The organism is Mesorhizobium sp. LSJC285A00 (assembly GCF_000503155.1).
Taxonomy (GTDB): domain Bacteria; phylum Pseudomonadota; class Alphaproteobacteria; order Rhizobiales; family Rhizobiaceae; genus Mesorhizobium.
The window spans coordinates 57672-170607 of sequence record NZ_AYVK01000003.1 but is presented as its reverse complement, the minus strand read 5'-3'; the positions used below and the strand labels follow the sequence as shown (position 1 = coordinate 170607).

The 112936-nt window shown below is 60.5% G+C and carries 113 protein-coding genes and 4 pseudogenes (2 of these 117 only partly in view); 62 read left to right on the top strand and 55 right to left on the bottom strand.

The window, feature by feature from the left end:
- A protein-coding gene (locus X726_RS163400) for a glucose 1-dehydrogenase (RefSeq protein WP_023668110.1) crosses the window boundary here: on the top strand, positions 1–486 show its 3' portion. Its footprint begins 300 nt before the window's first position; 486 of the gene's 786 nt are visible here — the last part of the coding sequence; its start codon lies off the left edge, out of view; the stop codon is at positions 484–486.
- A 49-nt stretch (positions 487–535) separates the two neighbouring features.
- Here X726_RS163400 and X726_RS163405 read toward each other — a convergent pair whose 3' ends face one another.
- Together X726_RS163405 and X726_RS163410 are read right to left on the bottom strand one after the other, a co-directional pair.
- Positions 536–1372: an amidohydrolase gene (locus X726_RS163405; protein ID WP_023668109.1), complete on the bottom strand. Its 837-nt coding sequence runs from the start codon at positions 1370–1372 to the stop codon at positions 536–538.
- 67 nt (positions 1373–1439) lie between these two features.
- Positions 1440–2969 (bottom strand): MDR family MFS transporter, encoded by a 1530-nt coding sequence (locus X726_RS163410; RefSeq protein WP_023668108.1) that lies wholly within the window; start codon positions 2967–2969, stop codon positions 1440–1442.
- 117 nt (positions 2970–3086) lie between these two features.
- Between X726_RS163410 and X726_RS163415 the strand changes: the two genes are divergently transcribed.
- Positions 3087–3725 (top strand): MarR family winged helix-turn-helix transcriptional regulator, encoded by a 639-nt coding sequence (locus X726_RS163415; protein ID WP_023668107.1) that lies wholly within the window; start codon positions 3087–3089, stop codon positions 3723–3725.
- A 74-nt stretch (positions 3726–3799) separates the two neighbouring features.
- On the opposite strand, the gene X726_RS163420 is transcribed toward X726_RS163415, so the two are convergent.
- Genes X726_RS163420 through X726_RS163440 form a run of 5 tightly spaced genes read right to left on the bottom strand, consistent with a single transcriptional unit; the run spans position 3800 to position 8729 of the window.
- Positions 3800–5002: a mandelate racemase/muconate lactonizing enzyme family protein gene (locus tag X726_RS163420; RefSeq protein WP_023668106.1), complete on the bottom strand. Its 1203-nt coding sequence runs from the start codon at positions 5000–5002 to the stop codon at positions 3800–3802.
- Positions 5003–5010: 8 nt separating this feature from the next.
- A complete protein-coding gene (locus X726_RS163425; protein ID WP_023668105.1) occupies positions 5011–5337 on the bottom strand; it encodes an NIPSNAP family protein in 327 nt (108 codons plus the stop codon).
- A 45-nt stretch (positions 5338–5382) separates the two neighbouring features.
- The gene (locus X726_RS163430; protein ID WP_023668104.1) at positions 5383–6741 is read right to left on the bottom strand and encodes a mandelate racemase/muconate lactonizing enzyme family protein; all 1359 of its coding nucleotides are present in this window, start codon (positions 6739–6741) and stop codon (positions 5383–5385) included.
- Between the two features lie 56 nt (positions 6742–6797).
- Complete coding sequence (locus X726_RS163435) at positions 6798–7964, bottom strand: mandelate racemase/muconate lactonizing enzyme family protein (protein WP_023668103.1); 1167 nt, start codon at positions 7962–7964, stop codon at positions 6798–6800.
- A 54-nt stretch (positions 7965–8018) separates the two neighbouring features.
- Positions 8019–8729 carry a GntR family transcriptional regulator gene (locus X726_RS163440; protein WP_027048643.1) on the bottom strand — a complete coding sequence of 237 codons (711 nt, stop codon included), beginning with the start codon at positions 8727–8729 and terminating at the stop codon, positions 8019–8021.
- 205 nt (positions 8730–8934) lie between these two features.
- Between X726_RS163440 and X726_RS163445 the strand changes: the two genes are divergently transcribed.
- The 6 genes from X726_RS163445 to X726_RS163470 all read left to right on the top strand — a co-directional run bounded on the left by X726_RS163445 (position 8935) and on the right by X726_RS163470 (position 15525).
- The gene (locus X726_RS163445; RefSeq protein ID WP_023668101.1) at positions 8935–10413 is read left to right on the top strand and encodes a sugar ABC transporter substrate-binding protein; all 1479 of its coding nucleotides are present in this window, start codon (positions 8935–8937) and stop codon (positions 10411–10413) included.
- Between the two features lie 81 nt (positions 10414–10494).
- A complete protein-coding gene (locus X726_RS163450; RefSeq protein ID WP_023668100.1) occupies positions 10495–11454 on the top strand; it encodes a sugar ABC transporter permease in 960 nt (319 codons plus the stop codon).
- On the top strand, positions 11451–12341 hold the full coding sequence (locus X726_RS163455; RefSeq protein WP_023714612.1) for a carbohydrate ABC transporter permease: 891 nt from the start codon (positions 11451–11453) through the stop codon (positions 12339–12341). The genes X726_RS163450 and X726_RS163455 overlap by 4 nt, the downstream gene beginning before the upstream one ends.
- A 124-nt stretch (positions 12342–12465) precedes the next feature.
- On the top strand, positions 12466–13563 hold the full coding sequence (locus X726_RS163460) for an ABC transporter ATP-binding protein (protein WP_023668097.1): 1098 nt from the start codon (positions 12466–12468) through the stop codon (positions 13561–13563).
- 31 nt (positions 13564–13594) lie between these two features.
- A complete protein-coding gene (locus X726_RS163465; RefSeq protein ID WP_023668096.1) occupies positions 13595–14758 on the top strand; it encodes a mandelate racemase/muconate lactonizing enzyme family protein in 1164 nt (387 codons plus the stop codon).
- Between the two features lie 23 nt (positions 14759–14781).
- On the top strand, positions 14782–15525 hold the full coding sequence (locus tag X726_RS163470) for a ribonuclease activity regulator RraA (RefSeq protein ID WP_023668095.1): 744 nt from the start codon (positions 14782–14784) through the stop codon (positions 15523–15525).
- A gap of 84 nt (positions 15526–15609) precedes the next feature.
- On the opposite strand, the gene X726_RS163475 is transcribed toward X726_RS163470, so the two are convergent.
- On the bottom strand, positions 15610–16746 hold the full coding sequence (locus X726_RS163475; protein ID WP_023668094.1) for a DUF930 domain-containing protein: 1137 nt from the start codon (positions 16744–16746) through the stop codon (positions 15610–15612).
- 141 nt (positions 16747–16887) lie between these two features.
- A complete protein-coding gene (locus X726_RS163480; protein ID WP_023712171.1) occupies positions 16888–17043 on the bottom strand; it encodes a DUF1127 domain-containing protein in 156 nt (51 codons plus the stop codon).
- A gap of 234 nt (positions 17044–17277) precedes the next feature.
- Here X726_RS163480 and X726_RS163485 point away from each other — a divergent pair, with 234 nt between their 5' ends.
- The 4 genes from X726_RS163485 to X726_RS163500 all read left to right on the top strand — a co-directional run bounded on the left by X726_RS163485 (position 17278) and on the right by X726_RS163500 (position 21698).
- A complete protein-coding gene (locus X726_RS163485; RefSeq protein WP_023668092.1) occupies positions 17278–18147 on the top strand; it encodes a LysR family transcriptional regulator in 870 nt (289 codons plus the stop codon).
- A 318-nt stretch (positions 18148–18465) separates the two neighbouring features.
- Positions 18466–19446: a cell division protein FtsZ gene (gene ftsZ, locus X726_RS163490; RefSeq protein WP_023668091.1), complete on the top strand. Its 981-nt coding sequence runs from the start codon at positions 18466–18468 to the stop codon at positions 19444–19446.
- Between the two features lie 455 nt (positions 19447–19901).
- Positions 19902–20543: a hypothetical protein gene (locus tag X726_RS163495; RefSeq protein WP_023668090.1), complete on the top strand. Its 642-nt coding sequence runs from the start codon at positions 19902–19904 to the stop codon at positions 20541–20543.
- A 183-nt stretch (positions 20544–20726) separates the two neighbouring features.
- Complete coding sequence (locus tag X726_RS163500) at positions 20727–21698, top strand: SDR family oxidoreductase (protein ID WP_023668089.1); 972 nt, start codon at positions 20727–20729, stop codon at positions 21696–21698.
- Here the strand turns inward: X726_RS163500 and X726_RS163505 are convergent.
- Positions 21692–21901 (bottom strand): hypothetical protein, encoded by a 210-nt coding sequence (locus tag X726_RS163505; RefSeq protein WP_156933213.1) that lies wholly within the window; start codon positions 21899–21901, stop codon positions 21692–21694. The genes X726_RS163500 and X726_RS163505 overlap by 7 nt on opposite strands.
- Positions 21902–21956: 55 nt before the next feature.
- On the opposite strand from X726_RS163505, the gene X726_RS163510 reads away from it, so the two are divergent.
- Both X726_RS163510 and X726_RS26625 read left to right on the top strand, forming a co-directional pair.
- A complete protein-coding gene (locus X726_RS163510) occupies positions 21957–22274 on the top strand; it encodes a hypothetical protein (protein ID WP_023668087.1) in 318 nt (105 codons plus the stop codon).
- A 26-nt stretch (positions 22275–22300) separates the two neighbouring features.
- Positions 22301–22477 (top strand): hypothetical protein, encoded by a 177-nt coding sequence (locus tag X726_RS26625; RefSeq protein ID WP_023668086.1) that lies wholly within the window; start codon positions 22301–22303, stop codon positions 22475–22477.
- Positions 22478–22982: 505 nt separating this feature from the next.
- Here the strand turns inward: X726_RS26625 and X726_RS163515 are convergent.
- The 8 genes from X726_RS163515 to X726_RS163545 form a co-directional block, all read right to left on the bottom strand.
- Positions 22983–25058, bottom strand: a complete 2076-nt coding sequence (locus X726_RS163515; protein ID WP_023704642.1) for a response regulator — start codon at positions 25056–25058, stop codon at positions 22983–22985.
- Positions 25059–25068: 10 nt separating this feature from the next.
- Complete coding sequence (locus tag X726_RS163520; RefSeq protein ID WP_031195793.1) at positions 25069–30780, bottom strand: HAMP domain-containing protein; 5712 nt, start codon at positions 30778–30780, stop codon at positions 25069–25071.
- A gap of 182 nt (positions 30781–30962) precedes the next feature.
- Entirely contained in the window at positions 30963–31364 is a 402-nt protein-coding gene (locus X726_RS1000000167920) for a response regulator (protein WP_023668083.1), read from the bottom strand.
- Positions 31365–31640 carry a hypothetical protein gene (locus X726_RS163525; protein WP_023668082.1) on the bottom strand — a complete coding sequence of 92 codons (276 nt, stop codon included), beginning with the start codon at positions 31638–31640 and terminating at the stop codon, positions 31365–31367.
- Positions 31641–31936: 296 nt separating this feature from the next.
- Positions 31937–32557: an isochorismatase family cysteine hydrolase gene (locus X726_RS163530; RefSeq protein ID WP_023687850.1), complete on the bottom strand. Its 621-nt coding sequence runs from the start codon at positions 32555–32557 to the stop codon at positions 31937–31939.
- A 23-nt stretch (positions 32558–32580) separates the two neighbouring features.
- Positions 32581–33066: a hypothetical protein gene (locus X726_RS163535; RefSeq protein ID WP_156940609.1), complete on the bottom strand. Its 486-nt coding sequence runs from the start codon at positions 33064–33066 to the stop codon at positions 32581–32583.
- A gap of 101 nt (positions 33067–33167) precedes the next feature.
- Entirely contained in the window at positions 33168–33776 is a 609-nt protein-coding gene (locus X726_RS163540) for a LysE family translocator (protein ID WP_245272054.1), read from the bottom strand.
- Between the two features lie 84 nt (positions 33777–33860).
- Positions 33861–34322: a DUF768 domain-containing protein gene (locus tag X726_RS163545; protein ID WP_023668078.1), complete on the bottom strand. Its 462-nt coding sequence runs from the start codon at positions 34320–34322 to the stop codon at positions 33861–33863.
- Positions 34323–34402: 80 nt separating this feature from the next.
- Between X726_RS163545 and X726_RS163550 the strand changes: the two genes are divergently transcribed.
- Positions 34403–35230, top strand: a complete 828-nt coding sequence (locus X726_RS163550; protein WP_023668077.1) for a Ku protein — start codon at positions 34403–34405, stop codon at positions 35228–35230.
- Positions 35231–35875: 645 nt separating this feature from the next.
- On the opposite strand, the gene X726_RS163555 is transcribed toward X726_RS163550, so the two are convergent.
- From X726_RS163555 to X726_RS0134510, 5 genes are all read right to left on the bottom strand, one after another.
- A complete protein-coding gene (locus tag X726_RS163555) occupies positions 35876–36922 on the bottom strand; it encodes an ATP-dependent DNA ligase (RefSeq protein WP_023668076.1) in 1047 nt (348 codons plus the stop codon).
- 128 nt (positions 36923–37050) lie between these two features.
- Positions 37051–37557, bottom strand: coding sequence for a ferritin-like domain-containing protein (locus tag X726_RS163560; RefSeq protein WP_023668075.1), 507 nt, complete (start codon positions 37555–37557; stop codon positions 37051–37053).
- A gap of 332 nt (positions 37558–37889) precedes the next feature.
- A complete protein-coding gene (locus X726_RS163565) occupies positions 37890–38309 on the bottom strand; it encodes an HD domain-containing protein (protein WP_023668074.1) in 420 nt (139 codons plus the stop codon).
- Between the two features lie 40 nt (positions 38310–38349).
- Entirely contained in the window at positions 38350–38760 is a 411-nt protein-coding gene (locus X726_RS163570; RefSeq protein ID WP_031214606.1) for a DUF427 domain-containing protein, read from the bottom strand.
- 634 nt (positions 38761–39394) lie between these two features.
- The gene (locus X726_RS0134510) at positions 39395–39709 is read right to left on the bottom strand and encodes a hypothetical protein (protein WP_031201473.1); all 315 of its coding nucleotides are present in this window, start codon (positions 39707–39709) and stop codon (positions 39395–39397) included.
- 202 nt (positions 39710–39911) lie between these two features.
- Here X726_RS0134510 and X726_RS1000000172345 point away from each other — a divergent pair.
- Positions 39912–40361 (top strand): annotated as a pseudogene (locus X726_RS1000000172345) (GNAT family N-acetyltransferase); the annotation flags it as partial.
- Here the strand turns inward: X726_RS1000000172345 and X726_RS1000000172340 are convergent.
- The 5 genes from X726_RS1000000172340 to X726_RS0134505 all read right to left on the bottom strand — a co-directional run bounded on the left by X726_RS1000000172340 (position 40305) and on the right by X726_RS0134505 (position 42940).
- Complete coding sequence (locus X726_RS1000000172340; protein WP_023668069.1) at positions 40305–40454, bottom strand: hypothetical protein; 150 nt, start codon at positions 40452–40454, stop codon at positions 40305–40307. The pseudogene X726_RS1000000172345 and the gene X726_RS1000000172340 overlap by 57 nt on opposite strands.
- A 113-nt stretch (positions 40455–40567) precedes the next feature.
- Positions 40568–40900, bottom strand: a complete 333-nt coding sequence (locus X726_RS163580; RefSeq protein WP_023681169.1) for a hypothetical protein — start codon at positions 40898–40900, stop codon at positions 40568–40570.
- Between the two features lie 2 nt (positions 40901–40902).
- Complete coding sequence (locus tag X726_RS163585) at positions 40903–41265, bottom strand: hypothetical protein (RefSeq protein ID WP_245260251.1); 363 nt, start codon at positions 41263–41265, stop codon at positions 40903–40905.
- Entirely contained in the window at positions 41262–42482 is a 1221-nt protein-coding gene (locus tag X726_RS163590) for a divalent metal cation transporter (RefSeq protein WP_023668066.1), read from the bottom strand. The genes X726_RS163585 and X726_RS163590 overlap by 4 nt, the downstream gene beginning before the upstream one ends.
- Complete coding sequence (locus X726_RS0134505; RefSeq protein ID WP_245260111.1) at positions 42479–42940, bottom strand: hypothetical protein; 462 nt, start codon at positions 42938–42940, stop codon at positions 42479–42481. The genes X726_RS163590 and X726_RS0134505 overlap by 4 nt, the downstream gene beginning before the upstream one ends.
- 531 nt (positions 42941–43471) lie before the next feature.
- Here X726_RS0134505 and X726_RS163595 point away from each other — a divergent pair.
- From X726_RS163595 to X726_RS163600, 4 genes and pseudogenes are all read left to right on the top strand, one after another.
- A complete protein-coding gene (locus X726_RS163595; RefSeq protein ID WP_031214605.1) occupies positions 43472–44257 on the top strand; it encodes an SDR family NAD(P)-dependent oxidoreductase in 786 nt (261 codons plus the stop codon).
- Positions 44258–44356: 99 nt separating this feature from the next.
- Positions 44357–44605: pseudogene (locus X726_RS1000000171480) on the top strand (glutathione-dependent formaldehyde dehydrogenase); the annotation flags it as partial.
- 256 nt (positions 44606–44861) lie between these two features.
- A pseudogene (locus X726_RS1000000170375) lies at positions 44862–45264 on the top strand (SDR family NAD(P)-dependent oxidoreductase); the annotation flags it as partial.
- A 90-nt stretch (positions 45265–45354) separates the two neighbouring features.
- Positions 45355–45600: a hypothetical protein gene (locus X726_RS163600; RefSeq protein WP_023668062.1), complete on the top strand. Its 246-nt coding sequence runs from the start codon at positions 45355–45357 to the stop codon at positions 45598–45600.
- Positions 45601–45780: 180 nt separating this feature from the next.
- Here the strand turns inward: X726_RS163600 and X726_RS0134495 are convergent, their stop codons facing one another.
- On the bottom strand, positions 45781–46197 hold the full coding sequence (locus X726_RS0134495; protein ID WP_023668061.1) for a response regulator: 417 nt from the start codon (positions 46195–46197) through the stop codon (positions 45781–45783).
- Entirely contained in the window at positions 46194–49307 is a 3114-nt protein-coding gene (locus tag X726_RS163605; RefSeq protein WP_031214604.1) for a CheR family methyltransferase, read from the bottom strand. The genes X726_RS0134495 and X726_RS163605 overlap by 4 nt, the downstream gene beginning before the upstream one ends.
- Before the next feature lie 146 nt (positions 49308–49453).
- Here X726_RS163605 and X726_RS163610 point away from each other — a divergent pair, with 146 nt between their 5' ends.
- Together X726_RS163610 and X726_RS1000000170370 are read left to right on the top strand one after the other, a co-directional pair.
- Positions 49454–50020 carry a response regulator gene (locus X726_RS163610; RefSeq protein ID WP_023668059.1) on the top strand — a complete coding sequence of 189 codons (567 nt, stop codon included), beginning with the start codon at positions 49454–49456 and terminating at the stop codon, positions 50018–50020.
- Positions 50021–50136: 116 nt separating this feature from the next.
- Complete coding sequence (locus tag X726_RS1000000170370) at positions 50137–50313, top strand: hypothetical protein (RefSeq protein WP_023681160.1); 177 nt, start codon at positions 50137–50139, stop codon at positions 50311–50313.
- Positions 50314–50534: 221 nt separating this feature from the next.
- On the opposite strand, the gene X726_RS163615 is transcribed toward X726_RS1000000170370, so the two are convergent.
- The 3 genes from X726_RS163615 to X726_RS163620 all read right to left on the bottom strand — a co-directional run bounded on the left by X726_RS163615 (position 50535) and on the right by X726_RS163620 (position 53036).
- Positions 50535–50798, bottom strand: a complete 264-nt coding sequence (locus tag X726_RS163615; protein WP_023668057.1) for a hypothetical protein — start codon at positions 50796–50798, stop codon at positions 50535–50537.
- A gap of 340 nt (positions 50799–51138) precedes the next feature.
- A complete protein-coding gene (locus X726_RS1000000171020) occupies positions 51139–51303 on the bottom strand; it encodes a hypothetical protein (protein WP_023668056.1) in 165 nt (54 codons plus the stop codon).
- A gap of 245 nt (positions 51304–51548) precedes the next feature.
- Positions 51549–53036 (bottom strand): trehalose-6-phosphate synthase, encoded by a 1488-nt coding sequence (locus tag X726_RS163620; protein WP_023668055.1) that lies wholly within the window; start codon positions 53034–53036, stop codon positions 51549–51551.
- A gap of 703 nt (positions 53037–53739) precedes the next feature.
- Between X726_RS163620 and X726_RS0134485 the strand changes: the two genes are divergently transcribed.
- Together X726_RS0134485 and X726_RS01000000166610 are read left to right on the top strand one after the other, a co-directional pair.
- Positions 53740–54210 (top strand): GFA family protein, encoded by a 471-nt coding sequence (locus X726_RS0134485; RefSeq protein ID WP_023729497.1) that lies wholly within the window; start codon positions 53740–53742, stop codon positions 54208–54210.
- A gap of 173 nt (positions 54211–54383) precedes the next feature.
- Positions 54384–55266, top strand: a pseudogene (locus tag X726_RS01000000166610) (alpha/beta hydrolase).
- On the opposite strand, the gene ligD reads toward X726_RS01000000166610, so the two are convergent.
- The 3 genes from ligD to X726_RS1000000170365 form a co-directional block, all read right to left on the bottom strand.
- Positions 55246–57888, bottom strand: a complete 2643-nt coding sequence (gene ligD / locus X726_RS163630; RefSeq protein ID WP_023668048.1) for a DNA ligase D — start codon at positions 57886–57888, stop codon at positions 55246–55248. The pseudogene X726_RS01000000166610 and the gene ligD sit on opposite strands and share 21 nt — an antisense overlap.
- A gap of 162 nt (positions 57889–58050) precedes the next feature.
- Positions 58051–58344: a hypothetical protein gene (locus X726_RS163635; protein WP_023687836.1), complete on the bottom strand. Its 294-nt coding sequence runs from the start codon at positions 58342–58344 to the stop codon at positions 58051–58053.
- Positions 58341–58565 carry a hypothetical protein gene (locus X726_RS1000000170365; protein ID WP_155921617.1) on the bottom strand — a complete coding sequence of 75 codons (225 nt, stop codon included), beginning with the start codon at positions 58563–58565 and terminating at the stop codon, positions 58341–58343. Before X726_RS1000000170365 ends, X726_RS163635 begins: the two co-directional genes overlap by 4 nt.
- Before the next feature lie 193 nt (positions 58566–58758).
- Between X726_RS1000000170365 and X726_RS163640 the strand changes: the two genes are divergently transcribed.
- Together X726_RS163640 and X726_RS26760 are read left to right on the top strand one after the other, a co-directional pair.
- Positions 58759–59751, top strand: a complete 993-nt coding sequence (locus X726_RS163640; RefSeq protein WP_023700031.1) for a YihY/virulence factor BrkB family protein — start codon at positions 58759–58761, stop codon at positions 59749–59751.
- Positions 59752–59824: 73 nt separating this feature from the next.
- On the top strand, positions 59825–60121 hold the full coding sequence (locus X726_RS26760; protein WP_023668045.1) for a hypothetical protein: 297 nt from the start codon (positions 59825–59827) through the stop codon (positions 60119–60121).
- A 91-nt stretch (positions 60122–60212) separates the two neighbouring features.
- On the opposite strand, the gene X726_RS163645 is transcribed toward X726_RS26760, so the two are convergent.
- Positions 60213–61613 (bottom strand): phospholipase D family protein, encoded by a 1401-nt coding sequence (locus tag X726_RS163645; protein ID WP_023668044.1) that lies wholly within the window; start codon positions 61611–61613, stop codon positions 60213–60215.
- Between the two features lie 423 nt (positions 61614–62036).
- On the opposite strand from X726_RS163645, the gene X726_RS163650 reads away from it, so the two are divergent.
- The 5 genes from X726_RS163650 (at position 62037) to X726_RS163660 (ending at position 64789) form a co-directional block, all read left to right on the top strand.
- The gene (locus X726_RS163650; protein WP_023668043.1) at positions 62037–62564 is read left to right on the top strand and encodes a ferritin-like domain-containing protein; all 528 of its coding nucleotides are present in this window, start codon (positions 62037–62039) and stop codon (positions 62562–62564) included.
- 216 nt (positions 62565–62780) lie between these two features.
- A complete protein-coding gene (locus X726_RS1000000168475) occupies positions 62781–62993 on the top strand; it encodes a hypothetical protein (RefSeq protein WP_245259911.1) in 213 nt (70 codons plus the stop codon).
- Between the two features lie 68 nt (positions 62994–63061).
- A complete protein-coding gene (gene xth, locus X726_RS163655) occupies positions 63062–63838 on the top strand; it encodes an exodeoxyribonuclease III (RefSeq protein ID WP_023668041.1) in 777 nt (258 codons plus the stop codon).
- Between the two features lie 116 nt (positions 63839–63954).
- Positions 63955–64416, top strand: a complete 462-nt coding sequence (locus X726_RS26780) for a hypothetical protein (RefSeq protein ID WP_245272052.1) — start codon at positions 63955–63957, stop codon at positions 64414–64416.
- Between the two features lie 76 nt (positions 64417–64492).
- A complete protein-coding gene (locus X726_RS163660) occupies positions 64493–64789 on the top strand; it encodes a SemiSWEET transporter (RefSeq protein WP_023668039.1) in 297 nt (98 codons plus the stop codon).
- Position 64790: 1 nt separating this feature from the next.
- Here the strand turns inward: X726_RS163660 and X726_RS163665 are convergent, their stop codons facing one another.
- Entirely contained in the window at positions 64791–65390 is a 600-nt protein-coding gene (locus tag X726_RS163665; RefSeq protein WP_023668038.1) for a cupin, read from the bottom strand.
- 40 nt (positions 65391–65430) lie between these two features.
- Entirely contained in the window at positions 65431–65940 is a 510-nt protein-coding gene (locus X726_RS163670; RefSeq protein WP_023668037.1) for a pyridoxamine 5'-phosphate oxidase family protein, read from the bottom strand.
- A gap of 140 nt (positions 65941–66080) precedes the next feature.
- Between X726_RS163670 and X726_RS163675 the strand changes: the two genes are divergently transcribed.
- Positions 66081–66260 (top strand): hypothetical protein, encoded by a 180-nt coding sequence (locus X726_RS163675; protein ID WP_156940608.1) that lies wholly within the window; start codon positions 66081–66083, stop codon positions 66258–66260.
- A gap of 184 nt (positions 66261–66444) precedes the next feature.
- Here X726_RS163675 and X726_RS163680 read toward each other — a convergent pair whose 3' ends face one another.
- A complete protein-coding gene (locus tag X726_RS163680) occupies positions 66445–67362 on the bottom strand; it encodes a hypothetical protein (RefSeq protein ID WP_023668035.1) in 918 nt (305 codons plus the stop codon).
- A gap of 353 nt (positions 67363–67715) precedes the next feature.
- Here X726_RS163680 and X726_RS163685 point away from each other — a divergent pair, with 353 nt between their 5' ends.
- The 3 genes from X726_RS163685 to X726_RS163695 all read left to right on the top strand — a co-directional run bounded on the left by X726_RS163685 (position 67716) and on the right by X726_RS163695 (position 70598).
- On the top strand, positions 67716–68888 hold the full coding sequence (locus X726_RS163685; RefSeq protein ID WP_023704621.1) for a glycosyltransferase: 1173 nt from the start codon (positions 67716–67718) through the stop codon (positions 68886–68888).
- 2 nt (positions 68889–68890) lie between these two features.
- On the top strand, positions 68891–70033 hold the full coding sequence (gene glf / locus X726_RS163690) for a UDP-galactopyranose mutase (RefSeq protein ID WP_023668033.1): 1143 nt from the start codon (positions 68891–68893) through the stop codon (positions 70031–70033).
- 109 nt (positions 70034–70142) lie between these two features.
- Positions 70143–70598, top strand: coding sequence for a ferritin-like domain-containing protein (locus X726_RS163695; protein WP_023668032.1), 456 nt, complete (start codon positions 70143–70145; stop codon positions 70596–70598).
- A gap of 69 nt (positions 70599–70667) precedes the next feature.
- On the opposite strand, the gene X726_RS163700 is transcribed toward X726_RS163695, so the two are convergent.
- A complete protein-coding gene (locus X726_RS163700; protein ID WP_023668031.1) occupies positions 70668–71825 on the bottom strand; it encodes a hypothetical protein in 1158 nt (385 codons plus the stop codon).
- 299 nt (positions 71826–72124) lie between these two features.
- Between X726_RS163700 and X726_RS163705 the strand changes: the two genes are divergently transcribed.
- The 5 genes from X726_RS163705 (at position 72125) to cyoD (ending at position 77271) form a co-directional block, all read left to right on the top strand.
- Entirely contained in the window at positions 72125–73015 is an 891-nt protein-coding gene (locus tag X726_RS163705) for an MBL fold metallo-hydrolase (RefSeq protein WP_023668030.1), read from the top strand.
- Between the two features lie 209 nt (positions 73016–73224).
- A complete protein-coding gene (gene cyoA / locus X726_RS26835) occupies positions 73225–74178 on the top strand; it encodes a ubiquinol oxidase subunit II (RefSeq protein WP_245272049.1) in 954 nt (317 codons plus the stop codon).
- A gap of 2 nt (positions 74179–74180) precedes the next feature.
- The gene (gene cyoB, locus X726_RS163710; protein WP_032910044.1) at positions 74181–76181 is read left to right on the top strand and encodes a cytochrome o ubiquinol oxidase subunit I; all 2001 of its coding nucleotides are present in this window, start codon (positions 74181–74183) and stop codon (positions 76179–76181) included.
- Positions 76178–76864 (top strand): cytochrome (ubi)quinol oxidase subunit III, encoded by a 687-nt coding sequence (locus X726_RS163715; RefSeq protein WP_023668027.1) that lies wholly within the window; start codon positions 76178–76180, stop codon positions 76862–76864. The genes cyoB and X726_RS163715 overlap by 4 nt, the downstream gene beginning before the upstream one ends.
- Positions 76861–77271, top strand: coding sequence for a cytochrome o ubiquinol oxidase subunit IV (cyoD, locus tag X726_RS163720; RefSeq protein ID WP_023668026.1), 411 nt, complete (start codon positions 76861–76863; stop codon positions 77269–77271). Before X726_RS163715 ends, cyoD begins: the two co-directional genes overlap by 4 nt.
- Before the next feature lie 70 nt (positions 77272–77341).
- Here cyoD and X726_RS163725 read toward each other — a convergent pair whose 3' ends face one another.
- Entirely contained in the window at positions 77342–80671 is a 3330-nt protein-coding gene (locus X726_RS163725) for a DEAD/DEAH box helicase (protein WP_023668025.1), read from the bottom strand.
- A gap of 306 nt (positions 80672–80977) precedes the next feature.
- Between X726_RS163725 and X726_RS163730 the strand changes: the two genes are divergently transcribed.
- The 3 genes from X726_RS163730 to X726_RS1000000170360 all read left to right on the top strand — a co-directional run bounded on the left by X726_RS163730 (position 80978) and on the right by X726_RS1000000170360 (position 82452).
- On the top strand, positions 80978–81817 hold the full coding sequence (locus X726_RS163730) for a Crp/Fnr family transcriptional regulator (protein ID WP_245260468.1): 840 nt from the start codon (positions 80978–80980) through the stop codon (positions 81815–81817).
- Between the two features lie 19 nt (positions 81818–81836).
- Entirely contained in the window at positions 81837–82073 is a 237-nt protein-coding gene (locus tag X726_RS163735; RefSeq protein WP_023668023.1) for a hypothetical protein, read from the top strand.
- A gap of 202 nt (positions 82074–82275) precedes the next feature.
- Complete coding sequence (locus X726_RS1000000170360) at positions 82276–82452, top strand: hypothetical protein (protein WP_023687819.1); 177 nt, start codon at positions 82276–82278, stop codon at positions 82450–82452.
- A 186-nt stretch (positions 82453–82638) separates the two neighbouring features.
- Here the strand turns inward: X726_RS1000000170360 and X726_RS163740 are convergent, their stop codons facing one another.
- From X726_RS163740 to X726_RS163755, 4 genes are all read right to left on the bottom strand, one after another.
- Positions 82639–83031: a response regulator gene (locus X726_RS163740; RefSeq protein ID WP_023668021.1), complete on the bottom strand. Its 393-nt coding sequence runs from the start codon at positions 83029–83031 to the stop codon at positions 82639–82641.
- 242 nt (positions 83032–83273) lie between these two features.
- Positions 83274–83804 carry a DUF1003 domain-containing protein gene (locus X726_RS163745; RefSeq protein WP_023668020.1) on the bottom strand — a complete coding sequence of 177 codons (531 nt, stop codon included), beginning with the start codon at positions 83802–83804 and terminating at the stop codon, positions 83274–83276.
- A gap of 20 nt (positions 83805–83824) precedes the next feature.
- On the bottom strand, positions 83825–84883 hold the full coding sequence (locus tag X726_RS163750) for an alpha/beta hydrolase (RefSeq protein WP_023668019.1): 1059 nt from the start codon (positions 84881–84883) through the stop codon (positions 83825–83827).
- A 128-nt stretch (positions 84884–85011) separates the two neighbouring features.
- The gene (locus X726_RS163755; protein ID WP_023668018.1) at positions 85012–85266 is read right to left on the bottom strand and encodes a hypothetical protein; all 255 of its coding nucleotides are present in this window, start codon (positions 85264–85266) and stop codon (positions 85012–85014) included.
- A 219-nt stretch (positions 85267–85485) separates the two neighbouring features.
- Here X726_RS163755 and X726_RS163760 point away from each other — a divergent pair, with 219 nt between their 5' ends.
- The 13 genes from X726_RS163760 (at position 85486) to X726_RS163820 (ending at position 100673) form a co-directional block, all read left to right on the top strand.
- The gene (locus X726_RS163760) at positions 85486–88638 is read left to right on the top strand and encodes a GAF domain-containing protein (RefSeq protein ID WP_023668017.1); all 3153 of its coding nucleotides are present in this window, start codon (positions 85486–85488) and stop codon (positions 88636–88638) included.
- 366 nt (positions 88639–89004) lie between these two features.
- Positions 89005–89973, top strand: a complete 969-nt coding sequence (locus tag X726_RS163765) for a manganese catalase family protein (RefSeq protein WP_023681124.1) — start codon at positions 89005–89007, stop codon at positions 89971–89973.
- A 141-nt stretch (positions 89974–90114) separates the two neighbouring features.
- On the top strand, positions 90115–91164 hold the full coding sequence (locus X726_RS163770; protein WP_023668015.1) for a chemotaxis protein CheB: 1050 nt from the start codon (positions 90115–90117) through the stop codon (positions 91162–91164).
- Positions 91165–91438: 274 nt separating this feature from the next.
- Complete coding sequence (locus X726_RS163775) at positions 91439–92221, top strand: heme-binding protein (RefSeq protein ID WP_023668014.1); 783 nt, start codon at positions 91439–91441, stop codon at positions 92219–92221.
- Complete coding sequence (locus X726_RS163780) at positions 92218–94095, top strand: methanol/ethanol family PQQ-dependent dehydrogenase (protein ID WP_023821880.1); 1878 nt, start codon at positions 92218–92220, stop codon at positions 94093–94095. Before X726_RS163775 ends, X726_RS163780 begins: the two co-directional genes overlap by 4 nt.
- A 58-nt stretch (positions 94096–94153) precedes the next feature.
- Complete coding sequence (locus tag X726_RS163785; RefSeq protein ID WP_023668012.1) at positions 94154–94945, top strand: substrate-binding domain-containing protein; 792 nt, start codon at positions 94154–94156, stop codon at positions 94943–94945.
- Complete coding sequence (locus X726_RS163790) at positions 94942–95475, top strand: c-type cytochrome (protein ID WP_023668011.1); 534 nt, start codon at positions 94942–94944, stop codon at positions 95473–95475. Before X726_RS163785 ends, X726_RS163790 begins: the two co-directional genes overlap by 4 nt.
- Positions 95472–96485 (top strand): cytochrome c oxidase subunit II, encoded by a 1014-nt coding sequence (coxB, locus tag X726_RS163795; protein ID WP_023668010.1) that lies wholly within the window; start codon positions 95472–95474, stop codon positions 96483–96485. Before X726_RS163790 ends, coxB begins: the two co-directional genes overlap by 4 nt.
- Complete coding sequence (gene ctaD, locus X726_RS163800; RefSeq protein WP_023668009.1) at positions 96482–98458, top strand: cytochrome c oxidase subunit I; 1977 nt, start codon at positions 96482–96484, stop codon at positions 98456–98458. Before coxB ends, ctaD begins: the two co-directional genes overlap by 4 nt.
- Entirely contained in the window at positions 98455–99060 is a 606-nt protein-coding gene (locus tag X726_RS163805) for a cytochrome c oxidase subunit III (protein ID WP_023681116.1), read from the top strand. The genes ctaD and X726_RS163805 overlap by 4 nt, the downstream gene beginning before the upstream one ends.
- Positions 99060–99401, top strand: a complete 342-nt coding sequence (locus X726_RS163810) for a hypothetical protein (protein WP_023681115.1) — start codon at positions 99060–99062, stop codon at positions 99399–99401. Before X726_RS163805 ends, X726_RS163810 begins: the two co-directional genes overlap by 1 nt.
- A complete protein-coding gene (locus X726_RS163815; protein ID WP_023668006.1) occupies positions 99398–100276 on the top strand; it encodes a cytochrome c oxidase assembly protein in 879 nt (292 codons plus the stop codon). The genes X726_RS163810 and X726_RS163815 overlap by 4 nt, the downstream gene beginning before the upstream one ends.
- Complete coding sequence (locus X726_RS163820; RefSeq protein WP_023668005.1) at positions 100257–100673, top strand: c-type cytochrome; 417 nt, start codon at positions 100257–100259, stop codon at positions 100671–100673. The genes X726_RS163815 and X726_RS163820 overlap by 20 nt, the downstream gene beginning before the upstream one ends.
- A gap of 1 nt (position 100674) precedes the next feature.
- Here the strand turns inward: X726_RS163820 and X726_RS163825 are convergent, their stop codons facing one another.
- From X726_RS163825 to X726_RS163860, 8 genes are all read right to left on the bottom strand, one after another.
- A complete protein-coding gene (locus X726_RS163825) occupies positions 100675–101481 on the bottom strand; it encodes an ABC transporter permease (protein ID WP_023668004.1) in 807 nt (268 codons plus the stop codon).
- On the bottom strand, positions 101478–102203 hold the full coding sequence (locus tag X726_RS163830; protein WP_023668003.1) for an ABC transporter ATP-binding protein: 726 nt from the start codon (positions 102201–102203) through the stop codon (positions 101478–101480). The genes X726_RS163825 and X726_RS163830 overlap by 4 nt, the downstream gene beginning before the upstream one ends.
- Entirely contained in the window at positions 102200–103162 is a 963-nt protein-coding gene (locus X726_RS163835; protein ID WP_031203155.1) for a PQQ-dependent catabolism-associated beta-propeller protein, read from the bottom strand. Before X726_RS163835 ends, X726_RS163830 begins: the two co-directional genes overlap by 4 nt.
- On the bottom strand, positions 103150–104325 hold the full coding sequence (locus tag X726_RS163840) for an ABC transporter substrate-binding protein (protein WP_023668001.1): 1176 nt from the start codon (positions 104323–104325) through the stop codon (positions 103150–103152). The genes X726_RS163835 and X726_RS163840 overlap by 13 nt, the downstream gene beginning before the upstream one ends.
- Positions 104322–104993 carry an ATP-binding cassette domain-containing protein gene (locus X726_RS163845; protein ID WP_023668000.1) on the bottom strand — a complete coding sequence of 224 codons (672 nt, stop codon included), beginning with the start codon at positions 104991–104993 and terminating at the stop codon, positions 104322–104324. The genes X726_RS163840 and X726_RS163845 overlap by 4 nt, the downstream gene beginning before the upstream one ends.
- Positions 104993–105760 (bottom strand): ABC transporter permease subunit, encoded by a 768-nt coding sequence (locus tag X726_RS163850; protein ID WP_023667999.1) that lies wholly within the window; start codon positions 105758–105760, stop codon positions 104993–104995. The genes X726_RS163845 and X726_RS163850 overlap by 1 nt, the downstream gene beginning before the upstream one ends.
- A 10-nt stretch (positions 105761–105770) precedes the next feature.
- Positions 105771–106805, bottom strand: coding sequence for an ABC transporter substrate-binding protein (locus X726_RS163855; RefSeq protein WP_031214592.1), 1035 nt, complete (start codon positions 106803–106805; stop codon positions 105771–105773).
- Between the two features lie 157 nt (positions 106806–106962).
- On the bottom strand, positions 106963–107304 hold the full coding sequence (locus X726_RS163860) for a DUF768 domain-containing protein (RefSeq protein WP_023667997.1): 342 nt from the start codon (positions 107302–107304) through the stop codon (positions 106963–106965).
- Positions 107305–107492: 188 nt separating this feature from the next.
- On the opposite strand from X726_RS163860, the gene X726_RS163865 reads away from it, so the two are divergent.
- The 4 genes from X726_RS163865 (at position 107493) to X726_RS0134455 (ending at position 110820) form a co-directional block, all read left to right on the top strand.
- Positions 107493–108449: an NAD(P)/FAD-dependent oxidoreductase gene (locus tag X726_RS163865; RefSeq protein ID WP_031214590.1), complete on the top strand. Its 957-nt coding sequence runs from the start codon at positions 107493–107495 to the stop codon at positions 108447–108449.
- 165 nt (positions 108450–108614) lie between these two features.
- Positions 108615–109901: an SDR family oxidoreductase gene (locus X726_RS0134460; RefSeq protein WP_023744473.1), complete on the top strand. Its 1287-nt coding sequence runs from the start codon at positions 108615–108617 to the stop codon at positions 109899–109901.
- Positions 109901–110383 (top strand): DUF2269 domain-containing protein, encoded by a 483-nt coding sequence (locus X726_RS163870; protein WP_023667993.1) that lies wholly within the window; start codon positions 109901–109903, stop codon positions 110381–110383. Before X726_RS0134460 ends, X726_RS163870 begins: the two co-directional genes overlap by 1 nt.
- A 110-nt stretch (positions 110384–110493) precedes the next feature.
- A complete protein-coding gene (locus X726_RS0134455) occupies positions 110494–110820 on the top strand; it encodes a low affinity iron permease family protein (protein ID WP_023744472.1) in 327 nt (108 codons plus the stop codon).
- A gap of 215 nt (positions 110821–111035) precedes the next feature.
- Here X726_RS0134455 and X726_RS163875 read toward each other — a convergent pair whose 3' ends face one another.
- Positions 111036–111311, bottom strand: coding sequence for a hypothetical protein (locus tag X726_RS163875; RefSeq protein ID WP_023667991.1), 276 nt, complete (start codon positions 111309–111311; stop codon positions 111036–111038).
- A gap of 217 nt (positions 111312–111528) precedes the next feature.
- On the opposite strand from X726_RS163875, the gene X726_RS163880 reads away from it, so the two are divergent.
- Positions 111529–112635 carry an SDR family NAD(P)-dependent oxidoreductase gene (locus tag X726_RS163880; protein WP_031214589.1) on the top strand — a complete coding sequence of 369 codons (1107 nt, stop codon included), beginning with the start codon at positions 111529–111531 and terminating at the stop codon, positions 112633–112635.
- Positions 112632–112936: the 5' portion of a GDP-mannose 4,6-dehydratase gene (locus X726_RS163885; RefSeq protein ID WP_023667989.1), read on the top strand. 769 nt of this gene lie beyond the right edge of the window; the window shows 305 of its 1074 coding nt (coding positions 1–305); the start codon lies at positions 112632–112634; its stop codon lies off the right edge, out of view. Before X726_RS163880 ends, X726_RS163885 begins: the two co-directional genes overlap by 4 nt.

Here is a 112936-nt window from a genome sequence, read left to right as displayed (position 1 = left end):
ACCGACTGGGAAACCTGGAACCGAACGATGACGGTCAATGTCGGCTCGATCTACCTGACCGCGCATTTCGGCATTCCGGAAATGATCAAGCGCGGAGGCGGCGCCATCGTCAACGTCGCCTCGGTGCAGGGCTTTGCCTGCCAGCAGAACGTCGCCGCCTATGCCACGACCAAGGGCGCCATCCACACGCTGACGCGCTCGCTGGCGCTCGACTACGCGGCATCAGGCATCCGCGTCAATTCGGTCAGCCCGGGCTCGATCCGCACGCCGATCCTGGAGAAGGCTGCGCGCGGTGACGGCGGCAGCGATGCCGATGTCGAAGAGGCCTACAAGCGGTTCGGCGCGGCGCATCCGCTCGGCCGTATCGGCGAACCGGAGGAAGTGGCGGAACTCATCGCCTTCCTGTGCTCGTCGAAGGCCGGTTTCTGCACCGGCGCGGACTACAGGATCGATGGCGGCCTGACGGCAGGTATTGGCGTGAAGTAGCGCTATGATGGCGTTCTGCGCGCTTGCAGGCAATCGGTGTCCGACCGCGCTACAGCTTCCACATCCGCTTGGCATTGCCCGACAGCAATTTCGTCCTCTCCTCAGGGCTGGCGCCCGCGATCAGCGCGTGTGTCGCCGCCACCCAGGTGGCAAGGCCACCGCCAAGCGTGCACACCGGCCAGTCGCTGCCCCACACGACGCGGTCCCAGCCGAAAATGCCGATCGTGTGCTCGACATAGGGGCGCAAGGTCTCGACGGTCCATGAGCCGGCATCGGCATAGGCGACGACGCCGGAGATCTTGCCGATGACATTGGGACGCCGCGCGATCTCGGTCAAATGCTCGCGCCACGGATGTTCCGCACTGGCCTTGATGTCGGGCACGCCGCAATGGTCGAGCACGAACTGCACATCCGGCGCCAGATCAGCGAGCGCAACCGCCCTTGGAATTTGATGCGGCAGGACGACGAGGTCGAAGGTCAGGCCTGTGCCGGCAAGCCGCTTGATGTTTTCGCGAAACAGCGCGCTGTCCGAAAGCTCGTCCGGCATGACGTGCAGCACGCGGCGGAACCCCTTGACGAAGGGATCGGCCTGCTGGCGCTCGAGATAGGCGGCGAAACCGGCCTCCTCCGGGCGGCAGGAGGCGATCGCCCCGCGCAACAGACTGCCCTTCTCCAGCGACTGCGCCTTCACATGGCTGGTCTCGGCCTGGATGTCGGCTTGATCGACATCGACCTCCATGTGCAACGCGGCCTCGATGCCGGCGCGGCGGGCCTGGATCGCATATTCCGCATGCGGGAAATCGCGGTTGAGCGCCGGCACGCCGCCAAGCCAGGGATAGCGCAGCGCCGACAGGTCGATCAGGTGTAGATGGGTGTCGATGATCATGGCTGTCCTCCTCGGTGATTTCAGATCATCGCCAAATGCCTAAGCCCAGCGCATGACATACTTTGGCTCAGGCCCGCTTCGGGATCTCTTTGTCCTCGAGCAGCAGCGTCAGCCCCATGGCGACGAAATAGAGCGCCGCCACCCAGATGAACATCACGTTGAAGCCACTGGAGTAGTGGTCGAGCACCACCTCACGGATCGCGTCCGGCAGGCTCGATGCGAGGTGCGGGGTCAATCCATTCAGGCCCTGTGGCAACAATACGGCGGCCTCAGTGGGAAGCTCGGCTGTCTGCCGGTTCAGCGCCCAGATCATCACCGCGCCGTTCAGCGCCAGTCCGAGCGATGCTCCGAGCGTCCGCGCCTGGGTGATCAGCGACGTCACCGCGCCGATATCCTGCAGGGGTGCCGCCGCCTGGATCGCCACAATCAGCACCTGGAACTGAAGACCCATGCTGATCCCGAACACAGCCATCATCGTCGCCAGCACCCAGATCGGCGTGTGCTGGCTGGTGAGGACGAAGCCCAGCATCAGGAGCCCGCCAATGCCCATCGCCACAACCGGCATCCATTTGTAGCGTCCGGTGGCGGCAATCACCCGCCCGGCGACGATCGAGATGACCATCGATGTCAGTGACGCCGGCAGGAACAGGAAGCCGACTTCGGCCGGGCTGAGGCCCGTCAGCGTCTGCATGTAGAGGGCGAAATAGAAGAACATACCCAGCGTCACCGTTCCGGCGACCAGCGACACGCCCGAGACGATGCTGACCGTCGAATTGCCGAACAGCCGCAACGGCACGATCGGCTCTTCGGCCCGGCGCTCCACCATGATGAACAAGGTGATGGCGACTAGTGCCAGCAGCGGCAGCGCGAAGGTGATGAGGTCCGGTCCGCTGGGGTCGAGCACGTGGTAGCCCCAATAAACGATCGCCGTCGTGCCGGCGGCGAGCAGCACGCCGCCGAGATAGTCGATGCGGTGCCGCTTTTCGTTGAACCGGCTGCGCATGGCGAAGGCCAGCACCGCCAGCACGATGATCCCTATCGGCAAATTGACCAGGAACACCCAGCGCCAGCCGAACAGGCTGGTGATGTAGCCGCCGGCCAGTGGGCCGAGCACTGATGACAGCGCGAACACCGCCGAACTGTAGCCCTGATATTTCGCGCGGTCGCGCGGCGAAAACAGTTCGCCGATCATGGCGAAGGCCGAGACCATCAGGCCGCCGCCGCCGATGCCTTGCAGCACGCGCGCGGCGATGAGGCTCTCCATCGACCATGCCATGCCGCAGACCAGCGAGCCCAGCAGGAACAGGCCGATCGCCGTCAGCACGACATTCTTGCGGCCATACATGTCGCCGAGCTTGCCGTAGAATGGCGAGACCGCGGCGGTCGAGAGCAGGTAGGCGGCACCGACCCAGCCGAACAAATGCAGATTGCCGAGTTCGCCGGCAATGGTGGGCAAGGCGGTGACGACGATCTGCATGTCGATGGTTGCCATGAACATGGCGATCAGCGCGCCGAAATAGACGATCAAGGTCGTAAGGTCGGGCCTGACTTGGGCCTCCACGGGCGCTGTGTCCGGCAGCGTCTGCTCGACAGTCATCGGTGTCTCCGTAGCTTGGGGCGCGATTTATGTCCCCACAACCAAGAGGTGTCAATCAGATATGTGCGCGTAGCATATAATTGACATCAGCATATATTCTTGCTAACGCGCTATGGGATGAGCAGCAACGCATCCGGCAGTCCGGACCGATTTCCAGCCCTGTTCCAGACGCGCGGCGACCGGGATCTCGCCGATCTGGCGCGCGGCAGCGGCCTGTCCGAACCGGCGGCCGAGGCCGTGGCCGCCATCGATGCGGTAATGAGCAAGGTGCGCCGCTCGATCCAGCGCCGCGACTTCGGCCGCATGATCCTGGCGCGCGTAGACCCTTCGCTGGAAGTGAGCCATCTCGATGCGATCGGCGCCATCGCGAACAATCCGGTTTTCAGCGATAACCAGCAGGACGAGGTGACGGTTGGCCTCATCGCCGAGCGCCTCGAGATCGACCCGTCGCGCGCCAGCCGCATCTCGGCCGACCTCGTCGAGCGCGGCTATGCATGCCGTGTCGCATCGCAACGCGATGCCCGGCGCATCCGCCTCAAACTCACCCCCAAGGGCGAGCGCTTGGTGGCGGCGGTGCGCCAGACCAAATGGCGGATTTTCGCCGGATCGCTGGCACAATGGGATGAGCAGGACCTGGTAACGTTCGCCACCTTGCTGGAACGTTTCGCGGGATGGGTCATGGACGAAGCCGGGATGAAAAGATCCGCCGACGCCGTCAAGCAGTTGATGGACGAGATGCTGCCCGAAACGAAATAGGCGGCACGGCGTGGACGCTCACCCATGTATGCGAGCCCTTCGATAGCCCTTGACGCTCAGGTCGCGTCGGATCGTTATCGGTCGAAGAAACCGTCGTCCTCTTCCGACAGGTATTTCTTCGCCGCCTTGGCGTCGATGTCGAGGCCGAGTCCCGGAGCTTCGAGCAAGTCCACCATACTATCCCTGACGATCTGCCCCTTGGGCAGGCCGATGACGATGTCCTCCCACCACGGGTCGGAGGCGCTGGGATATTCGAAGGCGATGTAGTTGGCCGGCAGCGTGGCGCAGACATTGATCAGCGCGCCGAGGCCGAGCAGACCGTTCGCCGTGCCGTGCGGCGCCATCATGATCGAGTGCATGTATGCGTGCTCGGCCACCCATTTGAGCTCGGCGATGCCGCCGATGTCGGCGGGATCCGGACCGATGACGCGAACCGCCTGCGTCTCGATCAGTTCCTTGAAGTTATGGCGCAGGTAGATCTGCTCGCCCGTGTGGATCGGAGTGGACGTCGATGTCGTGAGTTCGCGGTAGGCCTGCGGATTGATCCACGGCACGTAGTCGCCGGTCAGCATATCCTCCAGCCACATCAGATTGTATTTTTCCACCGCCTGCGCGAAGCGGATCGCGTCGGGCAGGAACCAGCCGGGGCCGCAATCCAGCGCCAGCGAAACTTTGTCGCCGAGCACCTCCTTCATGGCGATGACGCAGTCGATCATATGCGCCATGCCGCGCTCGCTGATCTGCCCCTGGTCCATCGCGCCGTGATAGGTCGGCGGCTGGCGCACGCCATAATGGAAGTCGGGAACGCTGGTCTTCATGTTGGAGTGAAAGCTGATGCCTTGCTTGACCATGAAGAAACCTTCCGGCCGCTCCATCATCCATTTGACGTCGGCCGCGTAATCCTCCGGCCTGTCGCCGGTGCGCTTCTTGCGGATGGAGCCGTTGTAGACCCGCACCTTGTCGCGCACCTTGCCGCCGAGCAGCTTGTAGACCGGAACGCCTGCGGCCTTGCCGGCGATGTCCCACAGCGCATGCTCTATGGCGCTGACGGCGGCGCCGTAGGGCTTGAACGAGCCGCGCTGCCGGATCTTCAGCATCACGCGTTCGACATCCGTCGGGTCCTCGCCGATCAGCGCGTCGCGGAAATGCAGCACCCAGGGTTTCAGATAAGGCTTGGTGTGCTCGACCTCGCCGAGGCCATGGAGGCCTTCGTCGGTGACGATGCGCACGATGGGATGCTTGCCGATGACGGCACACCTGAGATCGGTGATCTTCATGATGTCCTCTATTTCACCGACGAGAAGGCGGTTGGCGCGAGAAACTGGCTGGAAATATTGGCCAGGATCGGGCCATCGCGCTCGGACTCGTCGCGGGCCTCGAGCCATGCCGGATCGGTGGTGAAGGCCTTCCATTTCACCTCGCGCTCGGCAAGGGATTCCCAGGCGACGAAATAGGTCAGTCGATTGCTGTTTTCGCCGACCACCGTGGTGAAGAACCCGGCCTGGCGGATGCCGTGCTTGTCCCACAGCGCCAAGGTATGGTCGTTGAAACGCTTGAGCAGCGCCGGCAGCCGGCCCGGCACGCAGTCGTAGATGCGAAGTTCGTAGATCATGGTTGATCCTTCTGTTTACTTCTCCCTTCGGGGAGAGGTGTAGCGTCAGCTCCAGGTGCGGTCCCAGGAGTATTCGTCGTCCCAGTGACCGGTCGGTTGCCAGATGCCGGTGACGCCGGGCTGCAGGTGCTGGCTGATCACTTCGTCGACGATGTCGTCGATGCCCAGACCAGGCTTGTCGGGCACGGTGATGAAGCCGTCCTTGACCAGCGGCTTGGGCAGGCCGGTGACGATATCGTCCCACCAGTCGACTTCGACGCTGTGATATTCGAGCGCCATGAAGTTTTCCGTCGCCACCGCGACATGCGCGGCGGCCATTGCCGCGATCGGGCTTTCCGCCATGTGAATGGCCATGGCAACGCCATGTTCCTGCGCCGCGTCGCCGATCTTCTTGGTCTCGAGAATGCCGCCGGTGGTCAGCAGATCCGGATGGATGACCGAGATGCCGGCGTTGAGCAGCGGCTCGAAGCCTTCCTTGAGGTAGATGTCCTCACCCGTGCAGATCGGCACCGAGGTCGCCTGCTGCAACTGCCGATACTGCTCGGTGTATTGCCAGGGGATCACGTCTTCGAGCCAGGCCGGTGCGTATTTCTCGATCCGCCGGGCGAGACGGATGCCGTCCTGCAGCGAGATATGACCGACATGGTCGATGGCGAGCGGGACCTCGTAGCCGATCACCTCGCGGACCTCGTGGATATACTGATCCAGCAGGTCGAGGCCCTTTTCGGTGAAATGGAGGCTGGTGAAGGGATGCGGCACGTTCTGCGCGTCATAGGCGGCGTTGCGCGCCCGGCGCTCGTCCAGCGTGAGTGCCGGGCCGCGAGCGGCATGGCTGCGGAAACCGTCGAGCACGCCGGCCGGCGCCACCACTGCGCCCGATATGTGCGAAATCTGCGCCAGACCGAGATCCATCTTGAGGAAGGTGAAACCGAGATCCATCCGCGCCTTGAGCCGCTTTCCGGTCTCGGTGCCGCTGGGCTTGTCCGCGTCGGTGTCGCAATAGACACGCACCTTGTCGCGAAACCGTCCTCCCAGCATCTGGTAGATCGGCACGCCATACGCCTTGCCGGCGAGGTCCCAAAGCGCGATCTCGATTGCCGAGACACCGCCACCTTGCCGCCCATGGCCGCCAAATTGTTTGATGCGGCGGAACAGCCGGTCGACGTCGCAAGGGTTCTCGCCCAGCAACCGGCTCTTCAGCATCAGCGCATAGGTCGCGCTGGCGCCGTCGCGCACTTCGCCCAGGCCGACAATGCCTTGATTGGTATAGATCTTGATCAGCGCCGAGGTGAACGGCGCGCCGACGATCTCGGCAACGCGCAGGTCGGTGATGCGCAGGTCGCTCGGCCTGGAGTTCGTATTTACCCGATTGAGCGCCTCGCCGGCGCTACCCGTCTTTGCCATGGCTTATCCTCGTTCTGATTGGTGGCGCCCCGCACCCCCGGCCTGCATAAGCGTTGCTAGCCAAGCACTATCTCGTGGGCCTGCAGGTAGTCTCGGTTCATCTCGACACCGAGACCCGGCTTCGACGCCAGCTTGAGGCTGCCGTTCGAGACATCGAGTGGCTCGTCGATGAGGTGATTATATTTGTCCAGGTTCCACTCCGACGTTTCGAGCTTGTAGAAGTTGGGAACCGTCATCATCACCTGCGCTCCCGCAACCACATTGATCGGTCCCGCGGCGTCATGGGGCGAGACCGGGATGTAGTAGGCTTCGCACAGGGCGGAAATCTTCTTCAGTTCGGTAATGCCGCCGGTCCAGGTAACGTCCGGCATGATGTAGTCCGCAAGCCTGTTCTCGAGCACCGGCACGAAATCCCATTTGGTGTGGCCGCGCTCGCCCCACGAGATGGCGGCACTGACCTTCTCACGCACTTGCTTGAGAGCATTGAGGCTTTCTGGCGGGCATGGCTCCTCGAACCAGTCGATCTGGCCGGCTTCCTCGAGGCTTCGGCAGAGGCGAATGGCGGTGGGGACGTCGAAGCGGCCATGCGCGTCGATGAGAATGTCGACATCGGGCCCCGCCGTTTCACGGATCAAAGCCGTTAGTTCGGCAGCCTCGCGCTCGTCCTTGCGGGTCATGCTGCCATCGAGGTAGCCGTCCCGCTGTTCGCGCGCCAAGCCGTCGGTGATGCGGCCCTGGTGGGGGAAAGGATCGAACTTCAGCCCGGTGTGTCCGGATTCGACGATGTCTCGAATTTCGCGGACCACAGCCTCCTTGCTGGTAAACTTGGCCTGGTTGGGATGGGTATAGAGCGCGATTTCATCGCGCACCGGTCCGCCCAGCAGCTCGTAGATCGGCTTGCCTAGAACTTTGCCGCGAATGTCCCAGAGCGCTATGTCGATAGCGCTCACGCATTCGACTGCGGCGCCGCGGCTGCCCATATAGGTGAAGCTGCGGAAAATCTTGTGCCAGAGATGCTCGATGCGCGCCGGATCCTCACCTGTCACGGCAACACCGATCTGCCGCAGGATCGTGCACAGCGCGCGGTTGGCGAGCCTTGTGGTGGTGGTGATTTCCCCCCAGCCACTGACCCCTTCGTCGGTCGTCACCTCGACGAACAGGAACTCTCCCCAATAGGAAGCATCGGACTTGATCAGCCACGGCCGAACGCTCGTGATTTTCATCTCTCAACTACCTCTGTCTGATGGCCGGACCAATGATTTTCTGGGCTGGAAGTTCTATCCGGCCCGAGCGGCGTTGCGCGCACGCATCTGTTCGAGAACGTGCCGGCCGGAACCCTCGACATGGCGGGCAATGAGTTCGGCCGCCTCGTCGGCATTTCCCGCTTTGATATGCGCGATGAGCTCGCGGTGTTCACGCATGATGGCGGCCCGCCGCGCGAGCGTGAAATTGAAACGCCGGCTCACGGCCCGCAGCACTTCGCGATGCTTCCACCAAAGCTCGGCGGCATGGCGGTTGTAGTGACGCTGGTACATTACGGTGTGGAAGGCGGTATCCAGTTCACTGTGCCGCAATGTGTCGGTGAAGTTGTTCTCTTCGATCAGAGCCTGGATGCGTTCGAGTTCGGCGATGTCCTCGCTGGTCGCCATGTTCACGAACCATCGCGTCAGGGCCGGCTCGATCAGGACTCCGATCTCGTAGATATCCCGGACGAAATCCTGATCTATGGGCCGGACGCGGGCGCCACGGTTGGCGACAAAGGTGACGAAGCCCTCCCCTCGCAACAGCTGCAGCGCCTCGCGTACGGGGTTGGTCGAGGTGCCGTGACGCCGGGCGAGATCGGTAACCACAAGTCGTTCGTTGGCGGCGAGCCGTCCCTCGATGATGTCTTCCCGGATCAGTTCATAAAGCGAGGCGCCCTCGCTGGACGCCCCGATGGGATCAATCCCCACGGGTGGCTCTGCTTTGAAATCGCTTGTTTCGGCCAAAGCCGGCTCCCCCGATTAGTACATCGCATGCTCGATATCATACACGCGTTTTGCAAACAATGTACGATCGGGTGCGTTGACAGGCAATCCACGATCTGAAAACGTACCAGATGATCGAAGGGATACATTGAGCAGAAGGACGCATCCCGCACGGTCGGACGAGCCCCTTGGCGCACAGCGGCATGGGAGAATCTGGGAGGATACTATGACGAGGATTACACTCGGCGGTGCCGTCCTGCGCGGCACTGTCGCCACTGCTTTGATGGCGTCGCTCATGTCGGGATCGGCGCTGGGTTCGCCGCCAGTCGATTTGAGCAAGTGGTCGCCGGAATATGTGCGCTCCATCGCCGGCACACAGGATTTCGACACGGCCGCCGATTGCGGCAAGGTCACTCCGCTCGACTACAAGGGGCGACTGACGTTCTGGTATCAGGGCGTGTTCGAGGGCGACCCCGACCTGCTGCGTCAGTACTACAAGGATTTCTTCGAGACCTTCCGCAAGACCTATCCGAACATCCAGCTCGAGGATCAGGCCCTCACCTACAACGACCTTCTCGACAAGTTCCGCACGGCGCTGCTGGGCAATGCCGCGCCGATGGCGGTCCGCCTGCAAATCCTGGGCGGAACCGAGTTCGCCTCGAAGGGTTATCTGCAGCCGCTCAAGCCGGAAGATGTGGGCTATCCCACAGAGGATTTCTGGCCCGGCGCCATGAAGGCGGTAACATGGGATGGCGTGACCTACGGCATTCCCACCAACAATGAGACGATGGCGTTCATCTGGAACGCCGACATTTTCAAGCGTGCGGGCCTCGATCCGGACAAGGCTCCAGCTACCTGGGACGACGTCGTCAAATATTCCAAGCAGATCCATGACAAGCTCGGCATAGCCGGCTACGGCCTCGTGGCGCGCAAGAACGCCGGCAACACGCCGTACCGCTTCATGCCGCAACTATGGGCCTATGGCGGCGGTGTCTTCGACGAAGCCTCCGCGAACCCGACCTATAAGGAGGTCGAGCTCAATAGCCCGCAGAGCAAGGCGGCGTTGCAAGCCTCCTACGACATGTATGTTCGCGACAAGTCGGTTCCGGTCTCGGCCCTCACCAACCAGCAGGCCGATAACCAGCCCCTGTTCGTCGCCGGCCAACTCGGCATGATGGTCTCGCACCCGTCCGACTATAACGTCATGCTCGACCTGCAGAAGAAGGCAACGGGCGCCGACAAGGACAAGGCGCAGACCGTCATCGACAACATGCGCTATGGCCTGATTCCGACCGGCCCCGACGGCAAGCGCGCCGTCGTGTTTGGCGGCTCGAACATTCACATCCTGAAGCCCGAATATGTCGAGGGCGGCAAGGTGGACGAACCGGCTGCAAAGGCCATCATCTGCATGTGGACGAGCCCTGAATGGTCGCTGAAGATGGCGTATGCCGGCTCGAACCCGGGCAACCTCAACGGCTTCAAGACCAAATGGATGAAGGAACGTCTGGACAACATCAAGTTCCTCGATGTCACCACCTCGATGTTGCCATACGGCATTCCGTTCCCGGCGCTGCCGCAGTCGCCCGAGATCATGAATATCATCGTCCCGGACATGCTGCAGAACGCCCTGACCGGAGCGATGACCGTCGACCAGGCTGCCGACGATGCGGCCGAGAAGGTGAAAAACCTGATGGACGGACTCTAGTCCGGGCCTGACCTGCGATCCGACCGGCTGTGCCGACAGTGCGTGCAGCCGGTTTGCTCCTAACAACAAGGGCACGCCATCGTGACGATCGTGACCGGCAAGGCCGAGGCTCGCCGAAGATTGCAACCCGGTAGCTCCGGCGTGCTGCGGAATATCTGGGAGCATCGCGCCGACTACGCTTACGTGCTTCCAGCGATCGCCGTGATGCTCATCGTCATCGCCTATCCGATCTACTACACGGTCGAGCTGTCGTTCTTTAAGACGCCGCCTGGCCTGCAGCTCCGCGACAAGACCTTTATCGGATTGGACAACTACACGGCCATCGTCACCAGTCAGGTGTTCTGGAAAGTCACCTTGAACACCCTGATCTGGACGATCGCATCTACCTTCGTTGCCTTTGCCTTGGGATTTGCCGCCGCGCTGGCCCTCCACCGCGAGTTTATCGGCCGGGGTGTCCTGCGCGCTATCCTGATCATTCCCTGGGTCATCAGCGCGGTTGCCGCCTCCTATATCTGGAAGTGGATCTACCATTCGGACTTCGGCATCATCGGCGCGGTGGTGGTCGGCCTCGGATTGGCAGACCGGCCGCCGAACTTCATCGACAACGTCAGCACGGTGCTGCCCTCCTTGATCGTCGTCAACATCTGGCGCGAGTTTCCGTTTGCCATGATCATGATGATGGCCGGCTTGCAGACGGTCCCCGACCAGTTGCTGCGCGCCGCGGAAGTCGACGGGGCCAATGCATGGCAGCGTTTCTGGCACGTCACCTTCCCGCATCTGCGCAACGTCTCGACGGTGACGATCCTGCTGCTCGCAGTGGCCAATTTCAATTCCTTCATCATCCCGTGGATCATGACCGGTGGCGGGCCGTCGAACGCTTCACACATCTGGATCACCCACATTTATGAGCTCGCCTTCGGCCGGCAGCGATGGGGCGTCGCATCGGCCTATTCGGTACTCCTGTTCCTCATGCTGATGGTGCTGGGCTACTTCTACGTCCGTGCGCTGGCCGGCAACGAGCGCAACGAGGGGAGCGCATGAGCACGATCGTCGAGACAGTCCCTCGACGTCCGGCCCGGCGCCGCATGCGCATCGACGGATGGCGTTGGGCCGGGCGCATCTTCCTCGTGTTCATGCTGCTTTACACCGCGTTGCCGATGATCTGGATGCTGATCACCTCGATCAAGTCCGGCTTCGCGGCGATGCAGTTCCCGCCGCAGTGGTGGCCGGAAGAGCCTACCCTCGCCAGCTACCAGAAGCTGCTCGATCCGCAAAACAGCGTCGGCCAGGACTTCCTGCGTTTTTTCTGGAACAGCCTCTACGTGTCGACCGTCACCACAATCCTTTCGGTGATCGTGGCCGTTCCTGCGGCCTACGCCTTTTCGCGCTTTCGTTTCCCCGGTCGAAACTTCCTGTTCTTCACCGTGCTTTTGCGCAACATGTTCCCCGCGGTGATCTTTCTCGTGCCGCTCTTCATCCTGATGCGCGCGATCGGGCTGGTGAACACGCATGGCTCGCTCATTCTCACCTATCTCACCTTCGGCCTGCCGCTGGCGATCTGGCTGCTCAAGGGCTTTTACGACAACATTCCGGTGCAGCTCGAGCAGGCGGCGCGGATCGATGGGGCGACCCGGTTCCAGGCCTTCATCCTGATCGTGATGCCTCTCTCGACGCCCGGAATCATCGCCACAGCGATCTATTCCTTCATTGGCGCCTGGAACGAGTACATCTATGCCTACACCTTCCTTTCCAAGAACGAGCAGTTGACCCTGCCGGTCGGCATACAGCGTTTCTTCTCGGAGAATACGACGGACTTTCCGGGCCTGATGGCGGCCAGCTTCATGATGAGCGTGCCCGTCGTGGTGCTGTTCCTCCTCCTGCAACGATACTTCGTACGCGCCCTTACAGAAGGCGCGGTCAAACACTAGAGCCGGATGATGTCAGGTCTGTTCGACCTGAAATCTGAATCCGCCTCTAAATCAAAGAGATAGAGCATGATGTCGTCCGAAAACCGCTTCACACTTTTCGGCATCATGCCGTAGGGAGTTGCCGATGGCCCACGTGGTCCTGAGAGATCTCGTCAAGACCTATGGCGGCTTCAAAGCTGTCAACGACGTTTCGCTGACGGTCAATGACGGCGAGTTCGTTGCGCTCGTCGGCCCTTCGGGCTGCGGCAAGACAACCACGCTCAATCTTGTCGCGGGATTGATCCCGGTCACATCGGGCGACATCGTCATCGGCGACCGCGTGGTCAACGACCTCGACCCCAAGGACCGGGACATCGCGATGGTGTTCCAGAACTACGCGCTCTACCCGCAGAAATCGGTCTACAAGAACCTGGCGTTCCCGCTGCAGATGCGCAAGCTGCCCAGGGACGAGATCGACAGGAAGGTCAAGGAAGCGGCGCGCGTGCTCGACATGACGCACCTGCTCGAGCGCAAGCCGCGCGAACTTTCAGGCGGGCAGCAGCAACGTGTCGCCTTGGGGCGCGCCCTCGTCCGCGACCCTGCCGTTTTCCTCATGGACGAGCCGCTCTCCAACCTCGACGCCAAACTGCGCGTCCAGATGCGCTCGGAGATCAAGCGCTTCCACCAGGACCTCAAGGCGACCATCATCTATGTCACGCACGACCAGCTCGAAGCCGTGACCATGGCCGACAAGATGGCGGTGATGAACGGCGGCTACCTGTTGCAATACGATTCTCCGGCGCAGGTCTTTGCCCATCCGGTGAACATGTTCGTCGCCAGCTTCATCGGCAGCCCGGCGATGAGCCTTGTTCCACTGGAGGCATCGACAGCAAACGGCAACACTGCGTTGACCGGCGCGGAGGGCTGGAGCCTTGAGCTCTCGCCCCTCAACGCCCGGAAGGTTGCGGGAGCAACGTCGAGGAAAGTCGTGCTCGGCGCACGTCACTCGACCATCAGGCTCCACAAGAGCGCGGCGCCAGGCAGCGTCCCGGCCAAGGCCTATACAGTGGAGCCGACCGGAGACGTCACCTTCGTGCAGGCGTTGCTGTCAGGCGCCATCGTCAACATCAGCGTGTCCCCCAACATCGCCGTCGCACCTGACGAGCAGATCTGGCTCGAGTTCGACCAGGAGCGGCTGCATCTGTTCGATGGCGAAACTGAACTGGCCCTCAAGGCCGGCTGAGACAAGACGGGGTTCATTGGGAACGTTGGGGATGACTGAAAAGCTTAAGATCACCGCGATCAAGCCCTATCCTGTGTGGGTTGGAACGCGCAATCAGATGCTCGTCAAGATCGAGACCGACCTAGGCGTCTTCGGCTGGGGCGAGAGCGGCTTGAGCGGGCGCGAAAAGGCCGTTGCCGGCGCGGTCGAGCATTTTCGCGAGTTTCTCATCGGCCGTGACCCGATGCAGATCGGGCGGATCTGGCAGGAGGCATATCGCAGCCAGTACTTCGAGGGCGGGCGCGTTCTGCAGGCGGCGATTTCCGCCATCGACATCGCCCTGCACGACATCAAAGGCAAGGCGCTGGGGGTGCCTGTCTACGAACTGCTGGGCGGCAAGCAGCGCGACTGCATCCCCACCTTCGCCTCGACCGGAGACGAGGCCGAGGGCGACGTCGCCATCGAACGAGCCCGGGAGCTGCGCGCACGGGGGTGGCAGGCGATCCGCTTCTTCCCCGCAGGGCAAAGCAGCAGGGACATCTTCGAACCCCGCGAGTCGATCGGCGCTACCGCGAGCATGCTGAACAAGGCGCGCGAGGCGCTTGGCGACGACGTCGTTCTCGGCATCGACTATCATCATCGGCTGTCGGTGGCAGAGGCGGCGAGCTTCTGCAACAAGCTCGGCCGCGGCGTGCTTGATTTTCTCGAGGAGCCGATCCGCGACGAGACACCTGAAGCCTACGAATCCCTGCGCAGGATGACCGACATTCCCTTTGCCATCGGCGAGGAATTTGCCAGCAAGTGGCAGTTCCTGCCCTACATCGAGCGCGGCATCCATCAGTTCAACCGTCTCGATGTCTGCAATGTCGGCGGGCTCACCGAGGCGATGAAAGTCGCCGGCTGGAGCGAGGCGCACTATGTCGACCTGATGCCGCACAATCCGCTTGGTCCGGTGTGCACGGCCGCGACCCTGCATCTCGCCGCCGCGGTACCCAACTTCGCGTGGCTCGAGACCAGGGAACCCGAGACGAAGCTGGGCTTCGACAATTCCGACTTCTTCCCCGTGCAGCCACGGCTCGACGGTCCCGACTATCCGGTAAGCGACCTGCCGGGGCTCGGCGTCGAGGTCAACGAAGCGGCGGTCCGGGCGGAGGCTTTTCGTTTCTGGGAAGCGCCTCACCTCAGGCGCCGGGACGGGTCTGTTACGAACTGGTAGTTCCATCTCAACCGGAGTCCACAATGACGCATATCCCTGACATCACGCGACCGCCCAAAGACCTCATTGACGCCCTGAGGGAAATCGGCGCCGCGACGGTTGCCGGCACGCTAGGCCACATGGGTTTCCGCAATCCGCACATGGTCGGTCCGGTGGCGCAGAACCATGGGAAGTCGATCGTCGGGCCGGCGCTGACGCTGCAGTTCCTGCCGCAGCGGCCGGACCTCTTCAGCGAGGGAGAATACGCCGACCCGGAAACGCAACTGCACCGGCACGTGCTCTATCACGCGCAGGAAGGCGATGTGGTCGTCGTCGACGCGCGCGGTGACATGAGCTCGGGCGTCTTCGGCGATATGATGTCGACCTACTTCAAGGGCAGAGGCGGCGCGGGTATCGTCATCGATGGATGCATGCGCGACCGGCCGAATGTCGAAAAGCTCGATCTGCCGCTATGGCTGCGCGGCTGGACGCCCAACTACCATGTGCAAACCAGCATCTATCCGAACGCCGTCAACGTTCCGATCGCCTGCGGCGGTGTCACGGTGATCCCGGGCGACATTATCATCGCAGACGACGATGGGGTGGTAGTGCTTCCCGTCGCAATGGCCGCAAAGGTGATCGAAGAATCCCGGAAGCATCACGATTGGGAAGAGTTCTCGCGAGAGAAGCTGATGCAGGGCGCACCGCTGCAGCGCTACTATCCGCTGCATGACGATGCCCGCGGCGAATATGAGGAGTGGCGCAAGGCCAACCGCCCGGCGGATTGAGATGCAACCACGCGGCACCCAAATCACAGCGCCTTGGTGCTACATAAACCAGTCGCCCAGCGCGTGGGCATGATAACGCGCAGGCTATCCCCCCGAGTGCTGCCGGCGAAGTTCCTGTTCAAGCTGAGCGCTTTCGGCTGGCGAGGCGGCAGACCCGACACGAGAGTCGAAGGACAACACTCGCGTCGCGTCGGTGTCGACCTCACACCGGAAGCTCACATGGTACCATCCGATCGTTGCGCGAAAGGCCGCATCCGGATCTATAACAATATTGCCCGACTTCAGCGGTCTCATTGGTAGCCACTCGGGAGAAAACTCGGCGCCCTTCAGCTCCTCGGCCAACACGTTGGCGCAAAGTGTGGCAACGCGCTCACCGCGAGACATGCCGTCGGTCGCGGTGGTGCCGAATGCATTGCCGGTAGCGCCGTGCGAGAAGAGCTCGCGGACGCCCGGAAGGCCCGAGTAAGCCCCGGCTGAGGCCACCTCCGTGGAGCTAGGCTTCCTGGCGCCTCCGCCTCCAGGCTTCGAGACCTTTGCAGGGCTGCGCTTCGGCGCGTTTTCGGGCCTGGCCTTCGGCGCCTGGGCCGATGCAGGAAGCTCGAGTTCACCATCATCGCCGGGGGTGGCCAACGGCGTCGCGGCTGCTTGCTTGTCAGCATCTTGCGGCTCTTGTTTGTCTGCTCCCTGCTTGCTCGCGTCCTCGGTTGCCTGCTTCTCCTGGGTCGGCTCGGAGGCTGCGGTTGCCGGCTTCTCCTCGGTCTTGGTCGTACCCGCCGGCTCCCCGGAGTCTGGCGACGCGGCTGGTTTGCTCTCGACGTCCTTCGGCTCACCTGGCGGCTTCGTATCCTTGTCCTTGACCGGTGTCGGCGAATTATCCTGCGCGCTGGCTCCATCCAGGGATTTCCTGGGGCCGGTATCCTTGTCGCCGAACTGGAATACAGGTTTCAGCACCTCGAGCGCCGGCGGCTTTTCCGCTACAGGCTTTTCTACTTTCGGTTCCGGTTGCTTTTGCGCTTCAGGCTTTGGAGGCGGCGGGGGCTCAGGCTTCGGCGGTTCGGGTGGCGGGACGAGTGCGACATTGACCGGTTCCTCCTCCTGCGGCTGCTGGGCAGGCACGGGCAGGCCATAGACCAGGAACGCGGTGATGAGCGCATGCAGGACCAGCGATGCGGGCAAGGCCCACAGCAAGGTCCGACGCCGCTCGGATTTCTCGGTCTTCATCCCTCACGATGTGGAGCGAAACTGCGGCGGCATCAAGCGTGGCAACCGTATTGGCGCATTCAGCCGCAGCTCAGCAGTGAGGAGACGACGCCTGATTGCTTCTCGCCGCCGGCTCCATTCTCTGCATGCCCGCCTCCAATCTCAGCGACGCAGGCTGGCGTCGCGGGCACGCTCGCGGATCTCTTCGCGAGAAAGGCCCGCATCCGCCAATATGCTGTCTGGAAGCCGCCTCAAGCTCGCAAGCGTCTGGCGATAGGCAAGCCAGCGGGCGAAACGGTGTCGAAGTTCATGCAACATGATCGTCTCCTTGAGAGCGAAATACCTCACGCTCTTGAGTTGGTCGAAAACGCAAAGCAATCGCGCAAAGCGTATGCACGATCAAAGGATTGGACTGACTTCCTGGCCAACCGAGGTGCCTGTCATTGTCCCACCAGGGCAGGAATTTCCAGCGCCTCCAACGGCTGCATACTTGCGCATGATGTCCGCTTCGCGCTACAGCCACGGTCGCAAGGAGTTTTTCATTTCTGCAAAATGGATATTGGCTGGGACGATCTGAGGTTGTTTCTCGACGTTGCGCGGCTGGGTGGCCTGAGCGCGGCGACGGCAACCACGCGCCTCAGCGCAGCCACACTCGGACGACGCGTCACCGCGCTCGAAAAGCAGATCGGCGAAGCGCTGTTCGTACGTCAGCAGACCGGCTACCGACTAACCCCGGTCGGTGAAGAACTGCTGCGGCGCGCCGAAGACGTCGAAGCAGCAATGCAGTCGCTAACCCGCTGGCGCGAGGGAAACCTGCCCGACCGCATTGTCCGCGTCTCGGCCGGGCCATGGACCTCGGCCTTCGTTTCCACCCATATCGGCGAAATCTGGACCGTCGATGACGGCATCAGGGTGGAACTCGTCACCACCACCGACCGGGTCGACATCGGTCGCCGCGCCGCCGATATCGGCATCCGCAGCGAGCGCCCGACCGAACAGTGGCTGGCCGGCCGTCAGAGCGGCAAGGTCGCGTATGCCATCTATTCCGGACGCCACCTGATCAACGGCATCGCCGCCGGGTTGTTCGTCGGCGTCACCGGCGAAGGGGCAAACATTGCCTCGGCGCGCTGGCTGCAAGCCCATCACGGCGATCGCATCGCCGTGCGCGGCAACAACACCCATTCAGTGCGCGAATTGGTGGCCGCAGGCGCCGGCCTTTCGATCTTTCCGTGCTTCGTCGGTGACAGCGATCCGCGGCTGGTTCGCGTCGCTCATCCTATCCCAGAACTCGAAACCGACCAGTGGATCGTCACCCACCATGAGGAACGCCACTCCCCGCCGGTACGAAAGATTGCCGACCGGATTGCCGCTCTGATGCGGGCCCATCAGCCGTTGTTTCGCGGCAAGATGCCGATCCGCTAAGCGTCAGGCGTCGATCGGCCGCCAGATTCTCAAGGTTCTGGCGCGTGAGGCGGGCGCGTGAAGCTTGAAGGGGTTGGATCCCGGATTGTGGATTTTCGCTGGCCAGAAGCCGGGCCAATTCCGGAAATTGGCTGGAGACTCGTCCAAAAGGTCGGCTCGTTCAGGCGTATATGGTACAAGTCCCACATCTTGTCTTGCCGCAAAGTTCACCCTCTGATTCCCTGTGCCAAGGCGATAGAACCTGATTCTTGCACCTGGCGTGTTCAAGCGGCGCGTTCCGGGAACTTTTTTGTCGATCAATTCCAAGGAGACAAGACGATGAGCACCGCGGCAAGGCCCGTCATCTCGGAAATGCGGCCGAAGATAACCGTCATTGGTGTGGGCGGTGGCGGCGGCAACGCGGTCAACAACATGATTGCCGAAAATCTGCAGGGTGCGGAGTTCATCGTCGCCAACACCGATGCCCAGGCACTGACCATGTCGAAAGCATCGCGGCTGATCCAGCTGGGTGCCCATGTCACGGAAGGCCTGGGCGCCGGGTCGCTGCCCGCGGTCGGCCGCGCGGCAGCCGAGGAATCGATCGACGAGATCAGGGACCACCTTGCGGGAACCCATATGTGCTTCGTGACCGCCGGCATGGGAGGCGGAACTGGAACCGGTGCCGCGCCCGTCATAGCGAACGCTGCACGGGCAGCCGGCATCCTGACCGTGGCCGTCGTCACCAAGCCGTTCACCTTCGAAGGGAAGCGCCGCATGCAAGCCGCCGAAGAGGGCATCGAGCAGCTTCGCGAATGCGCCGATACCGTGATCGTTATTCCGAACCAGAACCTCTTCAGGATCGCCGACGCAAAGACGACTTTCGCGGACGCCTTCGCCATGGCTGATCGCGTCCTTTATTCCGGCGTCGGCTGCATAACCGATCTCATCGTCAAGGAGGGGCTGATCAATCTCGACTTCGCCGACGTGAAGTCGGTGATGCGCGACATGGGTCGCGCAATGATGGGTACCGGGGAAGCCACGGGCGAGGACCGCGCCAGGAAGGCCGCCGAAGCGGCGATAGCAAACCCGCTTCTCGACGAAGCCTCGATGATCGGCGCCAAGGGCGTCCTGGTCTCGATCTCGGGCGGCATGGACATGACGCTGTTCGAAGTCGATGAGGCCGCCACCCGCATCCGCGAGGAGGTCGACGCCGACGCCGACATCATCGTCGGCGCCATATTCGACCGGGCACTCGCCGGAAAATTCAGGGTCTCAGTCGTCGCGACAGGATTGCGGCAGGGCCTGGAGCTACCGCAGTAGGCAGGATCCGGGCTGCTGATTTATGAGTCTGGTGGACCGTGGTCATGGGCTTCGCCACCGAAAAGTCGGCCCGCAAGCCCGCACCATTGAACTTGCCGGTGAATTCGCGTTGCCGGCCTAGAGACCGAATTTGTTTCGAGGCCGCTGCCACGAATGCGCGAACTCGCATCAGCGCCGCCGCGGAACCGCTCCCAACTGCAACCGCGCCGCGAATGCGCTTCGACCCGGATCCCCAACAGGAGGCCATACAGATTGACCGCGGCAGACATTTCGCCTGCGATATGGCCAGCGTCTGCTGACCACATGATCGGCCCTTTCTGATCGGTGATGCGGGCTCGCTGGATATGGCACAATAAAACCGGCATGGGTCAGACGTCGGGAGCATCCAGTGGCGGCCAGCCTCGCAAGCGCTATATCGAAGAAAAACTCAGGTCGACCCGACAGGAGCATACTCCATGGCTGACACGCCGACACCCGATGCTTCGTTTCTCGCGGCCCTGACGACAGAGCATTTCGTGCAGCAGACAGCGATCAGCACGTCCATAAGTGAAATGGCGTCGCGGACGACCATCTACATTATGGCTCTGTCGAGCGCTCTGGTGGCAACGGGCTTTGTTACGCAGTCCTCCGAGTTCTTCCTGCCGTTTGTCGCGGTTGTGCTGCCATCGGTCTTTTTACTGGGTGCCTTTACCGTCTTGAGGTTGGTCGACATCGCCGCTGAGAACATGCAGGCCCATATCGGCATTGCCCGGATCAGAGCCTACTATCGAACTTTGGGCGACGAGGCTGCCTTCCAGTTTTCCAAGGAATTCGGTCGCTGGCCCGAAAATGACGCCGAACCTTCTCTTCGTACTGGGCCTCTCCTGGCGTACCTGACCACTGCAGCTACTATGATCGCATTCATAAATGCCATCGTCGCTGCGGCGGGCGTTACTCTGCTTGCGTTTGGTGTCGGTGCAGAACTATTGCTCGCGCTGTGTCTTGGTGCTGGAGCAGCAAGCGGCTTGATGACGATTTTCTATTTATACCAGCGCCTTCGGACGAAAGGCATGGTCCGCATTGCCAAACCCTATGGCTCTGAAAAGAGCGTGCTTTGAGCGGGTAATGAATGTGGTGTTTGTGTGAACGGCACCGGCATGGCAATTCCGATCTTATTGACGACCAATGCTCCACGCCCCTCGCAGGCTGTTCGCAATGGCGAGCCCTTTCGGGATCGAGATATTTGCGCAAACTTTTTTGCCCGGCATGCGTTGTTCGTTCTCCGAGCACAGGAGAAAGCCATGCAGACTAAGTCGCAGACTTCAGCCGAAGCCGCCAAGCAACGCCATATCCAGCGTGGTATCGACGCCAAAGACGAGACGAAGAGCATTGGCAAAATGCAACAAGCGATGCAAGCCGGCGCCCGCAAATATCCCGAGCCACCTTTTCCCGAGCAGCATCAACCCAAACCGGGGCATGAATGGGCGATCGAGCCCGCTCCGCTCTACGATGCGCCTTACTACCTCGGATCGAAAAAACTCGATGACAAGGTAGCGCTTATCACGGGTGGTGATTCCGGCATCGGCCGTTCGGTGGCAGTCTTGTTCGCCCGCGAGGGCGCCGACATTGCGATCGTATACTTGAGTGAAGACAGGGACGCCGAAGCGACCAAAAACGCCGTCGAAAAGGAAGGCCGGCGTTGCATACTGATAAAAGCCGATGTCAGTGAACGCGAGCATTGCCGCAACGCCGTGGCGCTGACGGTCGAAAAATTCGGCAGGATCGACGTGCTGGTCAACAACGCCGCTTTCCAAATCCATTCCAGTGACTTCAACGACCTGACCGAGGAACATTTCGACACGACGCTGAAGACCAATCTTTACGGCTATTTTCATATGGCGCAGGAGAGCGTGCCGCACATGGAGCCGGGCTCCGCGATCATCAATACCGGTTCGGTGACCGGCATCGACGGTTCCAAGCAACTGGTTGACTATTCGATGACCAAGGGCGGCATTCATGCCTTCACGCGAGCGCTTTCGGGCAATCTGGTCGGCAAGGGCATCCGGGTAAACGCGGTCGCGCCAGGTCCGGTGTGGACGCCGCTCAACCCTTCGGACAAGGAAGCCGACGACGTCTCGAAATTCGGCGCGGATACGCCGATGAAACGGCCAGCGCAACCGGAAGAACTTGCCCCGGCTTACGTGTTCCTCGCCTCGTCGCATTGCTCGAGTTACATCACGGGAGAGATCCTGCCGGTGGTCGGTGGCTACTGAGGTCGCGGAACGTATTTCATTGCGTTGGCTACCGAGTAGACGGCGCGCTGGCACGCGACGACGTCGTCTCCAGGGAGACGCTTGCCGCGCTCGATCGCTTCAAGAAAAGCGTGATCGGTGCCGTGCGCCGCCGCTTCACGGCACCCGCCACGGCCCGTGTTGGTCGAAATCCTCGCCCGCGTTTCAGTTTTCTGAATTTCCACTTGGAACTCTCCCGCCGGCATCCCGTTCAAACATCATTGAGCCGGGAGAACGACCATGCCACGAGGCGACAAATCGAAATACAGCGACAAACAGGAACGCAAAGCCGACCACATTGCCGAAGGCTATGAAAAGCGCGGTGTTTCCGAGAAGGAATCCGAGCGCCGGGCATGGGCGACCGTCAACAAGGACGATGGCGGCGGCAAGAAAGAAGGCGGCTCGGGTCGTGGTAAACACACCGGACACCCCGCGGCCCACAAGGGTGGGAAAAGCGGCGGCAAGGCATCGGCTTCACGGTCAGCCGCAAGCCGATCGGAATCGGCAAAGAAGGCAGCGGCAACCCGCAAGCGGAATGCCGAGCACCATGCCCATTAACTGCTCCGCAACAGATTCGGAACGCCATGAAACCCAAGCTCGCTAATCAGGTCAGCGGGCAAAGAATTTTCGTCGTGGTGCTCGACCTCGGCGAAGAAGCCTTCGCCGCGCTGACAGCCTTCGCAACCGACCAAAACCTCGGCAGTGCCTCTTTGACTGCGATCGGAGCGTTCGGCGCCGCCTTGATCGATCTTGATGCGTGAGGTTGGCAAGCGCCTGCCCGGTTCCTTGGCCATCCATGGCGGATGTCTCTGTGGCAGGATCCGATTCAGCGTCGGGATCGAACCGAGGATTCACTACTGCCACTGCGATATGTGCAGACGAGCGACCGGCAGCGCGTTTGCAGTTCTTGCCTGGATGCCCTGCCAAAGCCTGACCTGGAATTCCGGAAAGCCAACATATCGAAGGTCTTCGCCGATTGCGCAAAGAGGCTTCTGCCCAGAATGCGGGTCGCCGCTCAGCCTTTGCTACGACGCATCGCCAACCGAGATCGCGCTGCACGTCGGTACTTTCGATGATCCGGCTCACCGGGAGCCTCGGTACAACTACGGTTCAGCGCAGCGCCTTGGTTGGGTGTGCTGCGGAATAGACCTACCGGACCGCGACACCGAGGAACGCTGGTAGCGCCGCCTGTTGCGAATGACCAAGATTGCCGATCAGGAATGCGGCCCTTTGCGACGTGGCCAGACCGTTGACAACCCCTAAGCGCTAGCCGGTTTTGATCCTTTGGGGGGCCGCATTCTCTATCGCGAGGAAAATCGCTTCGAACAGATCCTCGTCCCGGAAGGGCTTGCCGAGCAAGGGCACGTCGGCTGGCCGATCGGCAATCTCCCGGGCATCGGCATAGCCCGTGATCATGACCGCTGGCCAGTCCGAGCGCAAATTGCGCGCGAAGCGGATCACGTCGACGCCGGATACGAGTGGCATGGCGAAATCGGTGATAATGACGTCGAACTCGTCGGGAGTGCGCTCCATCATGGCCAGCGCCTCCGCCCCTCCTCCCGCGCAGGTCACCTCGAAACCACGCTGGCGAAGGGACTCGGCGGTCAATTGCCGCAAAACATGGCTGTCGTCGATCAGGAGGATTGATGGGTGCTCCATCCCGGCATCGGCGAACGCTCGTTCAATGTCGGGTTCCACCACAGGATCGACCGGCTGTTCGGTCGATCGTGGCAGCCAGAGTTGCATGGTAGTTCCGCGGTTGACGACGCTTTCTATGCGAAGTGTCCCACCTGACTGCTTCATGAAGCCGTAGACCGTGCTGAGGCCGAGGCCCGTTCCCTTACCGACCGGCTTGGTGGTGAAGAACGGTTCGACGACCTTGGCGACAAGATCGGGGGGTATGCCGGATCCGGTGTCCTTGACGGCGATCATGACATAGTCGCCCGGCGGAATATCCTCTGTTGGCGTCCCGATCGATCGATTCTGCGCATGCACGGTTATTGTCCCGCCAGAGGGCATGGCGTCACGCGCGTTGAAAACCAGATTCATCAAGGCCAATTCAAGTTGGCCTGCATCGACATGCACCGGCCAGATCGTGTCATCGATCTGCCAGTCGAAACGGATCAACCCCCCCAGCACGGGCGCCACCAATCCGTTCATCGTGTCGCCCAGCGCAGCAAGGCGCACCGCTTCCGGCTTCAGGGTCTGGCGCCGCGAGAATGCCAGCATTCGCGCGACAAGGTCAGCGCCTTGTTTTGCAGAACGCCGCGTCAGGTCGAGTACCTGTTGCGCCTGATCATCCAACGTAGCCCGGCGTTCAAGCAGCCCTAACCCACTGAGAATTGCGGCGAGCAGGTTGTTGAAATCATGCGCCAGGCCGCCGGTTAGCTTGCCGATAGCGTCGATGCGCTGGGATTGAAGCAGCTGATCCTCAAGACCGCGCCGCTCCGTGATGTCAAGCAATGTGCCGATAATTTCCGGTTCACGGCCATCTGACCCGTCCGACATCACGCCCTGGTCGAGAAAAATGCGATACTCGCCATTGGCGCAATGCCAGCGGAACTCGCACGTATAGGAGCCGGTGGTTTTGGCCGCCAGCAGCGCTTGCTTCAATCGCGGCAGGTCGTCGGGATGAACGCGGTTGAGACCGAACTCCGGATCCGATGTCAGGTATTCAGGCGCAAAGCCGGTCAAGCGCTCGACGCCCTCCGTAACAAAGCGCGCCGCGAAGGGTGGCTCGGCTGCCCGAGCATGAAAGCAGACCGGCAACGAATTCAGGATGGCATCCTGCCGTTGCTCGGCGCTGCGCAGCGCGCGTTCGGCCTGAAGCTTGTCCTTGTGCGCCTGCAACGCCTGCGCCAATAGTCCCTGCTCGACCTCCGCCTTGCGCTGGATCTCGAGCGTCTTCTCGTGGAGTTCGACGAAAACCGCGACTTTCGAACGCAGCATGATCGGATCGAATGGCTTGAACACATAGTCGACCGCGCCGGCATCATAGCCGCGCAGCATATGCGCATCCTCCTTGTTGATGGCGGTCAAGAAGATGATTGGGGTGCGCTTGGATTGCTCGCGCTGGCGGATAAGTGCGGCCGTTTCATACCCGTCCAACCCTGGCATGAGGACATCCAGGAGAATGACGGCGAACTCCTCTTTCAGCAAAAAGCGCAGAGCCTCTTCGCCCGATTGGGCGCAGATGACCTCTCCGATAGTCGCGAGCACTTCGCTGATCGCCAGCAGATTGCGCTCATCGTCGTCCACCGCCAGGATACGGGCTCTTGCCGGCCCTTCGGCAAGAGCTGCCACCTCAAGTTTCCTTACCCTGTTTCTTGCCAGCTTTTGCATCGAACGGCCGTCAGTTCGCTGCCAGGAGAATTTTTTCCGGGCTCTCGACACGGGATCGGGCACGTCCGATCCAGACACGAAGCAGCGCCAGCAGGAGATCCAGATCGACGGGTTTGGCGATGTAGTCGGAAGCCCCGGCATCCAGACATTTTTGCCGATCCCCCTTCATCGCCTTTGCGGTGACGGAAATCAGCGGGATATGAGCAATCGCCGGTGTGCCGCGAATCCGCCGCATCGTCTCGTAGCCGTCCATCTCCGGCATCATGATATCGATCAATGCCACGTCGACATCGGGCGCCTGTTCAAGAAGCGCGATGCCATCACGGCCCCGCTCGGCATGCAGAACCTGTATGTCATAGGTCTCCAGAACACTCGTGAGCGAATAAATGTTACGAATGTCGTCGTCGACGATGAGAACTTTCGCCCCGGCGAGATCGGACTTGCCGTTGTGTTCAGTTCCTGCCCAGGCCTCTTGGCGACCTTCTCCCGGCAGCGTTGCCGAAATATGCAGCGCCAATTGAGCGAAGTTCTCCGCCCGCGGTGCTTCCGCCAAGGCCGGGTTCAATGCCAGTACCTGTTCAAGCGCGTCCGGGTGAGGTGTAAAGAACAGCAGCTGCGGCAAGGCTTCGCCGAATTGGCCGGTGATCTCGTCCAGCGCCTTTGCGTTGTCCTTGGCGGAGCGTCCAAAGCCGAGCACGACGGCATCATAGAAGGCGAGGCCAACGTCTTCTGCATTTGCCGCAACACGACCGATCGCGGTGACCGACGTTACGCCGTCGCGGATTGCCTCGACCAGAGCCAGACGCCGCTCCGGGTCAGGGTCCACGACCAGAACGCGGCGCTGAACGCGGAGCTTCTTCGAGTGGATATCCTGAAACACCTTCATCAGCTCGTCCGAGGAAACGGGCTTGGTGGAAATGCTGGACGCCCCCTTGCGTGCGAGACTGTCGATGTCTTCGGCACCCGAGATGACATGGATAGGAATTCCCCTCGTCTTCTGGTCATGCCGCAGCAGATCGAAAAGCACCCAGCCATCGATATCCGAAAGTCCGAGATCAAGTGTGATTGCGTCGGGAACGAGCTTGCGGGCCAATGCCAGCGTGCCGGAACCTGCAGTCGACAGAACGCCTTTCAGCCCGGCCGACCGGGCGAGGCCAAGCAGCAACCCGCCAAAGGTCGGATCGTCTTCGACGATCAACACGATCCGATCGGTGGGTAGGATTGAATCGCGGTCGTCGATCAGCTCTGCCGAGGGCGGACTGCTGAGCAGAGCTGTCGCAGCAACCGCCTCCGCCGCCGGAGCCAAGGTCGACTGTACTGTCGTCACGCGGGGGCCGTCGAACGGGATGATGAGGGTAAATGTCGACCCCTTGCCCGGCGTGCTTTCGACCCGCAATTCGCCGCCAAGCAAGCGAGCGATCTCGCGGCTGATCGAGAGCCCAAGGCCGGTGCCGCCATACTTGCGGCTGGTGGTGCCGTCGGCCTGCTGGAAGGCCTCGAAAATCAGCTTCTGTTTGTCTTCTGGAATGCCAATGCCGGTGTCGGTGACGGCGATCGCGAGAGCCTTCACCGGCTGCGTCGCGCCATTGCGGCGGCCGGCCTTTTCAACCCGGAAGTTCAGGCTGACCTCGCCTTCCGAGGTGAATTTGAATGCGTTGGAAAGCAGGTTGAGGACAATCTGCTGCAAGCGTTTCTCATCTGTGCGGACCGTGTCGGGAAGCGCCGGATCGACCTTGATGGTGAAGCCAAGTCCCTTGTCGGCTGCCAGCTGACGAAAAGTTCGTTCCATATGCTGGCGAAGATGCGTCACCGGCATATCGTTGATGTCGATGGAAACAGTGCCCGACTCGATCTTCGACAGATCGAGGATATCGTTGATGAGGCTGAGAAGATCGGTTCCTGCCGAATTGATGGTGCGGGCGAACTCTACCTGTTTTTCGTTGAGGTTGCCGTGCTGATTGGTCGCCAGCAGGTTTGACAAAATGAGCAGCGAATTGAGCGGCGTGCGCAGTTCGTGGCTCATATTGGCCAGGAATTCGGATTTGTATTTCGACGTGAGCGCCAGTTGCTCGGCTTTTTCCTCCAGCGCGCGTCGCGCCATCTCGATTTCGAGATTCTTGTTTTCGACCTGCTTCTTTTCGTTCTCGAGCAGCTGCGCCTTTTCCTGCAGCTCCTCGTTCGTCGCATGCAGCTCTTCCTGCTTTTTTGTCAGCTCGGTTTGACGCGCTTGCAATTCCGACGTCAGCAGTTGCGACTGCTTGAGCAGGCCCTCCGTGCGCATCGTCGCAGCGATTGTGTTGAGAACGATGCCGACGGATTCCATGAGCTGGTTGAGGAACGACTGGTGTGTGTCACGAAACTCGCCGAACGAGGCGAGCTCGATGACGGCTTTGACTTCATCCTCGAACAGAGCAGGCAGGATGATGACATTGGCTGGCGAGGCGCTGCCAAGACCAGATGTGACCCGAAGGAATTCTGGCGGCACATTGTCCAGCATGATGGCGCGCTTGTCGGCGGCACTTTGCCCAACCAGGCCCTCTCGCAGATCAAGCCGCTGCTTGATGGCAGCCTTGCTCTCGGCGCCATAGGAAGCCGCCAGCTCAAGATAGGATTCCTCCTCGTCGCGATTGGTGACGTAGAACACCCCATACTGGGCGTTCACCAGAGGAGCGAGTTCGGACATGATGAGCCGCGAGACGGTGGCAAGGTCGCGCTCGCCTTGCAGCATGCGCGAAAACCGGGCGAGATTGGTCTTCAACCAGTCCTGCTCGGCATTCTTCAGCGTCTGATCCTTCAGATTGCGGATCATCTCGTTGATGTTGTCTTTCAGCGCGGCGACCTCGCCGGAGGCTTCGACGCTGATCGAACGGGTAAGATCGCCCTTGGTCACCGCCGTCGAAACCTCGGCGATGGCACGCACCTGGGTGGTCAGATTGGCAGCGAGTTGATTGACATTGTCGGTGAGGTCGCGCCAGAGGCCGGCGGCACCTGGCACACGCGCCTGACCGCCGAGCTTGCCCTCGATGCCCACCTCACGGGCGACGTTGGTCACCTGGTCGGCAAAGGTGGCAAGCGTCTCGATCATTCCGTTGATGGTGTCGGCCAGCAGGGCGATCTCTCCCTTCGCGTCGACCGTCAGTTTGCGCCTGAGATTGCCTTGCGCGACCGCCGTCACGACATCGGCGATGCCGCGCACCTGATTGGTCAAGTTCGTCGCCATCAGGTTGACGTTGTCGGTCAGGTCCTTCCAGGTACCGGCAACACCTTCGACGCGCGCCTGGCCACCAAGCTTGCCCTCGGTGCCAACCTCACGCGCGACTCGGGTGACCTCGCCGGCGAAGGAGTTCAACTGGTCCACCATGGTGTTGATGGTCGACTTGAGCTCCAGGATTTCGCCCTTCACATCGACGGTGATCTTCTTCGACAGGTCGCCGCGCGCCACGGCGGTCGTGACTTCGGCGATGTTGCGCACCTGGCCGGTCAGATTCTCGGCCATCGAGTTCACATTGTCTGTGAGATCCTTCCACGTGCCGGCAACGCCGCGCACCTGCGCCTGGCCTCCCAACTTGCCTTCCGTGCCGACCTCGCGTGCCACGCGCGTGACTTCCGAAGCGAAGGAATTAAGCTGGTCCACCATTGTGTTGATGGTGTCCTTCAGCTCCAGGATCTCGCCGCGGACATCGACGGTGATCTTCTTCGAAAGGTCCCCGAGCGCCACGGCGGTGGTTACCTCGGCGATGTTGCGCACCTGGCCGGTCAGGTTGGCCGCCATGGCGTTGACGTTTTCGGTCAGATCCTTCCACGTGCCGCCGATGCCGCGCACCTGGGCCTGGCCGCCGAGCTTGCCATCGGAGCCGACCTCGCGCGCCACACGTGTCACTTCCGAAGCGAAGGAATTGAGCTGGTCGACCATCGTGTTGATGACGTCCTTGATCTGCAAGATCTCGCCCAGCGCGTCGACGGTGATCTTCTGGGTCAAGTCGCCGGTCGCAATGGCCGTTGCCACCTTCGACACGTCACGCAACTGCACCGTCAAATTGCCGGCCATGGCGTTGACGTTGTCGGTCAGATCCTTCCAGGTGCCACCGACGCCTTCGACATGCGCCTGGCCACCAAGCTTGCCTTCCGACCCCACTTCGCGGGCCACACGCGTGACCTCAGAGGCGAAGGAGTTCAGTTGGTCGACCATCGTGTTGACGGTGTCCTTGAGCTCCAGTATCTCGCCTTTGACGTCGACGGTGATCTTCTTCGACAGGTCGCCGCGCGCCACGGCGGTGGTGACTTCTGCGATGTTTCGAACCTGGCCAGTCAGGTTGGCGGCCATGAGATTGACGTTGTCGGTCAAATCCTTCCATGTGCCGCCGACGCCCCTCACCTCTGCCTGGCCGCCCAGCTTGCCTTCGGTGCCGACCTCGCGTGCCACGCGCGTCACTTCCGAGGCAAAGGAGTTCAGTTGGTCGACCATCGTGTTGATGGTGTCCTTGAGTTCCAGGATTTCGCCTTGCACGGCGACCGTGATCTTCTTGGACAGATCGCCCGACGCGACCGCCGTGGTCACCTCGGCGATATTGCGCACCTGACCGGTCAGGTTCTCGGCCATCGAGTTGACGTTGTCGGTGAGGTCCTTCCAGGTGCCGGCGACGCCGCGCACCTGCGCCTGGCCGCCAAGCTTGCCTTCGGTGCCAACCTCGCGTGCCACGCGCGTGACCTCGCCCGCGAATGAATTCAGCTGGTCCACCATCGTGTTTATCGTGGATTTCAGCTCGAGAATCTCGCCCTTCACGTCGACAGTAATCTTCTTCGACAGGTCGCCCAAAGCCACCGCGGTCGTCACTTCGGCGATGTTGCGCACCTGGCCAGTCAGGTTCTCGGCCATGGAATTCACATTGTCGGTCAGATCCTTCCACGTGCCACCAACACCCTCAACGCGCGCCTGGCCGCCAAGCTTGCCTTCAGTGCCGACCTCGCGCGCCACGCGCGTCACTTCCGAAGCGAAGGAATTAAGCTGGTCCACCATCGTGTTGATGGTGTTCTTCAGTTCGAGGATTTCGCCCTTGACATCGACTGTGATCTTCTTCGACAGGTCGCCCGACGCGACTGCGGTCGTGACCTCCGCGATGTTGCGCACTTGCCCGGTCAGGTTCGTGGCCATCGCGTTGACGTTGTCGGTCAGATCTTTCCACGTGCCGGCGACGCCCTTGACCCGGGCTTGGCCGCCGAGCTTGCCTTCCGTACCGACCTCGCGCGCCACGCGCGTCACCTCGGAGGCGAAGGAGGCCAACTGGCCGACCATGGTGTTGACGATCTTGCCGATGCGCAGGAATTCGCCGCGCAGCGGTCGGCCGTCAATTTCGACCATCATGGTCTGCGACAGGTCGCCCTTGGCGACGGCGCCGATAACGCGCGCAACCTCAGCCGTTGGCTGAACCATGTCTTCTATGAGATCATTGACTGAACGGACACTGGATTCCCAACTGCCGGTGGCATTGCGAACCCGGCCGCGCTCGCCTATCCGCCCTTCCTTGCCGACGACCCGGCTCAAGCGCTCGAACTCGCGCGTCACTTGGTCGTTGAGGTCAGCGATCTCATTGAAAGTCTCAGCTATCTCGGAATCGAGGCCTTCATAAACATTGTCGATGCGGACGGAGAAATCGCCGCGCCGGAAAGCTTTCAGAGAATTCAGGATGCTTCGACGGTCCAATTGCTTCTTGGATGCCTGCACGGTCACAGCGCCACTCCCAGCCCTATGGATTTATACGGATAAAGTTGCCCCCGCGGCTAATGGTGGATCGCGCCGCAAGACCCCAAACGCGGCATTTTCAATTTTGTTCCATCGTGCCGTGAATTCCAGGCCGACGATTGCGCCTTGGTTTGAACGCCGGATTTCATGATGCGGTTGTGGATTTATCGGGCTTTAGCCGACCACGACACGCCATTGCCGTTTGCCATTGCCAGAGAGGCATGAATTGCGTTGCGCAACTCGGAAGGCGAGGCAGGCATTGCGACCCATGTCCCTTGAAGGAAAATCGGATCGTGAAAACCCGAATTGGCGTAGCTTGCCGAATGGACGACAAAGGGGATGTTTCGGGCGTCAAGCAACGTAGCTATTCGTACGCAATCCCCGTCCGCCAGGCCGATATCCATGACAACAATGTCGGGAGAACTGCCCCTGAACCATTCCAGCGCGTCGACGCAGGACGAAAAGACCCCAGCGATGTCGAACCCCGCGTCGCGCAACATGTCTTCAAGTTCGAGCGCGATAAACGCCTCGTCTTCCAAAATCGCAACGGACCTATGGTGGTCCAATTATCGCAGTCCTTTGCTCTCCGAAGCGATCGGCAGCGCAGCACGCCGCCTGACCGGTTCCACCCGGTGGTCGAAGCTCACGGCAATTTTCTTGCCGGACATGGCATGGACCATAAGCCCGACCAATTCCTCGTCGTCGCAGCGACACTCAGGAAACCTTGCGCGGATTTCATCGACCGCAAACGCCGCCGAGATAATGTCGTCAGCGCGATAGCCAGAGATCACCGCGTAGACTGCGCTATAGGTTTCAAGGTCAATGACTTCGGTTTTCAGCACATCATCCTTCCTGCGGAAGGCCGACGGCAGAGGCGCCGGATGTCTCGCAAAGATTGCTAGATGCCGGCATCGAGTCTTCGGCGCTGTATCCTGTTCATTCTATGACGGTTGGCCGCGCTGTCGATAGCTCTGCAAGGCTTTGTACGCTTCCAGACACTGATTCACGCGAGCGACCAGATCAGGCAATCGTGCCGTTCATATACGTTTTCCCGTTCACTGTAGTGCCGTCCGCCAACTGAAACAGTCCGCCCGACTAGAATGAAGATTGTCGGCCCTTTCACTTGAAGCCCACCAGATCAGCGAGTGAGTTGTGGCCAACACTCCAACACCTCCGCCATGCTGGCCGCCTCAATCTGCTCACTGAAGCGGGAATGGTAGACTTCCATCAGTGCGTCATGGGTCTGGTCGGCAGAGCTGCAGATGGCATCGGTGACGAGAATGACGCGAAAGCCACGATCGATGGCGCCAAGCACGGTCGCGAGAACGCAAACGTCGGTTTCGCCACCGGTGATCACGAGCGCACGCACGCCGGAGCCACTCAGCAGCGCGTCGAGCCGCCCCTCGGTCCAGGGCGAATAGACGTGTTTGTCGACCACCGTCGCCGGCGGTACAAATCGTGCAAGTTGAGGCATCAGCTCGATCAGGCGCGGATCGATGTTGGAAAGGGTTACCTCCGCCCACCGACGATAGTAGTTTGCCCACATTCCCGGCGCCTCGCCCGGGCGGGCGGCAGGAATGAAGCGCGTGAACAGGGTACGGCTGGCATGTCTGGCGACCAGTTCTTCGATCGCCGGGACCACCTTTTCAGCCCACGGCACGGGCCAAGGTCCACCCGGCGCAAACAGGCGCTGCATGTCGACGCACAGATGCAGGCCATCGTCGCCTATTGGTCCGTGAATCAATCCTTGGGCGGCCACTGGTGGATTCCGTCGGGTTTGGGTTACTGGCCTGCCTGCCGCGCTGCATCGGCCTCAGCCACATCAACAGTGTAAAGCAATTCACCGTTTTCGTTGGATACCCTCACAAGCCAGCCGGACAGAGCGTCCGTGCCAGGCTGCAGGTCGGCGAGAAGATCGATTGCGCAGCGGATAGCTTCGGACCGGGCCGCCTCAAGGCTCGCCATCCTCGACGGCGGTATGCGTCGGCTGGTTTCGCCATCGCGATACTCAAAGACATATACGTCGCCGGCGCCGTCGCTTGCAGAGGTTATCTCGACCTGGTCGAAATTGCCGTTGCTGGTCGCGTCATATTCATTGGCTGCGAGATCAAAGGTCGCTGTCTGGACCAGGATTGCCTTTGCGCGGGCAAGCACGTCATCTTCAGCTTGTATCCCGACGTTTGCCATGTCCACCGTAACGCAGTCGCCGCCCTCGCCGCAAAATATCACCCGGCGAACCGACTGCCCGTCTGGCGCCCTGGCATTCACCACTTCGGTCCGAACGACTTGCATGACACTCTCCTGCTTGTGTCTGACAATGTTCATGGTGCGGTTTCGGTTCCTGCGGATGCAGGCGCCGGCCCGGCAACTTAACGGCTTGCGCCGCCGCCAAAGGCCATTCGGAACCCAAGGCCAACAATGAAGAGGCCGGCGATCCGCTGCTGCCAAAGCCGCACACGAGGGCGCTTCAGGATCCAGGCGCCTATGCTGCCGGAGGCCACGGCATAGGTCCCCAACACCAACACGCCCGTCATTTTCTGAGTTGCTCCCAGCAGCAGCAGTTGAAGCGTCACGGAACTCCCATGCGGATCAACGAACTGAGGCAGGAACGCTACCATAAACGTGATGGGCCACGGATTGAACAGATTGGCAATCATGCCTTCCCGTGCCGCGGCAACGGCCTTGATCGGGGTCGTATCCGGCCAGGCCTGTGTTTCCGGCTTCGTGAAGACCAGCCCTAGCCCGAGCCTTACGAGATACGCCGCCCCAAGCCATTGCAGTGCTCCAAAAGCTAGTGGGGAGGTTCGCACGAGAGACGAAACACCGAACGCTATGAGAGGAAGCTGAACCATGCCGGCGCCGGCCGTCATCCCCAATACCGTGAACAGCGCAACCCTGCGTCCCTGCCCTATGCCGCGCGCCGTCACCAGCATGCTATCCGGCCCGGGCGGCATCTGCAGCAGGACGACCGTTCCCACGAATGCTATCCAGTGGGCGGGATCGATGACTTGTTCCTCTCAACAATGATGCTCTTGTTGGACTTGGAGCGGCGATATAGCCGGTCAACGCGAAGCTGCGGCGCCGAGGCCGTTGCGCAGAAGTAGCTCATGTTCAGAATTAACTGCAGAGCCGCGACCGCCTTGCTCCACGATCATCTCGGCAATGTACTCCTTGAGGTCCCCGACTTCGTCCTGAATGTCCTCGGGGGCGATGCCTTCCTCGTCTGCATCCGCGATGCATTGGCTTGCGAGTTCCTCTGCGGCATCGACGCCCTTCCGCATGAGAGCAGGCTTTTCGATCACATGCTCCTCAATCCATACTCCGACGAAATGGACTGTACGATTTACGATGAGGTCAGCGTCTTCCGAGAGTTGCGCCTCGGTTTTCAAATCGTCCCTCGTCGACGCTTCATGGAACTCACCTCGGCAAAATGGGCTCACTTCCAACGCCGACAGGTTGCCAAAAGATGCACCGTGCCGATGAAAATCGCTGTCGAGACCGACAGGATTTCGCCCACCGGACATTCACGGTGCACCGAGCCCCCGTCGCAGGAACAATTCGAACGGAAACGCGTTGCCCTAGCTGGAAACGGGATAAGCGCTAAATGGCCGCGCCACGTGCTGCCTGGAAGGGCTTCTTGAAGGTTGGTTCGGTTACTTGCGGCGTGAAGATTGTCGGCGCAACCAGCGAAGCATCCAAGATCCATTTCAAGATTTTGAACCGCAAGGACGGTCTGCCGGTCAGGAGCGTCTACGCCGACGAGGAGACCGGAAAGCTGGTGGATGCAGCGGATCAGGTGAAGGGTTTCGAGATCGAAAAGGACGAATTTCTCCAGATCGAACCTGACGACATAAAGGCGTTGAAGCTGACGTCGAAGCACACGCTCGAAGTCGGCGAATTCGTATCGATTGACGATATCGATACGCGCTATCTCGAGAAGCCCTACTATCTGATCCCGGCCGACGGCGCCGCAATCGAAGCATACGGAGTGATCCGCGATGCCATGAAGAACAAGGGCGTGGCCGCTCGATCCTGCGTGGTGCTCTACCAGCGCGGCCGCGAAGTGCTGATTCAGCCCTGTGGCAAGGGGATGGTGATGACCGAGCTTCGCAACCACAACGAAATGGTTTCGGAAAGCACTGTGTTCGATGGATTGGCCAAGCAGAAATACGACCCCGATCTGCTCGAAATCGCCGGCATGCTTATTGACAAAAAAGTGACGACCTTCGATCCCTCGAAATTTGAAGACACCTATGAAGACGCGCTGATCGCCATGATCGATGCAAAGCGCAAAGGCAAGAAGCTGCCGAAGCCCGCACCAAGGCCACAGGAGAATGTCATCAACCTCGCTGAGGTGCTGAAGAAGAGCCTCAAACAGGAAGGGCTGGCGAGATCCACAAAGAGAGCCTCACCGAAACGCAAGACAGCATAGTTGATAACTGCCCAGCCAGAAGGTCCGCACAGCAGCCCCAGCCGCCCTAAATCGCTCGGAACAATTCTCGCGGTTGCCCGTTGGCCACCAAGTTATGGCCGAGATCAAGAACGTCGACAGGGCAGTCCTCAAAGAGCCAGAGGCAGCGGATGCCAACGTTGCGCTCAAAGGAGCCGGAACGCAGGACTCTGATCGAGCGCCGACAAGCCCCAGGACCGCTGGCCATCGGTAAAATACATGGGGTGTGAAAAGACCCTTTCGCCTCCAGACGCGGCGACGCGCGACCTGTGGCGGGCCGAACCCCACGCCCAAGCGAAACCCGGAGAATAGATGTGCCCCCCAAACCAGAGCCAACCGAAGAGCCGCCAGTGGATGCGCCGACGTGGACGCCGGACATACGCGAGCCTGAGCCGGATCTTCTTCCCGACGAAGTGCCAGTTCCTAATCCGGACGAGAACCGTGATCCGCCAAAGCGAGGCGTGGTGACAGACTGAACAACGGGTTTGGTCCGGCATCCTCCTGCAAAGGCGTTTATCTCGGCGCCGGGTTCAAGATCGCCAGTGAAATGCGACTGGATTTGGCTAACGCCGAATGCTTGACGGATTTGGTCTCCATAGTGTGGACCTGCCGACGCTTCGCCAAGCCTCATTTTCCAAGTATCTGTTCGAACGTGCATTGCTTCGGGCTTTTGTCAGGACGCCATCGCAGAAATTTGGTGCCATGACGGAAACGATCCCCGGTGACATGATCGAACCGCACCTCCGCCACCAGTTCGGGCCGCAATGGCTCCCATTGTCCGCTTCTTTCCTTGCTCCACCGACTGGGACCGCCCGGCGCTTTTCCCGTGAAGCCAGGAGCCGATCGCAAAGCTTCAAGTTGTCGCGTAAGCTTGGCCCTGTCCTCCCGGGCGATCGTCGAAGTGAACCCGACATGGTCGAGTTGCCCCTGGTCATTGTACAGGCCAAGCAACAGGGAGCCGACTTCACGCGAATTCGCCAGGTAGCGGAACCCTCCGACGACACAATCGGCCGTGCGCAGGCGCTTGACTTTGATCATGGCGCGCTCGCCGGGTCGATATTCGTCATCGAGAAGCTTGGCAACGACCCCGTCGGTCGAACCTTGTCCGGATTGGCTTAGCCATCTGCCTGCCGCCGCCAAATCAAGCGTTGCCCGAGACAGTTCGAGATCCTTTCGCCCGGCCGACTTTACGAACAGTTCGAGTGCAGCGCGCCGAACCGAGAGCGGCTGCTGCATCAAGACGCCCTCGGAGGTCGCCAACATGTCAAAGAGGATCAGCTTTGCCGGCGTCGCGACCGACAGTTTCCGGATCCTGCTTTCCGCCGGATGCAGCCGCATCTGCAAGGCGTCGAAAGAAAGAGAGCCTGCAATTTCGATGACGATCTCACCATCGACCACGAACTCTTTTGTTTTCAGTTCATGCAACATCGCGACGACTTCCGGGAAATACCGCCCTAACGGCTTGCCGGATTTTGCACGCAACTCCACGGCCGCGCCGGCTTTAAAGGCCAGGCAGCGGAACCCGTCCCATTTGGGTTCGTATTGCCATCGGCCAGCATCGGCCGGCAACGTGTCGGCAGCCTTTGCTTCCATCGGCGCCGTGCTCAACGCCACGCCGAAAGACGATTTTACACTCGTCGGCAGATCGCGAGAGATGGCAGATTCGCCCGTCATGAAAGTTCCGTGGACAACGATGGAGATCGACTCAACGCAGCACTGGTGCCGGTTTTGGAAAAATCATGCTTCAACAGGGTTAGGTCATGATGAGATTTCAACCAGATCTCATCATGACCTCGGACGGTCTACTCGGCAGCCTGCATGTTGATCTTGCTTTCCGCCATTTCGGTGAGCTTGCGATCGGTCGCCTGCTCTTCTTTCAGGTTCTTGGCCAACACGTTGGCGCAGTCGCTGCGGCCAAGCTGCTTGGCCCAGGCGATGAGCGTGCCATATCTGGTCATCTCATAATGTTCGACCGCCTGCGCCGACGCTATCAGTGCCGCGTCTAGGACCTCCTTGTCGTCAACGTCGCCGCTCACATCGTCGGCTTCTTCGAGAATGCCGTCTATCGCCGGGCAGTTGACCTCCTTGGCCTTGACGCCATGCAATTCGAACACCTGTTCGACGCGCTCGATATGGCCTTTGGTCTGCTCGAGGTGTTTTTCGAATCCGGCCTTCAATTGCGGATCGGTTGCCTTGCCGATCATCTTCGGCAGCGCTTTCTCGATCTGCTTTTCGGCGTAATAGATGTCGCGCAGCGTGTGCACGAAGAGATCGTCGAGTGTCTTGATGTCCTTCGAAAAGAAGCCCATGGCCTTACCTTTCATTGTGCAGAAGTTCGGGTTTGGCGGCGGCTTGCCCGCCACCCGCGGAGGCCGGGAACTCGTCCCGGCTTGCTGGTCAACGCGCCGGTGCCGGAGGAGTTCCTGATTCCGAGCCGGGCCGTTACTCCTTTTCGAGACGCTGCGATCCATCTCCGGAGGAGCTTTGACCCGATCACACGTTCCATGGTCCAGACGACGACCCCCAGGCGCACGCCGGCGCGGAAAAACTGACGGCCAGGAGAGCCGAAACGTGCTGTGCGCCGCAAGCTCTCGCAGGCGATGGCTGCCTCGGCAGATGCAATGCCAGCGTCGGGCGCGCACTATTGTCGGGAGAACTCTTGGTCAGGTATGCGAAGGCCCTCTTCATATTTGGCCGCCGACGCTCCGACCTGCCTCGACTGCCAGATGTTGTCCTCCAGATCGGCGCGTTTTACGGGGAGCGCCACTGGGTTCGACGCAGCCCGCCGGACAAAGGCGAAATACTCCTCATCCGGCCTGCGCGACATGGCATCGACCGCCGCGGCAATTGTCGGTCCGAAGCCTGCTTCTTCGAGCTTGGCGCGGGTCCAGCCTTCGCCTTTCTCCAGAACGTCATGAAGGTAGGCAACAGTCTTCTGATCGATTGTCTCGACAGCGTCGACGACACGGCGGCAATGCTCGATGTAGGGCCGCCCGGTCTTATCGCGCTGCGACGCGTGAACCTCCTCCGCAATCTTTGCCGCCTGGTAGAAACTGCTCATCGCGCCTGTCGTTACCGTGATTGTCTCTGCCTGATGAAACCTATTCGACGATATGTGGCGTGTGTCGCTTGTCCTCGGCAGGGTCGACATCGATACGGGCCTTTTCCGGATCGAAAGCGGCGTGACCTGCAATAGCCAGAGCGGCCGCATCGGGCGTTTCGTAGGCCCACATGAAATCGTCGGAAGAACTGCCGACGGCGTGGACACGCCAGTAGGTTGCGGTGCCTTTAAGCGGGCACCGGGTGGTGGTGTCGGTCTTTTCGAAAAGATCGAAATAGATGTCCTCGAAGGGGATATAGAAAACGGGCTCGTGCCCGTCTTCACGCAGGACCTTCGCCCGCTCCGTAGCTGCGACGATGGCGTCGGAAAACCGCACCGTCACCGTGCCGGAAAACGGTTCTATGGCCAATCGGCCAAGGTTTTGCTGTGAAGTTGCGCCTGAAGTTTGCATTTGGATTTCTCCCTGGCGATTACCGCAAGATCGGTCATGCTTGGAGACGAAATGCGCGGCGGCGCTTCAGGTTCCGGCATGTCCGATGAACCTGAATTGCAGCCGGACTTAAAGCGCCTATCGGTTGCCGTATCCAGCAGTACTCGTCGGTAAGGCGCGGTGAAATGCTCGTCCAACCCATTCGAAGACTTTGGAAGACGACACGGTGGTCGCTTCCGTGGAGCGTCAGGGCTGGCACCGAAATGATCTTCGCCGCTACTTGCCGGCGGGCGAGTTCCTGGCAGGAGATGCTCCAGCTGTTTGGCCGTCGTCAGCTGCCGCCTCACGCACGGGCTCCGGGGCGGCCTGAGTTGCTGCCAAGTGGGCCGCAAGGTCCCTATAGACCTTGCCCCTGCCGCCATCGTGTTTAGCGATCAGGCCAAGTAGGTCATGACGGCTTAGCTTTGCAATCTTCATTAGGAATTCGAATTCGTGCTTCGGAATCGAGGCTGCTAAGCGATCGAGTTTGGCCCGCCGGGTCTCTTTGGACACATGTGCTCCTATGTATCCAGGCAGCATGCGAGGCACGTATTCGGAGGCCCGCCATTGTCTTGATGGCGGGCCTTCGGGCGGCCGAAGCCGCTAGGTCCATCGACTACTTGTTGCAATTTTGCACGGTCGAGGTCGTTGCGCCACTTGCAGTGTTGTTATCGATGTCATTGCCTGCGGCGTCCTTGCAACGGTCGGTCATGCCGTTCGATTTTGTAGTCGAGTTTGTGGAATTCGGATCGGTTGGCACGGCCGCATTCCCGCTGCCAGTGCCAGCGGCGCCGCCGCTGCCAACAGTTCCAGTACCAGTTCCATTACCCGTGCCAGCCGTGCCGCCAGCACCCGTTCCATTTGTCTGCGCCAAGGCGGAACCGGCCAAGGCAATAGTTAGCACCGACGCGGCTAGAATTTTCTTCAACATTGGAGTCTCCGTGTTTGAATCGCCGAATTGCGATCGCTTTCCCAACGACAGGTTTTTCTCATTGTTCCCGGCGTAATGGATTGTGATCCGCAGCAGCCTTCGTCGAGGTGGACACTCTTGACGTCGCACGAATTGTGATGAGACCTGACAAGGGCAGGATGGGCTTTGTTCAACACCAAAGCGATATGTTGGGCGCGGCTGCATGCATCCGACGCGGATCGCGATGCGGAATGTGGGCAAGACGGGTTACAACAGAAGCGGCGATCAGAGCTGCGAGCGAACCGGCCGCCTTGATGTTAGTCTGACGGTTGAATCTCAAGACCATTCCGACGCAGGAGCAGAACGCATGCCGGCTCGATCCGAAGGATTTACAATCGCTCTGGCTCACAACGGGGATGCACGAACGCAGGCGGCCGCTGCGCTCTATCGACACAACATCGAACAAACCGGAATCGATGACCGGGCAGTGATCGGCGCGGAGCTTACCGACCCCTCGGGAAAGATCTGGGGTGGAATTTGGGGCAGAACGGAACTGGGGCTCCTGTTTCTCGACATGTTCTTCTTGCCTGACAAATTGCGTGGCCGATCCTATGGATCACAGCTTCTTATGGCGATTGAGGAGGAAGCCATTAGGCGCGGATGCAAGAGAGCCGTCGTCGAGACGAGCAGTTTCCAGGCGCCTCAATTTTACCGGCTTCATGGGTTTGAGGAATTCGGCAAAGTCGAATTCGTTATTCCAGGACATGCCCGCATCTTCCTTCGCAAGAAACCTGCAGTAATCTTTGCGGAGGCGCCATCTGCACGAACGGCTGTTCGCCGGCAAAACGCCGGCGCCTTAGCCCTCCCAGCCGTAGCCATCTACTCCCGAAGGTCCTTTTGCCCTTTCCATCCGGGAAGCTCGGTCATCGGGCATAGCAGCCGCGGTCGCGCCGGATCGGAGATATCGAGTTTATCCCAGGGAATGCGGTACAGGCCGTCGCGACGGCGCAGCCGAAACAGGTCGAGCATCGCGATGCCGATGGTCGAAGCCGACAGACGCTCGAACGCGGCGTAGATGCCAACGTGGAATTCAGTAACGACGAGCTCGTCGCCACGCTGTTCGGCGAGAATCTCTTCGATGTGACCGATGCTCTTTCCACGCTGCGAGAGCACGCGTCGCCCGGCAAGATGTTCGAGGTTGACTGTCCTCATCATCACGCTCCTGGGATGCGCCCGATGACATGATCGCGCAACCAGTCCTGCCAGGCGAAAATCGACGTCTCGCCCACCTCGATGTCACATTCGATGTCGAGCCCGTTGTCCTGCACCTTTTTCCACGCAATCCTGTGTGGCTCGGCGTGGCGTTTGCCACCCACCCTCGTCGCCAGTTGCGCCATCCATTCCCCGGGCCGCGCGCCAAGGCGGCGCGCCAAAGTGATGGAGCCGAGTTCTATCGCGACAATCCTTGGTGGTTTGCCCCGCCGCAACTCGGCCACCACTCCGTCGACCTTGCCGATCTTGACCCGCCGGCGGTCGAACACCTGCTTGTCCAGGAGATCACGCATCAATTCCATCATGTGCCTCCGAATATCTGCAGCGGAATCGTCACCACGGCGAGCACGAAGGCAAGCGCGATAATGAAGACAACGGCGGCATTCGAAATGATGCCGTTGCGATGTTCGCCGACATAGCGTTCGTCATTCAGCAGGAAGAGAAATGGAACTACCGTCAGCGGAAGGCTCGCCGCCGTTACCGCCATGGAAAAGATGGTCAGCCTCAGTGGGTCGAGGCCAAGCATGATCGGAATGGCGGCCAAAAACAATGATGCCGTATAGACGGCACTGAAGCCCGGATCATCGCGCGGCTTGCGATCCTCACCCCACGTCCAGCCAAAGCCCTGTGCCACCAGATATGCCTGTTGCAACCCGACTTCGAGTGCGGCGCCGAAACAGGCAATGGCGAGCGAGGCAACGAATAGAACGAACCCCCAGAAGCCGAATATAGGGATCAGCATCAACGGCAGTTGGTGATAGTCGTCCACCTGGTCGATGCCGCGCGTCGCGAGAACGAGAGCAGCGACGATCAACACGCCGATCGAAATGGTCCCACCGAAGGTCATGCCCAGCCCGGCGATGGCACGATTGGCCCCAAGGTGGCTTTCATCCCATTTGTCCTCGATAGCTCCCGAGGAATAGAACATGAAAAGATAAGGCGATATCGACGCGCCGAGAATGCTGGCCGCCATGAACCAGTAATTGATGGCATCGTGAGCCGGCAGCGAAGGCACGGCGCTGCCAGCGACCGCTGTCCAGTCGGGCTTTAACATCACCGCACCAACCACGAAGCACAGCGTCACGAGGCCGAGGACCGAAACGCCTTTCTCGATAAAGCCAAACGTGCCTTTCCACAGCAGCAGCCATGCCAGCAACGCCACCGGCAGTGCCCACCACTGGAAGCCTATGCCGGTGGCAAGTTCGAGTGCGATGGCCACACCGCCGATCTCAGCGGACAGCACCATGAAATTGACGAGAAGGACGACGAGCAACGGCCATAGGAAGACGTTGAACCCAAATCTTTCACGAATGCCCTCTGAGATCGTGTGATGGCTCATCGCGGCGAACCGACCGGCCATTTCAACCAAAAAGATGATGCATATGGTGCCGAGAACTATGGCCCAGATCAGCTGGAATCCGAAGGCGGCACCCGCCTGCGCCGCCGTAGCCATCGACCCGACTTCGAGGAAACCTCCGACACTGGTGACGACGCCAAGCGATATTTCCAGAAGCTTCTTCACGGCTTTGGTCCGAAAGCGCTGGTGTAAGCGGCGGCGAGCGAGCGCATGGCCGCCCGAAGATCCTGTTGTGCGCTTTTCACCTCAGTGCGATTGTTCACCCGCAATCCCGCCTCGGCATGCGCCACCGCAACCGACAAACTGTTGACTGCTGCCGTCAGTCCTGCTCGCCCGGCTGGTTCAGCGGTCTCGGCCGATCGAATTTCCGCCTCGACATCGGCCAGCGTTTTTCCGACCGAGTGCAGTGCGGCCGTGGCATAGGCGGACGGTGCCGCTCCCTCCCCCCAGGCATCCAGCACCATCGATACGGTCTGTGCCGCGGAGGCCGCGCTTCGTGATTGCTGCGCCACCTGATTGGAAGACGAGCATCCGGCCAACCCGGCTAGAATCAGCAGCAAGCACAGGCAGCCAACCGGAAAATGACGGTCGTTATGGGGTACAGCGCGCGTTGTATGCACCACGCGGATTTCCTCCCCGGCCCGAACCAACTGCGTCCGGCATCAATGATCTAGAGCCCTCGGAGAGCTCGTCAACGAAACCGACGACGAGCCTGTGAGGTCGGCTAGTCAACGTAACAAAACGCTCATCCCGGACAGCCGTGAAAGAGGGAGGCCCGCGCTTCTCTTTGGCGCGGAGAAGCGCGGGAGATCGGGCTGAGGGGATGACCCGATCGCGCAGCATCAACATGGGAGGGCAACAACGCTGCACGGTTCGAACTTCCAACCGAGCCACTTGTTCCAACTTCAACTGATTAGGCTCATTGCCGTTCTGAGTACTCAATCCATGCGTTTGGGGGCCTTTTGAAGGTAGGCCATCGCGAGTTCTCATGGCGAAGAACGGCTTTTGCCCCAACGCTCATCCATGAATGCGCGCAAGGACCGCGACGACGACCGTCGCCTGACCGTCATGACAGCGCACGATCAATCCAGCCCAAACGCCGCGGAACAATTGTGCCCGCTCGTGGTTCCGATGGCACGAAGATGGAGGATATGATGACGGACGCCAAACTCGCTGTGGTGACCGGCGCCTCGAGTGGCATCGGAAGGGAACTCGCAAAGCTGTGCGCTAAAGACGGTTACGACCTGATCATCGCCGCCGACGAGCCGGCCATCCGGCAGGCGGCAGAGGCACTTGAGACCCACAATGTAACGGTCGAAGCCATTGAGGCCGACCTGGCGACCGTCGAGGGCGCCGATCGGTTGATCTCCCAGATCGGCGATCGCGATATCGACCTGTTGTTTCTCAATGCGGGACGCGGGCTCGGCAACGGCTTCGTCGACCAGGACTGGCGAAAAGTCCGCCGGATCATCGACACCAATGTCACCGGAACGGTCTATCTGGCGCATGAGCTCGGCGCCAAGATGGCCCGGCGAGGCCGCGGGCGCATCCTGTTCACCGGATCGATCGCCGGCTTCATGCCCGGCACATTCCAGGCCGTCTACAACGGCACGAAGGCGTTCATCGATTCCTTCTCGATCGCGCTCCGCCATGAGCTGAAAGATAGCGGCGTGACGGTCACCGTGCTGATGCCTGGCCCTACGCAGACGCGATTCTTCGAGCGCGCTGAAATGATGGATACCAAGGTCGGCACCGATGAAAAGGACAATCCGGCCGATGTCGCCAAGACGGGTTACGAGGCGATGATGGCCGGTGATGAACAGGTCGTCAGCGGTTGGAAAAACAAGCTGCAGGTTGCCGCCGCGCATGTCACGCCGGCAGGCACCTTGGCCGAACAGCACCGTAGGATGGCCGAGCCGGGGTCGGCGTCCAGCGACTGAGCTGATATTTCGCGTCATCAAACGGGCTGGCATTCGCAGAGACGGCATGTGCTGCGCGAGGCAAATCTATTGCTGCCGCAAGGGCGGCACAATCTCGGGCCCGGCGTCTATGTTGGCCTGGTCGATCATATCCCGTTTGGCGCGGCGATGAATAAGGGGCCGACTTTCCGGATGGGCCAGACGCACACGCAACGCTCCTCGAACCTCTTTTGGCCATGGTCCAGAACGGCGAAATCGATCCCTCCCTTGTGATTACCCACCGGGCCGATCTGGAAACAGGGCCTCTACAAGACGTTCCGCGACAAGCAGGATGGTTGTGTCAAAGTGGTGATGCGGCCTCACGGCTGAGACGGGCAAGGCGACCGACACTTCACTGCAATCATAAGGGAACATTCGCGTCGGCGGCCGGTTAGGTGGCACTTCCGTAACGATCACCTGCCGTCAAAGCGAGCCCATGATGAACCACGATCAGCATGATGATGTACCAGACGCAGCGCGTAGACTTGTGGTTGGAAGCATAGCGGGAGGAATTGTCGCCGCTTATGCTTCCACGGCGTCAGCCGATACGGGAACAGTGCCTGCTAAAGCGGGCCCTGCTAGCCCGATGCTCAAACAGAATCCGGTGACGCGATATCCCCAGCCGCCGTTCAAGCCACAGGAACAGAAGTGGCCGGGTTTGACCAACAAGATGGTGCCGCGCCCGGATCACGGCGAGACAACCTACAAGGGGTCAGGCAGGCTTGCCGGTCGCAAAGCGCTGATAACCGGCGGCGATTCCGGAATCGGTCGTGCGGCGGCGATTGCATTCGCGCGCGAGGGTGCGGACGTTGCTTTCGGCTACCTCCCCGAAGAACAGGAAGACGCCGACGAACTGGTGGACCTAATAAAAGCGGCAGGTCAAAAGGCTTGCCGGCGATATCCGCAATTAGGCCTTTTGCAGAAAGCTGGTCGATGAAGCAGCAACGCCCCTCGGCGGTCTCGACATCCTGGTCAGCAACGCTGCTCGCCTCACTCGAGTCAACGGTCCTCAAAAAGGGCCGCCAGGCCCACCGCTCCTTAGGCGTGGTGGGCTTTCAGACTGTCTACAGGAGGAACCAATGGCTGGCGATGAAATAGAAAGAAGGCGACTGCAGATGTTGATCGAACAATATCTGGAGACCCGTAAGCGACGGCACGATTTCGTGTCGATCGCGAATGCCGAACTCGCGATCAAGGCAATCATGCCGCATTGCCCGGTGTCAAGCGCAGCGTTGGCAGAGATGATAGCCGCTGGCGCCGTCACTTACGGCCTTGGCGTCCTATTCGACGCGAGGCAAACCGAGGGCGAACTGCCCGTCGTTTGATAGGCTCATCGCCTGACCAATCGTCGCGCCGTGGCGAAGTTTCGCCCAGCGCTGGAGTACGCCAGACCGGGAGCATGCCAATCGTGCCGGCCGGATCGCAGGCACTTGCCGGCGACGCCGTCTCGGGCCTGGACCCGAATGTCGTCGCATATCTGATGAAAAACCAGTGTCTTTGTGCAGTTACCGGGCTTCTCGTTGGGTTGGCACCGTTCCGCTGTCCTGGTGTCTTGCCAAAGCTGTCGGTTGAACACCGAGCATATTTCGCACGGCCTCGACCAGCGCGGCAGCCCACACGGGTTTTGACAGCATCTTGTGATGACGCAAATCCTGCGGAATGTCGGATGTTGTGTACCCACTGACGAAAACAAACGGAATTCCGCGTTGCGCTAGAAGAGGGACAAGGGCAGCGCTGGTCTCGCCGCCGAGACCAATGTCCAGGACCGCGGCAGATATGACTTCACTCTCGATCAGCTTTTTCGCGCGAGCAACGGACGGCACTGGCCCGGCGATGGCGAAGCCGGCCTCTTCCAGAATTGCGCGGTGCTCCTCCGCGACCAGCCATTCATCTTCGACGATAAGGATACGAGATGCAGTCACGTTTCGCTCTCCCGATGATCAAACGGAAACTCAATCCGCAAGCTCAAACCATCGGAACCGAAAGATGTTTCAAAATTTCCGCCAAGCCGATACTCAATTTCGCCTTTCACCAGCGAAAGACCAAATCCCGTCTTCTCAGGCGGAATGACAGCGGGACCGCCGCTTTCTAACCATTCGAGCTGAAAACCGTGATCCGACGCCGACCAAGTCACGGACACCACGCCGTTTGGCACGGACAAGGCGCCATATTTTCCAGCATTCGTGGCAAGTTCATGGATCACCATGCCAAGCGACAGGCCCTGCTGAGGCTTGAGCCGAATGTCCTCGCCTGTGGTGTTGATGCGTTCCAGCCCGAACGGCTCGACTTCCTGCCGCACGATTTCCTCTACCGAGACCTCTTTCCAGCTTTCACGCGAGAGCACTCCGTAGGCCCGGGCCATGGCGCGCAGGCGACCGATGAGCGCTTCGGCGAAAGCCTCCGAAGAGGGAGCATTTTTCAGGGTCTGACTGGCAATGCTGACCGTAACAGCCAGCATGTTCTTGACCCGATGGTTGAGTTCCGAGATCAATACCCGCTGGTGGGCTTCGGCTTCAGCCATGGTCGTCACATCGACAAAGGTCACCACCACGCCCTGGATTTTCCGCGCGCTGTCGCGGTAGGGGATCAGCCGCACGAGATAGTGGATGCCGTTGCTATCGCGCGGCAGCTGGTGCTCGATCATCTCGCCGGCCCTGAAAACCTGGGCAATATGGTCGCGCAGGTGCGGATAATCGAGCCGGCTGGCAAGATCGGTCAGCGGTCTTCCGATGTCGGTCGGCAGCAAGTTGAAGAACGAAGACGCCGCCGGCGTGAAGCTGCGGATAACCAGCTTGGTATCGAGAAAAACAGTCGCGATCTGTGTGCTCTCGAACAGGTTCTTCAGATCGCTGTTGGCACGATCGAGATCCTCGATCTTGGAAACCAGTTCGGCATTGATGGTGTTCAATTCCTCATTGAGGGACTGCATTTCTTCCTTGGAGGCCTCGAGCTCCTCATTGGAGGACTGGGCCTCTTCGTTGACCGAGACGAGTTCCTCATTGGAAGATTTCAACTCCTCCAACGCGGTCTCATATTCTTCGATCGTCGATTGCAGGCGCTCGCGCGTATCGCGGAGCTCGCGTTCGAAATCAGCAATCCCAGATGCCACCGGCTGTCGAACCTTTAGAGCCTCCAGCCGCGGCTGCGGCTGGCCCACCGGCTCGAACAGGACGAGAAACAGCGGCTCGCCGCTGCCGCGATCAGTCAAGGGCTCGATCGTCAATGTGACGAATTGGACACGATCTTCATCTTCTTCAATGGCTATCGCTTCGCGCACAACCGTGCGCCGGCCCTCGGCGGCTTCCCGCAAAGCGCCGCGCAATTCCAGACGCAGGCCGCTGCGTGCCATTGTGAGCAATTGTCTGCTCGGCACCCCTTGCGGCGGCTCGAGATATTTGCCGGTTCGGACCGAGTAATAGACGACATCTCCATCACCATTGACGACGACGTGAGCCGGAGCGAAGCGTTCGAGAACCTGCGCTTCAACGGTTTGCCTTAGGGAATAAGACAAGCCGCGGCGGGCATGTGTGTCATTGGCGCTGGAAAAGTTGGTTGCAGGCGCAGCATTCAACAAGATCGGCAGCCGCGGCGGCGCCGAATGTTCTCGTGCCTTGAAGATCCGTTGTTTCTTGTCGACCGGTGCAAACAGGTCGGCATGCTGGCTTATGCTTTCGGAGGTGCCAAGGAACAGATAGCCACCAGGCTTCAGCGAATAGTGGAAGGTCGGAATAACCTGCTTTTGCACATCGGGGCCGAAATAGATCAGGAGGTTCCGGCACGACACCATGTCCATGCGCGAGAAGGGTGGATCGCGGATGACGCTGTGCGCCGAGAAGATGCAGAGATCACGTACGCTCTTGCTCAAGATGAAACTTGTGCCGTCATTGCTGAAGAAGCGTTCGCGACGTGCAGGCGAAACGCCCGCAAGCAATGACTCCGGATAGCGCGCCGAACGTGCGATGCCCAGCGCCGCGTCATCGATGTCCGTGGCGAAAATCTGGATGCGCGGCACAGCCGAAAGTGTATCCATATGCTCGCGCATCAGCATTCCGATCGAGAAGACTTCCTCGCCGGTTGCGCAGCCGGGCACCCAGACGCGGATCGTATCGTTGGCGTCCTTGCCTTCGAAAAGTTTGGGGATGACGGTTTCTTCCAGGGTCTTGAAAGCGTCCGTGTCGCGGAAGAAATTTGTCACGTTGATCAGCAGGTCGCGAAACAGCGACCGCACTTCCTCCGCATTTGAACGAAGCAACTCTATATAGGCATCGATCGCGGTGTTCTGTGTTATTTGCATGCGTCGCCTGACGCGACGCAAGAACGTCTTGGCCTTGTAGCCCGAGAAATCATGTCCCGAATGGCTGCGCAGGATCGCGTAGATTTCCTCCTGGCCCTTGCGGAGTTTCAAAGCACTGGCCTTGCCATCGTCAGCTTCAAGCTCGTCGAGCAGTTCAAAGCTGTGGGCAAATTCCATGAGTTTCGCACCCATCTCATCGGCTGGGATGGCGATATCGATCAGACCGGAACTGATCGCGCTGCGCGGCATGTCGGGATTGCTCGGACCCGACTCGTCGGAGAGTTGCGCCAGCGTCAGGCCGCCATGCTCCTTGATTGCCTTGATGCCCAACGTACCGTCGGAATCGCCGCCCGACAGGACGACCCCGACGGCGTATTCGCCCTGATCCTCGGCCAGCGCGCTGAAAAAGATATCGATGGGCTTGCGCTCCCTGGACACCGAATTCGGTTGGCGCAGCTTTAGGCTGGAATTTTCGATGGTGAGGATCGCGTTGTGCGGCATCACGTAGACGGTGTCAGGATGGATATCCATTGCATCTTCAGCGACACGAACCGGAATTCCGGTGTAAAGCGCAATCACTTCGTGCAGCAGACTTTCCCGTTCCGGGCTGAGATGCGTGACGATCACGAACGCCATCCCGCTCGAAGACGGCATCCCGCGAAAAAATCCCTCCATTGCGGCAATGCCGCCCGCAGAGGCGCCAATACCGACTATGGGGAACCTCGGCAGCTTTTGCATCAATTGTCCTGCTTCAGTGAAATGCAACGCGGCAGCGCTGATTTCGATCCAATGTGTAAACCGTTCCTGGTCGAATTCCCATCCCGCACCGCCGATAGCCACGGAACCGATGGACGCGATCGCCGTTTAAAGCCCGGAGGGCTGCTATGTTATTAGGCATGCGAATTCTGCTCGTCGAGGACGAATTCTTGCTGGCAAGCGAACTTGCCTCCTATTTCAGCGATTGTGGGGCGACCGTTTTGGGGCCGGTGTCGTCAGTCAGCCGGGCTCGACGATATATCGATTCAGCGGATGGGGCGGTGCTGGACATCGACCTCAACGGTGAGACTGTTTTTCCCCTCGCCGATGAGCTGACGGACAGAGGCATCCCGTTCGTATTCTTCTCCGGAAACGATCAGATCACCCTGCCGGAGCGGTTCCGGTACACCCAAAACCTCTCCAAGCCGGCCGGGTTCAGGACGGTTGCCGGGATCCTCGCCGCGCAATCAACAGCGCTTGGCGAAGACAACGTTTTCCGCGCTCTTCCAAAACTGAGGCTGTCCGCGCGGCTGCTGCTGGGCGACCCACAGGCGGCCGATCGCCTCGTCGAACGGACATTGAAGGCGGCGCTGGAGGAGCGGTTGTCGACGCGGCATGACCTTCCCTTGAGCGAATGGCTCAATACGCTCATGGAGGAGGTGCTCCGCAACGACAGGTCTGGAATCATGAATTAAGATTGTCCGATGGTTTGCCGCAGGCCGTCTGTCGACCGCCCCCGCCACGGTACCCCTCCCCCAAGAGCGCTTCGCTTCGTCTTGCAAATACGGCCGCATTCCTGCTAGAAATCGTCGTGGCCAAACCTCCGCAAACCAAACCTGACTCATTCCGCGATCCTGTTGAGGGCGACGCACTCGCAGCGTTGCTCGACGAAATCGCGGAAGAGGAAACACCTGAACGGCTGTTGAAACTCGCCCTTGAGCTGCAGCAGCAACTGCTGTTGTCAAAGCAGCTGAAAAACCCCAACTGAACGGCCTGCAGCTAGGCATCTTGATTTGCCTCGAGTTCCACGATGGCGTCATCGCCTCGTTCGCCAGACCCCTGGTGCGGTAATCTTTCAGCGCTCGATGTGGGCGAAAGCCCAGTCTCAATAGCTCAGCCGTTCTGCGCCCAGAAAGCCCTGATCCCATCATGACGCCGATGAGACGACCTGGAAAATCAGGGCCGACTTGGGTCGCAGCCCGAGGTCGATCACTGCTGCCCTGGCATCTCGGTATTTTCTTGCGGGCTCTTTTTGACGCCGGCCGCGGGTGATGTCTCGGCGGGGGCATTGCCGCCTTGGTTCTGTTCCGGGGTGCGCTTTACTGGCGACGTCTGCCACGATCCGCCTGAAAGAGGTGTGAACACAAAGAAGGCTAGCAGGGCGACGAAGATCACAGCCGCAATGACGACGCCCCACCCGAGTACATTTCGGGTGCCACGCTGTTCTTCCTTCCGGGACACATGCTCCGTCATCACTGGACTCCTTTGTGTCATTCGATGAAGTACAAATTTATCGTGGAGATCGACCGCACGGTCTGCTCTTCCCCGGCGCCGGCCACCGGCATAGCTGAAGAAAGCTGAAGCTAATCTTCTCCAGCTTTTCGGCTGCCTGGTTTGGCGACCCGCTTTGGCGTTTCCGGCACTGCCGGTTTCTGCTCGGGTGCAGGCGGATTGACCGCCTCATGCGCCAAACGGGCTTTGCGCAATCGCGCCGTTTTCTCTTCCCGCGCTTTACGCTCAGCTTCCATTACTCCTTGTGCGTAGAGGGTGGCTCGTGCGTCTCTGTCGTTTGCGGATCCACTGGCCGCCATAGTCAGCCCTCCGCCTTGTAATTTCTTGCTTCCTTCTTGGCGCCGTCTTTGCCGTGCTCGGCTGCAAGCTCTTTGGCCTGCCCGGGTGACACGTCGGTGACTTCGGCCAACTTGATTGCCTCTTTTTCAGAGAGATCACTGTCCTTTCGCGTGGGGTTCCTTGTCATCGCAGATCTCCTATCAGAGCCCAAACGACCGGACCGGCGGTGTGTTCCGTGGAACCTTCGATAGTCCACCGATTGAGGCGGGCTATCGCGCTTCCGGCAACGAGCGAAAAGTTTCTGATGCGGGCTGACAAGGAACATGATCAGCTTCAAGGCCTTTCGAACTGCTAGGCAAGCCGGGTTATGGCCGGGCTATGACCGGGTGGGACGCGTGACACACGGACGGATTCAGGCATCGATGCCAGGCGCTAGTTCTCGCCCGCGAGCGTGGCGAGAAATGACCGCCGCCATTCTGCTGCGTCATTGCGCCTGATGCGCTTGAGCAGTGCACTATGCCTTGCAATTCTTTCCTCAAGCGGCATCGCGAGCGCTTTTGCGATCGCATCGGCAACCTCGTCGACCGCATAGGGGTTCACGATCAAGGATTCGGCAAGTTCTTCGGCCGCACCTGCAAAACGCGACAAAATCAGCACTCCGGGGTCGGCTTCGTCCTGCGCGGCTATGTATTCCTTGGCGACGAGGTTCATTCCGTCACGCAGGGGTGTGACCAATCCGACCTGGCTAGCGCGCAACAGGCCAGCAAGCCGAGAGCGTGATACGGCACGGTGGATGTAGCGGATCGGGGTCCAAGCCAAATCCGCGTATCTTCCGTTGACCGCGCCGGCGGTTGCTTCAAGCTGGGCCCGGATGTCGGCATAGGCGCTGACCTCCTCGCGCGTCGGCGACGCAATCTGCAAATATGTTGCCGCCCGCTCGTGTTCCGGATGCCTTTCCAAAAGACGCGCGAAAGCCTGCATGCGGCCGGGGAGACCCTTGGAGTAGTCCAGCCGATCGACGCCGATGATTTGCTTGAGGCCCAGAATCTGGCGGCGCATGGAATCGATCTGCACATCCTCCGCCGCCTCATTGGCCATGCGTGCGATTGAATCGACGTCGATGCCTATCGGAAAACACCTCGATAACACCGTGCGGCCGTTCATCTCAGCCGAACCATTGATATCAAAAGTAATGGAGTTGGCCGCCTGCACTGAGCGCCGGAAATTCCCCACGTCCGTTTCGGTCTGGAATCCCACGACGTCATACTGAAGCAGATCATCGATGAGTTCTTCATGGTCGGGCGTGGCTACAAACAGGTCAGGCGGCGGGAAGGGTATGTGAAGAAAGAAACCGATCCGATTCCGGACTCCCAGCCGCCGCAACTGGGCGGCCAAGGGGATAAGGTGGTAGTCGTGAACCCACACCAGGTCGTCGTTGCCCGACAGCAGTCCTGCGAGCGCCTTCGCGAACCGCGCATTGATCTGCCGGTAGGCGTGTAGAAACTCTGCCCGGTGGTTCACCAGGTCGAGTCGGTAATGAAAAAGCGGCCACAGCGTGCTGTTGGCATAGCCATTGTAATAGAGCGAATACTCCTCATACGGCAGGGTAAGCGCAGCCGTCTCGATCTTTCCCACGCGTTCCAAGCGGATTAGCGGTTCGTCGCTCGCGGCGTAGTCCTGATACTCGGCGCTTGCTCCTAGCCACAGGCCTCCACGCTCGGCCAACGCATCCCCGATGCCTACAGCAAGTCCGCCGGCTTGCGACAGATCGCGAATGTTCCCCAGCCTGTTCGAGACGACAACCAGACGACGCGGGATGGCGCGATCGCCAGTTGGCTCCCCACCTACGGCGTCGCGCTCAAGAGGGTCACCAACCGTTTGCGAAGCCTCGTTGAGAATTTCATCCGGTCGCTGCAACAAGAGCAAATCCTGAGCGTGAAGATCGCTTGGGGAACGGTCCGCGCGTGCGATTGTTCCCGACGTAAGTGTCCAGCCGGATTCGCTGGTTCTCGGCCCGCTCGGGCGCCTTTTTCAGCGGCTCTCGCAGGATCGTCGTCGGACACACCGGTGATGAGACCCCGATCCAGCACGCCGAGCAGCCGCTTTGGCGACGGCCGGACTTACCGCTTTGGTATTCATGCTGCCGGATCCCCTGCCCTGTCATATCAACTCCCCACCTTGGCAAAAGCCCCAAGTGACCAAACCGTCAGTCCACCTCGATTACCTTGCGCGTCGGCTTTCGTTGGCGGGGCGGCTGCTTTGCGGCTACGGGCGCGGGCGGGGTCTGCGCTATCGATGCCTCCAACAACTGTCGCTGTTCTCTAAGCCGCGCCGTCTTGGCTTCCCTGGCATGCCGCTCCGCTTCCAACAGCAACTTGGCTTCTCGATCCGCCCTCTCGATCTTTTCCCTGTCGATGCGTCGTGTTTTCAAGGTCGCCTACTTTGGTCAGACGCCGAACAAAGTGCGGACCTGAAAAAATGTTCCCAACAAATTAAGGCCTGATCTGCCTCAAATGATATTGACGAGCAGCCCGCCGGTTGCGCGCATCTGCGGCTCTGTGACGTCCAAAGGAACTGCTTGCCGTCTGCGGCGTTACGCCACCACGCTGGCGGGAAGATTACCATGGACGACAAACCCCGAACGACGATCAGAAAACCGGCCCGGATTGATCGAGGGCATTGCTTTTGCGGAGCCATCACAGCTGAATTCAGTGGCGATCCCTTTTGGATTTGTTTCGACCACGACGATGACTGCCGACGAGCGATCGGCAGCCCACTGACGATCTGGATTGGCTATCGTCCAGATCAGGTCCATTGGCTCGGCCCAAAACCAAAAACATTCTCGAAAACCAGGGGCGTCGTGCGCTCCTTCTGTTCGGAATGTGGCACCTCGATTGGGTACACCGATGAAGGCTTGCCAAACGAGTTCTACATCTCGATCGGATTCATGGACGCGCCCGAGAAGTTCCATCCCCAAGCCCAGGCCTATTGGGAAATGCGACTGCCGTTTATCAGGATGGATGACGGTTTGCCTCGCGTCGAGGGCTACACCCGAGCGCGCGACCCCGCCCTGGGCAATCCCAGAGACCGGTGAGGCAGGAGGCTGGATCTCGGGCGTCGTACCTGCAAGCCAGCGCCAGGGCTGGCGGAACGGCGGCCGAACCATTGGAATGAGAGAGATCTCCAAACGGACAAATGCCCGAAACCAATTTCACCGGCGTGGGTTGAAGATGGACTTGTTTTCACAGTCTGACGACAAAGAAGCGGATGTTTGAAGGATTCAAGCTAGAGACTGTGGATCTGCCCGAGTCCTCACTGCGAGTCAGGTATGGAGGTTCAGGCCCGCCGCTTCTTTTGCTGCATGGCCATCCTCGGACGCACGTTACCTGGCACCGGGTAGCCCCACTTCTCGCCGCCGACCACACAGTTGTCTGCCCCGATCTGAGGGGCTTTGGCCGGTCCTCGGTACCGGCGGACGCCGTGGACCATGCTGGATCCTCCAAGCGTGCCAAAGCCAGGGACTGCATCGCTCTCATGCGACATCTCGGCTTTGGCCGGTTTGCGATCGCAGGCCATGACCGCGGCAGCTACACAGCGTTCCGAGCAGCGATGGATCACCCGTCAGCGATCAGCCATCTGATCGTTATGGATAGCGTCCCTATCCTGGAAGCCCTCGAACGCTGCGACGCCCGCTTTGCGGCTCTGGTGGCACTGGTTCTTTTTTGCACAGCCGGACAGGCCCGAACGCGCAATCATGGCCGATCCTGACGCGTGGTATGGCGGCTCAGCCGAGTCCATGGGGGCTGAGGCCTATGTCGACTACAAGGACGCAATCCACGATCCGAATGTTGTTCACGGCATGCTTGAAGACTATCGGGCAGGTCTGGCCATCGATCAATTGCACGATACCGATGACAGGAAAGCTGGTCGCCGGGTCGCGTGCCCGACCTTGGCGCTCTGGTCCGCCCGCGATGATCTTGAGGCACTTTACGGCAACGTGCTGGATGTTTGGCGACCCTGGACCACCGAACTGAAGGGCCAACGGATCGATAGCGGACATCATATGGCCGAAGAAGCAGCCGACGCGGTAGCCGCAGCTGTCATGGCGTTCTTGCGCGAACCGACGTCGTCATGCGGCGAGCTTTGCTGAACCGATCCGTTTGATGGCGATGCTGATCGACCGTTCGCCATCGTCGTAGTCGGCCCAGGCGACGGTCTTTTTCAGGTGGCCCGGAACCGTGCGAACGGTGTATTTTTTCGGATCGAGATCCGCCTTCACCTGACTCCAGGTCAGCGGCATGGATACAGTCGCGCCTTCCCTGGCGCGAGGGGAGAGAGGGGCGACGGCTGTCGCCATGCGATCATTCCTGAGATAGTCGAGAAAAATCCGGGATGTCCGCAGCTTCTTGGCCATGTTGACGAGGTAGAGATCCGGGCTGTCTGCCGCCATCTGGATGCAGACGGCCTTTGCGAAGGCCTTGGCCTCGGCCCATGTCGTCTTGCTGCGTTGGGCCGCCAATGGCGTCACGACATGCAAGCCTTTGCCGCCCGTGGTTTTGCAGAAGCTCACCAAGCCCAGATCTTCGAGACGATCGCGCATTTCCTTGGCAGCCGCGACCACCTTCGCAAAAGGGACTTCCGGACCAGGGTCAAGGTCGAAGACAAGTCGGCCAGGTATTTCGGGATGACCCGGCTGGCAATTCCAGGGGTGAAGCTCAAGGCCGCCTATCTGGGCGATCGCGGCCAGACCCTCGACGCGGTCGATTTGCAGATACGGTTTGTGATCGCCGAAGACTTTCACCAGTTCCAGCAGATTGGATGTGCCTGGCATTGCGTGGCGCTGGAAAAACTGCTCGCCAGCGTAGCCATCCGGCGCGCGCACGAGTGAACAGGGACGACCTTTGATATGTCTGATCATCCAGGGGCCAACGGTCTCGAAATATTCTGCAAGATCGAGCTTGTCGACGGGCTGACCGTCGCCGGCATTCGGCCAAAGCGGCTTGTCCGGCTTGGAAATGATGACGCCCATGACAACCGGGCTTTTTCCTGTCTTGCCAGTCACCTTGGCAGGGTCGGCAATCGGCGTCTCTTGAGGATCGGCTGGACGCTCGGCCTCGACGTCTTTTGCGGGCTTGTCTTCACGCAGGCCTTTGAAGGCGGCCTGCCGGATATTGCCACCCCCGGTCCAGCCGGCGAACTCGATTTCCGCGACCAATTCCGGCTTCGTCCAGAAGACGGTTGAATTCCTTTTCGGTGCGCCGTCGCCGGTAAACGGCGACGTCGCGGCTTTCATCTCCTGCAGCCTGGGCATCAGCTGCTTGACCTTTGCCTCGCTGAATCCGGTCCCCACACGGCCGATATAGGCGAAATGTTCACCGCGATTGACGCCGACGAGCAATGACCGGAATTTGCCGCTGGTCGTCGACCAGCCGCCGATGACCACCTCATGCCCGGCGCGGCATTTCGATTTGGCCCAGGTGTCGGTCCTCCCCGAAACATAGGTTGCATCGGCCCTCTTGGAGACAATCCCCTCAAGCGAAAGGCGACAGGCAGAACGCAGCACCGCGTCGCCGCCATTGCTGAAGTGCTCGACATAGCGGATGAGATTTTGCGCGCCGCGATCGACTTCGCCGAGCATCTCGCTCAGACGTTCCTTCCGTTGTGAGAGAGGCATCTTTCGCAGATCGACGCCATTTGCGAAGAGCAGGTCAAAAGCAAAGTAGATCAGGTCTTTCGTCCGGCGCTCCGACAGCGCCGCCTGCAGTGCGGCAAAATCGGGCGCGCCGTTCTCGTCAAGCGCTACGATTTCGCCGTCGATGATGACGTTGGGGAGGCTGGCGGCCTCCTTTGCGATGGCGCCAAATTTCTCCGTCCAGTCAAGACCCTTGCGGGTCTTAAGGGCGATGTCCTTGTCTTCCACGCGCAACTGGACGCGATAACCGTCAAACTTGATTTCGTGAACCCAGTTCGTCCCGGCCGGCGGCCGGGAAAGCGTTGCGCAAAGCTGTGGTGGGATGAAGTCGGGCATCTTCGCCGCTGAGGCACCAGCGGCTCGCTTCGGCCGCGGAGCAGGCTTTGCCGACTTGGCGGCGCGCTTGTCGGCATGGCCGCGCTTGCTGTCCCAAACGGCATCCGCATCGGCCGACGATGAACCTTTCATCATGAACGGCTTCGGACCTGCCCCCTTTCCCGCTGCAATCCTTTCCATGCTCCGACCGGAGGCGACGGATCGGTCCTGAGCCAGCACCGCATCGCCATTGCCCTCTGTCGCGTATTTGTCGCGGTGTTTGATCAGCAGCCAGTTGGTCCGCTTCCCGCCATTGCGGTCATGCTTCATGCGCACGAGGACGAAGCTTCCATGCAGGCGCTTGCCCTGCAGCGTGAATTTCAGGTCGCCTTTTTCCAACGCCTTTTCGGGAGACATGGCGCCTTCCGGTTCCCAATATCCGCGATCCCACAACTGCACCGTGCCGCCACCATATTGTCCTTTGGGAATTGTGCCTTCGAAGTCGCCGTACTCCAGCGGGTGGTCCTCAACCTCCACGGCAAGTCGTTTGTCGTGAGGATCCAGTGATGGACCTTTGGTCACAGCCCATGATTTGAAGACCCCGCCAAGCTCGAGGCGAAGATCATAGTGCAGCCGCGTGGCCGCGTGTTTTTGGATGACGAACCGGAGTCGGTTCGAACCCGCAATCGAGCTTTCGCCGCTGGGCTCTTTCGTCTTCGCGAAATCCCTTTTGGCCCGGTAGGTTGAAAGCTCGCCCGTTTTCATGGAAGTGCCCCGACTAATGACGCAACGCCGGGACTCAACGCAGTGGGTGAGATTTGGTTCGGTTCATAGCCGAGACGACGCCGATGCTGCTTTTCCGCTTCAGAGTGGCATCGGCGTCAAATGAGGCCTTCACGGAGACTACAGGTGTCGTCACCGCTGACGTTAAGGTTCCTTGGTTTGCCCAACCATTTTTGCAAGCTCTGAAAATGGTGGGATGTCCAGTTCGCCTTGCGCGTTGTTTGCGATCTGCAGAAGCCGGATCGGGAAGCAGATCGCGTCACGGTTGGCCGGTGACATGTCTTCGTAGGTCCGCTCGTCACCTGTCATGGACGCCTCTGCCTTTCGCAGGGCGGTATCGATCTCGTCAATTGACAGCAGACCTTTGTGAACGAGCAGGTTGTTGATTGACGCGACCGCCATCATCAACCCTTCAAGCTGAAGATTGGCAACGTTCATGGCTTGACCGTGTTTCCGCCGCCCGGCCTCGCCGGGGCGTTCTGGCCATCGGATTGGTGCGTCTTGTCATCCACCTCATTGACTGGCCGCGTCAGACCGACCCCACTCTTGGGTTTCTTGTTGCCGGCCGCATCCTGAGAGAACGCATCCGAAGGATCAGGACCTGTTCTAGCCGGGTACTTCGTTGCGCCGGTCTCGCGACGGTTTTCATTATCAGGCATTTTTGATCACTCCAATCGGATGACCGATAACCATTACGAGCCCGGCGAGTTCCGGCGCCGCATGGAACATTTCTGGCCGTTCGTGCAGAGACAAGCGGGCGTGTCTCGGCAATCGCGCCTCGCGCACTGGCGGCAGGTCTCGCTTTCGTTGCCGACAGCACTAGGTTGCTCGTTGAGGCAAAAGGAATTCCCCATGCGGGTGGCACGCGAAGCCTGGGTTCTTGGCAAGGAGAGCATCCTCGGATTCATCAACGACAATGCCCTCAGCCACGGTGCGGCGATGGCGTTCTATGCCGTTACGTCCCTGGCCCCGATCTTGTTGATCGTTGTTGCCATTGCTGGACTTGTCTTTGGGCATGAAGCAGCTCAACTCGCTCTGTCGGCCGAAATCGCAGGCGTGATGGGATCGCAAACCGGCGACCTTCTGCGCAGCACCATCGAAAGCGCTTCTCACAGAACCGCCGGCACTGTTGCCACCTTGGTGGGCATCGTCACCCTCTTCGTGACAGCCTCCGGGGTGTTTGGCGAAATGCAGCTTTCGCTCAACACAATCTGGAAGATTGACCCACCACCCATGTCTGTGTCGCGATTGGTGCGGGCGCGGGCGGCCAGCCTGGGTCTGGTTGCAGCGTTGGGATTTCTACTGCTTGTGTCGTTGGCGGCGAGTGCCGCCATTTCCGCGCTTGGCGCTGTCATCAACGCCCATCTGCCGTTCGGCACGATCATTCTCGCGTCGATAAACGGCATTGTATCGTTCGTGCTGATTTCCGCTCTGTTTGCCGCGATCTTCAAGATCCTGCCGGACCGGTCGCTCGCTTGGCGCGATGTCGCAATTGGCGCGGCAGTGACCGCTTTGCTCTTCACCATCGGCAAGTCGCTGATTGGCTGGTATATCGGAACCAGCGCGATTGCATCCTCCTATGGCGCGGCGGGTGCACTGCTGGTCGTGCTGCTTTGGGTTTACTATTCGTCTGAGATATTCCTGCTCGGCGCCGAGTTCACGCGGGCCTATTCCGTCCGTCTCGGCAGTCGGTCCGACCTTCAACCGATAGTGGAGGCAGAGAGCCCGTCGCGACAGACATCGAACCTTGGACCAACCATCCAACGCGAGGTGCAGGCCTGGATTGTGATCACGGGTTTGCTGACCTTCGTGGCGACACGGGTCTGGCCATCGCGGCGATCTTAGCTGCTTCCCACCAATTCTGTTTCTTTGGAACGCAACCCGGACACCGGAATTGCATAGGAACAGGAGGTTGCCCATGCCAAAATTCCGCTTTGAGACGACAGTATCCGGCCAGACTACCGCTCTCGAGGAAGAGCTAGCGAGTGCGGAGATGGCCAGTCCGAGAGCAATAGAGATGGCGCGCGTAGCGGTGGCGGCGGATCCTGGGTCAGGAACCAAGCAATCGGGATCGACTATCAAGGTCTACGATGAAGCCGGATACCTGGTCGCCACAGTCAATTTTTCCGACGTGTTGCCGAGTGATCCGGACGCCGGACAGCATGGGATTGGCGACGCGGTTGTCGAAGAACCGGGTGTGATGCGGTCTGGCTGACCCGTGGTAGATCAGGGTTTCACGTTTCGCTCACGCGATCCCCGGCAGGGCAATTCGCTGAGATCGCGAGGTCCTCGCCCATCGTCAGATGCTAGAGCTGAGATTCGATCGGGAGGTGACGGACGAAGACCGCCAGGATACGGCGAAAAAATCCGGCTTCTGGTTCATGCGTATAGTCCTGAATCTTGCCTTCGCCGCATCCATGCCAATGCAGAACATTGTGCTTCAGTTCGAGCCGATAGCTTGTTTCCGGAGATATTTCCGATTGGAATCGATGCCGCAGCTCGGCGACCAATTTCGGATCCTCAAACAGCACGCCCATTTCCGAGTTCAAGGACACTGACCGTGGATCGAAATTGAAGGAACCGACGAAGCCGATATTGTCGTCGACGGTGAAAGCTTTCGTATGCAGACTGGCGCCCTTGGAGCCAAACACCGAGATTGCGGAGCGCCGGTTGAACGGCTGAAGCTCGAAAATATTGACGCCATTCCTCAGCAGCCGCTTGCGATAGTTTGCGTAAGCGCCATGGACTGCGGCGACGTCCGTGGCGGCCAAGGAATTGGTCAGAACCGAAACGTCAACACCGGCGCCGACAAGGTCCAGCAAGATCGCTGTGCCCCTTTTGCCGGGGATGAAATAGGGCGACACAATTTCCAGACACCCGCGCGTGGATTGGATGATCGGACGCAGCTCTTTCATAAGCCAGCTGCGACGTCTCCAACCACGAACCTTCTCCGGCGGATCGGAAATGACCCGCACGCCATCCACCCAATGAACGTCGTTGCTGGCCGCAATAAACTCTGTGATCGAGCCCCGGTTGCCGATGCCGTTCAGGAATTTGGGATCGGGGCCGGTATCGCTTCCTTCAAGCCATTTGGCATGCTCATGCTCAGCCACTGATCCCAGGGTTTTGATTGGCTTGGCTTCATTGCAAGCCCAGAAGGCATCGAATATCGCCGCGGTTTGCCGTACCGCAGGCCCCAGGAGCAGCAGATCGAGGTCCCGGAAATTGGTTTCTGCCGCATCGAAATAGGCATCGCCAACATTCCGACCGCCGACAATGGCAAATTTGTCGTCGACGATCCAAGCCTTGTTGTGCATCCGTCGCGTCAATGCAAAGAGCCGCAACAGCACTTCCACACCACGCATGATCCGGCCGCGCCTGATACCGCTCGGATTGAACAACTTCAATTCGATGTTTGGATGGTTGTTCAGCGCCAGATATGCCGCATCATTTTTACGCGGATTGACGTCGTCAAGGAGCATGCGCACCCGAACACCGCGCTCAGCAGCTCGAAAAACCTCGCGAAGCAGCAAGCGGCCGGTGTGATCATCATGCCAAAGGTAGTACATCAGGTCGAGGCTGCGCTCAGCGCTCCTTGCGGCCAGCACGCGCAGAGCGAAAGCGCCATAATTGTCCGAGACAAGCAGCAAGCCGCTCTTGCCGGTTTTGATGTTGTCGTCTGCGGTTCGCGAAAGTGATACGTCCATAAAAATTGCCACCTTTGGACGGCGCTCGCTGCCATCCCGCTCAAATCATAGCTAGAACCATTCTGAGGTATTCTGGTTGCATACGCAGCGTCCAATCACCCAATTCCTGGATGCAAGCAGGGCCAGCAATCAAGCGGCTGCAGAGCGGTCAGGAGGCTTGAGAGGCGTTGCCCCGACTGCTCTGCTGCCGCTGCGGTACTTGCGTCTCCTGCAGTCCCAGGCCCTCAGACCGCACGACCGTTGGCGGGAGCCCGATGGCGTGCGCCCCGCCGCGGCTCTTCGACGAGAATGACGTGGTCGTTGTTCTCAGTGAAGCGCAGGACCCTTTAAATTTAGATATCTCCATTATCCCGGAACCGGGTTCGGGTTTCCGAGTTAAGAAAATGCTCGCGACGGGCAATTTTCAACAGAGGAGACGGCACAATGCCCACTGCCAAGAAAGCCAATGGCAACAACAAGGACCTGGAGGACCTTTTCCTCGATGGCCTCAAAGACATCTACTATGCCGAGAAGAAAATTCTGAAAGCCTTGCCGAAGATGGCCAAAGGCGCATCCGAAGAGCAAGTTTCGGCAGCATTCGAGAAGCACCTCGCTGAAACCGAGGGGCAGGTCGAACGTCTGGAGGAGGTCTTCGAGATTCTCGGCGCTGCCGCGCGCGGCAAAACCTGCCCGGCGATCGACGGCATCCTGGAGGAAGGATCTGAAATCCTTCAGGAGTACAAGGGTTCGACTTCGCTCGATGCAGGGCTCGTCGGTGCCGCGCAAGCCGTGGAGCACTACGAGATCGCCAGGTATGGAACCCTGATCGCCTGGGCTACGACGCTCGGCAAGGACGACGTGGTTGCGCTCCTCAATGCGACACTTGAAGAGGAGAAGGCCACCGACGAGGCGTTGACTGCCCTCGGTGAAGCCGGCGTCAACGAACGAGCGGCAGAACGGAGAGCGGCTTGATTTGATCGCCTACCCAACCGCCTCGGCGACCCATGTGCCGAGGCGGTCCCGGGAGATGAAGGACATGATCACGCATATCTACAAAGGACTGGAATGTTTCCTGCTTGAGTGTTCGGCCGCGCTGGTCAGGCGCCGCGCGCTTGGCGGTTCGCGCAGCGATCCTAGGCAGCTGCGAGAAGAGCGCAGAGATGAGTTCAGGGCCCGCAAAGCCGCCGAATGAGCGCCAAGATGGAGAGTCGGATGGGCTTCTTTGGAAAATATTTCTCAGGACTGTTGAGCAAGAAATCGACTGACGGCAAGGGGAGCGGCGATATGCGGAAAGCTACCGGCGCGGGTCCGGCAATTGCCGCGCATTCCAAAGATGCAAAGACATCCGCTGCTTCCGGTCAAAGCACCAATGCTTCGAGCAAAAATGCAGATGGACGATGACAAAAGGCAAGATTTGGCTACCGACTCTAGGTCGCATCGAAGCGGCGCAAAGACGTTAAATCGTCGAGATGACCCGCATCGCAACCTTCAACGTCAATGGCGTCAACGGCCGACTGCCAGTGCTTCTCAAGTGGCTTGGCGAAACCGGCTATGACATCGTCTGCCTTCAAGAACTGAAGACCTCTGACGAAAAATTTCCCGTCGATGCGATTAGAAACGCCGGCTATGGCGCAATCTGGCACGGACAGAAGTCCTACAATGGCGTGGCAATCCTCGCTCGCGGGATTGAGCCGCTGGAACGTCGTCGAGGTCTGCCGGGCGATCCCGACGATTCGCACAGCCGCTACATCGAGGCAGATGTGAATGGGCTTGTTGTCGGCTGCCTGTATTTGCCCAATGGCAATCCAGCGCCGGGGCCGAAGTTCGACTACAAACTTCGCTGGTTCCGACGTTTGATCACCTATGGCCAGGTGCTGCTCGGCGATAGCTCACCGACCATCCTGTGCGGCGACTATAACGTCGTTCCAGGCCCAATCGACGCGGCGGTGCCGGGGCGCTGGGTTGGCGATGCCGTTTACTTCCCCGAGAGCCGGAGCGCGTACGCCGAAATGCTTGCTCAGGGCTGGTTCGATGCGGTTCGTCGCATTCATCCAGAAAAGGGAATTTACACCTATTGGAACTTCTCCTACCGCGGCGGGTACGATCGGAGTTCCGGGCTCCGGATGGACCATCTCTTGCTGAGTTCATCCCTATTGGATCGCCTGAAGAATGCCGGAGTAGATGCCGAAACGCGTGCATGGGACAAGCCGAGCGATCATGCGCCAGCCTGGATAGAACTTGATTGAGCTTCCTCGGCAAGGAGCCTGAAGACCTGGTGGCGCTCCTTCGTGATTAGATTTGGCCGCATGTCTATCGCCAACAATGAGGACTGCCGGCGCCAAGCGATTCAAAGGACGCAATGATGAAAAACACTCAAAAGGAAGCTGAACTGACTGCGCGCCTTGCACGCCAGCATGGCGTCACTGATGGCGCTGTCATGGCTGTCCTTGAGGCGTTGCGGCGTGGTGGTGGAACCATGGCCCAGTTCAGCCACGTCGACTTCGGAGGAATGTCACAATGGTCCTCCGGCATGACGATGGTCGGCGACATGTTCAATGACAGCCTCAAGGCGAAGCTCAACGCTATCGCGGCGGAGCTCTCGTCCCACCTGCTCGATCATCCCGCCATGGCCCACGCCGGCTCATGGTGGCCTGAGGAGTTTGGGAGCCCGTCTGCCGCTGGTTCTCAAAACAATATGCGCTACGCAGCGTTTCCTGAGCGAAGCCGCCTGGTCATCGACGATCATGGAAAGATGGAGATTTATGACACAGGCGACCATCGCATATCCGGTGTTTCGCAGAGCCAGAGCACGGATCCACCCTGACCTTTGTCAGCCAGCACGGCGTGGTCCGCTTATCTGATCTCAAGCGCGTATCTGCGACGTAGGGCAGGCCGCTTCCATGCAGACAGTCACGCTCATCGGCTATCTCGCGACCGTCTGCTCGATGAGCAGTTTCACGCCGCAAGCCTGGAAAATCATCAGGACACGAGAGACAAGCGGCATCTCCGCACCGACGTATGCCATCACTGTGTTGGGGTTCGCCTTGTGGCTGGCCTTCGGCATCATGAAGGCAGAGTGGCCGATCATAATCACGAATGGCGTTTGTCTCCTGCTGTCAGCGTTCATTCTCACAATGACAGTCCTGCCGCAGGCTGAGAAAGAGGCGGTTGCCAAGGCTTTCGACGCCGACGACTAAATTAACGCTTCCAACTTTTCAGAAGCGGACCTTGGCTACCATATGCAGGATCCTTGCGCGGACGCCCCACCTTGGGGATGGTTGCGAGCGCATCGCTATGCTGATCCTTGCTCCTACATTCGTCATAAGTCCCAAATGGAGGATACGCGCCGACAACCAAAAAGTCATCGGATGCCGAGAGACATTGGTGCCCGGTGCCTGCCGGGAGGACCGCGACGTCGCCAGCCTTCAGCGACAGCGTTCGTCCTTTCTTGCCCCCAAACCGGACTTCAGCATTTCCGCGGGCAATGCCCAGAACCTCGTGTATTTGCGAATGATAGTGAACGTAATCATAGATGCCGTTTCGCCAGCTATCGCCCCATCCGTTTGCATCGAAAAGCACCTCCATGACGGCTGCTGGATCAAGTCCTTCGGGCAATTCGACGGCGCCTCGATAAACGACGAGCGGCCATGCTGGATGATTGGGTACAAGTCCATCATCCTTGAACCAGAACTCATTCGACTTTCGCTGCCTCACAAATCCGGCGACAGCTTGCTTGCGCGGTCTTGCGAAACCGGTGACGTTCTCGATCACTTTCTTGCTGGTTTCCAAAATGCTCATCGACGCTGCCTCTAAAGCAGAGGTTAGTTTAGCCGCTCGCTCAGAGCTCGACCTTTGCGTTGTCGCCCACATTCGGCTTGGCGCCGGTAACGGCCGCAAACACCATCGTTGCGGTAGCCATCATTAGCCCCGGGCTGTCCCACAATTCGCCTTCGTCGGGTTTGACCGTTATCAGACGAATCTCGGGATCATCGGCATTATCCCACCAGGCTGCGTCAGTTTTCTCCCAGAGTTCGGTGATCTTTTCCCTATCATTTGTCACTGTGGCCGGGCCTGACATCGCGACGTATTTGTAGTGGCTGTTGTCACTCCAGGCCAATGTGACCTTTGGATAGGTCGACAGTTGCTCGCTCTTGGCGCTGTCGTCATTGACGAGGAAGTATATGGCGTTTTCTTCACGGACCACACGCGCAGATAGCGGACGGGCTCGATTGTACTCGCCGTCCCAGGTCACAAACATGCAGACGTCGATGTCCTCGGCGAGTTCCCAGATGCGGTCTGTTGCCTCGGCGGGCGTGAGGTCCGTCTGCTGCTCTCGGCGGTTAGCCATAAGCGTCCTCCTGCGGGTGAATATCCTCGCTTACAACTCACGTCCCGCCACGACGTTCCAACTCACTGGGTCCTTCGGCTTGCTAAAGCGGTGGAACTTTCGAAATTGCCGGAAGTTTGGATGGCAAACGCGAGGCCATGATGGCGGACAAGACGCTTCGAACATCAAAACGGACAACACCCGAGCAGGACGCTAAGGGTCAGTCGGAAAAGGACCACAAGGGCGGGGGGAGCGATGGCGTCGCCAGCGCCGATCCGCGGGTGATCTCCGGCAAAAAAGACGGCGACGCGACATTCCCTGTCAAGGGACCGAAGAAATAGCTATGAGCTCATTGGCAGGGCATCTGGCGGTGTCATCGATGCGCGGAGACAATTGACGAACGGGCTGACATCATTTCGCGATGACACTTTGCTACCGTCACCGACGCGGATCACCTTCAACCCTCAGGAGTTTCATGGCCGCATGACGCGCATCCGCCTGAAGGCGCTAATGGCAGCCTGGAAATTACGCGACCTTTGAAAAGAGAGCGACGTCGCATCTGGCTAAACCATAGCGCCATCGGTGATCGGTTGTGGCAACCCGGCTCTGGTAGAACAGTGAAAGCTGACTGCCATCGATCATCACTGTCGAGTGGCCGTTCTCGCCCGGTTGACCTGGCTCCAGCACCGGGCCGATCGAAACGTAAGGCCCGCTGACCTCGTCGGCGATGGCAAAAAACACCCGTTGCCGGTTTCCCCGAAGGCCATTCGGAAGAAAGCAAGTGGCGTTGAGAAGCACCCGGCCGTCCGGCAGCTCGATCAGTTGCGCGCCCTCAATGCCCCATTCGTAGTCGGGATCATCTCTGGTGTTATGGTGGGGAACATCGTTGTGGTCGAGGATTTTGCCGATCCGCTTCCACGGACCGAACCACGAGTCGGACTGGCTACGTGCCAGATAGATGTCGGGCTGAGGCACCCTGGTGAATTTTGGCATCGCCGAATAAACCAGGTAGCGCCCACCGCCAATGACTGCTGGATGCGGATCGTAAATGCCGTCCTCTTCCGTGTCCGGGATGGCCAGAATGGCCGGACTGAGGACTACCCAATGGAACCCGTCGTTGGAAACCGCATGCTCGCAACGGCCACCCGACTTCATGAATTCCGTCTGAATGAACATGTGGAAGACGCCGCACTCGTGGGTCACACCGGGAGCCGCAACACCAGTGCCGTTGATTGGAAGTTCGATCGGATCATGCTCGGCCCACGGCCCATAAAGATCGGGCGCCGTGGCATGCAAGATTCTCCACGTCTCGGTGGTGACCGTGCCGCTTGACCCGAAGACGTGCCAGACACGGCCATCGAAGACAGGACACGGGTCCTTGAGATCATCCACGCTTTGCGGATGAAACAGTGGAAAAACGTTGGTTTCAAAGTTGATGTTCATGTCAGCCCCGGAATTCGCCTCGGCAGTCGGAGACGCGCAGAGATACAGGCGAATCATTGATGTTAGGCACATTCTATAGCCAACGAGTTGAACGCAAATACGGCAATGCCGCTGTCCACCAGCATTCGTCGTTCAACCACGCTTTCAGTGGCGGCCGGGTCCCGACAGCCGCCCTCGCCTACGCAACCAGATCCCGCTTCGTGCGTGGACCAAGCGGGCGACCGGGCCTTCTTCATTTCAGTTGGAACAACTCACCTGATCGAAAGTTAGGAGCTGGAACTAAGTAGTTCTCTCCATTCGCGATTAACAAATGTTAATCGTAACATAAATAGTGTCACAGAGGGAGTATGTCAATGGAAGCGGCCTTTGGCGGGGTAACCGGCAGTCAATATGTTCGTCGCGAAAATATACTGGTTTGCTTCTCCCACTTACGATGGAATTTTGTTCACCAGCGTCCGCAGCATCTCCTCACTCTCGCATCCGCTCAGCAGCGAGTGGTCTACTTTGAAGAACCCGTTTTCGAAGAATTGCCGCAGCCGCTGATGCGGACGAGCGTGGCATCGGAAAACATTCTGATTGTCACACCAGTGCTGCCGCTTGGCACGTCGGCCGCGAAAGCAGATGCCGTCCAGCGGAGATTTGTGCAGCAGACCATCGCTTCTATGCCGCATAGCCGGCTGATCGCCTGGTACTACACCCCAATGGCTCTTCGCTTTACGGAATTCCTCGACCCAGACATATGCGTCTATGACTGCATGGACGAACTCTCTGCGTTCAGGAATGCGCCCCCCGAGCTGGGCCAGATGGAAAAGGCGCTTCTGCGCCGCGCGGATCTGGTTTTCACCGGTGGTCTAAGCTTGTTCGAGACCAAGCGTCACCTCCATCCCGCCATCTTTCCATTTCCGAGCAGCATCGATGTGAGGCACTTTCACACCGCAAGACGGCCAGGAAGGGACCCAGCCGACCAGGCGGGCATTCCTTCCCCGAGGGTTGGATATTTCGGCGTCATCGACGAGCGGCTGGACGTCGATCTCGTGGCGCTAGCGGCAAAGACAATGCCGGACGTGCATTTCGTCATGCTCGGTCCGGTTGTCAAGATCGACCCTGCAAGCCTGCCGCAAGCCGAAAACCTGCATTGGCTTGGCCCGAAAGCCTACTGCGATCTGCCCGACTATTTGCGCCATTGGGACGCCGGATGGATGCCGTTTGCCCTCAACGAGGCGACGCGTTTCATCAGCCCGACCAAGACGCCGGAATTTCTCGCGGCGGGTCTGCCGGTGATCTCGACGGCAATCGTCGACGTGGTGCGCAGTTACGGTGCTGCCGGGCTGGTGGAAATCGCCGACTGTGACGATCTGGAAATCAAGCTGCGCTCCGTCCTTTCGCGACCGCGTCAGATGCTCCTGCAGCAAGTCGATGCCTATCTTGCGGACATGTCCTGGGAACGGACATGGAATGCCATGGCAGCTCACATTGAGCGCGCCTACCAACGCAAGAAGGTCGTGCCCCTTCGCAGGAGTGCATAGCCATGTTCGATTGGCTGATCGTCGGCGCGGGTTTCGCCGGCAGTGTGCTTGCCGAACGGATAGCGTCGCAGCGTCAGGAAAGCGTTTTGCTGATCGATCGCCGCAGCCATGTGGGAGGCAACGCCTACGACTGCTACAATGAAGCCGGCATCCTCATCCATCGCTACGGCCCGCACATCTTCCACACCAACAGCCAAACGATCGTGGACCACCTTTCGCAGTTCACGCAATGGCGGCCGTACGAGCACAGGGTGTTGGCGGCCGTGGACGGGCAACTGGTTCCCATCCCGATCAATCTCGACACCATCAACCGGCTTTACGGGCTAGACCTGACCTCGGCACAGCTGGAGGATTTCTTCGCGTCGCGACGCGAAACGGTGGAGGATGTCCGAACGGCTGAGGACGTCGTCGTCAGCACCGTGGGGCGCGAGCTCTATGAAAAATTCTTCCGCGGCTACACAAGAAAGCAATGGGGCGTCGATCCCAGTCAGCTGAGCAAATCCGTGACGGCACGAGTGCCGACCAGGACCAACCGTGACGACCGCTATTTCAGCGACAGCTTCCAGAAAATGCCGGCCGGCGGGTACACGCGGATGTTCGAACGCATGCTCGATCATCCGAACATCAAGATCATGCTGCAGACCGACTTCCGTGAAATTCGTGAGAAGATACCGTTCAGGCGCATGGTTTATACCGGCCCGATCGATGAATATTTCGGCTGGCAGCTCGGGCACCTTCCGTACCGTTCGCTTCGTTTCGAGCACGTTACACTGGATTGCGAGCAATTTCAGCCGGTTGCCGTGGTCAATTATCCCCAGACGGAAGATTACACGCGCATTACCGAGTACAAACATCTGACCGGCCAGCAGAGTTCGCGGACCAGCCTGACCTACGAATACCCCACGGACATCGGGGACCCGTACTATCCCGTGCCCCGGCCCGAAAACGAAGTGCTCTACAAGCGCTATGAAGCGCTCGCGGCAAGCTGCCCAGACGTCTGGTTTGTCGGTCGGCTTGCAACTTACCGCTATTACAACATGGACCAGGTAGTCGGACAGGCTCTGGCCACTTTCTCGCGCATCCAAAAAAGCCTCCCGGCCTGGGCGCGCACGGACGAGCCGTTGTTGGCCGAGCCGAGAAGATAGTTTCTTTCAAGACGGAAGATCGGGCGGGTATCAGAAGGAGAAACTCGATGGATACAAACTTCAACTCGGAAAGCCGTGAGATATCGTCGGCTTGCGCAACGCGCACGCCATGGAAAATCAAGCGCTGTCGATCATGAAGCCTCAGGTCGAGCGTATAGAGAACTATCCGGAGGTGGCCGATCGCTTGCGCCGGCACATTCAGGAAACCGAAGGCCAGATCACGAGACTCGAGTCCGTCCTGGAGGGCCTTGGCGAGGAGCACTCCACCCTCAAGGACACTGCCTTGTCGATGGTTGGCAGCGTGGCCGCCATTGGACATTCGATGGCCGGCGACGAGATCATCAAGAACAGCCTGGCGAATTTCGCATTCGAGAACTACGAGATCGCTGCCTACAATTCGCTGCTGGTACTGGCCGACGCCGGGGGCTTCCAGGATGCTGAAAGGGCCCTCAAGCAGAACCTGAACGAAGAGGAAGCCATGGCCAACTGGCTCAAGGAAAATCTGAGCGACGTTACCATGCGATATGCCAGGCTGCGCGAGGCTGGGGCGACTGCAAAAAGCTGATGCACCGCACCGGCGCGGGCGGCGTTTCGAGACAGACGCTCGCCCGCCCCTCCCTCGTTTTAGGCCTCTTCAAGGTGTCGTGTCCGCCACGAGAAGACCTTGCTGACGGGCCAGTTCATCTGCTGTGGGTTTGCGCAGGTGTCGCCTGCCGTCAGCCTGGATGACGGAAAACAAACCGACCTCGGCATGTCGCGAATTGTCCCAGCCCGGGTAGGCCGTTATCGGGTACAGGCAAATACCCTCGATCGGCGCTCCGAGACTGATTGCGGAACGCACCTCGTCGCAGACATAATGGAGCCAAGCCGGCCCGCCGGATCCCTCGGAGCCGGTCTCCGCAATGAACATCGGCTTGCCGTATCGATGAGCAACTTCTAGCAACATTTCCGACAGGGCGCGGTACTCGTGGTGTCCCATCGGAATCGTCGGCCCGTTTACGTACCATTGATTGTGCGGATAAAAATTCAAGCCCACGACATCGACAACATCTTCGCTCCCGCCCAACTCAGGTTCGACGCGGCCCAGCAACATGTCGTAAGCTTCGAACTGCCCCTGTCGGGCGTTTTCGGCCCGGCGCCGTTCGCTGCGGGTTCGGTCGCGAGGGGCGATATGGATAAGCGGCTCGGCCCAGACAAATCTGCAGGCGGGGTCGATCTCCCGCATTGCACGAACACCCGCGATGGCGGCCTTCACGAGGTGCCGCTTGAACCATCCACGTTTGTTCGGCCCCACGCGCGGGAAATAGCCGACCTCAACAGCCCATGCGAAAAAGGAGATTTCGTTGATGGGACACAACAGAGGCGATGTTCCGGTGATCGAACGGTGTACCTTGACGGCTTCTGCCGCGAACGAGGCATAGGCGTCGATGAAATGCAGCGAGCCCTGATCGACATGGTCCGGAGATCCGTAGTGAAAGATGTCCCAGATTACCTGAACACCTGCCGATCGGGCTGCCTCCACCATTGGCGCCCAACTTGACCAGTCATAGGTTCCGGGAGCGGTTTCGATCAAATGCCAACGCAGGCCGTCGCGGATGGTGCGAAGGCCGAGTTCGGCGCAGCCGCGGTAGTCGCCCAGGGCATGCAAATTATGCGAGGTCGCACGAATAAGATCGAGGCGAACGCCGTCCTTGCGCCGGTGCGAGGAGCATTCAAAGCCTGCCATGAAAAAACTGGCGAAGCGCGAAGCTTCCGGAACCGAGGCCTCCGTCTGGCGTCCCACTTCGCTCATTTTTCGAAGTCTCCTTTGGGCAATCGGCTTCGAACTCGGCCGCCTTGTCCGGACCGGGAACCGCGTTGGCGAAATACCGAATTCAGTCGGGCGCGCCCCATGTTCGTTGCTCAGTCCAGCTCGTCCTTGCGTGGCCGGGTAGTGCCGAACCCATTGGTAGAGCCTTTGTTCCGGTGGTGAACTGTCCGGGCGCCGCGTGCAAATGAGGAACAAGGAGGCCCGTCCCAAGTTCGGGGCGATGTACAGCCGCCGTCATCCACTCGAGCGGCTGCTCGGCAACAACAGAGGCATGGGATCACATGACCGTTCAGATTCGACTTTCCGAGATCGACCACGCCAGGCGCGAGGATCGTGGCGACGGCGCTTGGAGCATCGCACCGGACCTGGGTTACTTGCGGCTAGCAATCGTCAATGTCGTGTTCTTCGGCGCACCGGGCAGCGGAGATCGGAACTGGGTGCTGATCGATACCGGGTTGCCGACGTCTCGCAGCAGCATTCTAGCGGTCGCGGAAAAGCGGTTCGGCGTTAACGCACGGCCGGCTGCAATCATCCTGACCCATGGCCATTTCGACCATGTGGGAACGGTTCTAGAACTCGCAAATGGCTGGGACGTGCCTGTCTTCGCCCATCCACTCGAGCACCCCTATTTGGACGGAACCACATCCTATCCGCCACCGGATCCCTGGGTTGGGGGTGGACTGATGGCGCTGCTTTCACCGCTTTTTCCACGCGGGCCAATCGATCTTGGCAGCCGTTTGCAACCCTTGCCCGCCGATGGATCGATCCCCGGAATGCCCGGATGGCAATGGCTGCACACACCCGGACATGCCCCTGGGCATATCTCGCTCTGGCGCGAGCAAGACCGCTCGCTCATTGTAGGAGACGCTTTCATCACCACCGGTCAGGAGTCGGTCTATGAAGTCGCCATTCAGGATCTCGAGATGCACGGTCCGCCGCGCTATTTCACGCCAGACTGGGATGCAGCGGAAAGGTCCGTGAAGCATCTGGCTGCCTTGGGTCCCCAGATGGTCATCAGTGGACACGGTGCGGCTGCTGCGGGAGTGGGCATGCGGCAGGCTCTCGATAACCTGGCTGAGCGATTCAGGGTATTCGCCGTCCCGCCGAAATTGAAATTCGTGCGCGAGCCAGCGTCGCCGATAGCTAGGCCAATCGAGCCGCCATCGTTCTGAAATTATGGTCGGATTGGCCAACGCGGGACCATCGGACAGAGTAACTCGGTCCAGCGGAACAAACCCGGCCGGCGACAGTTGGGGCACTCGCTCAGGGGGCGACACCCTGCGAAGTGCCGCGAGGTTCCGCGCCATGGGGAGGCTCAGATGGAAACCCGATGAACGCATGCCCCTAGCACGCGTTCCCGCAAAGAGAGATTGCAGAGCCGGTGTTGTTGCCATCCAGCCCTAAGTTGACACGCCAACTGCTCTGGATCCTCGGAGGCGCATTCTTGCCCGGTTGCGCGGGGGGAGTGCTCGATCCCCAAGGACCAATTGGCGTCGGCAATCGCACGATCCTTTTGAACTCGCTGGCGGTGATGCTGGTGATCGTTGTTCCCACGCTTGTTGCACTTCTGGCATTCGCCTGGAAGTTCCGCGCCTCGAACAGCAACGCCCGCTATAACCCGGAGTTCACCTATTCGGGACGCGTGGAGTTGATCGTCTGGTCGATCCCGACGCTCACCATCCTGTTCATTGGCGGTCTGATCTACTACGGATCGTATCAGCTCGATCCGCGCAAACCGATCCCTTCTAGCCAGCCGCCGCTCGACATTCAGGTGGTGGCGCTCGACTGGAAATGGCTGTTCCTCTATCCCGAGCAGGGCGTGGGCGCTGTCAATCAACTGGTTATCCCCGCCGGTGTTCCAGTGCGTTTCAAGTTGACCTCGGCCAGCGTGATGAACACGTTCTTCGTGCCCCAGCTTGGCAGCATGGTCTACGTCATGAACGGCATGCAGACCGAATTGCATCTGCAGGCCGACCGCGAGGGCAGCTTTTTCGGCCAGTCGGCGCACTTCAGCGGCGACGGCTTCTCGGATATGAATTTCAGTGTGAGCGCGGTTTCAGCCGATGCCTTCACCCGCTGGGCGTCATCGCTGCGTGGCGGGGGCGGCGTGCTCAACGCCAACGCCTATCGCGAACTCGCCCGGCAAAGCACAAATGTGGCGCCGGCTTCCTTCGGTCATGTCCAGCCTGGGCTGTTCGAAGCGGTCGTTCAGCAGACGCTCCCACCGGGTCCGGGGCCTGCTGAGAGCGCAGCCAGCGGCGAGCCACAGGTGAGCCCAAGGGCATTACCCGCGGCGGCGGCAACGATGACCCATCATCCACAAGGCGCAGAATGACGATGCTGGGCAAGCTCGACTGGTCGGCCGTTCCTTTCGATCAACCTATCCCCCTCGGCGCAGCCCTTGGCGTCTTTCTGGCAGCAGCCGCCGTGCTTGGCTGGATAACGGTGAAGGGCTACTGGCCATATCTGTGGAGCGAGTGGATAAGCTCGGTCGACCACAAGCGCATCGGCGTGATGTACATTGTGCTGGCGATGCTCATGCTTCTTCGTGGTTTTATCGATGCTATCATGATGCGCACACAACAGGTGCTGGCGATTCACGGGCCGGGCTACCTCCCGCCGGAGCATTACGACCAGATCTTTTCCGCGCACGGCACGATCATGATCTTCTTCGCCGCGATGCCGTTCATGATCGGCCTGATGAATTTCGTCGTGCCGCTGCAGCTTGGCGTACGCGATGTCGCTTTTCCGACGCTCAATTCCGTCAGCTTCTGGCTGACGGCTTCCGGAGCCCTGCTGGTCAACATCTCGCTTGTGGTCGGCGAGTTCGCGCGCACCGGCTGGCTGCCCTATGCCCCTTTGTCGGAAACCGCCTACTCGCCGGGCGTCGGTGTCGATTATTATCTGTGGGCGATCCAGATCTCCGGCGTCGGCACGCTGCTCACCGGCGTCAACCTGGTGACGACCATCCTCAAGATGCGGGCGCCGGGAATGGGCTATCTGCGAATGCCGATGTTCTGCTGGACCTCGCTCGCGTCCAACCTGCTCATTGTCGCAGCCTTCCCGATCCTTACCGCCACGCTCGCAATGCTGACGCTGGACCGGTATCTCGGCTTCCACTTCTTCACCAACGAAGCTGGTGGAAATCAGATGATGTTCGTCAACCTGATCTGGGCGTGGGGCCATCCCGAAGTATACATCCTGGTGCTTCCCGCCTTCGGAATCTTTTCCGAGATTTTCTCGACTTTTTCATCGAAGCCGCTGTTCGGATACCGTTCGATGGTCGCGGCCACGATGTTCATCTGCATCGTCTCGTTCATGGTCTGGCTGCATCACTTCTTCACCATGGGTGCCGGAGCGGACGTTAATGCCGCCTTCGGCATCGCCACGTCGGTCATTGCCGTGGGAACCGGTGTGAAAATCTACAACTGGCTCTTCACCATGTATGGCGGGCGCGTTCGTTTCGACACGCCGATGCTTTGGGCATTGGCTTTCGTGACCACCTTCACCGTCGGCGGCATGACTGGCGTCCTGCTTGCCGTCCCGCCGGCCGACTTCGTGCTACACAATTCGCTTTTCCTCGTCGCGCATTTCCATAACGTCATCATCTCGGGCGTGTTGTTTGGAGCATTCGCCGGCTTCACCTACTGGTTCCCCAAGGCGTTCGGTTTCCGTTTGCACGAAGGCTGGGGAAAGGCGGCATTTTGGGTCACCTTGGCCGGCTACATGCTGGTCTTCGTACCGCTCTATATTGTCGGTCTGCTCGGCATGACGCGGCGCCTGCAACATATCGATATGGACCTTTGGGCACCGTGGCTGGTGGTGGCCGCTTTCGGCGTGGTGGTGATGATCGCCGGCGCGGCGCTGCAGATCACACAGCTTTTCGTTTCGGTCCGGCATCGCGACAAGTTTCGCGACGAAACCGGCGACCCGTGGGACGGGCGTTCGCTGGAGTGGTCGACATCTTCTCCTCCTCCTGTCTTCAATTATGCACGGCTGCCTCACGTGGAAGACGAAGAGCCCTACTGGAGCATCAAGCAACGAGGGATCGAACAGAGCTCGGACGAGGAAAAGGCATATGAGCCGATCGAGATGCCTCGCAACAGCCCGACTGGCTTCGTCACCGCCTTCTTCAGCACACTGATCGGCTTCGCGCTGATCTGGCATATATGGTGGCTGGCGATCGTCGGCTTCATCGGCGCCTACGCAACCTTCGTCGTATTCGCCTGGCGCGATCATGGAGACTACGAGATCCCTGTCGACGAGGTCGCCCGCATCGATCATGACCACAAGGCAGCCCAGTTTGCCTGGCTGCGCGGGTGGGAGCGCCCGGCATGAGCGATCACGCATTCTCCGGCGACATCAGCGCCGGCACCCAGGCACGGGACCCGTATCGGCTTAATCACACCGGTCGGCATGCGGTGCGCTCTGCGACGGGCCACGGAGAAGGCGGCCCGGCCTCAAAGTTCGTCACGGTGACCTACGGATTCTGGATCTTTCTCCTGTCCGACATCATCATGTTCTCGGCATTTTTCGCCACCTACGCCGTGCTCGCCAAGGCAACCGCCGGCGGACCGACAGGCAAGGATCTGTTCGAACCGACACGGGTTGCGGTCCAGACGGGCCTTCTGCTCACTTCGAGCTTCACCGGCGGCGTGGCAACACTCGCCACCCGTCGCAGATCAATGGCTGCCACGCAGTTCTGGCTTCTCGTCACGGGGTTGCTCGGGGCAGCGTTCCTGTTCCTGGAACTACAGGAGTTCGCGGCAATGATCGGCGAGCAGGCAGGCCCCTCGCGCAGCGCATTTCTTTCTGCCTTCTTTGCGCTCGTTGGCTGCCACGGTGCCCACGTCGGTCTCGGCCTGCTCTGGCTGGGAACGATGATGGCGCAGCTGTGGGTCAAGGGCTTTCGGCCCGACATCTTGCGGCGGCTCCACTGCTTCGGGCTCTTCTGGCACGCCCTCGACATCATCTGGGTTGCCATCTTCACCCTGGTCTATCTGCTGGGAGCATCGTCATGACCGAGTTCGAGAGCAAGACCGGCGAGTTGCAGGACCGCCGCGATTCAGCGCCGGGCGAGGAACACATAAGCGAGCACGAAACGGCTGGGGGCCTCTCGGGCTATGTGCTCGGCTTCGGCCTGGCTATCCTGCTCACGATCGCGTCATTCCTGGCGGCGCGAACCGACCTGATTTACCAGCCCGCGGTCATCTCGGCCCTGGTGGTGCTCGCCGTTGCGCAGATGGGCGTGCATCTTGTCTTCTTTCTGCACCTGACCACCGGGCCGGACAACACCAACAACATCCTGGCGCTGGCCTTCGGCGTGCTGATCGTCGCGCTGGTGGTTCTGGGCTCTATCTGGATCATGGCCCATCTGAATGAAAACATGGCTGCCATGACACCCCATCAAGCCGGAACCATGCCTTGAACGCTCCCCGCGAACGCACGGCCGCCCGCAGCGCCATTCGCACGGATGGCCCCAGGAGACAAAAGGCTCGTCAGATCTCGTGCTTTGGCTGGGCTGCGCGTAGGGCATCAAGCGCTAAGCGAACCGCATCGATGCCTGAGACGCTGGGCTGGATAGGCCTGAAAATCAGGCGGCCGTTCCGGTAGTCCAGGCCCAACGCCTTGCTGTTCCGCCATTGGGACGCCGACGGCTTGTTCCGAGGGGTGATCGCGATGGCCTCGGGACCGACATCGACTTTGCCGACGCCCAATTCCGACGCTGCTATTCGCAACCTGGTAAATTCCAGCAAAAGGGCTACTTCGCCAGGCATGTCTCCAAAGCGGTCCTCGAGCTCTTCGCTGAATGTATCGAGGTCCGGCTCCGAACGGATGCGGGAGAGCCGCGCATAGAGGCCAACGCGCACCGTAGGCTCGTCGACATAGCTCTCGGGAAAAGCCCCCTTTCCCGAGCCATTGATCTCGGCAAGTTGCTTGCTGAAGTTGGCCCCTCCGCCAGCCGCCGAGACCGCCCGCTCCAGCAAGTGCTCGTACAAGCCCACTCCGATCAGCTTCATATGCCCGGCCTGGTCTTCGCCGAAAAGATCTCCGGCGCCACGCAGGTCGAGGTCTCTTTGACTGATTGCCAGGCCGGAGCCGAGCCGATCGAGCGCAAGCATCGTCGAAAGCCGGGCCCTGGTGCTGTCGGCCAGTTCAACGCCAGGCTGGGTCAGAAGAAACGCAACGGCCTGCACCGCCCCCCTTCCGACCCGGCCCCGCAGCTGGTGCAACTGCGCCAGACCGAACCGGTCGGGGCGCCAAACGATGATGGTGTTGGCCCGCGGCACATCGAGGCCGCTCTCGATGATGTCGGTGCTCAACAAAATGTCGCCATCACCGTCGGCGAATCCGACCATGACTTCGTCCAGCTGTCTCCCCTTCATTTCACCATGCGCCGTCTTGACCCCGAGTTCCGGCACCAGTCTGTTCAGCTGGTCACAGGCCGGGGCAATATCTTCGATACGCGGGACCACGAAGAAGCTCTGTCCACCCCGGTGAAATTCACGCAGGAGGGCCGCGCGCACCGATGCTGGATCGAACGCTGCCAAGATCGTGCGAACGGGACGTCTTTTGGCGGGCGGAGAGTTTAGAACGCTGACGTCCTGGATGCCTGACAACGCCGATTGCAACGTCCGGGGTATCGGTGTGGCGGTCATGCTCAGCGTATGGAGGCGAGGCGCCATGGTCCGCAGCGCGCGCTTCAACTTGACCCCGAACCGGTGCTCCTCGTCGATCACCAGCAGTCCAAGATTGGCGAAGGTGACGCTCTTGGACGCCAGGGCCTGAGTACCCACAACGACCGCAACCTGGCCGCTCCGCAGACCCTCTTTTGCCGCTCTCGCCTCCGCTGCCCCGACCATTCTTGAAAGGTGGGCGACCTGCAGGCCGGTTCCTGCGAAGCGGCGGCTGAACGTCTCATAGTGCTGTCGTGCCAACACCGTTGTCGGCGCTATGATAGCAACCTGTTTCCCGCAGAAAGCCGCGGCGGCGCAAGCACGCAGGGCGACCTCTGTCTTGCCGAAGCCGACATCGCCGCAGACGAGCCGGTTCATTGTTCTTCCCGACGAAAGATCATCGAGCACAGCGCGGATGGCGGCCGCTTGGTCGGGCGTCTCCGTATAGGGAAATCTCGCCGCAAAACGGGCCAAGTCCGTGCGGGAGGGCTTTATGATCTCGGCAGGCTGGCTGGACCTGATTTTGGCAAGACTCAAGAGGCGTTTGGCCAGCCTGTCGATCTCGCGCAACGCAGCTTCGCGTCGCTTCGGCCAGCCCTCGCCTTTGAGGCGATCAAGCGACACTGCCTCCGGTTCCGAGCCGTAGCGCCATATTCGTCCAAAGTCGTCGACCGGAACCAGCAAGGAAGCCCCGCCATGATATTCCAGTCTGACGACATCCTGTTGCTGGCCAGCCAACTCGACCTGTTCGACCGCGGCGAGCACGCCCAGGCCATGGTCTTCATGGACGACGACATCGCCAATGCGCAACTCGGGTTCGAGTATGCCCGTGGTCGCGCTCCCGCTCGCCTTTAACGCGGGCCCAAACAGGTCGGATGCGGCCACCACGGCGATATTGGATTGCGCGTCGACAAACCCTTCGTCGAGGACGAATTCAGCCTTGAGAACAGAGCCCCTCGCGGCCGAAAGGATTTGCGGCAAGTCGGCCGCTTCCTCTGCCCGCCGGCCTAGTCTCCTATCGAGCAGGCGATCTGCTCGCTGCAGTTCAGAGGCATCGCCGGTGAACACTACTCTGACTCCGGCACTCGTCTGCCCTCTGATGAATTCCGCGAAATCATACCCGGGTCGGGCCTGGCGGAAGAATTTGGGAACTCCCACGGCAGAAACGGCTAGTCTCACGCAGCAGCGGTTAAGCAGAGCAGCGTCCCACTCTTCACGGGATAGGTAAAATCGTCCCGGCAAAGGTTTTTTCGTTCCGGCTGCCTCCTGCCTGGCACGACGTGCATCCTCGACCAGATCCAGAATTCTGCCGAGCGGCTGCCCGTCGGTCCCTTCAAGGAAGGAGATCGAAGCGCTGGATGCCGCATCGAAGACGGATGGCATAGCGCCATACGATGCGACCAGGCGCTCCTCCATCGACGTCGCGCGCATCGCTGTCAACTCAGGATGCTCACCAGCTTTAAAGATCAGCTCGGATGCCGGTCCGACCGTAATCGAGTCTCGAACCTGATCGCTGAGCTGACTGAGCGGGTCGTAGGTCTTGAGCTGCCGGATGCAGGCATCGGGATCAACGATGACGCGAACGGGGCCATCCGCGCCAGCAGGGAAAATATCGATGAGATCGCCCCGAAAGGCTATCTCACCCGGTTCGTCGACCCTCTCGTCGACGACATAGCCAATGGCTTCGGACCAGGTTCTAAAATCGTCACGGTCGAGCTTTTGTCCCACCTCCAGAATTGTGAAACCGCCAGCGATGACCGGAGCAGGCGGCACCCGCTGCAGAATGGCTTCGAGCGACATTACAGCGATGCGCGGGCGATCCGGCTTCGTTGCGATCTCACGCAACGCACGAAGCCTTCGCCCCATATTGGCGCGTGTGGGCCACACCCTGTCGTAGGGCAGGCAATCCCAGGACGGCAGCAAGATTATATCCGCGTCAGGCAGGAACTGACGCAAGGCGCCGGCGATCTCCTCGGCACTGCGTTCCGAGGGAGCTATATGGATGATGTGCTTGTCCCGACTGGTCTCCAGGCCACGGGCCAGCGCTACCGCGATTGCTGAGGATGGCGGTCCGCCGTGCTCTATCGCAAACCCGCTGTCATCCGTGTGATCGATTTGTTCGACATCCGTCCGCGAAATATGCCTGTTCACTGAAATCTCACCTTGCCACTGAGACAACGTCAGCGGAGCCACCCCGTTCCTGGTGGCGCATCAAAGAGTTCCAGGACGGGCTGCGGGTGCAGCCCTCGAAAGGGCGGAGCGAAGGGTCAAAGCTGCGCCGTGATCGGCGAACTCCTGGGGCTGGCTGCCCAGCGGGACAATTTCTAACCGAGCCTATGTCATAGGTTAATGCATTGCTGCCTGCCTCACCTATGGCTGTCCTAAAAAACTGTGCTTCGATCATTCCGGGATCCTCAACCACCCTCGACGCTGGCAGAACGCTCCAGGCATGGGACCATGCCGCACGGCGGCGCCTTCTGCCGCCGCGCATATGTCCCCATGCCAATCGGAACTTTTGGCGCGGATAATAGTTCGATCACCAACATCAGCCAGGTAGTCAATTTGTTCCCCACCTCATCCTCGGATGTACTCATTCGCAAGCTTCAGACCATCTCGGATCTTCGAGAGGCCGACATCGGCGTTCTGAAAGGCATTCCGATCCAGGAGAAGGAATATTCGGCCAACCACGATCTGGTGCGTGAGGGCGACCGTCCTGTTTACTCGTTTATCGTTCTTGATGGCTTGGTCGGTTCCACCAAACATACGGGCGAAGGAAAGCGACAAATCACATCATTCTTCGTCGCCGGCGACATTCCTGATCTGCATGGGCTGCATCTGTCCGTCATGGATTGTAACTTCTCGACCCTTACGCCGGCGCGAATAGGTTTCATGCGGCATGACACTCTGCGTGCCGTTTGCGACCAGCACCCTCGCATCGCCACCGCTTTTTGGCGGTCGACGTTGATAGATGCCGCGATTTATAGGGAGTGGGTCATCAATGTGGGAAGGCGCGAGGCATACACCCGCATGGCTCACATCCTGTGCGAACTGATTTTTCGCTTGCGCTCCATGGGGCGCATTGAGGATCACGTGGCGGATATTCCCATTACACAGGCGGCCCTTGGCGATGCACTGGGTTTGTCCACGGTCCACGTCAACCGGATGCTCCAGGAACTACGACGCAGAGGCCTCATTGCCACCTCGGGATCAAAAGTTCACGCACTGGACTGGGCTGGCCTCACTCACGCAGGAGATTTCGACACGACCTACCTGCACCAAAGGAACCCCGCAGATTAGCAGTGACGGAAGCTCTCCGATGGCACGATTTTTCTTCGACAGCGGCGATGGCGATCTCATCTTCGAGGACGAAATAGGTGTCGAATGCGCTGGCCTCGAGGAGGTCCGCCGCGCGGGATTCGAGGGCCTTGTCGACCTCACGAGAGAGTCACTGAAGAGCGTCGACGGGCAGCAATTGTTTATCGAAGTGCGCGATGAAAATGGCGCCAAGATTTTGCGGCTGAGCCTCTCGCTTCGGGTAAAATCGAACGTATAAATTTGCACTCTACGCGCAGCGTTAGGCGAGCGGACTGGGACTGCAAACATCCACTGGCATGTCGTGTCTCAAAACCAGGGCCACTTTTGAGCGACATGCATTAACCCATAGATTGTGCCTCGATTCGCCTCGATTTGTGTACAGGACGGGGAACCATCAAAGAGCCGCCGAGTTCGTCCAACGGACAAGCTCGGAATCTAACATGGAAGAAATCGGCAAGGCACAACAAAAGGTCATAGCCCGCCTCATACGGGAGTGGATTTCATCGGACGCCAATCGTCGCCAGCTTCGCCAGTTGCTGGATCTGCCGACAGACGCGGACATGCCTAGCGAGCATCGGTCATTGCTTGACGAACTCGACCGAAAGCTCAACCAATGAGCGCCCCTGCTTTCGGGAGAGCTCCCGAGTGGATGCGAGCCGGTGGCGAGGGGAAAGGAGCTGAGGTCGACATCTGGTTGAGGCCGCCGACATTTGACCCAGGCAGACGCGAACGCTTTACGCCGGACGGCGCCGATTGGCCGAAGAAGAATGTTCGGTGGTTTTTGCGGAGCCGCGGTCCGATTCCTAGAGGTGAGTTTCTGCACCTTGCTGCGCGTTTAAAAGTTGAGAAACGGCAGTTATGATCTGCGGCAGAAAAAAGGGCTTGGTGATCATTATGCTGTTGGGCACGCCTTCCGCTCCCCAGTGTACCGCGCTGTCGCCACTGATATAGACAACCGGGATGGTCGAGTTGGACCTTCGCAAGTGCCGAGCGACCTCCCACCCCGACTGTCCTGGTCCCAAACGGATGTCCGTGAGCACGGCCTTGAACTTGGTCGGATCGGGGTCGAAGGCCGCCAGCGCCTCGGCGGCACTCCGAGTGCCGACCACCTGGAAGCCGGCCTCCTCCAAAGCTGACTCGAGGTCGAGCAGGATCATTGTCTCATCTTCGACGATCAGAACAGCACCTTCGCTCATCCGGAATCTCCCCAAGCCGCCACCGCTAATACGATTTCGGCGTCAACTTGGTTCCATCTGACGCGCAGCAGCCTGTTGGTTATCGAAGTTCTACGCTGCTTCGATTGCGCGGCGGACTTGTGACGTCGGGAAGCCGCCCTGGAGAACGCCGACGCCGGCTTAGCTGCTTCGACAGCCCTGGACAATGAGGCTGATTACAGGCTGCAGCCGACGCTGAACCGTTGCCGGCGAGGTCGCTTTGATCAAGCGTTCTCCTGATCTTCAGAAGCTTGCTGGATTTGCGTCATCACCTTTTGGGGATCGACATTCTCGGCGAGTTCCGGCAGCTCTTTGTCGGCCGGAGTCGAGATATTCAGACGCGCCGTCAAGGCAGCCACCATCTCGATCAGCCGCGTGGTTTCATGTTCGTTCAGAAGGCTGATCTGCAAATCCAGTTCGGCTCGCCGCTCGCTGTGTGCGGCCATTCTGTTCTGATTGATCAGCACGAAAGTAGACAGGAAGATTGCCTCAACCGAGGCGACCATGGCCAGGATCACGAAAGTCGGGTCCCAGGCTGGGACGGCTGGTATCGCGCCAAGGTTCGCGAGGACCCAGACGACAAGAATTGCAAGGTGCAGATAGACGAAAGTCATGCTTCCCGCGAAGCGCGAAACAGCGCCGGCGACCCACGCTTGAACGCCTTGGTGCTCCTCTTGCTGCCGCCTGTGCTCCACCAGGGCCTGTATGTTCTGGTGGAGCACCGACTGCATGTCGGCTGGACGTTGGTCGCTCATTTGAAAGCCCCGTTTGGAGATCATTCCGTGGAAGCGGCGTCGCTTATCGCCGGTGGCTCCCGCGAGGCCGGATCTGCCTTGAACTCGTCGGCACACGACTTGGGTCGCTGCCCACGGCCCGCTTGGAACAAGGCGTGCCGTCCTGCAATAGTGTGCACCATGCCGACCACTGCTTGGGGGGCGCTCTGATGAACCATATGGCCGGCGCCCGGAACCACCTCAAGGAGAGACCCACCGACTTCCGCGTGCAAGCGTCGTGCATCGCGTTGCGCGTCGAACAACCGATCCCCGGATCCCGCCATGATGCCGGTGGGCACGGCAATGTCCCTATAGTTGGCCTTTCCCAACAGGGACGCGGCCAGCATCGATGCTGTCTCCAGAGAAACCGCCCGCAGTTGGGAAGGGCGGCTGGCGACATCTTTGGCGAGTGCGGCGAACTCGCTGGCGACGATGGCGGGTTTAAAGATCTTCTCCATTGCCCAATGCCAAGCAAGCCTTACAAGCGGCGGCAGCAAGGTGTGACGAAACGCGGTGCCGATCACAGGCAGTGCAGGGAGTGCGGCCAGTGCAAGATCCAGCCGCGGTGGCGGATAGTAATAGCCCGAGACCAGCACGATGCCGACGACCGATTGAGAATGCCTGCGCGCCAATTCGAGGGCGATCCAAGCTCCCCAGGAATGTCCAAGCACGAGGTATTTCTCTATACCCAGCCCGCAGGCCGCGGCATGTATAAGGTCGGCTTGGTCGCGAGCGGACCAACGCCGGCCGCGCGGCCGTGAGCTTCGCCCAAAACCGGGACGATCAAATGCAAGCACCCGGTAGGTCTTTGCCGCCTCATCGAAGATGCCGCTCGACTTGAAATCCTCCGCCATGGATCCATTGCCATGCAGGAGAAGCAGCGGCATGCCGGTTCCGGCTTCGATAAAATGCAGGCGCACACCATAGATCTCCATCACACGTCCGCACGCCCGGCCGGCAATCGCACGTTTGGCGCGGATGGCGTTGTATGCCGCCAGCGCCGCCAACGAGGCCGCGAGCAACCCGGTCGCGAGTTTCGGTCCATCTCTGTCGAACGCCATGCACGTGCCTGTTGGAAACCATCTGCCGACCCCAACTCTCGGGGCGAAAGCTTGTTCCGCCAGACAAGACAACGCTGTACAACCGGCTCAAGCGGCTAAAGTAGGCCTTCTCCATTGAGTTGGGACCGTTAAGCCTGGGCAGCGCTGCTGCCTCCCATTTTCCAATCACCCTGCCAACGTGCGCGCACGGCAATCATCAGCATGGCCGCTTCCGTCATCCCGGTCTGGAAAAGTCTGACCAGCTCTCTCGCGATGGATTCTGCCGCGGTAGTGTCCGACGAAATCTCAAATTCCTGACACAGCGCGTCGAAGACCGACCGAAGCGTTTTCAGGTCGTCTGGATAGAGAGCGTCCGTATTCGTAAGAATGGGTCGGTCAAGCATCAAACGTCTCCAAACGAGTGAAGTGCGGTTCGGGCACCCAGCCAGCGGGAGCTCGTCAAGTGCCCGCTGGTTTCCCTTTATCCGCCACAGCGCGCCAAGCTGTCATTAACCTATGACCGGTGCGGCGTGTTCGGCTGACCGGCCCGCCAAAGAAACTGCCGTCCTGCGGGGAACTCTTGGCCGCAGACTGCATTTAAGTCCGGGCAAAACGGGGGCGAAATGGGGGCCACTTCAAGCAATCCGCGATCTGAACTGCAGCGCTTCGAGCTTTTGGCAGCGCTGGGCGACCGTATTCACGAGATTACGGATCCCGCAGAACTGGCCTACGCAGCCGCGGAACTGCTGGGGAACCATTTTGGCATCAGCCGAGCCGGATACGGCACGATCGATCTAGAGAAAGAAACGATCACCATCGACAGGGACTGGAACGCGCCAGGCATCAAAAGCCTGGCTGGGACGCTGAATTTCAGGAACTACGGCTCGTATATCGAGGATTTGAAGCGAGGCGAAACCGTTGTCTTTGAAAACGCCGAGACAGATCCGCGAACCAGCGGCCATGCGGAGGCACTCAAAGCCATCAGCGCCCAATCCGTCATCAACATGCCCGTTACCGAGCATGGCGGGCTGGTGGCGCTGTTATACCTGAACCACTCCGCGCCCAGACGCTGGGCGACGGAGGAAATAGCCCTCATTTCGGCAGTGGCGGACCGGACGCGTACGGCGATAGAACGCCTTCGCGCCGAACTGGCCCTCCGTGAGAACGCCGAACGCCTTGCTTTTCTCGACCGCCTCGGCAGGGAGATAGCCCTCGCGGCCGACGCCGATGCTGTCATGCAGATCACCACTCGACTCCTCGGCGAACATCTTGGCGTCTCGATTTGCGCCTATGCCGACATGGAGCAGGACCAAGACCATTTCACCATCCGCGGCGATTGGAGCGCACCTGGCTCGCCCAGCATCAGGGGATATTACAGTCTTGCCGATTTCGGTCGCCTGGCTGTCACCAACCTCAGCGCCAACAAGCCGCTTATCATCAACAACAACCTTGAGGAAATTGCTCCCGAGGAAGCGAAGACCTTTCAGGATATCGGGATAACGGCAACCATCTGTATGCCTTTGGTCAAACAAGGCCGACTGACTGCCCTGATGGCCATCCACGACAAGCAGCGCCGCGTCTGGTCGCAACGCGAACTGTCCTTGCTGACCGAGGTGACGGAGCGGTCCTGGGCTCACATCGAGCGCGTTCGCTCGGAACAGGCGGCACGGGCGAGCGAGGAGCGGCTGAGGCTTGCCACCGACGCGGCCGCTATTGGCACCTGGGATTACGATCCCATCAGCGGAGTGCTGCGTTGGGACGACCGGTGCAAAGCCCTTTTTGGTTTGCCGCCGGACGCGGAGGTGACATATGAAAGCGCCTTCCTGGCGGGCCTCCACCCGGAAGATCGCGCACGGGCCGACGAGGCCGTACGCCAGTCGCTCGCGCCGGGCACCCCCTCCCGCTACGACATCGAATACCGGACGATCGGCCTTCGGGATGGCAAGGAGCGCTGGATTGCCGCAACGGGGGAAGCGCTTTTCCAGTCCGGCCGTGCGATCCGCTTCATCGGCACCGTGGTCGACGTCACCGCGCGAAAGCGGGTGGAGCATCAGCTTCAGTTGATGAACGCCACTGCGGCAGCCGTGGCGGCCGAGCTTGACGTGGAGCGAATTGTCCAGACGGTAACCGATGCCGGCGTGGTGCTGTCGGGCGCACAATTCGGAGCTTTCTTCTACAATGTGATCGACGACAAGGGCGACAGCTATGTGCTCTACGCCCTTTCGGGGGCACCTCGTTCTGCTTTCGAAAACTTTCCCATGCCGCGCAACACCGCGGTGTTCGAGCCCACTTTCCGCGGAACAAGCGTGGTGCGTTCCGACGATATCCTCACCGATCCGCGTTACGGCAAGAACTGGCCCCGCAAGGGCATGCCGGAGGGCCATCTGCCGGTGCGTTCCTATCTCGCCGTGCCGGTCGTCTCGCGTTCGGGCGAGGTGCTGGGTGGCCTCTTCCTTGGCCATCCAGAAATCGGCGTCTTCGCCGAACAGCAAGAGGCGGCCTTGCTGGGGCTTGCGGGCCATGCCGCGACGGCAATCGACAACTCCCGACTGTTCAAGGCGCTGCAGACACTCAACGGCACGCTCGAACAGCGTGTCAAAGATGAAGTAGCGGAACGCGCCAGAGCAGAAGAGCACCTGCGCCAAGCCCAGAAGATGGAAGCTGTCGGACAGCTCACCGGTGGCATCGCGCACGACTTCAACAATATGCTGGCCGTCATCATCGGCGGCCTGAACCTTGTGCAGCGCAAGCTCAGAAACGGCGATACCAACGTCCACCAATTCGTAACCGGCGCGATCGATGGAGCACAACGTGCCGCAGAACTTACCAGGCGACTGCTCGCCTTTTCCCGCCAGCAACCACTGGCGCCGAAGCGGCTGAATCCAAATCGCCTCGTCTCCGGCATGAGCGAATTGCTGAACCGGACGCTTGGCGAGACCATCCAGATCGAGACCGTGCTCGCCGCGGGGCTATGGCATGTCGAGGCCGACGCAGGGCAATTGGAAAGCGCGCTGCTCAACCTCTGCGTCAACGCAAGGGATGCCATGCCTGCTGGCGGCAAGCTGACGATCGAGACATCAAACGCCCACGTCGACGATCGCTATGCCAGGGAGAACGCGATCCCCTCCGGCCAGTATGTGATGATAGCGGTCACCGATACAGGAACGGGCATGACTGCTGATGTTGTCGCAAGAGCCTTCGATCCGTTCTTCACCACCAAGGGGGTCGGCAAAGGCACCGGGCTGGGACTCAGCCAAGTCTATGGGTTTGTTCGCCAGTCCGGCGGCAGTGTGAAGATCTATTCCGAGCAGGGCATCGGAACCACCTTGAAAATATATTTGCCGCGCTCGCACCATGGCGTGCTCGACAGCCAAATCGACGTCGTGGCAGGCGAGCACCCCGGCTGTGCAGACGAGATCATCATGGTTGTCGAGGATGAAGATCGCGTCCGGCTGATGGCCGCGGAAGCGCTGCGGGAACTGGGCTACTCCGTGCTGGAAATGCAAGGTCCACGCGAAGCGCTGGTGGCCGTCGAAAGCGGGCAAGTGCCGTCGCTTCTGTTCACCGACGTGGTGATGCCGGAGATGTCGGGCCGGGAGCTGGTGGATCAGGTCAAGACAATGCACCCGTCGCTAAAAGTGCTCTACACCACCGGCTACACACGAAATGCGATTGTCCACAACGGCACGCTCGATTTCGGAACCGAACTTTTGACCAAGCCCTACACGATCGACGAATTGGCAGAGAAAGTCCGGAAGGTGCTGGATCGAAAGTGAACGGGCAACAGCCCGCGACGCTCGCCCCGTGACCGAACGCGCCGTTTGCCGCGTGGGTGTGCAGCGAAAAGGGCCGAAGGTGTCGACACCGACATCGTATTAATATGGCCCGGCTTCACTTTTCCGAGCCAGTATCCCTCCAGATTTTGTCTACCTCTTGCCCATCCGCGGCCTTGCTCATTGCCGTGATGGCGCAGCACGATCGAAATCTCGTTGCCGCCGGTCACCGGTCGGAGAAATAAATGCCGCCTCTGGCTCCCTGCGATGCTCAACACTGAAGCTGCCGTAAAAATGCTCGCTGGCCGATGGCCGGATGGAACAATCAACTTGCCGGGATGTTCGGATGATCTAACCGGAGAGATGTCCATGTTCATGCACAACAAGCGCCTGCAATACACCGTTCGCGTCTCGGAGCCGAATCCTCGCCTGGCCTGCATGATCATGGAACAGTTCGGCGGCGCCGATGGCGAGCTTGCAGCGGCCATGCGCTATTTCACGCAAGGGCTTGGCGAGGACGATCTTGGCCGTCGCGACATGTTGCTCGATATTGCGACCGAAGAACTCAGCCATCTCGAAGTGGTGGGATCAATCGTCACCATGCTCAACAAGGGGCTCAAGGCACAGCTGGCCGAGGGCCAAATGAAGGAAGCCGACCTTTACCTGATGATCGGCGCCAGCGGCACAACAGCCAAGGAATCAATTCTGTTCGGCGGCGCTCCCGCGCTGTGCGACTCAGCCGGCGTTCCCTGGACCGCGGCCTATGTCGACTCGCGCGGTGAACCTACGGTGGATTTGCGGTCGAATATCGCCGCCGAAGCCCGCGCCAAGATCGTTTACGAACGCCTCATCAACATCACCGACGACCCGGGAATCAAGGACGCGCTCGGCTTCCTGATGACCCGCGAGATCGCGCACCAGAAGTCGTTCGAGAAAGCACTTTACGCGATAGAAAACAATTTCCCTTCCGGCAAGCTCCCAGGCGTAGAGAAGTACGCCAGCATGTATGTCAACACCTCTCAAGGCGACGGCGATGTCGCTGGCCCATGGAATTCCGGCGAAGAGTGGGATCGGATCGATGACCTTGAAGAGGTGATGCCCGTCGACGGCGGAGACGGCCTGGCAACTGTCAAGCTGGGGGCCAAAGACATGAAGGTGGTGGCCAGGATGGCCGACCGTACGCTTTCCGATCCGGCTTCCGATCCGACGACAGGCGCTGATCTAGGAGCGGGCCCAGGAGCTGGCCGTACCAAGAACGCCGATTTCGGCGGCGCGGCAAGCATTCAGGAGGCCCCGGCCGTGGCAGAGGCTGCCGTCAAACGCGCACGTAGGCGTTAGCACAGAGCCGACATCATTGCGGGCATCTAGGTTCCGCGATGCGGCCGGAAGCTAACACCGACCAGGGCAGGGCATCCGACCAGCAACGGACTGGCCGGAGCGCTCGCATCGACATCTGTGCTGAATGTGGGTGAAGCAACCATGGCCACCGCCGCACCACGATCAGATTCGGAGCGTGCGGGCCAGCCGGACAAGGTCCGTCCCGACGGTTGCGAGAACCGGTGCATCGTGACAATCGGAGCATCGGCCGGCGGCGTCGACGCGCTGAAGAGACTTGTCCGCGATCTTTCGCCGGACATCCCGGCGGCTCTCCTCGTCGTACAGCACGTTGGTCCCACGAGTTACCTCGGCGACATTCTCGGTCGCGCTGCCAACATGCCCGTTGCAAATGCCTCCAACGGCATGAAGGTTAAAAACGGGCACATCTTCGTTGCAACGCCCGGAGCTCACCTTCTGTTACACGACGATCATATGCTGCTGCGGCGCGGGCCGCGCGAGAACCTGGCGCGCCCCGCCATCGACCCCCTGTTTCGATCGGCGGCCTGCAGCTTTGGCGGCAGCGTGATCGGCGTCGTGCTCACAGGCAGCCTCTCCGACGGCACCGCCGGCCTGCACGCAATCAAGATGTGCGGAGGCGTCAGCGTAGTCCAGGACCCCGGCGACGCCGCAGTACCCGACATGCCGCTGAGCGCCTTGCAGAATGTGGAAATCGACCATTGCGTCCCTCTGTCCGAAATGGCTGGCCTGTTGCACAGGCTTGCTTCCGAAATCGCAGGACCGACACCAGAAATCCCGTCCGGCATCCGCCTTGAGGCAGCGATTGCAGCTCAGGAGCACAGCACAATGGAATTGACCGAAGGCCAGCTTGGCACCCCCTCGACATTTGTCTGCCCCGAATGTCATGGCCCCCTATGGGAGATAGAAGACGGGCCGATTACCCGTTACCGCTGCCACACCGGACATGCGTTCGGAGCAGACGTTTTGATGCAGGCCCAGGCTGACGATGCGGAGCAGGCTCTTTGGAGCCTTTTAAGAGCGCACCAGCAGCGGGCTGAGTTGGCGAAACGTACGGCAAAACGCGAAGCCGCGCGGGAAAGACACAGCCTGGCCAGTCAAATGGCTGCGCGGGCCGCGGAATACGAAGCCGACGCGAAACTTATTGAAGAGATCATCCATCGTCGAACGCCGTGACAAGGCAACAGGGTTTGTCAGGGCGGGTACGTCTGCGCTGTCCCGATCGCGGTTTTCCCGGATCAGCCGCGTTGCCTCATTGCTTGGCATGTGGCCACGGGTGTCCAGGTCCCATGCTTTGATTGAACACCTGCACCCAAATCCAACTGCATGAATTTTATGCAAAGCAGGAACATAGAAGCACTACGCGAGTTAGGCACTGACGCATTGGACGTATCCTCGCATTCTGCGGTCTGCCGGGGTGGTCCTTGTTATGTAAACGAATGCCAGGACAATGTATCGCTATCAGCTTTTCGTACCTCTTTTTGGCCTGCTGTTGCTGATGGGTGGCCTGTTCCACGGGCACGAGGCCATGGCGCAGGAACCCTGTCCGGCCGACCACGACAAGCTGCTTGCAGCCCTCAAAGCCAACGTGAAGGCAAGCGGCGGACCAGCCAATGGCGGCTTTGAAACCAACGAATGGGCAGCCATCGTTGCCCGTGACGGCACTGTCTGCGCGATTGCGTTCAGCGGCCCCACCCCCGACTCGCAATGGCCGGGAAGTCGGCTCATAGCAGCGGAGAAAGCCAACACGGCCAACGGTCTCAGCCTGGCTCAGATGGCCCTCTCTACGGCCAATCTCTATGCGGGGGTGCAGCCGGGCGGGCCGCTATTTGGCCTGCAGGAGACCAATCCCGTCAACCAGGCCGCGGCCTATACGGGCGATCCCAAAACGTTCGGAAGCGCCGGCGACCCGCTCGTCGGCAAGCCGATCGGAGGCGTCGTGGTGTTTGGCGGCGGGCTTGCCCTCTACGACGGCAAGAGCATTGTCGGCGGCCTCGGCGTTTCAGGCGATTCCTCATGCGCCGATCACAATGTCGCCTGGCGTATCCGCGCGGCGCTCGGCTTCGACAAGGTCCCGGCAGGCGTCAATCCAAATCGCAAGGATGCCATTGTCTACGATCTGGACCCCGGCGGCAAAAGCGCTTCGGGCTGGGGCCATCCGCTTTGTGCCGGAACGGAGGCCGACATCGCGGCCGAACTCGGCGCCGGCGTGGGAGGCTCGATCAATAAATGAAAGCTATGCCGCAGTTGGCATTAACGCGCGTTGACGTAGAACGATGTACCCGCAAATTGGCAGCCGGGAATTCCTTTGGCGCTATCCTTCTGGTGACGCTGCTCGCCTGCCTGCTGCTTCTGGGCGCTGCGTCCGAGCCTCCTAAAACACCAGCGATCGTACCGCCAGCCGCAGCTTCGCCACCCGATGACGGCCAATGGACGATGCCGGCCAAGAACTACGCGTCGACGCGCTTCAGCGAACTCTCCGAGATCAATGAAGGCAACGTCAAGAACCTGCAGGTCGCGTTCACGTTCTCGACAGGCGTGAACAAGGGCCAGGAAGCAGCGCCGCTGGTCGTCGGCAACACCATGTATATCGTGACGCCCTTTCCCAATTTCGTCTATGCGCTCGATCTCTCCAAGCCCGGCGCCCCGATGAAGTGGAAGTACGAACCCAATCCCGAGCCGGCGGCACAGGGAGTGGCCTGCTGCGACGTCGTCAACCGCGGGGTGGCATTCGCCGACGGGCGCATCTTTTTCAATACGCTGGACGGCCACACGATTGCCCTTGATGCGAACACGGGCAAGCCGATCTGGAACACTCATATCGGCAACATCAACATCGGCGAGACCATCACCATGGCGCCGCTTGTGGTGAAGGGCAAAGTGCTGGTCGGCAATTCCGGCGGCGAGATGGGCGTTCGCGGCTGGGTAAAGGCGCTCGACGCCGGCGACGGTCATGTCGTCTGGATCGCCTATAGCACCGGGCCGGACAAGGACGTGCTGATCGGACCGGACTTCAAGCCGCACTACGACATGGACAAAGGCAAGGATCTTGGCGTCACGACGTGGCCGCCGGAAGCCTGGAAGATCGGCGGCGGCAACATGTGGGGCTGGATTTCCTATGATCCCGATCTGAACCTGATCTTCCACGGCACCGGCAATCCCGGACCATGGAATCCGGATTTGCGGCCGGGCGACAACAAGTGGACGTCTGGCATTTTCGCGCGCGATCCCGACACCGGCGCGGCGAAATGGTTCTATCAGTGGAGCCCGCACGACCTCCACGACTATGACGGAATCAACGAGCAGATCCTGCTCGACATGACCTGGCAGGGCAAGCCGCGCAAGGTGCTGATCCGGCCGGAGCGCAACGGCTATCTCTACATCCTCGACCGGACAACCGGCGAGGTGCTGTCGGCAAAACCCTTTGGTCCCGTAAACTCCAGCAAAGGTGTGGACCTGAAAACCGGTCGACTGATCGTAAATCCGGACAAGAAGACCGGCACCGGCAAGGTCGTTCGCGATATCTGTCCGACGGCGTCTGGCCTCAAGGACTGGCAGCCTTCCGCGTTCTCGCCGAAGACCGGCCTGCTCTACATCCCGCACAACAATCTGTGCATGGATGAAGAAGGCGTCGAGGTGAACTACATCGCCGGCACGCCCTATGTGGGCATGAACGTCCGCATGATACCAGGGCCTGGCGGCAATCGCGGCGCCTTCACCGCCTGGGACATCGCCGCGGAGAAACCGGCCTGGAGCCTCAAGGAGAATTTCCCGGTGTGGAGCGGCGCGGTAGTGACCGCCGGCGACGTTGTCTTCTATGGCACGATGGAAGGCTGGTTCAAGGCGGTCAGCGCCAAGACCGGAGACCTGCTTTGGCAGTTCAAGACCTCGTCCGGGATCATCGGCCAGCCCATCACCTATCGCGGTCCCGACGGGCACCAGTATGTCGCCATCCTCTCAGGCGTCGGCGGCTGGGCCGGCGCCATTGTATCGGGCGATCTTGATCCGCGTGACGCCACCGCCGCGCTCGGTTTCGTCAATGCCATGAAGGATCTGAAGAACGCGACAACCTCGGGAGGCACGCTTTATGTGTTCCGGCTGCCTTGATGGATTGTACTTGACCGTAGGTCCGGCGCGAAAGGCGTGTCAACGGCTGGTGATCGGCATGGCCGCCATCGCCTTCGTGTTCTTGACGGCCACAGCCGACGCACGTGAGCTGAGGGTCTGCGCCGATCCGAACAACATGCCGTTCTCCAACGCGGCCGGTCAGGGCTTCGAGAACAGGATCGCCGAAATCGTTGCGTCCGATCTCGGCGCGAAGCTGACCTATACCTGGTGGGCGCAGCGCCGCGGCTTCATCCGAAACACGCTGAAGGCCGGTCTATGCGATCTCGTGCCGGGCACGCCGAGCAACCTCGAAATGCTGCGCACCACCACGCCCTACTACCGATCGTCTTATGTCTTCGTCACCCGCAGGGACGGCCCCGACGTAGCATCGTTCAATGATCCGCGGCTGCGCGACATGCGGATCGGTGTTCAGCTCATCGGCGACGATGGCGCCAATTCGCCTCCGGTCCAGGCGCTTGGCCGCCGCGGTATCGTCGGGCACCTCGTTGGCTATCCGGTCTATGGCGATTATTCCGCCCCCAACCCGCCGGCGCGCATCGTCGAAGCGGTGGCGAGTGGCGAGATCGACCTTGCCGTGGTCTGGGGCCCCCTCGCCGGCTACTTCGCCGCCAGGCAGAAGGTGCCGCTCCGCATCACGCCGGTTGCGCCCCGCATCGACGGACCGCAACTGCCGATGATCTACGACATCTCGATGGGCGTCCGCCGCGAAGACGATGCGCTGCGCGGCGATGTCAATGGCGCCCTGTCCAGGCACAAGGTCGAGATAGATGCCTTGCTGTCACAGTATGGCGTGCCGCGCCTCGATGCCCCGGGGAGCCCGGTGCGATGAGAGCCGTTGTGGCCATGCTCCTGTTTCCAGTCCTGGCGCTCGCTGCCTGCCAGCGCGAGGAACGTGACACGCGCCCGCAATCGGCGCTCGGATCGGGCGAGCAGCCGACGCCTGTGACCACGCTGGAGCCCGGCGGACAGCGGCCCCCCGCCAGCGACAACAAGGCGGCGAGCTTCGAGGCCAACGCCTTCCACATGAGCGAAGGGAAACGGCTTTTCGGCTGGTTCAACTGTTCGGGATGCCACGCCAATGGCGGCGGCGGCATGGGGCCGGCCCTGATGGACCAGAAGTGGCTCTATGGCAGCTCGATCGAAAGCATCCATGCCACGATCCGCGACGGTCGGCCAAACGGCATGCCGAGCTTCCGCGACAAAATTCCCGACGACCAGATCTGGGAGCTTGCGGCTTTCGTGCGCTCGCTGAGCGGCAACGCGCCGTCTTCCGCCGCGCCGCAACGCAATGACGACATGATGGCGCATCCTTCGGAAAACCGCATGCCCGACGCGGCCACGCTGGGGAAGTCGCCGTGAAACGTCTCGTCTCGATGGCGTTCGCCACCGCCGGGGCTCTGTTGCTCCAGGGATGCGCGGGCTGGCAATCCGCCCTCGACCCGAAAGGTCCCGCGGCGAGCGAACTGGCATGGCTGATCTGGTTCTTCACCGCGCTCTGCGCCGTGGTGTGGGTGCTGGTGATGATCGCCCTCGTCGTGCCCTTGATGATGCGGTCGCGCGCGCAGGCGGAGCCGCTCGCGATCAAGGCCGGCGCCGACGACCGGAAGCTGCGCGCGGTGATGACCGCCGTCGGGTTGACCGCCATTGTCCTGATCGGACTGACCTTGCTGAGCTTCTTCGCCAACAGGACGCTCGCCGCGATCGGCTCGGATGCCGCACTGACCATTCGGGTCACCGGCCATCAATGGTGGTGGGAGGTGCGCTATGAGGATGCCACGCCAAGCCGCATCCTGACCACGGCGAACGAGATCCATATCCCCGCCGGGGAGCCGGTGCGGCTTCTTCTGACCTCGACCGATGTGATCCATTCCTTCTGGATCCCGAGCCTTTCGGGCAAGCTCGACCTCATTCCCGGCCACATGAACGTGCTCGACCTCAAGGCAGACAAGCCTGGTGTTTACCGAGGTCAATGCGCCGAGTTCTGCGGGGCGCAGCACGCAAACATGGGCACCTTCATCATCGCCGAGCCGCGTGCGAAGTTCGACGCCTGGTGGAACGACCAGTTGCAGCCGGCCGCTACTCCGACGGGGGACGAGGCCAAGGCCGGCCAGGATCTGTTTCTGAAGCGCCCTTGCGTGATGTGTCACAGAATAGGCGGCACGCCTGCCGGAGGTACGGTCGCCCCCGACCTCACCCATATAGCCAGCCGGCAGACGCTTGCCGCCGGGACATTGACGATGAGCCGCGGCAATCTCGCCGCCTGGATAGCCGACCCGCAGGGCATCAAGCCCGGATCCCACATGCCGGTGGTGGAGCTCAGCGGCGACGAACTCAACGCCATGGTCGCCTATCTCGAGGCGCTTAAATGAGCAGCGCGGACCTCACAAGCGAACGCGACCTGCCGCCGGCGCGTGAAACCTCTACCGAGGGCGACGTCGCACCCGAGCATGACGGACCGCGCGACACCGGCATGGACGATGCCAGCCTGGATCGCTGGCTGGCGCGGACATGGCGCACGCCCCCCGGCATCATCGGCGCGCTGTCGAGCGTCGACCACAAGGTCGTCGCACGGCGCTATCTGATCACCGCCTTCGTGTTTCTGTGCCTGGGCGGGCTCAACGCTGTCGCCATGCGCATCCAGCTCTCAGGGCCGCAGCGCGGTCTGATCGGCCCGGACCTCTACAACCAGCTGTTCACGATGCATGGTGTGACCATGATGTTCCTGTTCGCCGTGCCCATCGTGCAGGCGACAGGCATCTATCTCGTCCCGCTGATGGTCGGCAGCCGCAACATCGCCTTTCCCCGCCTGAACGCGTTCAGCTACTGGATCTATGTTTCGGGCGGTATATTTGCCTGGGTGTCTTTCGCGCTCAACATGGCGCCCGACGTCGGCTGGTTTGCTTATGTGCCGCTGTCAGGCCCCGAATTCGCGCCGGGCAAGCGGGCCGACGTCTGGGCCCAGATGATCACTTATACAGAAGTATCCTCGCTGGCGGTCGCGGTGGCAACCATCGTCACCGTGTTCAAGCAGCGAGCCCCCGGCATGTCGCTGGACAGGATTCCGCTCTACGTCTGGGCAATGCTGGTTACCTCCTTCGTCGTCGTCTTCGCCATGCCCGCGGTGATGATCACCTCGACCTTCCTGATCCTCGACCGGCTGGTCGGCACACATATCTTCAACCCCGCCGAGGGCGGCGACGCACTGCTCTTCCAGCATCTGTTCTGGTTCTTTGGCCATCCCGAGGTCTACATCATCTTCCTGCCGGCGACGGGCATGGTCTCCGCGATCATCCCGGTCTTCGCCCGGCGTCCCGTGTTCGGGCATCTCGGGCTGGTCTTGTCGCTGATCGCCGTCGGTTTCCTTTCGTTCGGCCTCTGGGTCCATCACATGTTCGCGACGGGGCTACCCAAGCTCGGCGCCAGCTTCTTCACCGCGTCGAGCATGCTGATCGCCATCCCCAATGGCGTTCAGATCTTCTGCTGGCTGGCGACCTTGTGGGACGGCAGGCCGGTGATCCGCACGCCGCTGCTGTTCGTGTTCGGCTTCTTTTTCATCTTCGTCATCGGCGGCCTCACCGGCGTCATGCTCGCTTCGGTGCCGCTGGACCTCCAGGTGCACGACACTTATTTCGTCGTCGCCCATTTCCATTACGTGCTGATCGGCGGTTCGGTCTTCCCGCTGCTGGGCGCGGCCTATTTCTGGTTCCCCAAGATCAGCGGCCGCATGATGAGCGAGCGTCTCGGGCGCTGGCATTTCTGGCTGGCTTTCATCGGCTTCAACGCGGCTTTTTTTCCAATGCATCTCGTCGGGCTCTGGGGCATGCCACGAAGGGTCTACACCTATCCGGCCGAGCTTGGCTGGGGCAACATCAACCTGTTCATCAGCGCTGGCGCGGTGCTCTTTTTCCTCAGCTTCGTACTGTTCACTTTCAATCTTGTACACGGCGCGTTGAAGGGCGCGCTGGCCGGAAACAATCCCTGGGATGCCGGTACGCTCGAATGGGCGACGTCTTCGCCGCCGCCAAGCTATAATTTCGCGCGGATACCGATTGTCACACATGTCGAGCCGCTCTGGGCCGAACGGGAGGCGATGCCTGTGGCGACCGGACTCCGCGTCGATGTCCGTGAGCTATTGATCTCAACCGTGGCGGAAGCCCACCCCGACATTCGCGAGAAATCGGCGACACCGTCGATCTGGCCGCTGCTGGCGGCAATCGCCGTCGGCGGTACGTTTGTCTATTCGATCTTCACGCCCTGGGCGATCGTCTGGGGCGCCGCGCCGATCGCCATCACCTTGATCGGCTGGTTCTGGCCCAAGGACGACCCGGAGGATGAGGGATGAGTGAGCGTCCCAGCTTGGATCTTTCGGACCTCCCAACCTTTGGACATGGTCCGCGCAGCCCGACTTGGTGGGGAACGCTCGGCTTCATGGCGCTGGAAGGCATGGGCTTTGCGTTGGCCGCCGGCGCTTATCTCTATCTCGCCACTTTGTGGCCCAACTGGCGTCTAAGCGCCCCGCACCCCAACCATTGGCCCGGAACGATCGTCACCATCCTGTTCATTATCAGCGTGGTGCCGAATCACATCCTCCACGGCCATGCCAAGCAATGCGCGATCGTACCGGTCCGGATCGGGCTGGTGGTGATGTCGCTGCTCGGTCTGGCCCCGCTTGTCGTGCGCTGGTTCGAATTCCCTGCGCTGAACATCTACTGGGACACGAACGCCTATGGCTCGATGCTCTGGGTGCTGCTCGGGCTGCACACCACACACCTGATCACCGATGTCGGCGACACCATCGTTTTGACGGTGCTGATGTTCACACGCCATGGCTACAGCGGCCGGCGCTTCGGCGATGTCGGCGATAATGTCTTCTATTGGGATTTCGTGGTGCTGACCTGGATCCCGATCTATCTGCTCATCTACTGGATGCCGAGGCTAGGCTGATGCGTGCGTTGAAAATGGGAACGTCCTGGGGTGGTCTTCTGTCGGGGCCGATGGCTTGGGCAATCTCGACGCAGCTGAACTACGCACTCGTACCATGGCAGTGCAACCGCCAGGTGCCGGTGGTGCTTCCCGTGGCACTGGTGCTCGCCGTGCTTTCGCTGCTCGGCGGTGCCTTGTCATGGCGGGCGAAGCGGCAGGGCGGCGCCGCCTTCAAGCCTGAGCGCACGCGCAGCACCGAGCAGTTCGTCGCCGATCTCGGCATGCTTGCGGCATTGCTGTTTGCCCTCGTCATCATCATGCAAGGCAGCGCGGCTCTCATTCTCGACGAGTGCCTGCGATGAGCTTCGACGCGTTCTTCTCGACCTCGATCTGCTACGGCGCCGGCGCGCCCGAGGCCGGATGGACGCTCGCATTTCCCATCACGTTTCCGCTGGCCGCGATTGCCTTCCTTTATACCATCGGAGCGACTCGGTTGTGGCGCCGCAGCAGCCGAGGCCGTCCCGAGCGGATGCGGCAGGCGTTGTTTTTCGCCGCCGGTTGGGGCGTGCTGACGGCAGCACTGGTCAGCCCCATCCATGCGCTCGGCGAGCGGGTGTTTGCCGCCCATATGATCGAGCATGAACTGCTGATGGCGGTGGCGGCGCCCCTCCTTGTCGCCGCTTGCCCAGGCGCAGTCCTGCTCTGGTCCTTGCCGGCCGCACTTCGCCGCGGAACGGGCAAGCTCACGCGCGCAAAGACGCTGCAATCGGTTTGGGCCCTGGTGATCCGCCCCCTCAACGCGACGATCATTCACGGCGTCGCCATCTGGATCTGGCACATTCCGGCGTTGTTCCAGGCAGCGCTCCAGCAGGGCTTTCTTCATTATGCCCAGCATGCGAGCTTCCTCGGCACAGCCTTGCTGTTCTGGTGGGCGCTCCTACCGCGCCCCGGTCGGCAGCAGACCTATGGCAACTCCGTCATGCATCTTTTCTTCACCTCGCTTCATACCGGCCTGCTCGGTGTCCTGCTGCTGATGTCGCCCAAACTCTGGTATCCGGAGAATGGCGCCGGCGCGGCATTGTGGGGACTGACCGCGATCGAGGACCAGCAGCTCGCCGGATTGGTAATGTGGGTTCCGGCCGGCTTGATCTATGGCGGCGCCGCCTTGCTGCTCGCCGGCCTCTGGATAAGCAGCAGCGCAACCAGGGAGGCAACACATGCGTTCCGACCTGGTTAGGCTGATCGGGGGCGCCCTTGCCGCAATCCTGCTGCTGACCGCGGCTGTCGCAGCCGCGACTTTGTGGTCCGACCGGCGCGAGCGCGTCCGGCACGAGTCGGATGCAGCGACCGGGGGCGTAGGCGCTCGCGCCATTCCAATCATGACGGCGAATGGCTGCTCCGGCTGCCATACGATACCCGGCGTGCCGGGTGCGCAAGGCCAGGTCGGACCCCGCCTGGACGGTGGCCTTGCCGACAGGGTCTTTATCGGTGGCCTGCTGGCAAACAATCCGGAGAACATGGTCCGCTGGATACGCTCGGCGAGGGAAGTCAATCGGCACACGGCCATGCCGTCGACGAGGATCACCGAGCAACAGGCGCGGGACATCGCCGCTTATCTCTACGCGTTGAAGTAATTCATCCCTCGCCGCCGCGCCGGGACCACAAGCCGCGGCCGGGGTCATAGCCGATGACCGCCGCGAGGAAGAAGGCGATGAGGCAGCCAAGGACCACAACCGCCGCGACAGGATCGAACCGCAGATAGAGCGCGAAGCGTATCAGCTCGACCGCCGAGCTGAACGGGTTCCAGGCGGCGATTGTTGCCAGCACCGGTCCCGCCTCGGCAAGCCGCCACAGCGGATAGAGCGCCGTCGAGGCAAAGAACACCGGAAAGATGACGAAATTCATGACACCGGCAAAGTTCTCCATCTGTGTCGAAACCGAGGAGACAAGCAGTCCGAACGCGCCAAGCATGAGGCCCGCCAGCACGAGCGCCGGAAATACCGCGACGTAGCCGAGAACGGGCGGCCGCACATCCCAGAAACGCGCGATCAACAGAAACAAATAGACCAGCGGCACGCCGACGATCACGCTGGCCAGCAGGCGCGCCGCAAGCAGGTACCAGCGCGGCAATGGTGCGGTCAACAACAGGCGCATGCTGCCCATCTCGCGATCGTAAACCATGGCCAGCGAACTCGCCATGGCATGGAAGAGCAGCATCATGGCCGCTAGCCCAGGCACCACATATACGTCATAGAGAACATAGGTCTGGTAGGGTGGCGTGATCGACAGACCGAGAACGGAGCGGAAGCCAGCGGCAAAGATTGCCAGCCAGACCAGCGGCCGTACCAACGCCGAGAGCAGCCGGCCGCGTTGCCGCAACGTGCGCAGCATCTCCCTGCGCAGGATGCCATTGAGCGCGCGCACCGCGTGAGACGTTTTCATTCGGACTCCGTCAGCGACGCGAAGGCCTCGCCCGTGCTCGCTACAGCGAGATCGGCAGCCAGCCGATCGGCGCGGCCGGCCCACCGGATTGTGCCTCGATGCAGCACCACCACATCGTCATCCGCCTTCAGTTCTTCCAGAAAATGTGTTGCCCACAGGACGGCAATGCCGCGCTCGCGGCAAAGCTCCCGCACGTGCCGCTCGAGCGCGCGGCGGCCCGGCACGTCGAGCCCGGTGGTCGGCTCATCCAGCAGCAAAAGGCGTGGGCTATGCATCAGAGCGCGTGCTATCTCGACACGGCGACGCTGTCCCCCGGAAAGCGCTCGGGCAGGATCGTCGATCCTGTCCAGCACGTCCAGCCGGCCGAGTTCGTGGATGGAGCGCTCCTTGCTCAAGGCCTGGCTAAGGCCATGCAAGGCCGCGTGGTAACGCAGGTTCTCGCCGGCCGTCAGATCGAGATCGAGGGTCGGCAACTGGAAGACGACGCCCATCTGCGCCAACGCGGCGGACGGGTTGACATCCATCGCCTGGTCGAAGACATGCACCGAGCCGGAGCGGGCGTGATAAAGACCGGTGATGAGCGAGAACAACGTCGTCTTGCCGGCGCCGTTGCGGCCTAGCAAGATGCACATCCTGCCTTGGGCCACAGAGAAAGAGACGCCGTCGAGAACCCGCCGGTTCCCGAAACTATGGCCCAGATTCTCGACCGACAAGGCGTTCATGGCCCGATCACGACGCCCCACGGCCCCCGCCCCACCGGCAGCGATTTCACCACCTCCTGGTTTTCCAGATCGATAAACGAGATATCGCCGGAATTCCCGTTTGCGGTGACCAGGCGCTTCTGGTCGCCGGAGAGCGCAACGTGCCAGGGTCGTTGACCAACAAGGTAGAGCCGACGGACCGCCAGCGTTTTCACATCGACTTCCGCAATCCTGTTGGCGGGGCCGAGCGCCACATAGACGGTCGTGCCATCGCGGGACGTCGCCATGCCGACCGCCTGCACGCCCTCGCGTCGTATACCCGGCACCTCGAACTCGACTTTGCCGGTCTGCGCGCGCGTTGCCGTGTCGAAGACGGTGACGGTGCCCCGGATCTCCGAGGACACCCAGAATTGCTTACCGTCCGGCGAGAATAAAGCCGCGCGCGGCCGGGTATCGACCAGCAGATTGTCGACGAGTTCAAGCGTGCCTGCGTCGATCAGATGCACCATGCTGGTGGTCTCCGAAGTGCAGGCGACATAGCGGCCGTCGGCGCTGGCCGCCATTCCTTCCGGTTCGACGCCGACATCCACGGTGCCGATGACCTTGGCCGCGGCGATGTCCACCACCGACACCAGATTGTCATTCTCGTTGGCGACGAACAGCCGCTTGCCATCGGGATGGACTGCGAAGAATTCCGGATCGGCTCCCGAAGGCAATTCCCCGACGACCCGCCGCTTCGCGACGTCGACCACGTCGATGCGGTTGTCGTCGCCTTCCGCGACGAACAGCATCTTGTTGTCGATCGACAGTGCCAGCCCGCGCGGACGGCGGCCGACATCGATCGTCGCCAGCAAAGTCATTGTCACGCCGTCGACGACCGCGACGGTATTATCCTGCTCATTGGAAACGTAGATGGTCTCGGCGGCGGCGGGAGCAGCAAGAGCGAACGCCGCCAACAACAGCGTCATCAGAACTTGCATGTGCTCTCCTCCAGGTCGATGCCCAGCGTGTCGAGCGGCGTGCGCTGATGCAGGAAACCCGGTTGCGGTGAGCTGGAAATCAAGAGGCGAGGCCCGGCGATCAAAATGGGCTGGCGCATCTGTCCGTCCCAAGGACGGAAACTAAGCCCCTGCCCCTTGAAGCCAGCGAGAAGAAACGCGTCGCCGCGTATATATCTGCCGATTGCCGCGGGATCGAGACTGTGCAGGCGCGTCGCCGCTTCGCCGATACTGCGCACAGCGAGCCAGGCCGCGTAGTCGCTGGGCAACATCCAGCGCCCTGCCTGCCTGTGGAAACGGTCCTGCAGTTGCGTGGCGCCCCATTCCTCGCTGACAGCGCTCCAGCCTATGGCGACAAGCCCTTGCGTGCCGGCGACGATTCTCGGCAGCGCAGTGCGGCCCTCCAGATAGGCGCCGAATTCATCCGCCTCGTCGGCGACCACGAGCACATCATAGTCGCTGACCTGCGTGACCGCCGGTATTTCGGTCTGCAGCGTGACATGCCCTGTATCGGCACGTCCGTTGGCGGGCCTGAATGTCCACGGCTGGTCGATCGTGATCTCGGCTCCGAAGCGAGCCGCCGCCCGTCGAAAGGCCGCAGCCATCGCCTGATCCTGCGAATGCGGCCCCACAAGCAGGAACCAACGCTGCCAGCGCTTCCAGGCGAGATATTGCGCCAGCCCGTCGGCGAGCATGGCGCGGCTCGGGATCGTGTGCAGCACGTTCCGACGGCAGTCCTGCTGGCGAAGCTCGTCGTCCGGCGCCCGGCTGTTGAACAACGTCATCTGCTCGGCACCGGGCGCGGCACTGGCCTGTAGAAGCTGACGGGCGTCGAGATCGGCGATGACAAAGGCGATGCCGGCATCGGCGAATTGTCTTACCGCGTCGTCCGGCGTTTCGGTTGGTTTCAATATCCTTTCCTCCAGCCGAAATTTCTGCCCAAGAAACCGGCCGGTGCTTTCGTCGTCGGCAATGCCGAGCCGTGCGCCTTGCAGGCCGTCGTCGGTGACGGTTTCATCAAGGGGTCCAAGGGGCAGAGCCGGTTTGCGCTCCTGGCCGATATACCCGATCACCATCGTCTGTTGCTCGGTGGCGCCAGGGCCGGTGATCAGCAAAAGAAAGAGAAGGCCCAGCAACAGTCTCATTGTGTCGCCCCCAGCCCAAAGCGCGACGATCCCGCTTCATGGCCACCAGAGATTGCGACATCGCGCACGATGCGCGCCGGCGATCCCTCCAGAACAATAACCCGATCACCCAGCGACGAGGCATAGGCGAGATCATGCGTAACCAGCAGCGTGGTAGTCCGCCGACTGGCGAAACAATCCTGCAGCAGGCGGCGCATGGCTTGCGCGGTCGCCTCGTCGAGTGAAGCGAATGGCTCGTCGAGGAGCAGGAGCGCAGGCTCCACGGCGAGCGCCCGGGCAAGCGCTACGCGCCGCGCCATGCCGCCCGAGAGTCGCTGCGGATAGCTCTTCTCATTGCCTTTCAGGCCGACAGCGGCAAGCCACCGGGCCGCATCGGGCGCGCGATCCGGGATGGCCATCTCTACATTGCGCAAGGCGGTGAGCCAGGGCAGCAGCCTCGGTGTCTGGAACAGCATGCCTATCGGAAGCGGTCGTCCGCTCACGCTGCCGCGAAATTCGCGGTCGACGCCCGAAACGATCGACAGCAGCGTCGACTTGCCGACACCGGAAGGGCCGGTCAGGACGCAGACCTGTCCGTCGGCTATATCAAGCGACAGCGCGCGAAAGATCGTCCGGCGCTGTCCGTCGTCACCGGGGAAAGTCTTGTCCTCGATCCTGATCCTCAGCATCAGCGTCGCCAGGCGAACAGACGACGTTCCAACGGCACAAGCAGTCCATACTCTATGGCAAGCATCACAACGCCGAAGCTGATCGCATAGGCAAGGATGTGGGTGACGTCGAAGTTCTGAAAATAGACCTGTAGCTGGAACCCGACGCCGTTGGAGCGGCCGAGTAGTTCGGCGAGCAACACGATCTTCCACGTTAGTGCCAGCCCGCTGCGCAGGGTGACGAGAAAGAACGGCGCCAATTGCGGCAGCACGACATGCTGCAGCTTTGCAGCACGCCCGAAGCGATAGAGCTCAGCCATTTCGGCAAAGTCCTTGTCCAGCCGGCTGGCGCCTTCACGAATAGTCACCACGACGTTGGGGATCTTGTTGAGCGCGACCGCAAGGACAAGCGCGGTCTCGGCAAGACCAAGCCAGATATAAATTAGAATGACCGTGATCAGCGCCGGCATGTTGAGGAGTAACACGATCCAAGGCCTCATCCATATGTCGGCTCTGTGCGAGCGGCCTGCCGCGTAGCCAAGGGCCGCGCCAATGACGATTGCCGACCCGAGGCTTGCCACGACGCGCGCAAGCGAGATGCCCAAATGGTATGGCAGCTCGCCCCGAACCGCTTCGTGCAGGAGAACCGAAACAACCTGGACCGGACCAGGAAACAGGCGATCGGCGGCGATCGATGATGCAATCTGCCAGACGAGCACCATGGTCAGCAATGCCGCAGTGGATTGCGAACGCTGCATTGTGATGGGGAACGCTGGGACATCGGTCATTGGCGCGAGCTCAAGCCGGTATGGCCCGGAAGACACCAGGATCGAGGCTCGTCGCCTTGCCGACCAGATCTTCGCCGCCCAATTCGGCCAGGATTGCAAACAACCGGGCCGCGCCATCACGTTCGGCTTTGCCGAACCGACGAGGGATTCCGGCTCGATAGGCGGCGCGTAACGCCGCCTGTAGGTGAGGATCGTCCGTGCCCAATTGGGGCGCGAGCACCCGCCATTCGTCGTCCGAAGACTCGAGCAGCGACTTCGCTGCCGCGGTCGCGCTCGTGAATCGCGCGAGGGCTATCGGGTTGGCCCGCGCCCAGCTTTCATGGAAGACGTAGCCGAGCATCGGCAAGTCCACGGATACGCCAAGCCCCTGCAGGATTTGCGCGACACTGAGCAGAGGCCTTGCCCCCTCTGACTCGAGACGGGCGGCGAAATTCCAGAACGTCAGCAGTGCATCCAGTCGCCCCGCCAGAAATTCCTGCTCCAACAAAGGCGGCGCGCCGAACACTGGCTCCACCTCTTCAGCAAGATCGCGCTTCACCTGACGGAGGCCGAGCGCGCGCAACAGGATCCAGCTTTTGTCCAGCGGACCACCTGCGATCCCCAGCCTTTTGCCCTTGAGGTCCGCAAGAGTTCGAATGGGCGAGCCTTGCGGCAGTTCCAGCGCGCCGACGGCACGAGAATAGGGATAGAAGACCAGATCAGCGCCTTCGCTGCGCTGGCGCATGACCCACACCCAGTCCGAAACGATGACGTCGACGCTGCCCGCCAGCAATGCGGTCTTACCGGCTTCGGTACCGGCAAGCCGCTGAGCCTCGATTGATACGCCGTGCACAGTGTCCAACGCATGTCGCCGCATGACGTCAACTTCCCAGGCGGCGGTGCCAAATCCCAGCACGCCAAATCGCACGAGCGGCGATGGCTGTGGCGCGGCTTCTGCGGAAGCACCCAATAGCCAGCAACAAATACCCGCAAGAGCGGCCCGCCGCGAGATGTGACCCTGATCATGCCGGGTCAGCCATTCGCCTGGAAGGGTAGCAGTCAGCACGGGCGCACCGGGTGTGAAGGAACTTTCCTAACGCCGTGGCGGCAGGAATGTTCCTCAATGGTGCATGGAACTAACGGGAAAGCACCTAAGGTCCGTTTTTCAGCTCGTAAGCAGCCCGGGGGGGCTTGTTCAGGCGAACAGAAGAAGGTGTCAGGGGCTACGGTCCGCTCTTGGCATCATCGACCTCCAACGCGTCCATTACAGGTGCCGGATCGCTCTTTTCGGAGCTCGGGCTCTGCACCCCGGACCCGGCGTTCTCGATCGCTTGCACGATAGCATCTTCGATGTTTCCGAGTTCGTCCTCCCTTACTTCACGCCCATAACCAGCCACCTCGGCATCTTGCTCGAATTGCTGAGCGAGCACCGCGACGCTGACTTCCTCTCGACCAGGAAGTGTGCCGACATTCTCCTGTAGCCAGTTTTGAAAAAACTCTCTGGTCGCGCTCATCTCAGACCACCCTTTCGCCAAACTAAGCGCGACGATGAGCCGAAGTTCCATGATGCGTTCACTTTCCCAGTGGCGCTGTACTCACAGCGTTGGGAGCCACGAGGTTTTTGCAGGCTTGATGAGGCAGTGGCCTTTCTCTTCACGACTCGATTGGAGTTCACTCTTATCGCGCAGTGTGCATCCTGATTGCGTCCATTTCGACCCTGTGGAACAAGCTTGTTGAGTTGAAGTTAGGCCCTATGCCAAGCTTTTCGGGCGAACCAAGTTTTTCGGGCGAACAAGTTTTTGACGTTGCCATCGTCGGCGGCGGCCCCGCGGGGCTCGCTGCAGCCATGTATTTAGCCAGGTTTCTGCGTTCGGTGATCTCGCTCGACGCGGGGCATGCGCGTGCCAAGCTCATCCCAAAATCCCGTAACTGTCCCGGCTTCCCCGACGGCATCAGCGGGGAAGAACTGCTCGGCCGCCTACGAGCCCAGGCACAGCTATACGGCGCGAGCCTTGTCCATGGTTGCGTAGGCCACGCCGAAAAACGCGAGGGGTTTTTTGTTCTGACGACCACCTGCGGGATTGTCCAAGCAAGGCGCGTGATTCTGGCAACGGGCATTGTGGACAAGGCACCTCCCATTGAAAGACTGGAGGAGGCGATCGCAACCGGCATTGTCAGACTGTGCCCGGTTTGCGATGCATATGAGGCCCGGGGTAGCCGCATCGGCGTTGTTGGTCCGGAGCATCTCGCCGTCAGGGAGGCTCTGTTCCTGAAGGGATATGGCAGTCAGGTCGCCTTGCTCGCCAATAACCAGGATGATGTTTCCGAAGCTGCCCGCGGCGCCGCCTTGGCAGGCGGAGTTGAAATCTGGGACGCTGTCGATGACCTGATCCCTCGACGAACCGGGTTCGATGTCGTCATGGCCGAGGGCGCCCCGATGCGCAACATCGATGTGGTGTACCCTTCGATGGGCAGCGACGTACGCTCCGAACTAGCGGTTGCTCTGGGGGCTAACTGTGACGCAGAAGGCTATGTCCTGGTCAACCGACACCTTGAGACTTCAACGCCAGGACTCTATGCCATTGGCGACGTGGCCGAGGGGCTCAATCAAATTGCTGTTGCGTTCGGAGACGCCGCCAAGGCTGCAACTCACATTCATAACGACCTCCGCGATTGCGCCGAGCCGGCGACGAACTTCCGGCGAAGTTGACCTGCAGATGCGAACGCACCGTACCGGCTCACCTTTGGCTGCGTTGATGCCCGGAACCTGTTCCACCCGGCGTGAGACTACCGGCTTCGGCTTTGCTAGAGTTGTCCCAGGCGCAGCCGCTGGGTTGATGGACGGGCACGCGCTGGCGAACGGCTGGAGGAAGGAATGAAAATTCTCGTCACCGGCGCGTCAGGTCTGATTGGAGCCGCGCTTTGCGCGCGCCTGGCCGGCGAGAGTCATGAAGTGGTTCGCGTGCTTCACCACGCAGACACTGGCGTCCACCCGGAGATCCAAACCGTTTCCCTGGATATGGCGCGGGGCTTGCGACCTCAGGACTGGACCCCCTACCTCGCCGGTGTGGACGCCGTCGTAAACTGTGCCGGCGTCCTGCAGGATAGTGCCCGGGAAAACACCCGGCATGTCCATTCTACCGGCGCCTCGGCTCTCTTCACCGCGTGTGAGCAAGAAGGTGTGAACAAGGTGATCCACTTTTCTGCCATCGGGGTCGATCGCCAGCAGCCGTCCGCCTTTTCCGCCAGCAAGCTCGCCGGCGATGAGGCACTGATGGCACGTAGCCTTGACTGGGTCATCCTGCGCCCCTCCGTAGTACTGGGAAGGCCGGCCTTCGGCGCAAGTGCACTGGTTCGCGGCCTCGCGGCTTTGCCGCTCTTGCCGTTGATGCCCGGCACGGGCCGTCTCCAAGTCGTCCAACTCGATGACGTCATCTCCACCGTCCTGTTCTTCCTCAAACCCGGCAGCCCATCGCACCTCACGCTGGACCTGGCTGGGCCCGAGGCACTTTCGATGAGCGAGGTCGTGGGTCGCTATCGCCGCTGGTTCGGATGGAGCAGTGCTCGGGAGTTCATCTTGCCGAATTGGGCCGCAGCTATCTTGTACAGGTTCGGGGATGCCGCGGCTCAGCTGGGCTGGCGCCCGCCGATGCGCAGCAATGCAGCAAAAGAGATTGCCCGTGGCGCTGTCGGCGATCCCCAACCCTGGATGACGGCGACCGGCATTCAACCATCAAGTCTTACATCTGCACTGCGTTTAAATCCTGCGACGGTGCAGGAGCGATGGTTCGCCGGTCTTTACTTCGTCAAGCCGGCGCTCTTTGTCATCTTGCCGCTCTTCTGGATCATGACCGGCATCATTTCCCTCACTGCCGGCTGGCGCAGCGGAGTTGACTTGCTGATTGGCACTGCTGCCGGCCCCTTGGCCGAACCGGCGGTAGTCGCCGGCGCGCTGGCTGACATCGCCGTCGGGGCGCTTATCGCCTGGCGCCCAACCAGCCGGCTTGGTCTTTTCGGCGCAATCGCGGTATCGCTTTGCTATGCGATCGCTGGGAGCATTCTGCGGCCGGATCTTTGGCTTGAGCCACTCGGGCCGCTGATCAAAATCCTCCCGATCCTCGTTCTGCATTTTGCAGCGCTGGCCATTCTGGAGGAACGCTGATGACGTACTTCGTGCTTAAATACCTGCACGTGATCGGCGCTGCTGTGCTGCTCGGAACTGGTGCCGGCATTGCTTTTTTCATGCTTTTGGCACACCGGACCGGGAATGCCGCGACGATCGCAGCCGTCGCCCGCATTGTCGTGCTGGCTGATTTCCTGTTCACGGCTATGGCCGTTGTCGCACAACCTCTGACCGGACTGGGCCTCGCTAGGGTTGCGGGGTATTCGCTGTCCGAAGGATGGATCGTTCTCTCGATCCTGCTCTACATCTTAACGGGCCTGTTCTGGCTGCCTGTCGTGTGGATGCAGATCGAGATGCGAAATCTAGCCACACAGGCCGCACTCTCCAACCAACCTCCTCCCGAGCGCTACCATCAGCTGTTCAGACGCTGGTTTGTCTTCGGCTTCCCAGCTTTCGGCGCCGTGCTCGCCATTTTCTGGCTGATGATTGCGCGCCCGGCAATCGAGTGGTCATCGTTGTAGCTGCGATCGGCAAGCACTGCGCCGTGAATTCATCCGTCGCGCCTAGCTGGCTCCTGCCGGCGCGATGCACTGCGGTCGGGAACCACGGTCACTGCCGCGAGTTCTTTCGCATGGCCAGTCATCCCGTCACCGGCGTGCTTACCTCAATCGGCACATTAACCTCCCGCCCCGCGGCATTCCTGATCCTGTTGGTCTACGCAATCCTTTGGATGATCTTCGAGCGACAGACCCTGGACTGGCATGGAGCGGCTACCTTGTTTACGTGGGCCATGACGCTGTTCATCCAGCGTGCCGAGCACCGCGACACTCAGGCCATTCACGCCAAACTGGATGAGATCCTGCGATCAGACCACAATGCCTCGAACATCACGCGGATCGACGATGAAGAGCCCGAGGAAATCGAAAAACACCGCCACCGCAGGCAGCAGGACGACTGATGAGCGGCGTTTTGGTTTCACGGCAGGACGAGTAGCGGGTTTCCAGCTTTTGACGCCTATCCAGCCCCGCCGCCTCCTGCGCTCAGGCCCAGGCCTTCGATCCTTGCTGCGGCTGTGGTTCAGCGACCGAAGGATCGGAGCCCTCTATTGTTCCACTGCATCCAGAAAAATTTGCCCGAGAACCAGGTCAGGCAAATCGGCCGGCTCGAAGTGCGTCATTCGCCTTTCTGGTTGCGCTCGACGAACTTGTTGAAACGGCTGGTTTGTCCGTCACCAGTCTTGGACTGGTAAAGAAAGGCCAGATCGTTCTCGTCGAATATGCGGAAGAACTCGTCCCATTCGACCGGCTCGAATGCTTCCTCGGGTTTGCCGAAGTCGATCCGCAGGATGCCGCCCGCGCCTTTGGTGCGAACCACTGCCGGCCGTCCATCCCGCTCCTCGGCCCATTTGCGGATTTCGTCGTGATTGGTGGTCGTTTGCGACTGGGACATTGAAATCTCCTTTGATCATCGGCGTTGCCAACATCGGGCATCGTCGGGGCTGCCGGCGTCCTAACAGCACAAGGGCGGCAATGTTCCGGCACGGCGCGGCGAGCGCGATGTGGCTGCTTCCGAACGAAGCCGGCCAAAGGAACTTTGTTGAAGCCAAGGGAACAAACCTTTTGCCGAAAAGTTCGGGTCGCCAAGATTACCTGTCTGAGGAGTGGTCGTGAAACGGATATTGGTTACAGGGGGCTGCGGCTTCATTGGCCGGCATGTCGCCCAGGAACTCATCGAGCAGGATTATTCGGTTCGCATTTTGGATGTGCTGCTGGAGCAGGTGCACGCAGGCGAAACAGTCGCCCTTCCCGCCGGGGCCGAGCTGATCAAGGGCGACATTCGGGACCGGGAGGCGGTCGCCAAGGCGCTGGAAGGCGTTGACGCGGTCATTCATCTAGCCGCGGAAGTCGGCGTCGGACAGTCGATGTACGAGATCGCGCGCTATGTCGGCACCAACGATCTCGGCACCGCGACGCTGCTTGAGGCGCTGATCAAACACCCGGTCGAGCGCATTGTCGTCGCCTCATCGATGAGTGTCTATGGCGAGGGCCTCTATGCTACATCGGACGGCCGGCGCATCGACAATGCCCGGCGCAAGGCGAGCGACACCAAAAACGGACAGTGGAATCCGCTGTCGCCGGAAGGCGAACCCCTCTCCCCCCTGCCGACGGACGAGGAAAAGCCGGTCGATCTCGCCTCTATCTATGCACTGACGAAATACGCCCAGGAACGCGCCGTGCTGATCTTCGGCGAAGCCTATGGCATCGATACGGTCGCGCTGCGCCTGTTCAACGTCTTCGGCGCCGGCCAGGCGTTATCGAACCCCTATACCGGCGTGTTGGCCAATTTTGCTTCGCGTCTCGCCAACGGCCAACGTCCAATGATCTTCGAGGATGGCGAACAGAAACGCGATTTCGTCCATGTGGATGACGTCGCCCGCGCCTTTCGTCTTGCGCTGCAGCAACGCCAGGCAAGGGGTCACGTCATCAACATCGGCAGCGGCCGAGCCTATGCTATCAGCGACGTCGCGCGGGTACTTGCCGAGGCCATGGGAACGCCGGACCGCTCGCCAGAGTTGCTCGGCAAGGCGCGCTCCGGGGATATCCGCAACTGCTTCGCCGATATTTCCAAGGCCCGTGAGCTGCTCGGTTTCGAGCCGAGGCAACAACTGGAGAATTCGCTCGCCGATTTCGTTTCCTGGGTGCGCAACTCGTCCGCCATCGACCGCGGCGCCGACATGAAACGCGAGCTTGAAGAACGTGGGCTGGTGTCATGAATACGCGCAATCGACGCGACGCGCCCGTCGCCATTGTCGGCGGCAGCGGCTTCATAGGATCGAACCTGGCCGACAGCCTGTTGTCGGATGGCGAGCCGGTGCTGGTGATCGACAATCTCAGCCGCCCCGGCGTCGAACAGAACCTTGAATGGCTGGCGCAGAAACACGGAAGCCGCCTCATGGTCGAAACGATTGACGTGCGCGACGCCAACGCGCTTGCGCCCGTTCTGAGGAGTTCCAAGGCGATCTTCCACCTGGCCGCGCAAACCGCCGTCACAACGAGCCTGGTCCAACCGGACGA

What these genes read in the sequence shown, in the direction of transcription:
- X726_RS163715 (WP_023668027.1), top strand. Translation starts at nt 76,178, where the DNA reads ATGAGCGATCACGCATTCTCCGGCGACATCAGCGCCGGCACCCAGGCA.
- X726_RS1000000170360 (WP_023687819.1), top strand. Translation starts at nt 82,276, where the DNA reads ATGGAAGAAATCGGCAAGGCACAACAAAAGGTCATAGCCCGCCTCATA.
- X726_RS163550 (WP_023668077.1), top strand. Translation starts at nt 34,403, where the DNA reads ATGGCCGCGCCACGTGCTGCCTGGAAGGGCTTCTTGAAGGTTGGTTCG.
- X726_RS163835 (WP_031203155.1), bottom strand. Translation starts at nt 103,162, where the DNA reads ATGCAAGTTCTGATGACGCTGTTGTTGGCGGCGTTCGCTCTTGCTGCT.
- X726_RS26780 (WP_245272052.1), top strand. Translation starts at nt 63,955, where the DNA reads ATGAAAAACACTCAAAAGGAAGCTGAACTGACTGCGCGCCTTGCACGC.
- X726_RS163445 (WP_023668101.1), top strand. Translation starts at nt 8,935, where the DNA reads ATGACGAGGATTACACTCGGCGGTGCCGTCCTGCGCGGCACTGTCGCC.
- X726_RS163495 (WP_023668090.1), top strand. Translation starts at nt 19,902, where the DNA reads ATGGCTGACACGCCGACACCCGATGCTTCGTTTCTCGCGGCCCTGACG.
- X726_RS1000000168475 (WP_245259911.1), top strand. Translation starts at nt 62,781, where the DNA reads ATGAGCGCCAAGATGGAGAGTCGGATGGGCTTCTTTGGAAAATATTTC.
- X726_RS163580 (WP_023681169.1), bottom strand. Translation starts at nt 40,900, where the DNA reads ATGAGGACAGTCAACCTCGAACATCTTGCCGGGCGACGCGTGCTCTCG.
- X726_RS163470 (WP_023668095.1), top strand. Translation starts at nt 14,782, where the DNA reads ATGACGCATATCCCTGACATCACGCGACCGCCCAAAGACCTCATTGAC.
- X726_RS163465 (WP_023668096.1), top strand. Translation starts at nt 13,595, where the DNA reads ATGACTGAAAAGCTTAAGATCACCGCGATCAAGCCCTATCCTGTGTGG.
- X726_RS163860 (WP_023667997.1), bottom strand. Translation starts at nt 107,304, where the DNA reads ATGGAACTTCGGCTCATCGTCGCGCTTAGTTTGGCGAAAGGGTGGTCT.
- X726_RS163415 (WP_023668107.1), top strand. Translation starts at nt 3,087, where the DNA reads ATGAGCAGCAACGCATCCGGCAGTCCGGACCGATTTCCAGCCCTGTTC.
- X726_RS163815 (WP_023668006.1), top strand. Translation starts at nt 99,398, where the DNA reads ATGAGCTTCGACGCGTTCTTCTCGACCTCGATCTGCTACGGCGCCGGC.
- X726_RS163670 (WP_023668037.1), bottom strand. Translation starts at nt 65,940, where the DNA reads ATGGCTAACCGCCGAGAGCAGCAGACGGACCTCACGCCCGCCGAGGCA.
- X726_RS163635 (WP_023687836.1), bottom strand. Translation starts at nt 58,344, where the DNA reads ATGAACGTTGCCAATCTTCAGCTTGAAGGGTTGATGATGGCGGTCGCG.
- X726_RS163485 (WP_023668092.1), top strand. Translation starts at nt 17,278, where the DNA reads ATGGATATTGGCTGGGACGATCTGAGGTTGTTTCTCGACGTTGCGCGG.
- X726_RS163790 (WP_023668011.1), top strand. Translation starts at nt 94,942, where the DNA reads ATGAGAGCCGTTGTGGCCATGCTCCTGTTTCCAGTCCTGGCGCTCGCT.
- X726_RS163430 (WP_023668104.1), bottom strand. Translation starts at nt 6,741, where the DNA reads ATGGCAAAGACGGGTAGCGCCGGCGAGGCGCTCAATCGGGTAAATACG.
- X726_RS163865 (WP_031214590.1), top strand. Translation starts at nt 107,493, where the DNA reads ATGCCAAGCTTTTCGGGCGAACCAAGTTTTTCGGGCGAACAAGTTTTT.
- X726_RS163595 (WP_031214605.1), top strand. Translation starts at nt 43,472, where the DNA reads ATGACGGACGCCAAACTCGCTGTGGTGACCGGCGCCTCGAGTGGCATC.
- X726_RS163555 (WP_023668076.1), bottom strand. Translation starts at nt 36,922, where the DNA reads ATGACGGGCGAATCTGCCATCTCTCGCGATCTGCCGACGAGTGTAAAA.
- X726_RS163510 (WP_023668087.1), top strand. Translation starts at nt 21,957, where the DNA reads ATGCCACGAGGCGACAAATCGAAATACAGCGACAAACAGGAACGCAAA.
- X726_RS163685 (WP_023704621.1), top strand. Translation starts at nt 67,716, where the DNA reads ATGGAAGCGGCCTTTGGCGGGGTAACCGGCAGTCAATATGTTCGTCGC.
- X726_RS26625 (WP_023668086.1), top strand. Translation starts at nt 22,301, where the DNA reads ATGAAACCCAAGCTCGCTAATCAGGTCAGCGGGCAAAGAATTTTCGTC.
- X726_RS163475 (WP_023668094.1), bottom strand. Translation starts at nt 16,746, where the DNA reads ATGAAGACCGAGAAATCCGAGCGGCGTCGGACCTTGCTGTGGGCCTTG.
- X726_RS163605 (WP_031214604.1), bottom strand. Translation starts at nt 49,307, where the DNA reads ATGCAAAAGCTGCCGAGGTTCCCCATAGTCGGTATTGGCGCCTCTGCG.
- X726_RS0134510 (WP_031201473.1), bottom strand. Translation starts at nt 39,709, where the DNA reads ATGTTGAAGAAAATTCTAGCCGCGTCGGTGCTAACTATTGCCTTGGCC.
- X726_RS163640 (WP_023700031.1), top strand. Translation starts at nt 58,759, where the DNA reads ATGCGGGTGGCACGCGAAGCCTGGGTTCTTGGCAAGGAGAGCATCCTC.
- X726_RS163740 (WP_023668021.1), bottom strand. Translation starts at nt 83,031, where the DNA reads ATGAGCGAAGGTGCTGTTCTGATCGTCGAAGATGAGACAATGATCCTG.
- X726_RS163825 (WP_023668004.1), bottom strand. Translation starts at nt 101,481, where the DNA reads ATGAAAACGTCTCACGCGGTGCGCGCGCTCAATGGCATCCTGCGCAGG.
- X726_RS163435 (WP_023668103.1), bottom strand. Translation starts at nt 7,964, where the DNA reads ATGAAAATCACGAGCGTTCGGCCGTGGCTGATCAAGTCCGATGCTTCC.
- X726_RS163695 (WP_023668032.1), top strand. Translation starts at nt 70,143, where the DNA reads ATGGAAAATCAAGCGCTGTCGATCATGAAGCCTCAGGTCGAGCGTATA.
- X726_RS163425 (WP_023668105.1), bottom strand. Translation starts at nt 5,337, where the DNA reads ATGATCTACGAACTTCGCATCTACGACTGCGTGCCGGGCCGGCTGCCG.
- X726_RS163460 (WP_023668097.1), top strand. Translation starts at nt 12,466, where the DNA reads ATGGCCCACGTGGTCCTGAGAGATCTCGTCAAGACCTATGGCGGCTTC.
- X726_RS163755 (WP_023668018.1), bottom strand. Translation starts at nt 85,266, where the DNA reads ATGCTTGACCGACCCATTCTTACGAATACGGACGCTCTCTATCCAGAC.
- cyoB (WP_032910044.1), top strand. Translation starts at nt 74,181, where the DNA reads ATGCTGGGCAAGCTCGACTGGTCGGCCGTTCCTTTCGATCAACCTATC.
- X726_RS163830 (WP_023668003.1), bottom strand. Translation starts at nt 102,203, where the DNA reads ATGAACGCCTTGTCGGTCGAGAATCTGGGCCATAGTTTCGGGAACCGG.
- X726_RS163820 (WP_023668005.1), top strand. Translation starts at nt 100,257, where the DNA reads ATGCGTTCCGACCTGGTTAGGCTGATCGGGGGCGCCCTTGCCGCAATC.
- X726_RS163770 (WP_023668015.1), top strand. Translation starts at nt 90,115, where the DNA reads ATGGCCACCGCCGCACCACGATCAGATTCGGAGCGTGCGGGCCAGCCG.
- X726_RS163645 (WP_023668044.1), bottom strand. Translation starts at nt 61,613, where the DNA reads ATGGACGTATCACTTTCGCGAACCGCAGACGACAACATCAAAACCGGC.
- X726_RS163810 (WP_023681115.1), top strand. Translation starts at nt 99,060, where the DNA reads ATGCGTGCGTTGAAAATGGGAACGTCCTGGGGTGGTCTTCTGTCGGGG.
- X726_RS163405 (WP_023668109.1), bottom strand. Translation starts at nt 1,372, where the DNA reads ATGATCATCGACACCCATCTACACCTGATCGACCTGTCGGCGCTGCGC.
- X726_RS163750 (WP_023668019.1), bottom strand. Translation starts at nt 84,883, where the DNA reads ATGGCGTTCGACAGAGATGGACCGAAACTCGCGACCGGGTTGCTCGCG.
- X726_RS163760 (WP_023668017.1), top strand. Translation starts at nt 85,486, where the DNA reads ATGGGGGCCACTTCAAGCAATCCGCGATCTGAACTGCAGCGCTTCGAG.
- ftsZ (WP_023668091.1), top strand. Translation starts at nt 18,466, where the DNA reads ATGAGCACCGCGGCAAGGCCCGTCATCTCGGAAATGCGGCCGAAGATA.
- X726_RS163410 (WP_023668108.1), bottom strand. Translation starts at nt 2,969, where the DNA reads ATGACTGTCGAGCAGACGCTGCCGGACACAGCGCCCGTGGAGGCCCAA.
- X726_RS163515 (WP_023704642.1), bottom strand. Translation starts at nt 25,058, where the DNA reads ATGCAAAAGCTGGCAAGAAACAGGGTAAGGAAACTTGAGGTGGCAGCT.
- X726_RS163600 (WP_023668062.1), top strand. Translation starts at nt 45,355, where the DNA reads ATGGCTGGCGATGAAATAGAAAGAAGGCGACTGCAGATGTTGATCGAA.
- X726_RS163650 (WP_023668043.1), top strand. Translation starts at nt 62,037, where the DNA reads ATGCCCACTGCCAAGAAAGCCAATGGCAACAACAAGGACCTGGAGGAC.
- cyoD (WP_023668026.1), top strand. Translation starts at nt 76,861, where the DNA reads ATGACCGAGTTCGAGAGCAAGACCGGCGAGTTGCAGGACCGCCGCGAT.
- X726_RS163480 (WP_023712171.1), bottom strand. Translation starts at nt 17,043, where the DNA reads ATGTTGCATGAACTTCGACACCGTTTCGCCCGCTGGCTTGCCTATCGC.
- X726_RS1000000172340 (WP_023668069.1), bottom strand. Translation starts at nt 40,454, where the DNA reads ATGTCCTGGAATAACGAATTCGACTTTGCCGAATTCCTCAAACCCATG.
- X726_RS163420 (WP_023668106.1), bottom strand. Translation starts at nt 5,002, where the DNA reads ATGAAGATCACCGATCTCAGGTGTGCCGTCATCGGCAAGCATCCCATC.
- X726_RS163615 (WP_023668057.1), bottom strand. Translation starts at nt 50,798, where the DNA reads ATGACGGAGCATGTGTCCCGGAAGGAAGAACAGCGTGGCACCCGAAAT.
- X726_RS163675 (WP_156940608.1), top strand. Translation starts at nt 66,081, where the DNA reads ATGGCGGACAAGACGCTTCGAACATCAAAACGGACAACACCCGAGCAG.
- X726_RS163875 (WP_023667991.1), bottom strand. Translation starts at nt 111,311, where the DNA reads ATGTCCCAGTCGCAAACGACCACCAATCACGACGAAATCCGCAAATGG.
- X726_RS163705 (WP_023668030.1), top strand. Translation starts at nt 72,125, where the DNA reads ATGACCGTTCAGATTCGACTTTCCGAGATCGACCACGCCAGGCGCGAG.
- X726_RS163585 (WP_245260251.1), bottom strand. Translation starts at nt 41,265, where the DNA reads ATGATGGAATTGATGCGTGATCTCCTGGACAAGCAGGTGTTCGACCGC.
- X726_RS163610 (WP_023668059.1), top strand. Translation starts at nt 49,454, where the DNA reads ATGTTATTAGGCATGCGAATTCTGCTCGTCGAGGACGAATTCTTGCTG.
- X726_RS163660 (WP_023668039.1), top strand. Translation starts at nt 64,493, where the DNA reads ATGCAGACAGTCACGCTCATCGGCTATCTCGCGACCGTCTGCTCGATG.
- X726_RS163745 (WP_023668020.1), bottom strand. Translation starts at nt 83,804, where the DNA reads ATGAGCGACCAACGTCCAGCCGACATGCAGTCGGTGCTCCACCAGAAC.
- X726_RS163565 (WP_023668074.1), bottom strand. Translation starts at nt 38,309, where the DNA reads ATGAGCAGTTTCTACCAGGCGGCAAAGATTGCGGAGGAGGTTCACGCG.
- glf (WP_023668033.1), top strand. Translation starts at nt 68,891, where the DNA reads ATGTTCGATTGGCTGATCGTCGGCGCGGGTTTCGCCGGCAGTGTGCTT.
- ctaD (WP_023668009.1), top strand. Translation starts at nt 96,482, where the DNA reads ATGAGCAGCGCGGACCTCACAAGCGAACGCGACCTGCCGCCGGCGCGT.
- X726_RS163765 (WP_023681124.1), top strand. Translation starts at nt 89,005, where the DNA reads ATGTTCATGCACAACAAGCGCCTGCAATACACCGTTCGCGTCTCGGAG.
- ligD (WP_023668048.1), bottom strand. Translation starts at nt 57,888, where the DNA reads ATGAAAACGGGCGAGCTTTCAACCTACCGGGCCAAAAGGGATTTCGCG.
- X726_RS163560 (WP_023668075.1), bottom strand. Translation starts at nt 37,557, where the DNA reads ATGGGCTTCTTTTCGAAGGACATCAAGACACTCGACGATCTCTTCGTG.
- X726_RS163850 (WP_023667999.1), bottom strand. Translation starts at nt 105,760, where the DNA reads ATGACCGATGTCCCAGCGTTCCCCATCACAATGCAGCGTTCGCAATCC.
- X726_RS163780 (WP_023821880.1), top strand. Translation starts at nt 92,218, where the DNA reads ATGAAAGCTATGCCGCAGTTGGCATTAACGCGCGTTGACGTAGAACGA.
- X726_RS163680 (WP_023668035.1), bottom strand. Translation starts at nt 67,362, where the DNA reads ATGAACATCAACTTTGAAACCAACGTTTTTCCACTGTTTCATCCGCAA.
- X726_RS1000000171020 (WP_023668056.1), bottom strand. Translation starts at nt 51,303, where the DNA reads ATGACAAGGAACCCCACGCGAAAGGACAGTGATCTCTCTGAAAAAGAG.
- X726_RS163570 (WP_031214606.1), bottom strand. Translation starts at nt 38,760, where the DNA reads ATGCAAACTTCAGGCGCAACTTCACAGCAAAACCTTGGCCGATTGGCC.
- X726_RS163665 (WP_023668038.1), bottom strand. Translation starts at nt 65,390, where the DNA reads ATGAGCATTTTGGAAACCAGCAAGAAAGTGATCGAGAACGTCACCGGT.
- X726_RS163700 (WP_023668031.1), bottom strand. Translation starts at nt 71,825, where the DNA reads ATGAGCGAAGTGGGACGCCAGACGGAGGCCTCGGTTCCGGAAGCTTCG.
- X726_RS1000000170365 (WP_155921617.1), bottom strand. Translation starts at nt 58,565, where the DNA reads ATGCCTGATAATGAAAACCGTCGCGAGACCGGCGCAACGAAGTACCCG.
- X726_RS163840 (WP_023668001.1), bottom strand. Translation starts at nt 104,325, where the DNA reads ATGAGACTGTTGCTGGGCCTTCTCTTTCTTTTGCTGATCACCGGCCCT.
- X726_RS163730 (WP_245260468.1), top strand. Translation starts at nt 80,978, where the DNA reads ATGCCGCACGGCGGCGCCTTCTGCCGCCGCGCATATGTCCCCATGCCA.
- X726_RS163785 (WP_023668012.1), top strand. Translation starts at nt 94,154, where the DNA reads ATGGCCGCCATCGCCTTCGTGTTCTTGACGGCCACAGCCGACGCACGT.
- X726_RS26760 (WP_023668045.1), top strand. Translation starts at nt 59,825, where the DNA reads ATGCCAAAATTCCGCTTTGAGACGACAGTATCCGGCCAGACTACCGCT.
- X726_RS163805 (WP_023681116.1), top strand. Translation starts at nt 98,455, where the DNA reads ATGAGTGAGCGTCCCAGCTTGGATCTTTCGGACCTCCCAACCTTTGGA.
- X726_RS163735 (WP_023668023.1), top strand. Translation starts at nt 81,837, where the DNA reads ATGGCACGATTTTTCTTCGACAGCGGCGATGGCGATCTCATCTTCGAG.
- xth (WP_023668041.1), top strand. Translation starts at nt 63,062, where the DNA reads ATGACCCGCATCGCAACCTTCAACGTCAATGGCGTCAACGGCCGACTG.
- X726_RS0134485 (WP_023729497.1), top strand. Translation starts at nt 53,740, where the DNA reads ATGGACGACAAACCCCGAACGACGATCAGAAAACCGGCCCGGATTGAT.
- X726_RS0134455 (WP_023744472.1), top strand. Translation starts at nt 110,494, where the DNA reads ATGGCCAGTCATCCCGTCACCGGCGTGCTTACCTCAATCGGCACATTA.
- X726_RS163845 (WP_023668000.1), bottom strand. Translation starts at nt 104,993, where the DNA reads ATGCTGAGGATCAGGATCGAGGACAAGACTTTCCCCGGTGACGACGGA.
- X726_RS163545 (WP_023668078.1), bottom strand. Translation starts at nt 34,322, where the DNA reads ATGTCCGGTGGGCGAAATCCTGTCGGTCTCGACAGCGATTTTCATCGG.
- X726_RS163775 (WP_023668014.1), top strand. Translation starts at nt 91,439, where the DNA reads ATGTATCGCTATCAGCTTTTCGTACCTCTTTTTGGCCTGCTGTTGCTG.
- X726_RS163455 (WP_023714612.1), top strand. Translation starts at nt 11,451, where the DNA reads ATGAGCACGATCGTCGAGACAGTCCCTCGACGTCCGGCCCGGCGCCGC.
- X726_RS0134460 (WP_023744473.1), top strand. Translation starts at nt 108,615, where the DNA reads ATGAAAATTCTCGTCACCGGCGCGTCAGGTCTGATTGGAGCCGCGCTT.
- X726_RS163500 (WP_023668089.1), top strand. Translation starts at nt 20,727, where the DNA reads ATGCAGACTAAGTCGCAGACTTCAGCCGAAGCCGCCAAGCAACGCCAT.
- X726_RS163870 (WP_023667993.1), top strand. Translation starts at nt 109,901, where the DNA reads ATGACGTACTTCGTGCTTAAATACCTGCACGTGATCGGCGCTGCTGTG.